The organism is Pseudarthrobacter sp. CC4, from assembly GCF_048957775.1.
Taxonomy (GTDB): domain Bacteria; phylum Actinomycetota; class Actinomycetes; order Actinomycetales; family Micrococcaceae; genus Arthrobacter.
Window position 1 is genome coordinate 57,672 of record NZ_JARCCZ010000016.1, and the last position, 83,619, is coordinate 141,290.

Here is an 83,619-nt window from a genome sequence, read left to right on the forward strand (position 1 = left end):
TACGTGGGCTTCGATTCCGGAGGCGCGCTGGACAACGTCAACGAGGCCTTCGCCAATAACTGTGAGCATGCTCATACTCTGCCAGAGGAGAGGCCGGCCGGCACGTTGCTAAGCCCGATGACGCTCAGCCCAGTGCAGCAACTCCCCCACCAGCTCCCGGCACTTCGCGTACGCCTCCGTTGATGGATCGATCAGCGCGAAGTGGTCCCCCGGCACCATGACCAGCCGCGCGGGAGCCGGCCCGGACCTGGCCGCCTCCACGTAGGACGCTGACATGCCCAGCGGCACGTCGGCGTCGTCCGTTGCATGCACGGCATAGACGGGGACGCTCAGCGGCAACGCGGCCATCGGGTCCGCGTACCTGTGCCGGCCGGGGAAGTCCGACGACGGCCCGCCCAGCAGGTTGGCCACGGCACCATCGCTGAGGTTCTGTTCCTCCGCTGCCGCAAGGTTGAGCACGCCGGACTGGCTGACCACGCCGGCGAGGCGGACGCCGTTGGGGCTGGCGCCGGCCTCGCGGTGCTCGGCCTCCAGCCCCAGGCGGCCCAGGCGGTCCCGGCCCGCCGCCCACACTGCGAGATGCCCGCCGGCGGAATGGCCCAGCGCCACCACCTTGCCCAAATCCAGGGCGTGGGGCCCTGCGAGCTCCCGGAGCTTGTCGATGCCTGCAAGGATGTCCGAGAAGGTTTGCGGCCAGCCCCCGCCGTTGCCCGCCCGGCGATACTCGAGGTTCCACGCGGCGAACCCGTGCCCGGCAAGGTCCGCGGCCAGGGGCTCCCCCAGTTCGGCACCGTACTTCGACCGCCAGTAGCCGCCGTGGATCACCACCACCACGCCGCGGTGGGCCGCCCCTTTTGGCATTTCGGGAAGGAACAGTTCGCCCCACTGGCTGGGGTCATCGCCGTAGTGATACCTATGCCGCTTTGCCATCTGCCGAGCGTACCGCGCAGTGCATTGCCGGGCCTCAACACAGGCCATTGCCGGACGGGCAGCACAGTGCCACTCTGGGTGGACCTTACCTCCGTTCCACCGACCGAAAGGATCGGAAAAATGCCGCTCTATCTGTCAAGGTTCAGCTACACGCCGGAGACCTGGGGCCGGTTGATCAACAACCCGGAAGACCGGCGGAAAGCTGCCCAGGCGTACATCGAATCGGTGGGCGGAAAGCTCCATGGGTTCTGGTACGCCTTCGGCAGCCACGATGGCTACAACCTTTGGGAGGCGCCGGACAACGTGTCCATGGCGGCGGTGGCCCTGGCCATCAGCGGGGGCGGCGCCCTGAGTTCATTCGAAACCACGGTACTGATGAGCGTCGAGGAGACCATCGAAGCCCTGCAGAAGGCGGCCGAGATCAAATACCAGCCTCCGGGCGCCTGAGGACCTCGCCCGGCACGCCTCCCCGTCATCGAGTGCTCCGTACCGGCCCTTTTGGGACGTGAAAACGGCAGGTACGGAGCAATCGATGGAATCGCAAGCCGGCGCCGGGCAACGCGGTGAAGGAGCGACGGCGGTGCGGGGATCACGGCCGGGCCTCCGCCGTAAGCTGGAACCATGCCGAGTCATTGGGACAGCCTGGATGCGAGCCTCCGCGAATCCGTGGAGCAGAACGTGGAGATCTATGAGCGGGTCCGCCCTGCCCTCAAGCTGGTCACCCGGGATGTCCTGCTGACGCTTCGGGACATGCTCAAGGACTCCGAGGTCACGCCGCTGTTCGTCACGGGCCGCACCAAGACCGTGGAATCGTTCAAGGAGAAGATCTCCCGGATCGAGCAACCCCTGGAGCCTGGCGCGCCCCCTGTCCTCAAGTTCCCTGACCCGTTCCGGACCCTGAATGACATGGTGGGCATCCGGGTGATCACCAAGCTGCCCGCAGAGAATGCCCTGGTGGCCAACATCATCAAACACCAGCGGCAGCTCTTCGATTGCCGCGGGGACCGGGAAAAGGACATCGGCTCCATAGAATCGGGCACCTACGGGTACTCCAGCAGGCACCTGATCCTGCGCACCATCCAGAACGAGGCCGTCAAGGAGTACCAGTCGGTCTTCAACCCGGAAGCCGTGCCCAACGGCAGCTACTTCTTCGAATGCCAGATCCGCACCATTTTCGCCCACGCGTGGAGCGAGATCGAGCATGACATCCGGTTCAAGGCCGAGGACCCGCGGGCCTGGACACCCCACTTCGACCGGCAGTTCACGGCCACGGCCGCCATGCTGGAAACAGTGGAGACCGCCTTCGCCGACCTGCACGAGCGCTACGAGGAAGTCCGCGGTTTCTGGGACGCCGACGGCGAAGGTGCTGCTCCGCTGACGCCCAACCGGATCCGCGACGTCTGGCGCACCCTGCTCCCCCACGTTGACCGCAAAGTGGACGATGACTGGGGCTGGGCGGCGGAACTCCTCGCAGCCCATGGCCTGAACCAGACCATGCAGCTGGCCGGGCTGCTCAGCGCCAACCGGATCACCGAGGTTCGCAAGGCACTGGACCACCGCTACTCCCCCGGGCCCGACCGGCTGCTCGACGACCTGCTGCTATGGCAGTACGGCACCAGGCACATCGACCTCACGGCAGAGGCGGCCGAGACCGTCCCGCACCCCCGTCGCGACAGCCTGATGCGGCGCCTTAGGCAGATCGAGCGCTACCGGCTCACCAAGAAGTAGGGCTCGGCGCTCACTGGGACCCCCGCGCAGGGGTTTCCGCAGCTCAGGCGGCGGGCGGCGCCGTGGAATCGCGGACAATCAGATGGGTGGCCAGCTCAACGCGGTGAGAATCCAGGACTTCCCCCCGCGCCTGGCGCAGGACAGACCGAAGCGCTGCCCGCCCCATCTCCTCCAGCGGCTGGGCTACGGAGCTCAATGAAGGCACGGACTCCTCGCCCTGGTTTGTGCCGTCAAAGCCGATAAGGCTTAGGTCTTCGGGAACCCGGATGCCGTGCCGGCCCGCTTCACCGAGGATGCCCAGGGCGATGGTGTCGCTGCCGGCGAAGATCGCGGTCGGCAGCTTGTCCAGCTCGAGCAGCGCCTTCAGGCCTTTGACGCCGCTTTCCCGGCGGAACCTGCCGCCGGAATAGATGTACTGCGGGTCCACCGGCACGCCGTGCGCCATGAGTGCGGCCATGTAGCCGTGCAGCCGAGCCTGGTTGCATTCGGCCTTCTCTATGCCGCCGATGTACGCGATGCGGCGGTGCCCCAGCTCCAGCAGGTGCTCCGTGGCTGCCTTGCCGCCGGCCCAGTTGGTGGCACCGATGCTGACCACGTCAGCGGAGGGCGGGTTCAGCGGGTCAATCACGACGACGGGAATCCGGCGGCGCCGGAAAGGGTGCAGTTGCGTCTCGCTGAAGGCTGAGGTCACCACGATCATTCCGTCCCTGCCCTCGTCCACCATGCGCTGTGCGCGGCGCTCGGGGCTGCGCCGGCCCTGGCTCGCGGGACCGGTGACGCTGACGAGAATCTCGACGTCGGCATCGGCCGCGGATTGCAGCACGCCGTTGAGCACCTGGATGGTGTACGCGGAATCGAGGACATCGATGACCACCTCAACCACCGTGCCGGTTTCCCCGGCGGCACGGCGCTGCAGCGGGGACTGATACCCGGCCTGCTCCAGGACGGCCAGCACGCGGGCCCGGGTTTCCGGCGACACATCCTCGCGGCCGTTGACAACCTTGGACACCGTCGGCGCAGAAACACCGGCCTGCCGGGCCACGGTGGCGAGTGTTGGCCTCGTCCGCTCAGCGATCTTCGATGCCATGGGTTTGCAGCCTTTCGAAAAGTTTCGGTGAATACATTCTCTGGAATCCGGCCAGCTACGTCAAGGAACCCTCAAAGTGACCCGCAAAAGAACCTTCATGCGCCTCTTGACTCCCATGGTTTTGAGCTTTAGTTTAGAGCGTGACCTAAATCACCTGCTCGAAATATTTCGAAAGTGTGCGCCGCTCACAACCCCACAACCTTTGCAACGAAGCATTTTCAGATGGAGAAGCAATGAAGCAATCCCAGACCTCCCGCCGCTCTTTCCTCGCCCTTGCTGCCCTCACTCCCTTCGCCGCCATGACCGCCACGGCGTGCGGGACGTCAGGACCGGGGACCTCCAGCAGCGGCGGAGGCGGTGCCAGCATGTGGTACCTGTCCGGTCAGCCGAACGAGACCACCATGCAGAAGGCCGTGGACACCTTCAGTTCGGCAAACCCTGACGACAAGATCGCCGTAACCTACTTCCAGAACGACGCTTACAAAACCAAAATCAAAACGGCCATCGGCGCCGGCCAGGCCCCCACCATCATCTACGGCTGGGGCGGCGGCACCCTGAAGACGTATGCCGAGGCCAACCAGGTAGAGGACCTGACCAGCTGGCTCAATGACAATCCGGATCTGCAGAAGAAGTTCTTCCCCGCCTCATTCGGCGCAGCCACCGTCAACGGGAAGATCTACGCCCTGCCCAACCAGTACGTCGCCCCGATCGTCCTGTTCTATAACAAGGAACTGTTCGAGAAGGCCGGCGTCCAGCCGCCGAAGACCTGGGACGACGTCATGTCTCTGGTCAAAACCTTCAACGACATGGGCGTGGCTCCCTTCTCACTCGGTGGACAGTCGCGCTGGACCTCCATGATGTGGCTTGAATACCTGCTTGACCGCATCGGGGGCGACGAAGTCTTCACCGCCATCTTCGAAGGCAAGCCCAATGCCTGGATGGATCCCGCCGTCATCGAAACCGGCACCAAGATCCAGGAGCTCGTCTCCGCGGACGGGTTCATCAAGGGCTTCTCCTCCATCGCGGCAGACTCCAATGCGGACCAGGCCCTGCTGTTCACGGGCAAGGCCGCCATGATGCTGCACGGTTCATGGACCTACGGAGCCATGAAGAAGAATGGGCAGAACTTCGTCCAGGACGGGAAACTGGGCTTCGTCCAGTTCCCGACCGTTGCCGGCGGCAAGGGCGACCCAAAGAACGGCGTGGGAAACCCCGCCGCGTACATGTCGATCTCCTCCAAGGCCACAGACAAGGAAAAGGAGACGGCGAAGAAGTTCTTCAAGGACGGGATCCTGACCGAGACGGTCATCGACACCTACATCAATTCCGGTTCCGTCCCCATCGTCAACGGGATCGAAAGCAAACTCAACACATCCCCGGACAAGGACTTCCTGAACTTTGTCTACGATCTGGCCAAGAACGCTCCCAACTTCCAGCAGTCCTGGGACCAGGCGCTCAGCCCCACCGCCGCCGAAACGCTGCTGAACAACATCGACCAGCTGTTCCTGAAGTCGATCACCCCTCAGCAGTTCGCTGAGAACATGAACGGCACCCTCGGGAAATGAGTAACGCCGTCTCCACCGCCCGCAGGACTGAGGCCGCCGCCAGAACCGGCGCTGGGCAAAGCGGACAGCGAAATGCGGCCCTCGCGTGGCTGACAGTTCCTGCTCTGTTCTTCTTCCTGGTTTTCGCCGTCGTGCCGCTGGCCGGTGTACTCATCCTCAGCTTCGCCAGTTGGGACGGCATCGGTGCCATCGGATCAGCAGGGCTGGGTAACTGGTTCTCGGTGCTGGCGGATCCCGGGCTGTACAACGCCCTGGGGCTGACCTTCCTGATCATGATCGCGTCCTGGCTGGTCCAGACTCCCATAAGCCTCCTTCTGGGAGTCTTCACCGCCGGAAGCCAGCGCTACCGGGCGGCCCTTGCGGTGCTGTATTTTCTGCCGCTGCTGCTCTCCTCGGCAGCAGTCGCGATCGCCTTCAAAGCCCTGCTGGACCCGAACTTCGGCCTGGCCACGGGCCTCGGCCTGCCGTTCCTGGCCCAGGACTGGCTGGGAGTCCCGCATCTGGCCCTGGGCCTGGTCATCTTCGTGATCGCCTGGCAGTTCGTCCCCTTCCATACGCTCATTTACCAGGGCGGCGTGCGGCAGATTCCCAAGTCACTCTACGAAGCAGCGGAGATCGACGGGGCGGGAACCATCAAGCAGTTCTTCCACATCACCCTTCCCCAGCTGAAGTACACCATCATCACTTCCTCCACCCTGATGGTGGTGGGGTCCCTGACGTACTTCGACCTGATCTTCGTCCTCACCGGCGGCGGCCCGGGCAACTCCACGCGGATCCTGGCCCTGGACATGTACCTGCGGGGCTTCCGGGCCAACCTCATGGGGCCGGCCAGCGTCATCGCCGTCATTCTCGTACTCATCGGCCTTGCACTCGCCCTGTTCCTCCAGCGCCTTGGAGGCAAGGACAAGCAGGGCAGCCAATTGGAAGGTATGTAGGGTGAGCATCGTCCTGAAAAGCAGCACCGAGGAAGTTCCCGCCGGTTCCCGGACCAACTCCACCGCGCCAAAGCGGGGGCTGGGATCCCGGATGAGAAGGCTGAACCTCCCGGCCGGCCTCGGCGGCTGGATCTGGCTGGCCATCATCATCATTCCGGTCTACTACGTGGTCATCACCAGCCTGAAGACCCAGGAAGGGTACTTCGGCCAGAATCCGCTGGCGCTTCCCACCGCCCCGACGCTGGAAAACTACCAGCTGGTCCTCGAGGCGGATTTCGCGAAGTACTTCATGAACAGCACCATCGTCACGCTGGGTGCTGTCATTCCGACGGTACTGGTCTCCTTTATGGCCGCGTTCGCGATTGTCCGGGGCAAGGGCCGGTTCCTCAAGCTGGTCAACGGTGTCTTCCTGATGGGACTGGCCATCCCGCTGCAGGCAACGATCATCCCCATCTACCTGATGATCATCCGGCTGAGCCTTTACGACAGCCTGCTGGCGCTCATGCTTCCCTCCATTGCCTTTGCCATCCCGCTGACCGTACTGATCCTGTCCAACTTCATCCGCGACGTCCCGAACGAACTGTTCGAGTCGATGCGGCTTGATGGCTGCAGTGAATGGCAGACCATGTGGCGGCTTGCCCTGCCGCTGACCCGCCCCGCGATCGTGACCGTCGCCATCTACAACGGCCTGCACGTCTGGAATGGATTCCTGCTTCCGCTGGTCCTCACCCAGAGCCCGGGACTGCGCGTCCTTCCCCTGGCGTTGTGGACCTTCCAGGGCGAATACAGCGTCAACATCCCGGCTGTGCTTGCCTCGGTGGTGCTCAGCACCTTGCCAATCCTGGTGCTTTACGTTGTGGGCCGCCGGCAGCTGCTCAGCGGCCTGACCGCCGGCTTCAGCAAATAGAAAGGACTTCCGATGACACAACCCAAGCCCCTTCGCGTCGGCATGGTGGGGTACGCCTTCATGGGTGCAGCCCACTCCCACGCCTGGCGCACCGCTCCCCGGTTTTTCGACCTGCCGCTGCAGCCCCGGCTCACCGCCGTCGCCGGCCGGAACGCCGACGGCGTGCGGGCCGCAGCGGACAAGCTTGGCTGGGACTCGGTGGAGACGGACTGGCGCCGCCTGATCGAACGCGACGACATCGACCTGATCGATATCTGCACACCCGGCGACACCCACGCCGAGATCGCCATCGCCGCCCTTGAGGCCGGCAAGCACGTGCTGTGCGAGAAGCCGCTGGCCAACTCCGTGGAGGAAGCCGAGCGGATGACCCTCGCCGCGGAGACCGCCGCCCAGCAGGGAGTCATGTCCATGTGCGGTTTCAGCTACCGCCGCACCCCTGCCCTGGCGCTGGCCAAACGGTTCGTGGAGCAGGGCAGGCTGGGCGAGATCCGCCACGTCCGGGCCCAGTACCTGCAGGACTGGCTCTCCGACGCCAATGCCCCCATGACCTGGCGGCTGGACAAGAGCAAGTCCGGATCAGGATCCCTCGGCGACATCGGGGCGCACAGCATCGATGCGGCCCAGTGGGTCACCGGACAGGACATCACCGGCGTCTCGGCGCTGCTCGAAACGTTCGTTCCTGAGCGCCCGCTGGCCGGCGACCTCGTGGGCCTGGGCGGCCACGGCGACCTCAGCGGGGACGCGCCCCGCGGGAAGGTCACCGTGGATGATGCGGCCATCTTCAGCGCAAAGTTCGACGGCGGCGCCTCCGCAGGTGCCATAGGGGTCTTCGAGGCGACGCGGTACGCGCTGGGCCGGAAGAACGCCATGCGCTTGGAACTGAACGGCACCGAAGGCTCCCTCGCCTTCGATTTCGAGGACATGAATGTCCTGTCCTTCTACGACGCGGCCGAGTCCCCGGACGCCGGCTTCCGGAAAATCTTCGTCACCGAACCCGAGCACCCGTACGTCGGCAACTGGTGGCCCACCGGCCACGGCCTGGGCTACGAGCACGGCTTCACCCACCAGGTGGTGGACCTCGTCACAGCCATCGGTGAAGGCCGCCAGCCCGAACCGTCCTTTGCCGATGCCCTGCAGGTCCAGCGGGTCCTCGCGGCCGTGGAGTCCAGCGCCGCGAACTCAAGCCAATGGCAAAAAGTCTGAGCATCGCCGCAAGCGACAGTACAAGCAAGGAATCCTGATGACACGACGAATCACGCTTTTTACCGGCCAGTGGGCCGACCTGCCCTTCGAGGAGGTGGCCCGGCTGGCCGGCGAGTGGGGCTTCGACGGGCTGGAGATCGCCTGCTGGGGCGACCACCTGGACCCCCGCCGGGCGGCTGAGGACGACAACTACCTCCAGGGCCGGCTGGACATCCTCGAGAAGAACAACCTGCAGGTCTTCGCCATCGCCAACCATCTCACCGGACAGGCCGTGTGCGACGACCCCATCGACGAGCGCCACCAGGGCATCCTGTCCGCTGGGATCTGGGGCGACGGCGACCCCGAAGGTGTCCGGCGCCGCGCCGCTGAGTCCATGAAGGACACCGCACGGGCCGCCGCGCGCCTGGGCGTCAAGACGGTAACGGGCTTTACCGGATCGTCCATCTGGAAGGCGGTGGCCATGTTCCCGCCAGCGTCCGAGGCAATGATCGACGCCGGCTACCAGGACTTCGCGGACCGCTGGAACCCCATCCTGGATGTCTTCGACGAGGTGGGCGTCCGTTTCGCCCTGGAGGTCCACCCGTCCGAAATTGCCTACGACTACTGGACCGCCAAGCGCACCCTGGAGGCGATCGGGCACCGCAAGGGCTTCGGCCTGAACTTCGACCCGTCCCACTTCATCTGGCAGGACCTGGATCCGGTGATGTTCCTCCAGGACTTCGCGGACCACATCCTCCATGTGCACGTCAAGGAATCGGTCCGCCAGCTCGATGGCCGCAACGGGCGCCTGGGCTCCCACCTGGCCTGGGCTGACCCCCGGCGCGGCTGGGACTTCGTCACCGCCGGGCACGGTGACGTCCAGTGGAACCGGATCTTCCGTACCCTGAACGCCATCGGCTATGACGGCCCCACCAGCATCGAGTGGGAGGACGCCGGCATGGACCGGCTCGTCGGCGCACCGCAGGCGCTGGCCATGGTCAAGGAACTCGCCCGCATCGCCCCGCCGGCAGCCGCTTTCGACGCCGCCTTCGCCAGCCGCTGACCCATTTTTCGCCGGCCCTCCGGGGCCGGAAGCCAAACAAAAGGAAACCCCGACATGACAGATCGCAAGAACGCCCTGGTGGTCCGCGGCGGCTGGGACGGCCACCAGCCGTACGAGGCCACCGAGCTCTTCATCCCCTACCTCAAGGACAACGGCTACGACGTCCGCGTGGAGGAATCCCCCAAGGTGTACGCCGATGCCGAGTACATGGCAGGGGTGGATCTGATCATGCAGTGCATGACCATGACCACCATCGAAAAGGACGAGTTCGCCGGGCTGCGGACCGCCGTCGAAAGCGGCACGGGCCTGGCCGGCTGGCACGGCGGCATCGCCGATTCCTACCGCAACAACTCGGACTACCTGCACCTGATCGGCGGCCAGTTCGCCTGCCACCCCGGCAAACACCCGGACGAATGCGTCGGCGAGCAGTCGGACAACTACGTCCCCTACACGGTCAACATGCTCCCGGCCGCCGCGGAACACCCGATCACCAAAGGCATCTCCGACTTCGACCTGGTCACCGAGCAGTACTGGGTGCTCTCCGACGACTACATCGACGTCCTGGCCACCACCACCCAGAAGGTCCGGGAGTGGGACCCCTGGAACCGCGAAGTCACCTCCCCCGCCATCTGGACCCGCCAGTGGGGCAAAGGCCGCATCTTTGTCGCCACCCCCGGCCACCGGGTCGAAATCCTCCAGGACGCCAACGTCCGCACCATCATCGAAAGGGGCCTGCTGTGGGCAAGCCGTTGAAAGTCGGAATCATTGGCTGCGGAGCCATCATCGCGCAGTACCTCACCAACTTCCGCAAACTCGGCCAGATCGACCTGGTGGCCGTGGCGGACCTGGACCCCGCACGCGCCCAGGCCGTGGCGGAGCAGTACGAGGGTGTCCGCGCCATCTCCGTGGACGAGCTCCTCGCTGCGGACGACGTCGAACTGGTCCTGAACCTGACCATCCCCGCCGCCCACGCGGAGGTGGCGCTGAAGGCCATTGCGGCCGGAAAGAGCGTCTACGGCGAGAAGCCCCTCGCCGCCACCACTGCGGAGGCGCGCCAGGTGCTGGACGCGGCGCGCGAGGCGGGCGTCGCCGTCGGCTGTGCTCCTGACACCGTACTGGGCACCGGCATCCAGACCGCCCGCAAGGCGATCGACGACGGCCTGATCGGTGCGCCGATATCCGCCTCCGCCACGATGGTGACCCCGGGCCACGAGCGCTGGCACCCCAACCCGGACTTCTACTACCAGCCCGGCGGCGGCCCGCTGCTGGACATGGGCCCCTACTACGTCACCGCCCTGGTCACCCTGCTGGGCCCCGTGGTCTCGGTCATCGGCGCGGCGAGCCACACCCGGAACGAACGCATCATCGGTTCGGGACCGCGCCAGGGCGAAAAGGTCCCCGTCAACATCGATTCCCATGTCACCGGTGTCCTGGTGCACGCCTCCGGCGCGCTGTCCACGCTCTTCATGAGTTTCGACGCCGTCAAGTCCAAGTCGCCCAACATCGAGATCCACGGGGAGCGCGGATCGCTGGTGGTGCCGGACCCGAACCACTTCGACGGCGACGTCCAGCTGTTTTCCCTCGGGGCAGAGGACTGGGAGACCCTTCCCGTGTCCGCCGGCTACGTCGATTCCGGCAGAGGCTTCGGTATCGCCGACCTCGCCTCCACCCCTGAAGGCTCCGAGCCACGCGCCGGCGGGGCCATGGCCTACCACGCCCTGGACGTCATGGAATCCGTGCTCAAGTCAGCGCACAGCGGCACGGCAGTGCGCATCAACAGCACCGTTGAGCGGCCGGCGAGCGTGGAACTGGCCGTCCTGGCCACTGACGTGGACTCATTCCAGCCCCAGGAAGCTGCTTCCTAGGCCTTTCCGTTGTTCATCGGGCGGCGAGTGTCGTGCGGTCAGCGAAGGGGGCGGTGCCCGTCGTCGTCGCCGTGGACGGAGCCGGTAAGAACCTCAACAACAGCGAGCTGGCCGGTGGTGTCCGGGACGCCGGGGAATTGGACCTGCGGAGCGTCTTCGGGCGTCACCGGCGGCCGGTCCGCCTGCCGCATGCGCAGAAGCGCAATGGCGGAAATGAGGAACCAGGCCACGTTCGTGACCACGGATGGCCATGCTTCGTGGACGGATCCGTTGATGATGAAGGCCACGGCACCCAGGAGATTTGCCGTCTGGAAACCCCTGCCGGCCTTCATCCAGCCCATGGAAACGGCAAGGTAGGCACTGAGGATGGCAACCGCACCGGCCCAGCCGGCAATTTCCCACAGCAGTTCCATGGAGACCTCTCAAGGGCGGTGCCCGGCAGGCAGAGGCCGGGCAAGGTTGTTGACGGGGTTTTCGGGGTGTCTTTTGCCGGAGGCCACTGCTGGCTGGATCAGGCTTTGCCGGACAAACCGTTTACTCGAGCCCGCAAGCGGGCGAGGACCTCATTTGTTGGTCGGCGGGATAATCATACTCTGCGGAGGGGCGTCCTTTTATCGCCCGCAGCCCGGTTTCCGCGCTCTGGACAACTCCCCCGCCGCGTAGCACCATCTGAAAGGTGACCACCAGCCCCCTCTCCGATGCCCGCCTGCGCGAACTCAGGGACCTCCGCCGCGTCAAGGACCGGATCGACCGGGAGTATGCGCAGCCGCTGGACGTCGAATCCCTAGCCCGCGGGGTCCACATGTCGGCCGGGCACCTGAGCCGCAGGTTCAAGCTCGCCTACCAGGAAAGCCCCTACAGCTACCTGATGACCCGGCGCATTGAACGGGCCATGGCGCTCCTTCGCCGTGGCGACGTTTCCGTCACGGAGGCGTGCTTCGCCGTCGGCTGTTCCTCGCTGGGGACGTTCAGCACGCGCTTCACGGAACTCGTGGGAATGCCGCCCAGCGTATACAAACAGGAGGCGGCGATGTCGACGGCGGGCATCCCCGCGTGCGTGGCGAAACAGGTCACCAAACCGGTCAGGAATCGAGAAGCGTCCGCGCCGGAGCCGCAACTAGCATGGCTGCCATGAACAACATCAGCATTTCCTCTAGCTTCCTTCCGCACACCGATCCGGACGCCTCGCTGGCGTTCTACCGCGATGCCCTGGGCTTCGAGGTCCGCAACGACGTTGGCCGCGGCACCATGCGCTGGATCACCGTGGGACCCGCCGGCCAGCCGGACGTGTCCATCGTCCTGCACCCGCCGGCCGTGGACCCCGGCATCACCGATGACGAGCGCCGGACCATCGCGGAGATGATGGCCAAGGGCACCTACGCCACCGTCATCCTGTCAGCACCTAACGTGGACGAAGCCTTCGCAAAAGTGGAGGCGACCGGGGCGGACGTGGTCCAGGAGCCGGTGGACCAGCCGTACGGAATCCGCGACTGCGCGTTCCGCGACCCGGCCGGCAACACCGTCCGCATCAACCAGCAGCAGTAAGCCGCAGCGAGCCCAGGGAGACGCATGAGCACCGACACCGGGACCCACACCCAAGCCCATACCGAAAGAAATGGCGTGCACATCGCGGACACCCACGGCCTCATCCGCGTGCAGGGCGCGCGGGAAAACAACCTCAAGGACATCAGCGTCGAGCTGCCCAAGCGCCGGCTGACCGTGTTCACCGGTGTCTCCGGTTCCGGCAAGAGCTCGCTGGTGTTCGCCACCATCGCCGCAGAGTCGCAGCGCCTGATCAACGAAACCTACAGCGCGTTCGTCCAGGGCTTCATGCCTTCGCTGGCCCGGCCCGAGGTGGACTTCCTGGAAGGGCTCACGACGGCGATCATCGTGGACCAGGAGCGGATGGGCGCCAACCCGCGCTCCACCGTTGGGACGGCCACGGACGCCCATGCAATGCTCCGCATCCTTTTCAGCCGGCTCGGCTCCCCGTACGTCGGCCCGCCCACCGCCTATTCCTTCAACGTGCCCACGCGCAAGGCCAGCGGCGTGATGTCCACGGAGAAGGGCGGGCGGGTGGAAAAGGCCGTGGTCCAGCAGGCCGTCTACCTCGGCGGCATGTGCCCGCGGTGCGAGGGGATGGGCAACGTCAGCGACATTGACCGGACAGCGCTCTACGACGACGAAAAGTCCCTGAGCGAGGGCGCCCTGCTTGTTCCGGGCTACTCCATGGACGGCTGGTACGGGCGCCTGTTCGAGGGCATGGCGCTCCCCATGGACAAACCGATTTCCAAGTTCACCAAGAAGCAGCTGGACACGATGCTCTACGCGGAGCCCACCAAGATCAAGGTGGAGGGCGTCAACCTGACCTTCGAGGGGATCATCCCCAAGATCCAGAAGTCCATGCTGTCCAAGGACCCGGAGGCGATGCAGCCGCACGTGCGCCGGTTCGTGGAACGCGCGGTGACCTTCCAGACCTGCCCGGAGTGCCACGGGACCCGGCTGACCCGGCAGGCCCTGTCCTCAAAGATCAACGGCAAGAACATTGCCGAGCTGTGCCAGATGCAGATCAGCGACCTGGCCGGGTGGATCCGGGACCTGAAGGACCCCTCCGTGGCTCCCCTGCTCAAGGGCCTCCAGCACCTGCTCGACTCCTTTTCCGACATCGGCCTGGGCTACCTCAGCCTGGACCGGCCCGCCGGCACCCTCTCCGGCGGTGAGGCCCAGCGCACCAAGATGATCCGGCACCTGGGCTCCTCGCTCACGGACGTCACGTACGTCTTCGATGAGCCCTCCATCGGCCTCCATCCCCACGACATCGAGCGCATGAACCAGCTGCTGCTCCAGCTGCGGGACAAGGGCAACACCGTCCTGGTGGTGGAGCACAAGCCGGAAATGATCACCATCGCGGACCACGTCGTCGACCTCGGTCCCGGCGCCGGCACCCAAGGCGGCGAGGTCTGTTACGAGGGCAGCGTGGAGGGCCTGCGGTCCAGCGACACCATTACCGGCCGGCACCTCGGGGACCGCGCGTCCTTGAAGGACGCCGTCCGGAAGGCTTCGGGGGCGCTGGAGGTCCGCGGCGCGTCCACGCACAACCTGCAGGCGGTCGACGTCGACATCCCCCTGGGCGTCCTGACGGTAGTTACCGGTGTGGCCGGCTCGGGCAAGAGTTCGCTGATCCACGGCTCGGTGGCCAAGCGCGAGGGGGTGGTGGTGATCGACCAGGGCGCCATCCGCGGCTCCCGGCGCAGCAACCCGGCCACCTACACCGGCATGCTGGAGCCCATCCGCAAGGCGTTCGCGAAGGCCAACGGGGTGAAGCCTGCCCTGTTCAGCTCCAATTCCGAGGGCGCGTGCCCCACCTGCAACGGCGCCGGCGTCATCTTCACCGAGCTGGGGGTCATGGCCACGGTCGAGTCGCCGTGCGAGGACTGCGAAGGCCGCCGGTTCCAGGCTTCCGTCCTTGAATACACCCTCGGCGGCCGGAACATTGCCGACGTGCTGGCCCTGTCCGTGACGGAGGCTGCCGCCTTCTTCGCGGAGGGCGAGGCCAAAACGCCGGCGGCCCGGACCATCCTGGACCGGCTCGACGACGTGGGGCTGGGCTACCTCAGCCTCGGCCAGCCGCTCACCACCCTTTCCGGCGGCGAGCGCCAGCGGCTCAAGCTCGCCACGCAGATGGCGGAGAAAGGCGACGTCTACGTGCTGGACGAGCCCACCACCGGCCTGCATCTCGCCGACGTCGAGAACCTGCTGGGCCTGCTGGACCGGCTGGTTGACTCCGGCAAGTCCGTGATTGTGATCGAGCACCACCAGGCGGTGATGGCGCACGCCGACTGGCTCATCGACCTGGGTCCGGGAGCAGGGCACGACGGCGGCCGGATCGTTTTCGAGGGCACGCCGGCTGGGCTGGTGGCCGACGCCTCAACGCTCACCGGCAAGCACCTGGCCGCTTACGTTGGTTCGCAGGTGGCATGACGGAGACCTACCGGTACGACGTCCAGATCCTGCACCTGCTGGTGTCACCGGGGCACGCCTACTTCGGACGGGCCCGGGACGGCGCCGCGGAGGTGCCGACGTTCGACGCCCAGGCCGCCGAAGTGGTGGCGGGCAAGGGCATCGCGGGTGACCGGTTCTTCGGAAAGGCCGCCCACATGGACGCCGCAGTGACGCTGATCGCCGTCGAGGCCCTGGAAGTCATGGCCGCGGAACTTGGGGCCGGACCGTTTGATCCCCTGGCCACCCGCCGGAACGTGATCCTCCGCGGAGCGCACCTCGCTCCGCTGCTGGGGCAGGACTTCACCCTGGAGTCCGGCGGTTCCCGGGTTGGGCTCCACGGCGGGCGTCCCGCACACCCCTGCGCCTGGATGAACGAGGTGCTGGCGCCGGGAGGCCATGCCGCCATGCGAGGCAGGGGCGGGATCCGTTGCCGCGCCCTGTCGAGTGGCACCCTGCACCGGGGCCCGGCGGTCCTGGTCAGCCCCGTTCCGCTGGACCCCGGGCAGGCTGGCGTGCCGAGCCTGCTGCGGCCCGGCCGGCTGCCGTAGCTGGACTTCCGACGGCGTCACACACGGCACGCTTTTGGCCCACCACGGCCTCGGGGCCGCGGAAACCCGCGCCGCCGCCCCCGCCTTTTCCCCAAAAGCGTGTTTTGCGTGACGCCCTGACAGGTGGCCAGCGCAGCACATCTGATTGCACAACGGGTCCTGGCAGGGCACCCCTTGCCCGCAGCAACCGTCATAGCCTTGGAGCAGCCCGCATTCCACGGACGCGGGAACACCGCCGTCGGAACAATGAACAACTGCTGGAGGGATGGTGCCGCGCATATTCATCACCGGTTCCGCTGACGGGCTGGGACGGCACACTGCCGGTACGCTGCTGGACGAGGGCCACGACGTCGTCGTGCATGTGCGCAGCGCCGCCCGCCTTGGCGCAGTCCAGGACCTCCTGGACCGCGGCGCCGCCGCCGTTGTTGGCGACTTGGCCGACCTGGGGCAGTCGCGGGACGTCGCCGAACAAGTCAACCGGGTGGGGCCGGTGGACGCCGTCATCCATAACGCGGGAGTGCTGCACGGCCCGGACGTCTTCAACGTCAATGTCGTGGCCCCCTACCTCCTCACCGCACTCATCCACCGCCCGCGCCGGCTGATATATGTCAGCAGCGGCATGCACCGCGGCGGCCGCGCCGAGCTCGGGAAACTCGACGGGGGCGCCCGGACGGCGACCTACTCGGACAGCAAGCTTTACCTCACGGCCCTGGCGGCCGCCGTCGCCCGTTTATGGCCGGACGTCCTCAGCAACGCCGTCGACCCCGGCTGGGTGCCCACCAAAATGGGCGGCGCCGGGGCCCCGGACGATCTCCGGCTCGGTCACTTGACGCAGGAGTGGCTGGCCACCAGCGAGGATCCGGCGGCGCTCACGAGTGGCGGCTACTGGTTCCACCAGCACCGGCAGGAACCGCACCCGGCCGTCCACGACGAGGCGTTCCAGAACAAACTCCTGGACCACCTGGCCCGGATCACCGGCGAGCGCCTGGCCTGACCCAAAGCCCGCCGGGGATCACATCACCGCAGTGGCGTTCGCGGGTGATCCGGTTCCGCCGGTGATGTTCAGCGGCTTGACGGTGATGAAGGCGTCCCACTGGCCGGTAACCCGCATGTGCCGGGTCAGCGGACCCAGCCGCCACAGTTCCCCCAGCGGCAGGCCCAGCTTGGCCAGCAGCTGCTGGTGCATCATGCCGTGGTCGTTCGGTGCTGAATCGAGGTAAGGGCTGGCGGGCAGTGCGGGCAGGCATTCGAGGGCAAAATTGTCCGCCGCCAGGAGCGCGAGCCGGCGGTCCCATGCCCACGCAACGAACTCCTCGGACTGGGCCACGCCCGTTGCCCGCCTGCTGTCCCGCATGCGCTGCTTCTCCTCCGGCTGCAGGCCAAGGAACCATTCGCACCAGCCCGTATGCAGCATGAGGATGTCGCCCTGCCGGAGGCTCGCGGACTGGGCGGCCATCGCCCCCTCGATCAGGTCAAGGCCCAGGGGTTCCCCGGCGGCGTGGTCAATCGGAGCACCCTGCCCGGCGCGGTACCCGGCCAGGTCCACCAGCACTCCCCTCCCCACAATGGGACTGTCCGCCCATTCCTGGATGCCGAGGTCCGGCGTGCCCTCGCTGATGCGGTCATCGGGCGTGCCGTTGTAGAAACCGGCGTCGTCCGCCCGGCGGTGGCGCAGCCCGTCGATCTGGCTGGATCCCTGCAGGTAGTACCCGTCAAGATAATCATCGCGGTGGGCAGGGTGCGAGGAGTAGATGGTGTGCCGGGGGGCGCTGCGCTTAAGGGACATGCCCGGGTCGAAGGCATCCGCCGGATAGTCCAGGCCAAAGGCAGTTCCGGTCCGGATGCAGTCCCGCGCGTCCCGCACCGTTTGGGGAGTAATGAACGACGGCGTCCCCCGGGTTGGGTCCGGAAACAGGCCCCAGGAAGTCCCGGCCAATGCGCCCTCCCGGCGGAGGAGTTCAGCGAACGTCGGGTGCCGTCCGTCTTCGGCAGCAGGACTCACCGTGCCCCCGCTTCCTGGGGCTGATCCTGGTCCTGGCGGCGTTTGTAACTGAGCAGGAACCCGGCGACGGCACAGATGGAGGCGGCGATGCAGATGGGCGCCTTGATGGTGCCGTTGAGCAGTGTCAGCCACTCGCCTTTGCCGGCCGCCAGGGCGATGGCCTGCCCGGCCACGAACACGACGCCGCCGGCCAGCAGCACTGCCAGGGTCAGGACGAAGAGGACTTCGATGGCCCTTCGGATCGGTTGCATGTGTCTTTTTCCTTTAGATGGGCAGGATGCCGAGGATGATCAGGACGCCGATGCCCAGCAGCGGCAGGGCGTAGTGGGTCAGCAGCCGGAGGAATGTGGTGATCGGGTCCACGTCCGCTATGCCGCACGCCACGTACAGCGGGGCCCCTCCCGGCGGGACCGCCGCCTCGCAGGAGGAGAAGACAAGGACGGCCACGGCCGCCGTGGTGGCCGGGACACCTGCTGCCACCAAGGCGGCCACACCGACGGTTCCGACGGCCGCCATGGTCGCCGTCGCCGAAAGGGGCGCAGCCACGGCGATGACGATCAAGCCGATCAGGATGGCCAGGATCCACAGCGGCAGGTTCATCCCGTTGAGCAGTTCGGTCATCTGCTTGGGCAGGCCGGTGGCGGCGAGGGCGTTGGCACCGGCGAAGGCGAACACCACGGTGACGCCCACGATGCCGAAGCGCGGCGCGGACTCCTCCAGCAGCGCCCACCAGGCCCGGCCATCGGCGGGCAGCTTCTTCCGGCCCAGCAGGACGCCGGTGATGATGAGGACCACGGGGATCCAGACAATCACGCTGACCGATCTGGTGACGTCTCCGCCGGTCCAGTCCGACAGTCCCTTGGCGATGGCGCCGGAGGTGATGACCAGGGGAATGGCCACCACCACAAACAGCAGCAGGGTGGCCCAGCCGCGGCCGAACGCGGCCCGGACAGGCAACCGGTGCGCGGCGTCAAGCGGTGCCATGCCGCTCTTGCGGACCAGGAGCCAGGTGACAATCAGCCGGTGCACGAAGCACCACAGGCCGCCGAACAGCAGCGGAAGCACCAGCGCATTGATGTCCAGCAGGGGCCCCACCGTGGCGGAACCCACCAGGACGAACATCGAGGCACTGAACGGAAACGTGATGCCCATTCCAGCGTTCCCCGCCACAAGCGTGGCCGCCGAGGGCTTGTCCAGCCGGGACTTTTCCATCCACGGGATGGTCACCGATCCCACCGTTGCGGCGATGGCGGCCTGGTTGTGGACCACGCTGCCCAGTCCCGCTGATGCCACGGTGGAAACCCAGGCCGGCCCGCCTTTGACGCCGCCGATCAGGGAGTTCAGCAGGTCGATCAGCCGGTCCAGCACGCCGGTCCTGTCCAGCAGGTAGCCCATGAACACGAACGCCATGGTGGCGTAGACGATCTCGTCCGTGATGGCCGAGTACAGCGCCGCCAAGCCGATTTGCGCCGCAGCCGCCCCGGTGAACGGAAGCACGGCCAGGAACCCGAGGATCATGGCTTCCCCGACGCTGCGCTTGAGCACGGTGGTCCACAGCAGGATGACGGCAAGGTAGGCGCCGAGTGCCCAAATGCCGATCATGCTGCTGCTCCTGACGGCGGTACGCCGGTTAGGTGGTGAGTCACGTAAATACCCGTTCCTGATTCTGCCCGACTCCGGGCTCAGCGCAAGGCCGGCGCTGATTCCTGGGCGATGCGGCCAAGGGCGGCAGCGGACGCGGTGGTCATCTCGGCGGGCACTCCAAGGTCGCCGAGGTAGCCGGCGGTGTCCCGCATCTCCTTCGAGCGGCGGACGGCGTGCTTGGCAGTCCCGGTGAGGAACCGGTCAATCACTGCCTGCCCGTCACCGGCCAACTGGTTCGCAATCTGCGCGCGGATCCATTCTTCGAGCCCGGCCGCCCGGCCCGCGGTGACTGCCTCGACCACCACGGAGGCCAGGCCCTTCATCAGGACGCTCCGTAGGAGTTTGTGCGCCATGGCCGCCCCGGGTTCCCCGTCAGCAATTTCGACGTCGACGCCAAGGGGGCTGAGCAGCCGGGCCACCGCCTGGGCACCCTTTCCGCTGACCATCAGGGGCGTCCTTTCGCCCAGTGCGGAAACCGGTCCCAGGATGGCGACGTCGGCGAAGGCGGCTTTGCTTGGCAGCTGTCCGAGTTCCTTCATGACTCCGGGGGAGGATGAGGTGAAGTCCGCGTAGCAGCTGCCTGTTTCGAGGACCGGAAGGCACTCCCCGGCGACGCTGCGCGCCGCGGCGGCACCCGTCATCACCAGGACAATGTCTGCTCCGATGCAGGCTTCGGCGGCAGTCGCCGCGCGGGTGACGCCGGCGGGGGCGGTGGGCGCAACGGGATCAAAGCCCGTGACCTTGTGGCCGGCGGCGTGGAGTGCCGCGGCGTAGGTGGCGCCGGCTTCGCCGAGGCCAATAACGGTTACCGCTGTCATGGTTTCTCTGTCTTTCTTGCGTTAGTGGCGGGCAGCGACGATGGTTTGGCGGCGGCTGGTTTCATCGGCGAAGACTGCTTCGGCGGCTTCGGCGACGGCGGCTGCCTGCTCCCGGGGAATCACCACGACGCCGTCTGAGTCGCCGACGATGACGTCGCCCGGCAGGACGGGGACGCCGCCGAAAGCGAGCGGCGACCCCAGGCGGTAGGGGCCGTTCTTGTAGGGGCCGGCGGGGGAAGTAGCCCGGGCGAAGACGGGCATGCCGATCTCACCCAGCGCCTCGGCGTCGCGCGCTGCTCCGTCAAGCGCGAAACCCGCGATGCCAAGGTTGATGGCACGTTCACCAATGAGTTCACCGAGCAGTGCGCGGGAGGAGTCGCCGCCGCCGGCCACCACAATGACATCGCCGGGCCGGGCCAGCTCCAGCGCCTTGTGGATGCCCTGGTTGTCCCCCGGTCGGGTCCACACCGTGAAGGCAGGCCCGGCCAGGTTGGCACCTGGCCAGATCGCCTGGATGGCGGAGTCGGCGACGCCAAGCCGGTCCATGGCGTCGCCGATGTTGGCGGCCGGCAGTTTGGCGAGGCGTTCCACAACGTCCCTGGCGGGGCGGGGGAAATCGGCGTCGATGATGTCGATTGCTGGTGTTGTCATGATGGCTTCCGTCCGGTGGTTGCGGGAGGGTCAGTCGGTTTTCTGGACCAGCGGGAGGACCTTCTTGAAGTCCTCTTCCTGCCCGGCCCAGAACTGCTTGTAGTCGTTGCCGGAGAGGTAGCTGGTCTGCAGGCCGAGGTCGTTCATCTTCTGCACGACGGACGGATCTTCGATGGCCTTCTGGATGGCAGCCTCAAGCTTCGTTGCTACGGCTTCAGGCAGTCCGGCGGGGGCGGAGTAGCCACGGGCGGTCCCCGCTTCAACTTCGTAGCCAGCTTCCTTGAACGTGGGAACGTCCGGCAGTGAAGGGGACCTCTCGGACGTCATGACACCCAGGACGCGGGCCTTGCCCTGCTTGGTCAGGTCCGTCACGTCGCTGACGTTCGCCACCAGGATGTCAACGTGCTTGCCCAGGAATGCCGTGGTTGCCTGTGATGCGCCTTCAGAGAAGTGGACGGGTGCGAACTCCGCACCGGTCACCTGCTGGATCTGCGCCATGGCGAAGTGCTCGCCGGTCTGCAGGCCGGTGGTGCTCGCGGTCATGGACTTCGGGTTTGCCTTGGCTGCATCCAGGAGCTCCGTGAGCGTCTGGTACGGGCTGTCCGGCTGGACCGCAATGACGGCGGGGTCGATGACCTGGCGGCCCAGCGGCTGGAAGCTGTCGCGGGTGTACTTGGCGCCGCGGGCTGGATCCAGGGGTGATACGACGACGGACGGGGAACCGGTGGCGCCGATGGTGTAGCCGTCCGGCGCCGCGCTGGTCAGCTGGGTGTAACCGATCTGGCCGCCGGCGCCGGGCTTGTTGATGACCTCCACGTTGGTGCCGAGTTCCTTTTCCAGGATGGGCTGGATGAGCCGGGCGGCCGTGTCCACGGCACCGCCCGACGAGAAGGCGACCACGAGGTCGATCGTCTTGCCCTTCTTCGGGAAGTCGCCGGCGGAGGCGTTGGTGGCTCCGGCGTTGGCGCCACAGCCGGTGAGTGCAATCAGGGATGCTGCCGCGATGGCGGCGGCGATGCGGGAACGGGTTTTCATGGTTCTTCTCCTTTGAAGGGGTGTTGGGGGCAGTACCGGAAGGGGTTTAGGTTTCGGGGTCTTCATTGAGCGCTTTCGGCTTGCGGAGCTTGAGCATTGGGCTGAAGACGATCAGCAATCCCAGGCCGATCAGGACTGCTGAGATGGGGCGGCTGGTGAAGATACTGAAGTCGCCCTGCGAAATTTCGAGGGATTCGCGCAAGGAGCGTTCCATCAGCGGGCCGAGGACCAGGGTCAGCACCATGGGTGCCAGCGGGATGTCCAGGTGCCGGAGGGCGAGGCCCAGGAGCCCGAAGCCGATCATCACGAAGACATCGAAGACGCTGAAGTTGATGGTGTAGGCGCCGATCACCATGAAGAGCAGGATCAGCGCGGTCAGGATCGACGACGGGACACGGAGGATGGAGGTCCAGAGGCCCACCAGCGGAACGTTGAGGACCAGGAGGAGGAGGTTTCCGATGAAGAGGCTGGCGATGATGGCCCAGGCGATTTCGGAATGTTCGGTGAACAGGGTGGGGCCTGGGGTGAGGCCCTGCTGGAGGAAGGCGCCCATCAGGACAGCGATGGTGGGCGACGCCGGAATGCCGAGGGTGAACAGCGGGATCAGGGCGGCGTTGGCATGGGAGTTGTTGGCCGTTTCAGGGCCGGCAACACCTTCGATGGCGCCCTTGCCCAGTTCGCTGCGGTGGCGGGAGAACTTCTTCTCCGCGCCGTAGGCCAGCAGGGACGAAACGGAGCCGGTCATGCCCGGGATGAGTCCGAGGCCGAAGCCGATCCCGGTGCCGCGGGCCATGGCCGGTGCGCTCCGGCGCCATTCCTTGCCGGTGGGAAGCAACGAGCGGAAGTTCGGGGCGTGCACCGTGGGCGTTGCCGTGCCCTTGCGATAGGACAGGAGTTCGGAGAGACCGAAGACGCCCACAATCACGGCAACGAAGCTGACGCCGTCCAGCAAACGGTCCATGCCGAAGGTGAACCGGGGGGCACCGGCGACGGGGTCGATGCCCACCATGGCGATCAGCAGGCCGAGGGCACCTGAGATCACCGCCTTGACCATCGATTTGCCGGCGAGCGCAACAAGCAGGGATATGCCCACCACCATCAGCGCGAAGAATTCCGGCGGCCCCACGAGCAGGCCCAGTTCCCCGAGCGGCTTGGCTGCCGCCACCAGGCCGATGGTGGCCACAGTTCCACCCACAAACGATCCGACGGCGGCGATGGTCAGGGCGGCTCCGGCCTTGCCGATCTTGGTCATTGCGTAGCCGTCAATGGTGGTGATGGCGGAGGCGGCTTCGCCGGGAGTATTCAGCAGCACGCTGGTGATGGTTCCCCCGTAGGCGGTGCCGTAGAAGATGGCACAGAGCATGATGATGGCACCGGTGGCATCCAGGTTCAGGGTGAGCGGGATGAGCAGTGCAACGCCGGCGACGGGACCGATTCCGGGCAGGACCCCGATGATGGTGCCCAGGAGGCAGCCCAGGAAGGCAAAGAGCAGGTTCTGCCAGGTCATGGCGGCGGCAAAGCCGCCCATAAGTTCGTTGAAGATATCCACGACTAGAGTCCGATCGTGTTCAGCAGGGGGAAGGCCGAGACGGGCAATGACACGTTCAAGCCGTAATTGAAGGCGTAGAACGCGCCCACGCTGCCAGCGAGCGCTGTGACCAGGGAGGAGACCCAGCCCCGGCGGCCGCGCAGCTTCAGGTGGTACAGGAGGAAGAAGAACATGCTGAGCTGGAAGCCGATCAGGTCCATGACGGCCGCTAGGATCGCTAGGCTCAGGACGACGGCGGCCACCAGTCCGCGGTCAACGCCGTCCGCCGTTTCGCTGGGACTGCGGAGTTCCTGGAGCAGCCACAACACGGCCATGGCGGCGAGGACCGCGCCCATCGCGAAGGGGAACAGGCCAGGGCCTGGTCCCAGGGAAGTCCAGAGGCCGAGGCCGAGCGAGCTGACCAGGACGTAGACGCCGACGGCGGCGAAAGCGCCGATCCCCACGAGCACGGAGGGGGCCACCCGGCCGGTGCTCGTTGGTTTGGTCATCACTGACTCCGTTGTCATTGGTTCCTTCTTACTGTGCGTCGTTTTCACGCTGCGTCATTGCATTCCACAGAATGAAACTATATTGCGTACAGAGAAATAGTGACAGCAGACACACGCGCTGTCAAGCGCAAGGAACTTACATAGAATGAAAGGATGGTTACGACGACACCCACGCCCGCGGGCAGCCCGGCAGACGAGGGCCCCAAGGCCTCGAACATGCGTTCCCTCTCCCGCGCCATGGAGGTCTTCGCGGAACTGCAGCGCGCCGAGCGCCCCCAGCGGCTTAGCGACCTGGCCAGGAACTGCGGCATGAGCCTGCCCACCACGCTCCGGATCCTGCGGGTGCTGCAGGATTTCGGCATGGTGAGCCAGACAGACAAGTCCTACCGGATCGGGCCGGCCGTGCTACCGGCGGCAAAGAGCTTCCTTGAGAACGATCCCTTGGCGGTTGCCGGACGTCCGGTCCTGCAACAGCTGGCAACGCAGACCGGCATGTCCGTTTCTCTCCATACCCGGCTCGGGAACGAGCGGATCCTGGTGGCGCGGGTTCAAGGCAAGGCGCCCATGCAGTACGACCTTCCCTTGGGTAAACGCCTGCCACTGACCCGCGGCGCGGCAGGGAAAATCCTGATTGCAGACGCTTCTGACGCAGAGCTCGAACAGGTCGTGGCGGCCGCGATCGCCGCCGGCCATGAGGAGCCGGGATTCACGGTTGAGGAACTGCGGTCGCGGCTGCCCGGGCCAGGCCTGGACTACGCGTACTCCGCGAACGAGCGCGTCGTGGGCGTGCTATCCGTCGGGGTTGCCTTGACCAACAGGGCAGGCCGCGCCAACGAGGCCATGGCGCTGAACTGCCCGGCAGAGGCGACGACCGAAGAGAAAATCAAGGCCAATGTCCCGGAGCTGCGACGCGCCGCCCGCAGGCTGTCGGAACTGCTCGAGGGCTCCGTCTATTAGGAGGCTTGCACCCGGCCCCAGGGCCTGAAGGGGGCGAAACTGCAGGCGAACCTCGGTGGGACGTTTGGTGAACATCCGGCAAAATCCGCCAATTGCGCCGCACGGGGCGTTGATACTGGAGTACATGCCTTTTGTTACCCGCCAGTACGGACAATCGCCCACCCGCCGCCAGGTCCTCCGCGCAGGCGGCCTTGCCGCGGCCGTCGCCGGAGTGGCGCCCCTCGTCTCGAGCCCTGCCCAGGCGGCTGATCCGCTGTTCGCGCATGGAGTTGCCTCCGGCGATCCGCACCCGGACAACGTGGTGCTCTGGACCCGGGTGACCCCCAGCCCGGAAGCCACACCCGGCTCGGGACTCGGCCCCGCCGCAACAGTGAACTGGGAAGTGGCGGCCGACCCCGCCTTCACAAGGATCGTCTCGAAGGGCTCGGTGAAGACCGGGCCGGAGCGTGACCACACCGTGAAGGTGGTCGCCGATCGCCTGCAGCCGGGCACCCCGTACTGGTACCGCTTCACAGTGGGCCGCGGGATGTCCGCCACAGGCCGGACCAAGACGGCACCGGCGGCCGGGGCCCAGGTGGAGCAGCTCCGCTTCGGCGTGGTCTCCTGCGCCAACTATCAGGCAGGCTACTTCAGCTCCTACCGCCACCTCGCCCAGCGCGGGGACCTCGACGCCGTGCTCCACCTCGGCGATTACCTCTACGAGTACGCACCCGGGGAATACCAGGCGAGGGACGTCGTCGTACGCCCGCACGATCCCGCCGTCGAAATGACCACCCTCTCGCATTACCGGCGCCGGCACGCCCAGTACAAAACAGACGCCGACCTGCAGGCCCTGCATTCGGCTGCACCCTTCATCGTCACCTGGGACGACCATGAAGCGGCCAACGATGCCTGGAGCGGAGGAGCGGAAAACCACACCGAGGGCGCAGAGGGGCCCTGGGCCGAACGCCGCGCGGCTGCCAACCAGGCCTACGCGGAGTGGATGCCCGTGCGCTACCAGCCCGGAGGTCCGCTGTACCGCCGCCTTGACTTCGGTTCGCTGGCCAGCCTGTCCATGCTGGACCTCCGCTCCTACCGGAGCCAGCAGGCCGCCAACGGCCTCGACCCCGCCGTGGACAGCCCGGACCGCACCATCACGGGAGCTGCGCAGATGGACTGGCTGCTGGGCAACCTCACCTCCGGCGGCCCCCAGTGGAAGCTGGTGGGCAACCCGGTGATGATTGCCCCCGTCCGGGTTCCCTCGACGCTCAGCCTGGCCGAACTGGCGGGGGTCCAGAAGCTCATGGGCGGCACCACCGTCGACGGCGTCCCCTACAACGTGGACCAGTGGGACGGCTACGAGGCGGACCGGAGCCGGGTGGTCCGGCACCTGCGGGACCAGGCAATCAAGGACACCGTTTTCCTCACCGGCGACATCCACTCCGGGTGGGCCTGCGACCTCCCCGCCGACCCCCTGACCTACCCCACCACCGGCGATTCGGTGGCGGCGGAACTGGTCTGCACGTCGGTGACCAGTGACAACCTCGACGACATACTGAACGCTCCACCGCGGACCTCCTCCCTGGGGGTGGAGGCGGCCATCAGGACGGCCAACCCCCACGTGAAGTACCTCGACTTCGACTCGCATGGATACTCCGTCCTGGACGTCACTCCTGCGGGAGTCCGGATGGACTGGTACGTCCTTGCCGACCGGACGGCGCAGGCCTCGGCGGCCACGCTGTCCACCTCCTTCAGGGTCGGTGCCGGCACCGGCAAAGTCGTCGCGGCAACCGGCGGCGCGCTGTGAACCCGGACCGCCGCCAGTTCCTGCGCCTCGCCGGCGCCGGAAGTGCCGCCGTCGTCCTTTCAGCGGCGCCCGGCACGTCGTGGGCCGGCCCGGCGACGAATCCCGGCACCGCCCGGACGCGCACCTATGTCCTTGTGGTGGACGGCTGCCGGCCGGACGAGATCACCCCTGAGCTGACCCCGCGGCTCGCCGCGCTGCGGACGCAGGGCACCAACTTCCCTGCCGCCAGGTCGCTGCCGGTGATGGAGACGATCCCGAACCACGTCATGATGATGACCGGCGTCCGGCCGGACAGGTCCGGAGTCCCCGCCAACTCGGTTTACGATCCCGCCGAGGGGGCAGCCAGGGACATGGACCGCGAAACCGACCTCCGCTTTCCCACGCTGCTTGAACGCCTGCGCGACTCCGGCTTCACCACCGCCTCCGTCCTGAGCAAGAAGTACCTCTACGGAATCTTCGGCACGCGGGCAAGCTACCGCTGGGAGCCTTATCCCCTGCTGCCCGTGACAGGACACGCGCCGGACGCCGCGACCATGGACGCCCTGCTGGCCATCGTTAGCGGCCCCGACCCGGACTTCACGTTCACCAACCTCGGCGACGTTGACCGGATGGGGCACTCGGACCTGACCGGAACCACGCTGCAGGCCGCGCGCACGGCTGCCCTCGCGGACACCGACCTGCAGGTGGGCCGGCTGGTGGACCACCTGGTTGATACGGGCAAGTGGGAGTCCAGCGTCCTGGTGGTGCTTGCGGACCACTCCATGGACTGGTCACTGCCCACCAATGTGGTTTCGGTGGACCTGATCCTCCAGGCCCGGCCGGACCTCCGGTCCTCCATCACCGTGGCCCAGAACGGCGGTGCGGACCTGCTGTACTGGACCGGCCCCTCGGAGCAGAAGGCGGCCGGCCTCCAGGCCGTGCGTTCCCTGGTCGAATCACACCCCGGCGTGCTGTCGGTGCAGGCACCTGCCGAGCTGCGGCTGGGGGCGGAGGCCGGCGACCTGGTGGCCTTCTGCCGTGCCGGCTGGCGGTTCTCGGACCCCTACATCGTCTCGAATCCCATACCCGGCAACCACGGGCATCCCGCCACCGAACCCATCCCGTTCTTCATCTCCGGCGGCAGCCCCCGGGTGCTCCGCGGCCGGACGTCCTCTGATCCTGCGCGGACGGTGGACGTGGCCCCGACCGTCGGTGCCCTTTACGGGCTCAAGGCGCCTTCGGGCGGCTACGACGGTGTTGCCAGGACGACGGCGTTCAGCGGCTGAGGGGGCGTGAGGGCCGCAGCCGGACCGGAGGAAGGGGTCGCAGCGGCCGAGGTGCCGGGATCATACTGGTGGCATGAGCGATCGCGCCGATTTCCTGGACTGGGTGAGGACCGAGCTGCACGCTGCGGAACTAGCCATTCATAACGGTAATGCCGCCCCGCGCAGGGCACTCTGGTCCCGCAACGAACCCGTGAGCGTCCTTGGTGCATGGCGCAATGCCTTCGGACAGCAGGAACTGGACGACTTGTTCACGGGCCTTGCCAGGCAGTTCTCCAACTGCACTTCGTACAGATTCGAGTTGCAGGCCTACGACATTGTGGGCGACATGGCATATACGGCGGGCCTGGAACACACTTCAGCCTCGGTCGACGGCGAACCGCGCAGCTACGTGCTCCGGGCAACCCAGATTTACCGCCGCGAGGACGGTGCATGGAAGGTCGCCCACCGGCACGGCGACACAGTAACCGGCTGGGGTCTTGGCCCGGGCGGCTAACGGTTGCCGGCCGGGGCCAGCGGCCGGGCCGGGCGGGCGGTGGTGGCCTCGGGCGTTTCGGGCCGGGGCAGCCGGAGCCTTTTGAGCAGCAGGGCGTTGACGGCGACCAGGAAGCTGGAACCTGACATCGACAGGGCCGCGATCTCGGGGCTGAGGACGATCCCCGCGAACGCGAACACCCCTGCCGCGATGGGCAGGGCTATTGCGTTGTATCCGACAGCCCAGCCCAGGTTTTGGCGCATCTTCCGCAGGGTTCCTTTGCCGATGCGCAGGGCGATGGGGACGTCCAGCGGGTCCGAGCGCATCAGCACGACGTCGGCCGTTTCGATGGCCACGTCGGTGCCGGCACCGATGGCGATGCCAAGGTCAGCCTGGGCCAGGGCTGGGGCGTCGTTGACGCCGTCGCCGACCATGGCGACTTTCTTGCCCTTCTGTTGCAGTTCGGCAATCTTCGCTGATTTGTCCCCCGGGAGCACTTCCGCGATGACGGTGTCGATGCCGAGCTGGCCGGCGATCCTTTGGGCGGTGGCTTCGTTATCGCCCGTGAGCATGACGACTTCGATCCCGGCCTCGTGCAGGGCAGCTATCGCCGCCGCCGCGGTTTCCCGGGCGGCGTCCGCCAGGGCCACCACGGCCGCGGCACGGCCGTCGACGGCGACGAGCACGGCGGTCCGTCCGGTTCCTGCCAGCTCGCTGCGCACCGCAGCCAGCGGCCCGAGTTCGATGTTCTCGTCTGCCATGAGTTTTCGGTTGCCCACCAGGACCTTGCGCCCCCCGACGGTTGCGCCGGCCCCGTGGCCGGGAACGTTCAGGAAGTCGCTGGCGTCCAGGGCGGCGGCGCCGTGTTCCTCGGCGTGCCGAACCACTGCCGCGGCGAGGGGATGTTCGGATTCCTTTTCCACGGCGGCGACCAGGGCCAGCAGTTCTCCTTGGTCAATGCCCTCAACGACGACGTCGGTGACTTCCGGTTCGCCCTTGGTGAGAGTTCCGGTCTTGTCCATCACGACAGTATCGATCCGGGCGGAAACCTCCAGGGCAGTGGCGTTCTTGAACAGTACGCCGCGTTTGGCCCCGAGGCCGGTTCCGACCATGATGGCTGTCGGTGTGGCCAGGCCCAGGGCGTCCGGGCAGGTGATGACGACGACGGTGATGGCGAACAGCAGCGCGGTTTGGACCCCCGCGCCGAGGGCGAGCCAGGCCGCGAACGTCACGGTTCCGCCGACCAGGGCGACCAGGACCAGCCAGAACGCGGCCCGGTCGGCCAGCCGCTGGCCGGGGGCCTTGGAGTTCTGGGCTTCCTGGACGAGGGCGACGATCTGGGCCAGGGCGGTGTCGGCCCCGACCTTGGTGGCCCGGACCCTCAGGGTGCCGCTGGTGTTGATGGACGCGCCAATCACCTCGGAGCCGGTGGTCTTGGCGACCGGGAGGCTCTCCCCGGTGACCATGGACTCATCAACCTCCGATTGGCCCTCTTCGACCTGCCCGTCGACGGGGATTTTGGATCCTGGCCGGATCAGCAGCAGGTCCCCCACCAGGACTTCGGAGGTGGGGATCTCCACTGTCCCGCCCTCGCGGATGACGACCGCGACCGGAGGTGCGAGTTCGAGCAGGGTCCGGATGGCCTCATTCGCCCCGCCGCGGGCGCGCATTTCAAACCAATGGCCCAGCAGCACGAAGGCGGCCAGGACGGTGGCGGCTTCGTAGAACACTTCCCCGCCGCCGGTGAGTGTAACCCACACGCTGTAGAGCCAGCCGGTGCCGACGGCAATCGCGACCAGGACCATCATGTCCAGGGTGCGGGCCTTCAGTGCCCGGTAGGCGCCGTCGAAGAAGATCCAGGCGGAGTAAAAGATGACGGGCAGGGACAGGATCAGGGCCATGACGTCATCGCGGAGCCCGAACGGTGTCGGGGCGGTGAAGCCGAGCATGTCCCGGCCCATCGGGGACCAGAGCGTCACACCGATGGACAGGACGGCGGCCACCAGGAACCGGTTGCGCATGTCCCTGACCATGTCATCCATCGACATCCCGGCGTGGTGTCCGCCGTGGCCCATCATCTCCTGCGGGGTTCCGTGCATCGCCCCGTGGCCGGCGGGGCCGTGGCCTGCATGTTCGCCGGCCGCCGGATGGGCATGCCCGGCACCCTGGGTCCTGGCCGGGGCGTGCAGGGGCTCGTCCATGGGGTAGCACACGTGATCCGGGACCGATTCGCCCCGGCAGTGGTATCCGCAGTCCCGGACCCATCCGGAGATCTGCTTCACGGACGTCAGTGACGGGTCGAACTTCACGGTGGCGGTCTGGGCGACGGGGTTCGCATCGACGGCGGTGACTCCGGGCCGCTGCAGCAGCACGCGTTCAATGACCGCTTTGGAGGTCGCCCAGTGCAGGCCCCGCACCTCCACGACGGTGCTCTTCAAAGGAGCGTCCACTGCTCCGTCGGCGGTGGCCTTCCTGTCAGCAGTCATCGCGGGTCCTTTCGCAGGGTTGTCCGGGAAGGCAGCGGGCGTTTCACCCGTTGCCGGACCTTCACCGCGTGAGAGCAATGCACCACTGCCCTACCGTTCACTATCGTCCTTGGCGCCGGGAAGCGTCAGAGTCTTTGGTCCCCGGCGTCCGGGGCTGTTCGGCGGGCGGCACATTCATCGCGTCCCGGATCACCGGGCGAGCTGGCGCAGGTGGCAGTGCTGGATCAATTCCACGGCTTCGTCGATGTCGTCGGTGCACCGCAGCAGGCGGATGTCCTGGGCTGCAATGAATCCCTGGCTTTGGAGCTGCTCCCGGATCCAGTCGGTCAGTCCGGTCCAGTGCCTGGTCCCGATCAGGACGACGGGAAACTCGTGGATTTTGCCGGTCTGGACGAGGGTGAGGGCTTCAAAGAGTTCATCAAGTGTGCCGAACCCGCCGGGAAGGACAACAAAGGCCGAGGCGTAGCGGACGAACATGAGTTTTCGGGCGAAGAAGTACCGGAAAGTCATGGACACATCGACATAAGGGTTCAACACCTGTTCCCTCGGAAGTTCGATACCCAGTCCGACCGAGGTGCCGCCGGCTTCCGTGGCGCCGCGGTTGGCAGCTTCCATCAGTCCCGGCCCGCCCCCTGTAATCACGGCGAACCCGGCCTTTGCGCACCGGGCGCCCAAGGTCCGGGCCACCGCGTAGCGGGGATCCTGGGGGCCGGGGCGTGCTGATCCGAAGACGGCGACTGCTTTGCCGAGCCGGTGTGAGAGGAGGCTGAATCCGGCGTCGATTTCGGTGCTGATCCGTTCCATCCGGGCCGGGTCATCGGCCGGGTCGGCGAGGACTGCGAGCAGTTCTTCATCGGTCATTTTCATGCCGGTGCCGCTTCCGGGTGCATGCTGCAGTAGCGGTTGTGTTCCCCGGCTTCTTCGGCGGTGAGCCGGCCGTCTTCAATGGTGAGGACACGTTTGGCCGCGGTCCGCAGCCGCTGGTCGTGGCTGACGATGATGACGGCCCGATTTTCCCGGCAGGCCGTCCCGCACAGGAGCAGGGTCACGTCCTGGCCTGTTTTCGCGTCCAGGTTGGCGGTGGGTTCGTCGGCGAGGATCAGCCGCGGGTCGTTCGCCAGGGACCGTGCGATGGCCACGCGTTGCTTCTCGCCGCCGGAGAGGTCCCGGGGCAGGTTCCGCAGCCGGTGTCCGAGCTGGAGTTGTTCCAGCGCGGCCCGGGCTTTTGTCCGCGCCGCTTTCCTCGGTGTTCCCGCCGTGATCAGTGGCAGCATGACGTTTTCCTCGGCAGTCAGGGCCGAGAGCAGGTTAAAGGTCTGGAAGACGAAACCGAATTCGCGCAGCCGCAGCCGGGACAGTTGCGCAGGTGAAAGGTTGGAGGTGTCCTGCCCGGCAATGAGGATCCGGCCGCCGGAAGGGGACATGAGCGTGCCGATCATGGACAGCAGGGTTGTTTTCCCGGATCCGGAGGGGCCCATGACGAGCACGATGTCCCCGGGGTCAACGCTCAGGGACACGTGCTCCACCGCGGTCACGGCGGTGTGCCCGGACCCGAAGGTCTTGGACACGTCCTGGACGTCGACAATTCTCATGCCCGGAACACCTCCGCCGGGTCGATCCGTGACAGCCGGCGCACCGGCAGCAGTGAAGCCACCACGGCCATCACCAGTGTGACCGCGAGGATCCAGACGGCGTCCAGCCAGCGGATTTCCGTGATGAACTCCGGGACATAGATTCCCGCGGCCCCGCTGACGGCCAAGGCAAGGCCTGCCCCGACGAGGTACCCGAGCACGGCGGCGGTGATGGCCTGTTCGATCACAACGGTGTAGAGCTGGCGGTTGCTTACCCCGATCGCTTTCAGGACACCGTATTCGCGCGCTTTTTCGATGGTTGAGGTGAAGATGGTCAGGCCGATCACGGTCATGCCCACGGCAATCCCGATTAAGAGCAGCACCAGGATGATGGGCAGGAAGGTGTCCCGGACGATGTTTGTGTTGTTCTCCACGAACCTGTCCTTGGTGATCGCGTCCACCGCGGGGTCCGCTTCGATCCGGGATGCGACCGCGCCGGCGTCGGTGCCGTCCTTGACGGTGACAAGGAAGAAGTTGGTGGCTCCGGGGAGCTGCAGGATCCTTTCGGCGTCTTCCTTGGTGGTGAACGCGAAGGAGAAGCTGAGGATGTATCCGCCCTCGGAGTAGCCGGCGACCTTCAGCGTCCTGCCTGCGACGGGGATGGTGTCCCCGATCCTGATGTCCTGGCTGCGCCCTACCACCCGGTCGATGATGATTTCGCCCTTATCGGGCACGGTTTTGCCCTCGACCACCCGGGCGGGTGCGCCGACATTATTCTCCGTGTCATCGGCAATGACGTAGAGGTTGATGTCCTTGCCGTTATGCGCGAACGCCACCCGACGGCCGCTGAAGGGCTTGGCGCTGGCAACACCGTCAACCCCGCTCAGGAAATCCCTGACGGTCAGGGGCAGCACGGAGGGGGTGTGGAACATGTCCGTCGCGCCCGTCTGGGTGATCCAATAATCGGCAGGGACAGTGCGGATGTACTCACCGATCTTGTTGCTCCAGCCCTGGTACAGGCCCTGGATGCTCATGATCAGCAGCACGCTGAACGCGACCCCGCCCACGCTGATCAGCAGCCGGGTTTTCTCCTGGACGAGGTTCTTTACCGCCAAGAACAGCATGATGCCACCCTTCAGGCCGTCGTTGCCCGCATGGCTGTCACGGGCCTTCCTGCAACTTCTGCCCGGTCCCGGCACGGCCCCGACCGGACCGGGGGACGAAGCCGGGGACCTCCCGGCGGTACGCGGCATAGGCTTCGCCGAACTCGGCCTCCATCATCCGCTCCTCCTTCCGGGCCAGGCGAAGGTACACGATGACCAGGACCGGGAACATCAGCAGTGTCAGCAGCGTGGGCCACTGCAGCAGGAACCCGGCCATGATCGTCAAAAACCCCATGTACTGCGGATGCCGCACCTTTGCGTAGGGGCCCGGCGTGGCCAGCCGGTGCTCGCGCTGCGCGGCGAACAGGACCTGCCAGGACAGGTAAAGCAACATGAAACCGGCTGCGATCAGCACATTGCTGAGGAGGTGCAGCGGGCTCAGGTGTGGGTCCCCCTGCCAGCCCGTGAGGTCCTGCCACAAATGACCCGTGTTATGGCTCAGCAGGTCCAGGCCCGGGACCCGGTTCCCCAGCCAGCCCGACAGCAGATAGATGGTCAGGGGAAAACCGTACATCTCGGTAAAGAGCGCCACGATGAAAGCAGAGAAACCGCCCAGGGCGCGCCAGTCCAGCTTCGTCCTGGGCCGGACAAAACTGAACGCGAAAATGATGAACACGGCCGAATTGAGGATAACCAGCCACCACAGGTCATACCCGTAGTCAGTGGGCATGCCCGGCACCCCCTCCGGAGTGCCGCCGGCCCGCACCACGGCCAACGCCACCGTGACCGGCATGGCCGTGGCCGCCATGCATGAAGAGATGCATCGACATCATCAGCACCACCCACAGGTACGGCAACGCGTCCAGGACATGCAGCCAGTGGTTCGTGACCAGGTACACCGCGGTGGCCGCGATAAGGACCGTCAGCAGCCCCTGCGCCCAAGGCCCCGACGGCCTGGGTATGGGAAGCTGCGGCTCCGGGCTAGTGCTCATACCGGAAAGTATTGGCCGCACCACGGCACGGGGAAAGGGTCAAACGGCCCGAGGAAAACAGATGTTTCCCGGATGCCCCACGACCTGGCGCGCTCACACGAACCCGGACGTTCAGTGGCCGCCGGTATGCCCTCCGGTGTGATCCACGGTGGGCACCGGTCCGGGGGTTATGTCCGTCCCGGTGCCGCTGATCGCGGGACCTATGACAAACGCGGACAGGGAAAACATGGCGGCGAAAACCAGCAGTCCCAGCACCGGTGCGATCCAGCTGCCAAACCGCCGGTAAAGCCGGACCAGCAGGGGAACCGATGCCAGAAGCCCCAGCGCGCCGAAAAGTGCCGTGCCGCCGGACCCTGCCACCAGGGCAGTCCCGGCGAGCAGGCCGATGTGGTGCAGAACGTGCGGCAACAGCCCCATGATCAGGCCGACGGCGCCGACCACAGTGTGCCATAGCGCCTGGATCCTGCCCCGGATGCCCGGTCCGGCAGGAACCGCTCCGCCCCGCGCCCCCGCTCCCCGGTGCATGTGGTGGGAGGAATGGTCAGCGGTCACGGCTATCCTGCTCACCCCGGGCATCCCGGGAGCTGTGCCCGGACGGTGCAGAACCATCCAAGCCCGCCGCGATCCTGAACACTTCACCGCCTATGACTTATGCCCTTCAGGAGGTGCCTGCCACTGTTGCCCCCCAGTGTGATGCCAACCTCAAGTACACCGCAAGGGCCGAAACTCCCTACCCGCCCCGGCCGGCTGACCGGGGCGAAACGGAACCCGCCGCAGGCTCGTTGTACCGGACAGCGTCCTGCCATTGGGCCGATAGTCTTGAACATAAACGTTGTCCGCGAAGGAGGACCCATGACCGAGCCGGCCTGCGCCCCTGCGGTTGCCACGCTTCGCCGCGCAGGACTCCCCGCGGCTGTTCCGGCCCCGATGACCGGATCCTCGGCATGCGTGTTCTGACCACCGGCAGGTCCTCGGCCGCGTTCACCGCCGCTGCCCTCCTGCTTACCCTCTCCGCCTGCGTCCCAGGCGCTACACCCGGTAGTCCGGGCGCCGGCCCTGTCCCGGCAACCGCCACCGCCGGGCTGCCCAGCTCCCATGTCCACGGCCTGACCGTAAGCCGCAAAACGGACCAGGTGCTGCTTGCCACCCATGAAGGCCTGTTTGACGTCACCAAACTACCGGGCACCAAAATTGGCGCCACCAACGATCTGATGGGCTTTACCGCCGCGGCTGACCAAGGTGTCTTCTACGCATCCGGACATCCCGGCCCCGGCTCCGATCTGCCCGACCCCATGGGCCTGATCAGGTCCGTCGATGGCGGCAAGACATGGGAACAGCTCTCCCGACAGGGCGAATCTGATTTTCACGCCCTCGCCGCCACCGCGTCCGGCATCGTCGCCTACGACGGGACGCTTCAAACCAGCCCGGACGGAAAAACCTGGACCCCGGCAAGGGCGGGCTTCGTTCCGGCCGTCCTGGCAGGCACCCCGGAGAGCGACACCGTTCTGGCCACCACCCGCGAAGGGGTCCAGCGCTCCACCGACGGCGGGAAAACCTGGGAACTAAATGCCACAGCCCCCATTGTCCAGTTCGTCGCCTTCGCCGGCGCCACGGAGGTCATCGGCGTCGAACCCGGCGGGACCGTGCATTACTCCGCCGACGCCGGAAGAACCTGGACACGCACCGGCCAAATCGAGGGTCAGGTCCAGGCAATGACAGCTGTAACCGGCGCTGAAGGCAAGCCACGGATCTGGGCCGCGACCGCCGAAAGGCTCGTCGTATCCACCGACGGCGGAGCCAGCTTCCGGGCCGCCGATTCCTCCTGAGCCGCCAGGCTCTGCCGGCTTCGTTGCCTTAAGGATGGCCGGCCGGCGCTGATGACCACGACTGCGCTACGGGGTTTGGGGTGAGGGTAAACGGCCGGGAGCGGCTGCTCTGAGCAGGGGGCGTGGCCTGGCGCCGAATAAGGGGAAGCCCCATCAGCCAGGCTGAAGGGGCTTCGACTGTTTTGATTCCGTTATGACGAACATCATCTCCCGAACTTGCGGGAATCCCGGCGCTTCCTGCCTCGTCACCGGCAGACCACCATGGATCAGATCCACAGCGTGTTCCAAGGTTCCCTGGTTGTTCGTTCCCGTCCTTCTTTCGAAGAACGTATAACTAGTTTCTCGCCTACTTTCCGGTACCGCAAGGGCAATTCCAGTGGATTTCGGGCGTTCCCGACGACACCTGCGCATCGCTCGAACGCAGGGATTCTGCTTGCAAGCGCCGCGCAAGTCCTTAAGCGCAGAACCTGCAGGTACCTTCGCGATCTCGCTAAGAGAAGGCCCGGACATTCTCATGTCCTGAACGACCCGGCGTCATCTGATGGTTACCTGCAGGCGATTTAAGTCTACGCCCGGACTGCGCCCTACAACAGGGCACGGTCCGCATCGCATCCCGCGGGAACTGCATCTTTGTGCCGGCTGGAAGGGGCATGTCCATTGGGACCAGTGAAGGGAAGCTCCGGGGAGGTCACGCCTTGGAGTGGACCACCAGAACAGGACATTGTGCGTGGTTGACGACCTGCGTCGAAACCGAGCCCAGGTGCAACCCGGGAAAACCGCCATGACCCCGGGAACCGACGACGATAAGGTCCGCGTCCTTGGCGGCGTCGAGTATTGCCGAAGCGGGTGAATTGGTATTGACGAGGTGTCCTGCGGCGGTCACGCCTCCGTCTGCAGCGGTCTTCAGCGCCTCACCCTGAAGCGTCCGCGCGGCTTGCTCTGGAGACTCTTCGGCGGCAATTTCGCCTGCCGCCGTTTCCAGGACAGCCGGATACCACGCCAACGGAGCCTTGTTCCAGGCTGTGACGAGGCGGAGCTGGCCGTGGCGCTGGCGGGCCTCATCCATGGCCCAGTCCAGTGCTGCCCGGGAATGCCCGGAACCGTCAAAACCAACAATAATCAAGAACGAACCGGTGCTGGTCACTTGTCTTTCCTTTCGATCGCCTCGCCGGGCCCTACCGCAATCAGGGTTACGCTTCTGTCTCGAGGCATCGCTTAGAAGCCTGTCGGTTCGGTTTCGAGCTCAGGTTCGCTGGGCAGGTGTTCATGGTGGAGCGGCCGCAGCGCTGTTGTTTGCGGGAACCACAGCAATGCGTCGTAGCGGTGGCCCATGGTCGTGGGGACGTAGTTGCCTTTCTCGCGGTCGGGGTTGTAGACAACCCCGATGGCGCGGTGGCCGCGCCAGGAGGAGAGCCAGTGGCCCGCCCGGTCCGGTCCGAACACGAGAGTGGACGGGCTTTCGAGTGCCGCGTGGAGGAGGTCTTCGTGGCTTCCGGGTACGGCTGCCGGGACGTTCATGACCTCTTCCGGCAGACCCCAGGCCGGCGCGGCAGTGACGGATCCCCCATAGGACGCGAAGCCGACAAGGACTACTGATCCGTGATGGCGCAGGCGCATGAGTTGGCCGATGTTGACCATGCCGTCCAGTGCCATATCCGTTGCCCTGGCGTCGCCTATATGCGTGTTGTGCGCCCAGACCAGTCCCTTGGAGCCGGGGCCGTGGTGGCGTGCCAGCCGGTCTATGGTGTCGCTCATGTGGTGGTCCCGGATGTTCCAGGATTGCCGGTCACCGCGGATCATGGTCCGGTAGTAGCGTTCGGCGTTTGCCGCCACGATGGCGTTCTGCACTGCGTCAAAAGCTGCAGCATCGTCCTCCACCCGGCCGAAGGTCTGCCGGTGCACCTCGGCCAGAAGCATCACCACGTCCGCCTCGCAGGATCGTGGTACCAGGCGGGTGTCCGAGGCATACCGCTGGGGGTCTTCCCGGAACGGTACAAAGCACTGCCAGGCCTTCATTGCTGCCGGCATGGCCTCGGGTGCGTTGGCGTTGAGCCAGCCGAAGATTTCCCTCAGGGAATCCCACAGGGAATAGACATCCAGTCCGTAGAAGCCGGTGCGCTGTTCTTCCGGTCGGGCCAGATTCCATTCGCGCAGCCAGGTGAGGAACTCTGCCACTTCCTGGTTGGCCCACATCCAGGTGGGCCACCGCTCGAAGCCGGCCAATAGTTGCCGGGCATCGAGGTTCTGGTCGGTTTGGCCGCGGACCCAGCGGTTGATGCGCCAACAGTCCGGCCAGTCGCCCTCCACCCCAATCCAGCTGAATTGGTGTTCCTCGATGAGACGACGGCTGAGGGCTGCCCGCCACTGGTAATACTCCTGCGTGCCGTGTGAAGCCTCGCCCAGGCAGACGAAGCGTGCCCGGGCACATAAATCCACCAGGCCGTCCAGGTGTCGGGAAGCCGTTTGCAGCGGCCCGGCCAGGGCCCGGATCTCGTCCAGTTCCAGCCCGTGGGGATGGTGCCGGTCCCCGGTCCCGCGGTTCACAACATCATCCCTCGCACGTCATTGGACTGTTTCCCTGGCAAGCCGGCTGCTTCCCGGGTGCATCGGGATCCGCAGGACAGACGGGCGGATCAGCAGCCGGGAGGATCAGCGCGCTTTCGCTTGGCCGGTACCGCGGCCAAGCAAGATCCCCACGGCGAGCATGACGACTCCCAAAACGACGTGGAGCCAGTTATCTGCCGTGTTCACTGGGATGAAGTTGGCAGACGACGCCTGGTCAATCAGCAGCCCGTAGAGCCAGATCACCAGATAGAGGGCGCCCGCACCGATGAGGTAGTACTTCGACTGGAGTGCGGACCTGCCCATGAGCAGGCCGGCGGCTCCGAAGAGCAGGTGAACAATGTTGTGCAGGATGGACACCTGGAAAATGCCGAGGAGCATCGCGCCGGACTCGGTGCCGGCAAAGGTCATTTCCGCATAGTTCGTGGTGACCCCGGGGATGAAACCGAGGACGCCCACCAGAGCGAAAACTGCTCCAGCGCCCAGGGCTGTGATTTCGAGGGGCGTGCGGTGGTGGCGTGCGCCGATTCCCGGATGTGCTGATGATGCCGACATGGCTTTCTTCCTTGTTTGAAGGGGTGGAATCTTTGGTGCTCGAGTGCGGCCGCCAGCGGGAGTGGTGCAGCGCCACGCTGGTTATGCTTCCAGCTTCAAGCTACGGTTGCCTGGCTTTCAGAGGCTTAAGTCCTTAGGTCAGTGAAGGTTAGGGATGAAGTGCGAAAACCGCTATTTTCCGGGCTCCGGGCATGAACGCAGACCGTGTGCGAAGGCTCCCGGGAGGAGGGTCTTTTGTCCCTATCTGGACCACATCCGCAGGTGTTAACTGGATTGACACCGGCCCCTCACGCGGCCCTTTGCCTGCATGGAATCTGGAGAACCCGTCATGTCTGATCTGCTCAAATGGTCCCCTTTTGCATCGACCCGGTGGACCTCCCCCTTCAACACCGTATTGCGATCCCCGGCCGAGCTGCTGGACTCCGTAGAGCGCATGTTCGACTCGGCAACAGGCCCCGCCCCCATCCGGGTCGAAGAGTTCGTCGACGGTAAAACGCTTGTGGTGCGTGCTGAGATGCCCGGCGTCGATCCGGACAAAGACGTCGAAGTGACCATGGACGACGGGTTCCTGCGGATTCGCGCCGAGCGCCAGGAAAAAGAAGAGCACGAGGACAAAGGACGCTACCGGTCGGAGTTCCGCTACGGGTCATTCAGCCGGAACATCCCGCTCCCTGAAGGGGTTAAGGAAGAAGACATCAAGGCCACCTACGTCAACGGGGTCCTGGAAGTCCGTGCCCCGCTGCCCGAGCAGGGCCTGCCCGCGGAGCCGAAGAAGCTCCCCATCACCCGCGGGTAACCTGGCAGCGCCCCACAACCACACCGGCACCACCGTTGTGGCCCCGCAAAATCACCGCCGAGCTTTGCGGGGTCGTCTGCCAGCCGCTTCCCAGGATTCCCACGGCTGACACCAGGAAGCTTCTGAGCTGAGTGAGGTGTCCGAAGGAGCTGCTATGAGAGAACAGCATCCGCCGACGCTGCGGTTTCTCGGCGCAGCCGACACAGTGACAGGTTCCAGATACCTGATCCGGTCACAAGGCCACCGGGTCCTTGTAGAGTGCGGCCTGTTCCAGGGCTATAAACACCTTCGCGACCGTAACCGCGTACCTTTCCAGGTCAGTCCCGCGAACATCGATGCCGTTGTCCTCACCCATGCCCATCTGGATCACAGCGGATACATCCCTGCACTGGTGCGCGACGGATTCCACGGCCCCGTCTATGCCACACCGGGCACGGCCGAACTGTGCAAGCTGCTGCTTCCCGACAGCGGATACCTCCAGGAAGAGGAAGCCCGCTACGCAGACCACAGGGCATCATCAACCCATCACCCTCCCGTGCCCCTCTACACAGCCCAGGACGCCGTCCGATCGCTCGACAGTTTCAAAACCCGGGACTTCGACTCTCCGTTCCCCCTGCCCGGGGGCATTGAAGCAACGTTCCTTCCTGCCGGCCACATCCTCGGCGCGGCCCAGGTGCACCTCCAACTTGCCGGCCGGACTATCCACTTCACTGGAGACCTGGGGCGGGCCGATGACCCCCTGATGTACGCGCCGAGAGCGCTGGGGCGCGTCAATGTACTGGTCACCGAATCCACCTACGGCAACCGGACACACCCGCAGGGCAACCCGGAAACTGAACTCGGCGACATCATCACCCGGGTGGCCAAGCGAAACGGCGTCATCATGATCGCCGCGTTCGCCGTCGGCCGGGCCGAAACGGTCCTGCTGCACCTGTCGCGGCTCCTCGCCAAACATGCGATCCCCTCCATCCCCGTCTACCTCAACAGCCCAATGGCAATCGACGCATCCGGCATGTATCAGCGCCATCGCGAAGAACACAGGCTCAAGCAGGACGAATTCGAAGCCATGTACAAAGTGGCCACCCCCGTCCGCAGCCCCGACGAGTCAAAACTGCTCAACCTGCGCGGCGGACCCATGATCATCATCTCCGCCAGCGGCATGCTCACCGGCGGCAGGATCCTGCACCACCTCACGGCCTACGGGCCGGACCGGAACAACGCCATTATCCTCAGCGGATACCAGGCCGGTGGAACACGGGGCGCATCACTCGCCGCAGGCGAAAAATGCCTCCGGATCTACGGACAGGACGTCAGGATCGAAGCAGAAGTCATCCAGATGGAAGGACTATCCGCCCACGCCGACTCCAGCGAACTGATCCAATGGATGAGGACCGCCCCTCAGGCCCCGTCGATGACCTACGTCACGCATGGAGAGCCGGACGCCTCCGACGCCCTCCGGGCCCGCATCAAACGCCAACTGGGATGGAAAGCCCGCATTCCCGAGCACCTGGAAGCCATCTCACTCGAAAACCCGCGCTGAAGAAAACGCGTTCAAGGGGCTGCCGGGACCTGGCCCCGTCATGCCACCTTCTCCTGCCGATTGGCACGGGGTTCCACTCCTTCAAAGTAGCCGCCCTTGAAGAAGAGGAGCGGCTCGGCGCCGTCCCGCGCTCCCAGTGCGCGGACAGCACCCACCACAATGGTGTGGTCGCCGCCGTCGTACTCCTCATGCAGTTCGCAGTCCACCCAGGCGAGCGCCTGGTCCAGTACGGGATTGCCCAGGGGTGACGCAGAGTAGTTGACGCCGGCGTATTTGTCGGTGCCGGAGCGGGCAAACCGGGCTGCCAGGTGCTGGTGTTCCGCGGGCAGGATGTTCACGGTGAACCGGCCCGCGTCGCGCAGCCGCGGCCAGGTGCTGGAGCTTCGTGCAGGGCTGAAGGTGACCAGGGCGGGGTCCAGGGAGAGCGACGAAAACGACTGGCAGGTGAAGCCAACGGGGCCGTTGTCTGTGGCGGCGGTGATGACGGTCAGTCCGGAGGCGAAGTGGCCCAGGACGTGGCGCAGGCGCTGCGGCGTGAGGTCAAAGTGTTCCGTCATTGTTCTTTCCTTTCGAGGCCGGTGGTTCAAACCAACCACCCGTAAGCGTGCTGTTCAATCGGGGGTGAAACGCACTGACTCCCTGGGCAATACGTGGTCACGGCCCGAAGCATGACGTAACGAAAAGGGGGGTCAAAGGCTTGGCACCGAAGCCAACGGCGTAGCGGGTCCGAACCATCTGGCCAGCGCCTCCCTGAGGCCGGCGTCGCTTCCGCCACCCACCCAGGCCACATGCCCGTCCGGCCGGACAAGGACTGCGGCAGGCGCCGGAACCTCCCCGAGCGCGGGCAGCTTCCATGCCCCGCCGTACTCGGCATCCACCAGCTTCACCCGTGGCGGCCGCGGAAGATTGTCGAAGGCGCCCGGCACCCCGAAGTTCAGGAGCACGGGCCGGGCGTCATGCAGCAGCGAATAGACCGTGCGGGGTCCTTCCCGGGCGGCGAGCTCAACGTCGGGCATCCGCCGCCCGAGCAGCGGGTGTCCCTCGCCGACGTCGTAGTGAACGTCCAGGCCGGACTGCATTGCCGCGAAACGCCGGCGCGGTTCCTCCATCCCCAGGAGCTCGGCAACAACTTCCCCTGCCGCCTCGATCCGCGGGTCCGGGCGGCGCAGTGCACTCTGCGCCATGGTGTTGCGCAGCACGCGGGCAGCCACCGGGTGGCGCTCGGCATGGTAGGTATCCAGGAGCCCGTCCGGGGCTGTTCCATGGACCACCTGCCCCAGCTTCCAGCCCAGGTTCACCGCGTCCTGCACCCCGATGTTCAGGCCCTGCCCGCCGTCCGGGGCATGCACGTGCGCCGCGTCGCCCGCGAGGAGGATCCGCCCCGAACGGTAGGCAGCGGCCTGGCGCGTCATGTCCGTGAACCGGGAAATCCAGGTGGGGCTGTGGGCCCCGTAGTCCGTGCCGCAGGCGGCAATCAGGGCCGCGCTGAGATCAGCCAGCGTGGGTTCCGTAGCGGGACCCACGTGTTCCTCGGTCACCATCACCCCCACCGGCCCGCTGTCCGCGTAAACCACCTTGCCGTCCACGATCTTGTACTCCCGCCGGCCAAAGGAGTGGATGCCAAAAGCGTTCCGGTGCACGCCGAACTCCGGCTGGCCTGTCATCTCCACCTCGGCAATCAGCGCACTGGTGGTGGGTTCCCAGCCGGGGAACCCGATGCCCGCAGCCTTACGGACGAGGCTCCTGCCGCCGTCGCACCCCACCACGTAGTCCCCCCGCAGCGTCCTGCCGTCCTTGAGGTGGAGGCCGACGCCGGTGCCATCCTGCGCCAGGCCGGTCACCTCGCATCCGCGGTAGAACGTTACGGCCAGCTCCGCCACCCAGCCGGCCAGGATGCGTTCGATGTGGTTCTGCCACAGGCCCAGCCCGTAGGGATGGCGGGTGGGAAAGTCGCTGATGTCCAGGCGGGTGCCGGCGAAGCCCGCCACCTGGGCCACCTGGCCCTCGGCGAGGAACCGCCCCGCGATGCCTCGCTGGTCCAGGACTTCAAGGGTCCGCGCATGAAGCCCGCCCGCCCGCGCTCCGGCGAGGTCCTGGTTGGGGCGCCGCTCCACAACGGCCACATCAACCTCCGCCAGCGCCAACTCCCCTGCCAGCATCAGCCCCGTCGGGCCGCCGCCCACAATCACTACCGCATGCCCTGTCATTCCGCTTGCTCCAGTTCTCCCGGTTTCCGGCCCTGCGATTATCCGGCCGCGCCCGGGCCTTGCCGCAAGCCCCATCTGCGGGGATACAGTGGAAATGGAAGGTGTGCACAGGCCTCCGCGCGGGCCGGCCGCCCGTTGCGTCCAAATCGGTCCCGGGAGCACCCGTTCAGGGGACCCATATGGGTCTAGTGTTGGGCGGGTCGGCATTTGCCGCGAATAGCCCTCAGGGAGGGTGCATGAACTCCAGACAGTCCAGCTCCGAGCAATTTATGCAGTACTTGGAAAGCGTTGGGGGCTCGGAGGCGGACGTCGCCGGAGCGTCGTACGTGGTCAGCGACGGGGACACCGTGGAGAACGTGGTTTCAGCGCTGCGGATGGAACAACAGCAGCATGGCAGCACCGCCAAGGACCCGTCCGTCCTCCATGCCTTGGCGCAGGTGATGGTCAGCAGGCGCGATGAGCGGGATCCAGGCCACCATGCCGGAGCCTCCCAGCCCGGGGAGTACCAGCTGGACATCCATCTCAGCGCTGGAAACAACACCCGCGAAAGCATCCCGGAAACGGACATCGAAGCCGCCAAGGCCTGGGCACGCAAACGGATCGAAGCCCAAGGCGCCGATTTTGGGGCCATCTACTTTCCGGCGGGCGGAAGCGGCGCATCAGGCACGGGAGCCTTGGTGTCCAGTTACGACCGTTCCGTGGGCTGGTACCGCTAGCCGGATTCCCCGCGCTGATGTCCGCCAGCAGCCAAGAGGGCATCCAGCTGGGCGGACTGGTGTGCCTGGAAGGCCTTGTCGGCGCTCACGGTCGTGCTGGCCAGCAGCGGTATGTCCAGGCTGGCGTTGCAGCCCCGGCAGCGGATCTCGTCCGTCCACACCCAGCTGTAAGCCGCATGCAATTCCCGCACCCTCTGCATCGCTGAGGTGATTGCTTCCGTCTTGGCCGCAAAGTGCGCTGCGTCCTCATTGCTGAGGCTTGTACCAATCTCGATGTCGATGCTCATCGTGCCTCTTCTCCGTTGTCCCGGATGGTGCTGTCGACAGTAACGGGCGATGCGCCGGGACGGAACGATTGGAAGGTCACGGTTGGCTAACCTTCTGATGCACAGCCGCGCATCAGGAACCGGAGAGAGCAGGATGGGCCCGGAAACGGCTCCGCAGCGCCGGTAACGCGGACCGGCCGCCCGGCTACCAGGCCTGGTGTTCGCGGGTGAGGCCGAAGGGGACTGCCTCGCTGAGGGCAACAGTGAACTTGTCGACGCCGAGGCGTGTGACCAGGATGCCGTGGCGCTTGCCGGCGAGTGCCTGGGCCTTGGCGGCCGTCACGGCGGCGTCGAGCTCAGCGTCCATGCTGTGGCGGTCGGCGACGGTCAGGGTGAGGGGGAAGTTCATGGGTCTAGCCTTTGTAGGTCGAGGGACGGGGGGTGAACAGGCACCTGCGCTCCCCAAGGCTGCAGACGAAGCGGGCATCGGTGTGCCCCGCCCAATGTTTCCCGAACGTTAAACTGCCAGCAACTTTAGATAAAAGCCGCAGGTCAGAGAGGGATATGGCTTTCCGTGGGCCTGCAACAGTCATCGGGCTCCAAGCGGTTGAATTAGAGTTGGACAGGAGTGGGCGCTGTTTCCGGACGGTTCCCATGCCCCTGAACAACCGCCAGGCGGCAGAACCAAGCAACCAGCGCAGCACCATACGCGTGCCACAACCTGACAAGGATCCCGCCATTTCCACGGACGCTTTCTTCGGCAGACTCACCCGGATCCGCAATGTCATCCTTCCCGCACCCGCCCGGACGCGGCTGAACACCGGGCGCGGACTGCTGGGCGGATTCATCGTTGTGCACATGGTCTTCCTGGTCTTCGCCGCCTCGGTGTCCCTGCGCGGCGAAGCCTTCAGCGACACCTTCATCTACCGCGACTGGGCCATGGCAGGCTTCAACGACGCCAACCTGACCGGCGGCCCCAGCCCCTGGGTCTACCCCATCCTGGCGCTGATCCCCATGGCCATCGCGGGCGTCGCCGGCCCCGGACCGTTCTTTTTCCTGTGGGTGCTGATGACCACGCTGCTCAACGGCTGGGCCCTGCTGAAGCTCACCAACCGCGGCCGCGACCGCAACGCGATCCCCGCCGCCTGGTGGTGGCTGGTCTTCACGTTGCTGATGGGCTGGCTCGGCTTCGCCCGCGTGGACGGGCTCACCGCCCCGCTGGTCCTGGTCGCCCTCGCATACGGCGTGGGCCGGCCGTTCATCGCCTCCGTCCTGCTGGCCATCGGCACCTGGGTCAAGGTGTGGCCGGCAGCGGTCATGCTGGCCCTGTTCGCGGTCGTCCGGAACCGGATCCTGGTGGTCCTGGCAGGCATAACGACGACGGCGGGCGTGGTTGCGCTGGCCGCTGCGGTGGGCAGCGTCCCCAAGCTCTTGAACTTCCTCACCCAGCAGGGTGACCGCGGCATGCAGCTGGAGGCCACCTTCACCACGCCCTGGCTCTGGCTGTCCGTGCTGAACGTGGGCGGTTCCCGGATGTACATGAACACGGACATCAACTCCATGCAGGTGGACGGCCCCGGCACGGCGCTGATGTCAGTGCTGATGCAGCCCCTCCTGGTCCTGGCGGCACTGCTGGTGGCGGCCCTGACGTTCTGGGCGCTCCATAACGGAAAAGTCAGCGGCGGCGTGGACCGCACTGAACTGCTCCTGGCCGGCGCCCTTACGCTGGCCACCGCGTTCGTTGTCTTCAACAAGGTAGGCTCCCCGCAGTTCATGGTGTGGCTCGCCCCCGCTGTCGCCGTCGGTTTGGCCCACAGCTGGCGGGAATGGCGCGTCCCTGCCACCATGCTGATCGTTATCGCCGTGGCCACGTACTTCATCTACCCGCTCTTCTACGACGCCCTGAGCCACAACAACCCCTGGATGGCGCTGGTGCTGACCATCCGCAACGTCCTCCTGGTGGTCCTGTTCCTGTGGAGCGTCCGCCGCCTCTACCTGCTGGGTAAGAAGACGCCCGCAGCGGCTCCCGCGCTGAAGGAGTCCTGACATTTCCGCGAAGTTCTTTGACCGGCTGGTGACCGTCCGCACCAAAGTCCTCCCCGCCAAGGTGGTGGACTGGTTCGCCCGCCCGTCCTCCGTGTGGTGGGGCTTCGCCGTCGTCCATCTCTATTTCCTGGGCTGGATGGCGTCCTTCTTCCTGCACGGCGATACGTTCAGCGACACCGAGCAGTACCGCCAGTGGGCCGTGGACGGCTACAACCCGCAGGACCTGGACGGGAAGATCAGCCCCTGGGTCTACCCGGTACTGGCGCAGCTCCCCATCTTCCTCGCCAACATCGCGGGACCGGACCTGTACCTCCTCGTCTGGTTCCTGATCATCACAGCCCTCAACGCCGTCGGGCTTGCCTTCCTCACCCGCGGACCGCGGAAGACGGGCGGCATTGCGCCCGCCTGGTGGTGGTTGTTCTTCACCGTCTTCATGGGCTACCTCAGCTTTGCGCGGGTGGAAGGCATCACCGCGCCGATCGTGCTGATCGCGCTGCTGTACGCGGCGCAGCGTCCGGTGGTGGCCGGCATCCTGCTCAGCGTCGCCACCTGGATCAAGGTATGGCCCGCGGCTGTGCTGGTACCCATCGTGATAGCCAGCCGGAAGCGGGTCCAGGTGGTCCTCTCAGGCGTCGCCGTGACCGCCGTCGTTGCGCTGGGAACGTGGATGTCGGGCGGCCTCCGGCACATCATGGACTTCCTCCTGAACCAGGGCGAGCGCGGCATGCAGCTTGAAGCCACCTTCTCCACCCCGTGGGTGTGGCTGAGCGTCTTCAACATCGCCGGTTCCAGGATGGCAGACAACACCGCCATCAACTCCACCGAGGTCTACGGCCCGGGCGCGGGGACTGCGGCTTTCCTGATGCAGCCGCTGCTGATCCTGGCCGCGGTGGTGGCCGCCGTCCTGCTGGTGCGGGCCCTGAACCGCGGCGCCGAACGGGAGGAGCTGTTCCTTGAGGGTTCCCTCATGATGGTCACGGCGTTCATCGTGTTCAACAAGGTGGGTTCGCCGCAGTTCATCATCTGGCTGGCGCCGGTGATCATCGCCGGGCTTACCCACGACTGGAACAGGTGGAAGGTCCCGGCAGCTCTGCTCATGGGCATCGCCATGACCACGTTCGTGATCTATCCCCTGTTCTACACCCCGCTGATCCACGCCCACCCGGTGATGGCGGCCATCCTCACCACGCGCAATGTGCTCCTGGTGGTGCTGCTGTGGTGGTCGGTGAAGCGGACTGCCGAGCTGGGGCGGAAATCCCCTGCCGCGGTGCCTGCCGGCGCCTAGTTGCCGGCCTGGCTCCCCGGCAGCAGGTAGCGCGCAAACCATTCCCTGGCGAGGGTTGCGGCCTGGGTGAGCGTTCCGGGTTCTTCGAACAGGTGGGTTGCCCCCGGGACCACTTCCAGCCGGACCGGCGCCCGCATCCGGTCCATTGCCTGGCGGTTCAGGGCCAGGACCTGGGTGTCGGCGCCCCCTACCACCAGCAGGGTGGGTGCGCGCACCGCCGCCAGCCGCGGCCCGGCGAGGTCCGGGCGGCCGCCGCGGGAAACGACGGCGTCCACTTCCGTGTCAGGATCGGCTGCCGCCCACAAGGCGGCACCCGCGCCGGTGCTGGCGCCGAAGTAGCCCACCTTGCATCCCGCTGTGTCACTCCTGCCGTTCAGCCAGCGGGTTGCCGCGGCCAGCCGCTCCGCCAGCAGGGCGATGTCGAAGACATTCCCGCGGTCCATCTCCTCGGCCGGGGTGAGCAGGTCCAGCAGCAGTGTGCCAAGGCCCGCCCCCTGCAGGACTGAGGCAACGTAGCGGTTGCGGGGGCTGTGCCGGCTGCTCCCGCTGCCGTGGGCGAACACCACCACTGCATTGCAGGGTTCCGGGAGGTGCAGATCGCCGTGGAGCGCCACCCCGTCCACCGCGATCTCCACATCCTGGTCGGTGCCCGCAGCCCCAGCCCCGGCGAGGCGTTCCCGCAGCGCGGCGGCATCGAGCAGCTGCACCACCTCTTCGTCGGTGGTGGGCGAGAAGTCGCGGTAGTAGTACCCCACGGCTTGGAAGTTCCGGGCGCTGATCAGGGAATAGACCTGGTCCGGCTCGGACAGTGTTCCCATCGCGTCCGCCGGGGCCACAGGAACTGCCAGGATCACCTTTGCGGCGCCCAGGTGGCGTGCAACCTGGCAGGCAACACGCGCCGTCGACCCTGTTGCGATGCCGTCGTCCACAACGATGGCAGTGCGCCCGGCAAGGTCCTTCCGGGGCCTCCCCTGGCGGTAGCGCTCCAGCCTGGACTCCAGCCGCACGCGCTCGCGCCGCTCAACGGCCTCAAGGTCATCCTCCGTGACTCCGGCGAGCGAGATGACGCGCTGGTTGAGGACCCGCGCGCCGCCTTCACCTATGGCTCCCATGGCTACTTCAGGCTGGAACGGAAGGCCGAGTTTCCGCACCACGATGACGTCCAGCGGCGCATTCAGGGCCTTCGCAACTTCGGCCGCCACCGGAACCCCTCCGCGGGGCAGCCCCAGGACCAGCACATCTTCCGCCCGGAACCGTTCCAACATGAGCCCCAGTTTCCGGCCGGCGTCAACCCTGTCCAGGAATTCATACATCAGGCCACCCCTTCGCATGGAGCCCAGTTATCTGTTCCGGGAAAACCCTCCCCCGCAGGCCCGCTACTCTTCCTCAAACAGGACCTCCGCTGCGGCCGACCATGACAGCCTCAGGACAAAGTGGCCGTCTGCGGTGTTCCGGGCAATGACCGCCCCTGCCGTCCCTGCCAGTTTCACGCCGAACTCCACTTCGATGTGTTCAGGCCCGATTTCCCGCATGGCGTCCACGGCAGCGGCGGCAGCGGGGCGGACGGCAGCGAGCGCGTCCTCCAGCCGGCGGCCGGCGTCCAGGATCCCCTGCTCGTTCCGGCCGGGATGGTCCACACCGTAGCTGTTGTCATCCACCTCGACCAGGATTGTCCCGGACCCCACTTCATAGCGGACTACTTCAGTCATGGCGGGTGCCTCCAATCACGGGCGGGGAAGGACAGTTGCCGGGTCCCGGTGCGCTTCCAGTAGACACCTGCCCGGAGCGCAGCTGACAGTGCCGAAAGGCCCGGCCGGGCGGCGCCGGTCCGGGTGCCGGCCCTCTTTCCCGGGGGACTTTCTACCCTTGCCCGCATGGGCTGCGGGGCGTCGGATAGGAACATGACGGCAGGAACCGAACGGCCCATGCGCTGGCAGCGAATCCCCAAGGACGTTCAAGGCTTCCCTGTCCGGCCCAACCTGCAGGACTATGAAACCGCCTGCCGCCAGTTCTCCTGGGACGATGCCCGCCGGGCTCTTTCCGGACTCCGGGGCGGCGGCCTGAACATAGCCCATGAAGCAGTGGACCGCCATGCCGCCGGGCCGCGGGCCCACCACGAGGCCTTGCGGTTCGTGCGCGCCGACGGATCCGCTCATTCCCTGACCTATCTGGAGCTTGCCGGCCAGACCAACCGTTTTGCCGCTGTGCTGCGGCAGCTGGGCATCGGCCGCGGGGAGCGGATCTTCTCGCTCACCGGCCGCAGCCCCGAGCTGTACGTTGCGGTGCTGGGCGCCCTCAAGAACGGAAGCGTCTTCTGCCCGTTGTTTTCCGCCTTCGGGCCGGAGCCCGTGAGGCAGCGCCTGCACCTGGGGCACGGGCGGGCGCTGGTCACCACCAGGGCTCTCTACCGCAAGAAAGTGGCCCAGATCCGGGATAGCCTCCCGGATCTCAAGCACGTCTTCCTCATTGACGCGGACGGCGCTCCGGAACCGGGGACCCTCGACCTCGCGGGGCTCCTGGCGGCCGCCCCGGCAGACAGCATCATGGCGCCCACCTCCGGCGAGGACATGGCGCTGCTGCACTTCACCAGCGGCACCACGGGCACCCCGAAAGGCGCCATCCATGTCCACGAGGCCGTCACCGCCCACTATGCGACGGGCCGGTTCGCGCTGGACCTGCACCCCGGCGACACCTACTGGTGCACAGCGGACCCCGGATGGGTCACGGGCACCTCCTACGGTGTCATCGCCCCGCTGGTGCACGGCGTCACCACAGTGGTGGACGAGGAGGAGATGGACGCGGACCGGTGGTACCGGATCCTCGCTGAGCAGCGCGTTACCGTCTGGTACACCGCGCCGACCGCCCTGCGCATGCTGATGAAAGCCGGCGCGGAGAGGGCCGCCGGGCACGATCTTTCGGCGCTGCGGTTCGTGGCCAGCGTGGGCGAGCCGCTCAACCCGGAAGTGGTGGTCTGGGGCCAGGAAGCGTTCGGCCTGCCCGTCCACGACAACTGGTGGCAGACGGAGACCGGCGGAATCATGATCGCCAACTTCGCGGCCACGGAAATCCGGCCCGGTTCCATGGGCCGGCCGCTGCCGGGAGTGGAGGCGGCGCTCGTCGCGCGGGACGGGGACGGCAAGCCGGTGGTCCGTGACGGCGACCCCGTGCTGGTCACGGAACCGGACACCATGGGGGAACTGGCGCTGCGCGCCGGCTGGCCATCAATGTTCAGGGGCTACCTCAATGAGGAGGAGCGCTACCGCAGGTGCTTCGCCGGAGGCTGGTACCTCACCGGGGACGTCGCAAAACGCGATGCGGACGGGTACTACTGGTTCGTTGGCCGCGGCGACGACGTCATCAAGTCCTCCGGCCACCTCATCGGTCCCTTCGAGGTGGAGAGCTCGCTGATGGAGCACCCGGCCGTGGCCCAGGCGGGGGTCATCGGCGTCCCGGACCCGGTGGCCGGCGAGGTGGTCAAGGCGTTTGTCGAGCTCAGGACCGGATGGGAGCCCTCCGAAGAGCTGCGCCTGGACATCATCGGTTTTGCGCGCAAGCGGCTCGGCGCCGCAGTTGCGCCGCGCATGGTGGACTTCACCGCGGCGCTGCCGAAAACCCGCAGCGGAAAGATCCTTCGGAGGCTCCTGAAGGCCCGCGAACTGGGGCTCCCCGAGGGGGACACATCCACCGTCGAAACCACCACGGAGGCACCATGACCGGCACACCGGAAAGGATCGGCGCGGACCGGGCCGGCACCGCGAGGCATCTCCTGCACCAGATGCTCCGGGTGCGCCGGCTGGAGGAAAAGTGCGTCGAACTCTACACCGAGGCGAAAATCCGGGGCTTCCTGCACGTCTACATCGGCGAGGAAGCCGTGGCTGCGGGCGTCCTGGACAACCTGGACGCAGGAGACGCCGTGGTGGCAACCTACCGGGAACACGGCCATGCACTGCTGCGGGGCGTGGCCGCCGGGGCCATCCTCGCCGAAATGTACGGCAACGTCCAGGGCTGCTGCCGCGGGCGGGGCGGCTCCATGCACCTGTTCGACGCCGCCACCCGCTTCTACGGCGGCAACGCGATCGTGGCGGGCGGGCTGCCCCTCGCCGTCGGCCTAGCGCTGGCGGACAAGATGGCCGGCCGCGCGCGCGTGACGGCCTGCTTCTTCGGCGAAGGGGCCGTGGCCGAGGGAGAATTCCACGAAAGCCTGAACCTGGCGGCACTGTGGCAGTTGCCCGTGCTCTTCTGCTGCGAGAACAACCTGTATGCGATGGGCACGGCACTGCGCCGCTCCGAGTCGCAGACGGACATTGCGCTGAAGGCTGCCGGCTACGAGCTCGCGGCCTGGGCAGTGGACGGGATGGACGTCCTCGCCGTCCATGAAGCCGCCCGCCGCGCCGTGGATGCCGTGCGGTCGGGCGCGGGTCCGCACTTCCTGGAGCTGCGGACCTACCGCTTCCGTGCCCACTCCATGTTTGATCCGGAGCGCTACCGGGAGAAGGCAGAGGTGGCGCACTGGATCGAGCGGGACCCCATCACCCTCCTGCGCAACGCCCTGGAGGCTGCGGGCCAGCTGAGCGAAGACCAGTTGGCAGGCATCCAGGGTGACGCCGACGCGGAGGTGGCGTCCGCCGTCGAGTTCGCCGAAGCCGGGACTCCGGAGCCGCTGGAGGACCTGGCCCGGTTTGTCTACAGCGAGCGGGGACCGGAATGAAAACCACCTACCGGGAAGCCATCAGGGCCGGGATCCGGGATGCCATGAACCGTGACCCCCGGGTGTTCCTCATGGGCGAGGACGTGGGCGCGTACGGCGGCTGCTTCGCCGTCAGCCTGGGACTGTTCGAGGAGTTCGGGCCGCAACGGATCCGCGACACTCCCCTGTCCGAATCCGGCTTCGTCGGTGCGGGCATCGGCGCGGCGCTGGGCGGCATGCGGCCCATCGTGGAGATCATGACCGTCAACTTCAGCCTGCTGGCCCTGGACCAGATCGTGAACAACGCGGCCACGCTCCTGCACATGTCCGGCGGGCAGTTCAACGTCCCGCTGGTGATCAGGATGACCACCGGCGCGGGACGCCAGCTGGGCGCCCAGCACTCGCACAGCCTGGAGGGCTGGTACGCCCACATTCCGGGCCTGCGCATTCTCGCGCCGGCCACCCTGGAGGATGCACGCGGCATGCTCTGGACCGCGCTGGAGGACCCGGACCCGGTGCTGATTTTCGAGCACGGGACGCTCTACAACATGCCGGGCGAGCTTGATGACGGCGCCGGGCCGGTGGACATCACCGCCGCCGCCGTCCGGCGGCCGGGGACGGACGTCTCGCTCATCACCTACGGCGGCACGCTGCCGGCAGTGCTCGACGCCGCCGGGCGGCTGGCAGCGGAAGGCATCGGTGCCGAGGTACTGGACCTGCGCGTCCTGCGCCCGCTCGATGATGCGGCAATCCTGGCCACGGTGGGCAAGACGCACCGGGCCGTGGTGGTGGATGAAGGGTGGCGCAGCGGCAGCATCTCGGCCGAGATCAGCGCGCGGATCACGGAGGCGGCCTTCTACGACCTCGACGCCCCGGTGGGACGGGTCTGCAGCGCCGAGGTCCCGCTGCCCTACGCCAAGCACCTGGAGCTTGCCGCGCTTCCCTCGGCTGAACGGATCGTGGCGGCGGCGCGGGAGGTGACGGGCGGGCGTGGGTGATTTCCGCATGCCGTCCCTGGGGGCGGATATGGACCACGGCAAGATGGTGGAGTGGCTCGTCAAGCCGGGCGACTACGTCCACCGCGGTGACGTGGTGGCCGTAGTGGACACCGAGAAGACGGTCATGGACATCGAGACCTTCGAAGAGGGGGTTGTGGCCGAGCTGCTGGTGGACGTCGGCACCACGGTTCCCGTCGGCACCCCGCTCGCGCGGATCACTGCAACGCCCGATGACGGGACGGGAGCCGCGCCGCCGGCGGAAACCCACGGGCCCCTCTCGCCCCCGGTGCGGCACCTCGCCCACCAGCTGGGAGTTGATCCGGGCTCCATCCGCGGCACGGGCAGGCACGGGGCGGTGACGCGTTCCGACGTGGAACGCGCTGCAGCGCTGGTGCCGGTGACGGCAGCTCCGGAACCCGCACCGGCAGCTCCGGAGCCCGCGGCGCCTCACGTGGAGGACGACGGCGGCAACCGTGGGCGGGTGCGCTCGTCACCTCTCGCCCGGCGCCTGGCGGCCGAGCGCGGAGTTGACCTTTCGGCCGTGGCCGGGACCGGGCCCGGCGGTGCGGTCACGGAAGGCGACGTCCTCCACGCGGCCGCTGCCGCCCCCGCACCGGTGCCACCAGGGGGTGCGGCGCCGGAAGCTCCGGCATCACCGGAGCTGACTGTGCCTGAAGTCCCGGCAACAGCAGAAGAGCCTGCGGCCAGGCCCGCGGAGGACCGGCAGCGCGAGGCAAGCCTGCGCAGGGCGGTCGGGGCGCTGATGTCCCGCTCCAAGAAGACGATTCCGCACTACTACCTCAGCACCACGCTGGACATGGGTGCCGCTGTGGCCTGGATGCAGTCCGTTAACCTCCAGCGCCCTGTTTCCTCCCGGCTGGTTCCCTCTGCACTCCTGCTGAAGGCCGCTGCCCTTGCTGCCAGGGACGTGCCCGAGGTCAACGGCCTGTATGTGGATGACGAGTTCCGGCCCAGCCAGGCAGTGCATCTCGGCGTCGCCGTTGCCCTTCGGAAGGGCGGCATCGTGGCCCCGGCAATCCACGACGCCGACCAGCTCCCGGTGGACACCCTCATGGAGCAGCTGAGGGACCTCGTGTCCCGTGCCCGGGCAGGCAGGCTGCAGCGGGCAGAAATGGCCGATCCCACCATCACCGTGACCAACCTGGGCGACCTGGGCGTGGAGAGCGTGTTCGGGGTGATCTATCCGCCGCAGGTGGCCATGGTGGGCCTGGGCCGGCTGATGGAACAACCGTGGGCGCACGAGGGAATGCTCGGCGTCCGTCCCGTGGTGACGGCCACCCTCTCCGCCGACCACAGGGTGAGTGACGGCCTGCGCGGCGCACGTTACCTGGCGCGGCTGGACGAACTGCTGCAAAAGCCGGAGGAACTATGAACGAACAGGACGCCCGCGCGGCAGTGCACCAGGCGATCGGGCAGGTGGCGCCGGACGTGGAGCCGGCGGACCTTGCGGACGGTGCACGGCTGCGGCAGGACCTTGAACTCGATTCACTCGACTTCCTGCGGCTTGTGGAGACCATATATTCCGCAACAGGCATAAATATTCCGGAAGGCGACTACCCCCGGGTGGCGACGGTGGGCGGCCTGATCGCGTACATCGCCGGTCACGCCTGACGCCGGGCAGCCCCGCGTCTCGCCTCGACTACGGCCACAGCCCAGCGCCACCCGCGTTTTACCAGGTCAAGCGGCCTGGCCTCGATGAGCAGCCGCCGTGTATGCAGATCGAGGAATAGAAGGTAGAACGTGAAGGCAAGGGCTGTGACGAACGCCAGCGAGGAGGCGTCGATGGGCAGTGCCACGAAGGACCACACGGAGAGCTGGTCCTGCGCCCCGAACACCACAAAGAACGTCACGCCCACGTACAACGACCTGATCTGCCAGTCGTCCCGGATACCGGTAACGGCCAGGAAAGGCAGGAACCAGAGGATGTACCAGGGCTGGATGATGGGCGAGAGCATCACGACGGCGGTAAACGCCAGCGCCATCCGGCGCACCGCCCGCGAGTAGTCACCGCGGAACATCAGGACCAGGACCAGCGCGATCGCCGCCCATTTCATTCCCGTCCGCAGGAGGGTGGCGAACGTGCCGCCGGGGAGCCCCAGCACGTTGCCCAGGAACTCCACCTGCTGGCCCAGGAAGCCCGATGGCGAGTAGCCGGTATAGCCCGGCGTGGGGTCCATGATGGCCCACACCCATCCCATCCCCAGGTTGTACGGGATGCCGCTGAGGGCCAGCACGCCGAAGCTGATGCCCGCCGTCGCGCCCCACATCAGGAACTTGCGGGGCCAGGAAGCCGACGGTCCCGCCCACATCAGGCCAACAAAGGGAAGCAGGAGGACGGTGATCGGCTTGATTCCGATCGACGCGGTCACCAGCAGCACTCCGAGCAGGTACCGGCGCGTGGCCGCGAGGTAGACGCCTGCGACGGCGAGGCCCACCATGAGGGCGTCGTTGTGCGCGCTGGCAATGAAGCTGATCAGGAACAGCGGGTTGGCCACGGAGATCCAGAGTGCACGCGCCCCGTTGATGCCGTGCAGCTCCGCCAGCCTGGGCACATAGATGACGCAAAGCAGGACCCCGACGCCGGCGAGGAGGCGGAACAGGAGGACAGACACATCCGGCTGCGCGCCGGTCAGCCCCACCACCCCGCGCGCCAGCCAGAGGAAGTACGGACCGTAGGGGGTCCTGGCTTCCGCCCAGGCAGGATCGGCGCCGAGCGAGAACCAGTTGCTGAGCGTGGAAATCCCCACCTGGTAAGGGTTCTGGCCCTCCATGACCAGCCGGCCCTGGCCGGTGTAGGCGTAGACGTCGCGGGAAAATACGGGGACACAGAAAAGCAGCGGCAGGGACCAGGCAGAGATGGCGAGGACGACGGACCGCAGCGACGATTTGCCCCAATCCGCCAGGCGCTGGCCCAGCCGGAGCCAGGACCGCATCAGCACCATGGCGCCCACCGTCAGGAGCACGGTGGATACAGTCACTCCCCAGCCCTCGGTGCGGAGGGCGATTACCACCGGCTGGCGGATCATGGGTGAGCCGTTGGCGATCCACCCGGTCCCGATGGAACCGATAAACATCATCAGGGCCCCGACAAAGCCCTCGATGGTGGCCAGGTAGGCGCGGCCGGTGGCCGGGCCGGAGGCTTTAGCCGACGCTGCCGGCTGCGTCTCCGAAGTCCCGAGGTGTGACCCGCCTGCCGTCATGTTTGTCTGGTCCCTCACTTGGTTACGGCGCTGGTTGGACCAGCAATAAGGCCGCCCTGCAACGCCGCTATTTTATCAGCCGGGTTTCCCGCGCCCCTTCCGAGGCTAGAGCATACGGTCGCTGCGGGCGGTCCGGTTCCGGCCGAGCGACTTTGCCCGGTAAAGGGCGGCGTCCGCTGAGGCGATGAGGCGTTCCACATCCGTTGTGGCACCGTCATACGTGGAAATACCGTAACTGACCGTCGGCATGTCCATCCCGTCCACGGTTGCAGCCGCCGCCAGGCGCCGGCTGATCGACTTAGCGATGATTTCCGCCCGTTCCGCGCTGGCACCCGGGATAAGGATCACAAATTCCTCCCCGCCGTAGCGTCCCACCAGGTCGGTGGACCGCACCGTGGCGGCGCAGGCGTCCGCGAACGTCTGCAGGGCCACGTCCCCGGCGGCGTGGCCGTAGGTGTCGTTGACCGCCTTGAAGTGGTCCAGGTCCGCCAGGACCAGGGCGCCGGTGCCTTTGGCGATGGACAGGTCGGCCAACTGTTCGGCCGCCAGGTTCAGGAAGGCCTTGCGGTTGAGGAGGCCGGTGAGGTCATCACGGGAGGCCACCATGCGCAGCGCCCTGGTCTGCTGTTCATTGCTGAGGGCCGCCATGCTGAAGGAAACCACCACCAGGAGGACCATGGTCACCAGTGTGGTCACCGCGGAACCAAAAACAGTGACGAAGATGGGGCCGTCCTGCCCCTCCAGCATGAACGCCGCCCAGCGCAGCACATAGAACACGGAGAGTCCGCCGGCCGCCGCCGCCATGGGGATCCGCACGCGCGAGTATCCCGGTTCCAGCCGCCAGAGCTCGCGCGACGCCAGGCCTATGGTGAGGCTCATGGCTGCCAGGAACACGGGGCCGCCGGACCAGGTGTTGGTGGCCGGGTTGTCCAGGACCGAGGCAACCAGGGTCACCAGGGGGATGGCGGCGAACGCCCACGTTGGCGGCGGCACGGTCCGCAGCGACCGGGCGCCCGCCCAGACAGCCACTCCGCCGAGCACCAGGAGCACGTTGCCCAAGGGGTTGCCCCAGACCTGGTGTGCTGTTCCATCCAGGAGGAAACAGCCGGATCCTGACAGGAAAAACAGCAGCGCCAGGCACCACCAGCCGCTGTAGGGCGAGCGCGTGGTCCGGTAGGCGGAGAAGTAGAAGAGGAGCACCAGCACCAGCGCCATCAGGCCAAAGGCGATCCGGAGGGTTGTGGTATCCAGAGCCATGTTTCCGAAGTCCCCCCACTGCCGATACCGCGCCGACCCCAAGTATCGCACCGGTCCGGGAGGTTGTCAGGATGGGATTACGGCTGGCGCAGGGCCTAGTGTTGTCAGGACAGCCAGCAGGACTATTCCGGAAGGCAATCCCCATGCTCCTTCTCTTTGGTTTCAAGACCGTGCTCAAGGCCTTGCCCGGGAAACCGGCCACCTGCCAGTACTGCCGGGCGTTCGCCCACCACCGCCTTGAGGAGCGGTCCACCAAGTTCACGCTCTTCTTCATTCCGGTGTTCACCACGTCGCGTTCCTACCAGATCACGTGCACCAATTGCGGGCACGTCTCGAGCATTTCCGCGCGGCAGAAGCGGGCGTTGGAACTGCAGCGCTAACCAACCCAACCGCCCATGGAACAAAAGCGGAAAACCATGGACGTTCGTGCCGCCCGTGGCTAGAGTGGGACCCGACTGTGAGCCTCGGCTCCAGGAGTTGGCGGGAAATACCGGGACGTGTCCGTCCTGATGTGGCAAAAGGAGGTGTCTGTGATGACTGTTCAAGCCCTGCGTCCTGCGCGCCCCGCACTTTTCATCCGGACCCTTCCCCTTTTCCGCACCGGCCCCGCCTGACCTCCCGCGGGGCGCCGAACACCAAAGGCCGCAGGCCGGTGCGCGGGGGCCCTCCCGTGAGGTATCACAGTGAACACATCGTCAGGCAGCGGCCTGGAAAGCACCAACCACCCAAGCGACGGTCCGCTCCCCTATGGCTATACCCCCGCCGTCGCCCAGCACTTCGAGGACCATCCGATGCCGGCGGCCACCGGGCGCGGGCGGGTGGTCCGCGTGGACAGGAACCTGCTGCTGGTGGCTGCGGGCGCGGACCTGCTGCACCTGCCCTATCCGCTGAGCGGAAAACCGGCAGTAACCGGAGACTGGGTGTGGATAGGCCCCAACCGGGCCGGCGAGCGCCAGATCCTCAGCGTCCTGCCGCGCCGTTCGGAACTGAGCCGCGAGCGCGCGTTCGAAGCCTCCTCCGAGGCACAGGTCCTGGCCGCCAACATGGACACCGTCGGCGTGGTGGTCCCGGTCGACCGGCCCCTGACTCACAACCGGTTGGAACGCACCCTTGTGGCCGCGTGGGACTCGGGGGCTACTCCCTTGGTGATCATCACCAAGGCGGACCTCGCGGACGTGGCGGACGACGTCGTCGGGAAAGTCATCCTGCAGGCTGCAGGCGTGGATGTGGTCACCACCTCCGCGGAAACCGGCGACGGCATCGATCAGCTGCTGGCGCACATCCCGGCGGGCGGAACCATCGTGCTCCTGGGGCCATCGGGTGCCGGAAAGTCCACGCTCATCAATGCGCTGGTGGGCCGCGACATCCAGGACACCGGCGAGGTGCGCTCCGGCGACTTCAGGGGGAGGCACACCACCACCTCCCGGGAACTGGTCCCGCTCGCGAACGGGACGGTGCTGATGGACACGCCCGGCGTGCGGGGCTTCGGCCTGTTCGACGCCGAGGACGGCATCGGCGAGATGTTCGGCGATGTGGAGGCGCTGGCGGCCGGGTGCAGGTTTTCGGACTGTTCCCACCAGGGCGAACCCGGCTGCGCTGTTCAGGAGGCTCTTGCCACAGGCGTGCTGGAGGAGCGCCGCTGGCACAACTACCTGAAGCTGCAGCGGGAGCTTGCCGCCCTGGCCCGCCGGAGCGACGCCGCGGCGCAGCGTGCCTACCAGCGGGAGTGGCACCAGAAAGTGGTGGCGGCAGGGAAGTCCCAGCGCTGGGCCGAACGCGAGACGGCGGAGAGGAAGGAACGGCCGGGCCGGAAGCGGCGGTGACGGCCGGTGGCTCCGCGGCCCGGGTTTTTCCGGGGCCACGGAGCCACCTGATAGCTGTGGTTCCCTTTCTTACTTGGTGGCCGCCATGGTGGTCAGCCACCCTCCGGTGCCGATTTCCGTGACGGCAGCAATCCGCACCTGATACTCCGTTTTTCCGAGAAGTCCCGTGATCTTTGCATCCGTCGCCGTATTGACCCCGTCACCAAAGGTCCGCCAGTTCACTCCGTCGGTAGAGGTCTCAATGACGTAGTCGGTGACCGGGAACCCGCCATCGGAGGCAGGCGCGGTCCAGGACACCAGCAAGGATTTGCCTTGCACCTTTATCACGGCACCGCGGGGTGCGGAGGGTGCCGGGATGGTGGTGGCTGCCACCGGCTGGGAGAACTCGCCGGGCCCTGCTGCCGAGACTGACTGCACCCTGATCTGGTATTCAGTGCCGGGGTTCAGTCCCGGGACCCGGGCTCCCGGCGTGGACGTTACGGACTCATACACCGGGAGCCACTCCGTGTCACCGGTGGCGCGGTACTGCAGCCGGTAGTCACTGATCGGGGCCGTGCCGGTTACCAGCGGGGCCGCCCAGGCGACATCAATGGCGGAACCGCTGACCGGAGTCAGCTTCACTTCGCTGGGGCTGCCGGGAAGTCCTGAAGGCTCAGGCTCCGGATCAGACCCGCCGCCAAGGGTAAGCCCTGCGAAGGGTGCCTTGACCACCGAGGTGGCCAGGTCGATGGTTGACGGCGATGTGCCCAAGACGTTCCACAGCTCAACCTTCATGGAGCCATCCACCAAAGCTCCAAGCTCGCCCTCGACGGAGGAGAAGCCACGCTCTGCGGTATACCGTTCGTATCCCGTCACCGGGTCGGTGGGGAAATAGTTGTAGGTTTCAATCCTGTCGTAGGTGCCGTCTCCGGTCAGGTCATATGAAACCCTGATGCGGGTTCCGTTCCCGACGCCGGCAGTGTCCACGCCGATATCGAACGCGGTCCTGCTGCCTGCAAAAGTGCCATTCAGGTTATCGGCCGTCAGGGTAAGACCTGTTGCCGGATCACCGACTGCGTCGGGTCCGCTGCGGGGGCGAGCGTTGCCACGGGCGCGGTGCCGGGCTGGGACAGGAACGATCCGTCGGCACCGAGGTAGAACGTGGTGGTGGTTGGTGCGGGCGGGTCCGTGGGATCCCCGGGCACTTCCGTGCCGCTCGGCGCGCCGCCGCCGCTCCAGGTTTGCGCACCGGATGTTGTCGTCTTGCCGGCGGCGACGTCAAGCACCGTGCCGTCGGAGAACGTGACCGTCAGGGGTTCCTGCGTAATGTTGCTCGCCACGTAGGTCCTGGCCCCGTCCTTGGTGAACACGGCCGCCATCGGATCATCGGCACGGACGCTGCTGTCCAGGGTTCCCAAGGATGTAAGATTGGCGATCCAATGATAGGTGTGGGCCCGGCTCTCGCCTTCCTCCTCCGGGTATTCACGGTCGTTGTCCAGCGCGGCAAGTGCTGCCGGCGCATCCCCGAGGGCCAGGTAGGACCACAGAATGTCCTGCCATACGGTGGGATTGCCGTTGTTCACGTCCACCATTTCGGCGTAGTTGGACACAACGTCATCCGGACGCAGGCCCAGGTAAAGGTGCCCGCCGGTGATCGGCAGGGTATTGATTCCCTGGATCATCTCGGCTTCGGCACTGAACCACGTGGAGTACGTGCCGCCGTCGCCCCAGATCATGCCGGCCGTGCTGTGGCCAAAGGAGTCGGGCATGGCGCCGGATTCGTCGAACCAGTACTGCTGGATAGCGGCGGTCTGGGTTGCGTAGAGGTAGATGCCCGCGTCGCGGGTGGCAGTATCTCCGGTTGCCGTTCCCCATTGGATGAGGCCGTTGGCGAAGTTTTGTCCCTCGGAGCTCGATTCCTGGTTGTTACCGGCGCCGAACGCGCCGTGACCCGACGCCCAGTCGTGGCCGGCGTAGATATCGAAGTCGCGCAGATACGGGTAGCGGGTGTCGGCGCGGTCGAAGTTGTTGGCATCGGCAATCAGTTCATCCACCATGCCCCCGTAGGCAGCGTCTGCCGCCCACTCCGGTTCAAACCGCGCCAGGGTGGCCGCTGCCACCACGAAGTAGCCGTAGTGGAAATGGTGGTCGTTGAGTTCCTTGTCGGAACCGTACGACGCCGGGAACCCGACGAGGGTGCCCCAGTTCGAGTTATAGGCGAAGACCTGTTCGGTCTCGCCGGGCGAGGCGGTGAACCAGTTGGTGAGCGTTTCCTTCATCTGGGCAAGGGCGGTGTCGCGCACAGCCGTACGGTCGAGCTGGTCGGCGATCTCCACAATGCGGGCGGCGCGGCCGAGGGCCTTGCCGGTCCAGTAGGTGTCGTCCTTGTCGATGCTCATGGGGTCGGCGGCGACCTGGTCGAGCAGGGCGTCCAGGCGGGCATTCGCTTCACCGGCCCCTGTCGCTACGGCCGGGACCTCAGGCAGCACGCCGGTGAAAGGGGTGTTTGTGGTGAAGGAGGTGGCACCGACCAGCGTGGTCATAGCGCCGCGCGGGGACACGTAGGTGCGGTCCAGCTCGGCACCGGCGGAGGGTCCGTCGCCGGTCACGCCGCCGAGGTAAGCGCTCTGGTGCGGGTAGAGCGAGAGCACGGTGCCGGAGTTGGTTCCCTCCCGCACCTCTGTCTCGGCCGAGTAGGTGGTCTCGACCACGCTGCCGGTCTCGTTGTAAACGAAATCGGCCCGTGTTCCAGTGACTTTGGCATAGGCGTACGGCGTGTAGTCGTCAGCGACGGCCGTGCGCGCCGCGTCGGTGTCGGATTGGCCCGTCGGCAGTGCGGCCACGGAGAGATACCCCTTGCCGTTGAGCGTGCTGCTCAGTTTCGTTCCGGAGACGGTCCAGGCAGCGCCGGTAGGTGCGAACGCGACGTAGTCCCCGCCGCCGGAGCTGAACCCGATGCGCTCACCGTCGTTGAGCCAGACGCGCAGGTCGGCTCCGGCGGTGATGACGGCGTCCCCGCCGGCGATGTCGTACCAGCTGAAGGGCAGGCCGTGCCCGATGGTGGCGGTCATTGACCGGGTGCCGTCACTCCAGGAGGGGGTGACGGTCCAGTCGGTCCAGTCGGCGACCTCGACGACGGGGGCGGTCAGCCCGGCGACGCCGACCATCACGTCCTGCGCGTAGGCGTAGTGGAATTCACCGATGCCGCCGGCTGTCCCGCTCATGGTCGGAGTCGTGGTATTCGAGAGCCCGAGGCCGGCGGCCTGGGGAAGGTAGGAAAGCGGGTGCGCGTGCAGCGGCTCGCTGCCCACGCAGTTGTACTTCTTGAACAGGAGCGAGGACCACCAGTCATTGGTGGGAACCGCTCCGGCGGGCGCGGCATCAGTTACGTAGGCCCGGGCATCGGTCGCGAGTGGCGCGCAGCCCTCGGGTGCAGGCCCGATGGCATCCGTGGTGTAGCTTCCGGTGCCGACAGGAAGGGTTTCCGCGTGCGCCATTCCTGCCGGAATGAGGCCGCCCAGGAGAACCGCGGCCACTCCCAGTGCGGCAAACCGTGGCGCTGCGGCCCCATCCCTGCTCCGGCTCTTCCGGGGTTCCCGGACCTTATGGTGGATCGTCATGATACTCATCCTGTCTGTTCGTGTCGCCTGGTTGCTCCACGGGCAAGCGGCCCCAACATCTAAACCGCTGAGTGTTGGTGGGAGCGCTCTCACACAGAGTAGGCAGTAGTGACGGAAACCACAAGGGCCACTTTGGTGCGGGGAAAGCCGGCGCGGCGACGTCCGGGTCAGCGGGCGGTGCTGCCCCGGACCACCAGTTCGGCCGGGTAGATGACCGGTTCCAGCTGCTCTTCCGGGTTTTCGATCGCGCGGATCAGGAGCTGTCCGGCTGTCACGGCCATATCCACCATCGGCTGCGTCACAGTGGTCAGGCCCATGCCATTGGCCGCCAGGAGGGAATGGTTGTCGAACCCCACAACAGCAACGTCCTCCGGAACCCTCCGGCCCCCGCCCCGCACAGTTTCAATGACACCCAGGGCCATCAGGTCCGAGGCGGCGAAAACGCCGTCGAGCTCCGGCGCCTCGGAGAACAGGTTCCTTGCCGCTTCGGCGCCGCCCGCCGTCGTGAAGTCCCCATGGATGACGGGGCCGGGCTGCAGCCCGGCCTCCCGGACACCCTGCATCCATCCGTCCAGGCGGTCGACTGCCGCTGTCATGTCGGCGGGTCCTGCCACGGTTCCAAGCCGGGTGCACCCGGTGGCGGCCAGGTGGCGGGCGGCAAGCCGGCCGCCCTCGAAGTTGTCCAGGTCCACATAAGGGACGCCGAAGCCCGCGGCCCAGGGCCTGCCGATGAAGACAGTGGGCAGGCCGGTTGTGCCAAGGGTCTCCGCCCAGTCGTCCGCCTTGTGGAACGAGACCACGATCGCGCCGTCCACGTGCCCGCCCCGCAGGTACCGCATGGTCCGGGCGGAGTCATCCCCAGCCCGGGACATCAGCAGCACCAGCTGCATGTCGGTGCCCCGGAGTGCCTCGTTGACGCCGGTGATGACGGCGGCGAAGAAGGGGTCCATCATCACCCGTGCGTCCGGCTCCGGGATGACCAGCGCAATGGATCCGGTGCGCCTGGTCACCAGGCTCCGGGCCGCACGGTTCGGCGTGTAGCCGAGCGCCACGATCGCAGCGTCGACGGCGGCCTGGGCCTCCGGACTGACCTTCAGCCCGCCGTTGATCGCCCTGGACGCGGTGGAGCGGGACACTCCGGCGGCCGTGGCGAGGTCCTCGAGCGTCGGGCTGGGCCGCCCGGCGTGCAGGAGGCCGGGCCGGCGGGACTTTTCGTTCATTACACAGACAATACGACACCTGGCTCCGTAGACGGCACGGGGCTGCTGCCGGCCGGAATGGCATTGGATGCGGCCACCGCCGAGTACCACCAGGCACTGGCTTTCGGGATGCGCTCCTGGGTTGCATAATCAACCCGGACCAGGCCAAAGCGCTGGTGGTAGCCGAAGGACCACTCGAAGTTGTCCAGCAGGGACCACGCCAGGTATCCGCGGACGTCCACGCCGTCAGCTATGGCATCATGCACCGCCTGGAGGTGTGCCGCGAAGAACCCCAGCCGGTCCTGGTCGTCCACGAAGCCCGCCTCGTCCGGGACATCGTCGTACGCTGCACCGTTTTCGGTGATGTAGATGGGGATCCCGGCAGGACCCGTGTACTCAGCCTGCAGCCGGTTGAGCAGGCGCCGCAGCCCCTCCGGCTGGACCTCCCAGCCCATTCCCGTCACCGGCAGGCCGCGGGATACCGATCGGGCGCCGTCGGCTGCCACGAACGGGGAGGACACCGGGCGGGCTGCCTGCCCCGGAGCCGCCGTCGTCTCCTGCCCCGCCAGTTCCCCGGGGTCCGCCGGATCCTTCGTGAGGGATTCCCCGTGGTAGTAGTTGACGCCCAGCAGGTCCAGCGGCGTGGATATGATCTCCAGGTCCCCGTCCTGCACCAGGTCAGCCATTCCAAGGTGCGCCACGTCTGCCAGCAGGTCAGCCGGGTACTCGCCCCTGAACAGCGGATCCAGGAAGATCCTGTTGAACTGGCCGTCGATCCGCCTGGCTGCGTCCCGGTCACCCTCGCTGCCGGGATCCCGCGGATCCGGGACCGTCAGGTTCAGGGTGATGCCCACAGAGGCGTCCGGATCCTCGCGGCGCAGCGCACGGGCTGCCAGGCCGTGGCCGAGCAGCAGGTGGTGGGCGGCGGCAAGTCCGGCCTGCGGGTCCTGCCTTCCCGGCGCGTGGATACCGGCGGCGTAGCCGAGGAACGCCGAGCACCACGGCTCGTTGAGGGTGGTCCAGATCCGGACCCTGTCCCCCAGGACGCCGTGCATGAGCGCCGCGTACTCGGCGAAACGGTAGGCCGTGTCCCGGTTGGCCCAGCCGCCCTTGTCTTCAAGTGCCTGCGGCAGGTCCCAGTGGTAGAGGGTCAGCCACGGCGTGATTCCGGCAGCAAGCAGTTCATCCACCAGGCGGGAGTAGAAGGCGATGCCTTCGGGATTGGGCGTGACGCCGTCGGGCATGCAGCGGGCCCAGGACGTGGAGAAGCGGTAGGCCTTCATGTGCAATTGGCCCATGAGCGCCACGTCCTGCTTGTAGCGCCGGTAGTGGTCGCAGGCCACGTCGCCGTTGTGGCCGTCCGCCACGGCGCCGGGAACCCGGGCGAACACGTCCCAGATGGAGTCCTGCCGGCCCCCGGTGTGTGCTGCGCCTTCGATCTGGTAGGCAGCGGTTGCCGCGCCCCAGAGAAAGCCCTCCGGAAACGGAAGTTGGGTGGAACTCATCCTTTGACTGCTCCTTGCATAATTCCGGATACGAGTTGGCGGCCTGCCGCGATAAACAGGAGCAGGAGCGGGACGGTGGCCAGGACGGCTCCGGCCAGGACCACGGAGTAGTCCACGAAGTGGGCGGCCTGCAACAGCTGCAGCGCCACCGGAAGGGTGGGGTTCGACGGGTCAAGGACAATGAACGGCCAGAAGAAGTTCGTCCAGGTGGCCACGAAAGTGAACAGGGCGAGCATGGCGGCCGCCGGCCGCGCGGCCGGGAATCCGATGTACCAGAAGGCCTGGATCATGGAAGCCCCGTCCATCCGCACGGCCTCGATGAGTTCATCCGGGAGGGCGTCACGCAGGTATTGGGTCATCCAAAACACGCCGAAGGCGGTAACAACGCCCGGAATGATCACAGCCCAAAGCGAGCCGGTCCACCCCAGCCTGGACATCACGATAAACAGCGGGACGACGCCGAGCTGGGTGGGAACCGCCATGGTGGCGATGACGAACACCAGCAGCCCCTTGCTGCCGCGGAAGCGGAGCTTGGCGAAGGCGAATCCGGCAAGGGTGGAGAATACGACGACGGAAGCCGCGGTCACGCACGAGACGATGAGGCTGTTGCCCATCGCCTTCCAGAACGGGATGCTGTCAAAGACTTTGGCGGCGTTGGCCAGGAAGTTCCCGCCGGGCAGCAGCGGGATGCCGCGGCTCAGGACGGTGTTGTCATGGCTGCCCACCAGGAAGGACCAATACAACGGAAAGAGTGACGCCAGCAGGACGGCACCCAGGAAGCCGTAGGTGAGGAAGCCTGGCCTGCGGGCACCGCCGTGGCCGGCCCCGGGACCCCTGGCACCTGGTCGGCGCCGCGCTGCTGCCCGGGCGGCCCCCTTCCCGGCAGTCTGTTCAATCATGGGGATGGAGCTCACTTACGGCCTCCCTGGCTTGCGATGCGCTTGGTGATGAGGAAGTTGAGCAGGGCAATCAGCACGATGATCAGGAAGAGCAGCCAGGCAACGGCAGAGGCCCTGCCGAAGTTGCGCTGGCCCCAGCCGAGTTCCCAGATGTACATGGTCAGCGTCTGCCACTGCCGGTCCGCTCCGCCCAGGCCGGACTGGTCAAAGACCCGCGGCTCGTCGAAGATCTGCAGGCCGCCGATGGTGGAGGTAATCACCACGAAGATCACCGTCGGCCGCAGCATGGGGACGGTCACGGAGAAGAACTGCCGCAGCCTGCCGGCCCCGTCGATGGTTGCCGCTTCAAACACATCCCGCGGGATGGCCTGCATGGCTGCGAGGAAGATCAGCGCGTTGTAGCCGGTCCAGCGGAAGTTCACCATGGTGGCGATTGCCAGATGGCTTGCCAGCGGGTCGGAATGCCACCGGACCGGGTCCAGCCCTGCCCCCGCCAACATCCCGTTGATCAGCCCGAACTGGTCCGCGAAGAGGTTGTTGAAGATCAGGCCCACCGCCACCGGTGCAACGACGAAGGGCACCAGGACCCCCATTCGCCAGAACGTCCTTGCCCTCAGGTTCGCGTCCAGCACCGCTGCTATCACCAAGGCGATGACAACCTGGGGGACTGAAGACAGGATGAAGATGCTGAAGGTGTTGCCCACGGCGTTCCAGAAGTAGGGCTGGGCCACAACGAAGGCATAGTTTTCCAGGCCGGTGAACTTCCCCTGTCCGCCGATCAGGTTCCAGTTGTGCAGGGAAACCCACGCTGTGTAGACGAGCGGGAAGAGCCCGGTGACGGCGAACAGGATAAAGAACGGCGAGATGTAGAGGTAGGGGGACAACTTGACGTCCCACCTGGAGACCTGTTGCGAGAAAGCCAGGCGCCGGACGCCCTTCGTATCTTCCGGGGGAACCTGCGTCCCTCCGCTCCGTGGCCGGACCCGGTCGGTGACAGCCATGCTTAGAGGGACTTCACTGCGGTGACGAACTTCTCCCAGGAGGAGGCGGCGTCGTCCGACTTGTCAACGTCCACGCGGGTAAGGGCCTGCTGCATGGCGTCGTTGATGGCGAAGTACTTGGTTCCCTTGAACGGGGTCACGTCAACAGCCTTGGCGCGTTCGGCGAAGATCTGGCCGGTGGGCGCGCCGTTGAAGAACGCGTTCGTCTGGCCCAGCAGATCGCTGCTTTCCAGCGCCTCCTTCTGGCTGGGGAAGGTGCCCTTGGCGGTGAAGGCCTTGATCTGCTGCTCAGGGGCGGTCAGCCAGCCTGCCAGCTTCTTGGCCTCGGCCTGGTGTTCGCCCTGGGTGGGAACCGTCAGGTAGGAACCACCCCAGTTTCCCCCGCCGCCGGGGAAGACGTTGGCAACATCCCAGCCGGTGACCCCGGCTGCGTTGCCCTCGATGACCCCCAGCATCCAGCCCGGGCAGAGGGTTGTTGCGAAGGCGCCCGTCTGGAAGCCGGAGGCCCAGTCGTCGCTCCACTGGCTAAGGTGGGCGGACAGCCCGTCCTTGGTGGAGGCTTCCAGGACCTGGTTGTAGGTGTCCTTGACCTTCGGGTTCTCCGTGGCGATGACGGTGCCGTCCTCTTCCTCATAGACCTTCTCGAGCTGGTTGCTCATGCCCTGGTAGATCGCCCCCGCCGAGTCGAACCATGCGGAATCCGGGCTTGCGGCCTTGAAGGCCTTGCCGGCCTCGAAGTAGCTGTCCCAGGTGGTCCCCAGCATCTTGGCAACTTCCCCGCGTTCGGTGGGCATGCCGGCCTTCTTGAGCAGCTCGGCGTTGTAGCAGACGGCTTCAGGGCCGGAGTCGGTCCCGTAGCCAAGCAGCTTGCCGTCGGCGGTCGTGGCGGCCTCGGCCTTCCAGTCCAGCCAGCGGCCTTCCACAGCGGGGTCCTTCAGGTCTGCAAAGCGGTCCGGGTACTGCAGCAGTTCCGGAAGCCAGTCCACCTCAACGGCCTCGATATCGGACAGGCCGGAGCCGGCGGCCAGGCGCGTGGTGAGGTTGTCCCGTGCCTCGTTGGTGGTTGCCGCCTTCTTGTGCTCAATGGTCACGTTCGGGTTCAGCGCTTCGTACTCTTCAAAGAGTTTTTCGTACCCGAATTCGTTGAAGGTACCCACCGTGAGCGTGACGGGATCGGAGCCGGTGGCGCCGTCGACGCCGCTTGATTCAGGGGCGGACGAGCCGCAGGCCGTCAGCGACAGGGCCAGGCAGGCGGCCGCAGCCGACAACACAGAGAACTTGGTTGGGTTTTTCACAGGAAAGACTCCTTCGTCAGAAAAAATGCCCTGTCGACCCACATGACGGTCGGAGGCGGAGAGGTGGTGCGGTGGAACTGCCCCGCGGCAGTGGCCCGAGCGTGGGAGCGCTCTCACCACATGGTGTCCCACCTCACAACCCCTTGTCAAGAGGCGGTAGGAGCGCTTCCACGCGACCCTTGCCGGTACTCCCCCGCGGTGTTACGCTTCCCCGACGAGAGCGCTCCCACGGCTGCAGCTTTTCCTGTCGCCCACGCTCAACGATTCCCGCCAACGAACAGGACAAGCAATGCCGCTAGCCCACGTCCCCCATCCTCCGCGCGCCGGCAGACCCCAGAACCCGCAGCAGGGGCGTACCCAGGCCCGGCGCCGGCACGTCGCCGGCACTGTCGCCGGCGCCGTCGCCCTCCTCGCCGGCCTGGTCGCCAGCGGAGGAAGCATGGCCGCTGCTGCGCCGGCCGCTCCCGCCGTTTCAATGGCATCGGCTTCAAAGGCATTAGCGCAACAGGCTCCCGCACCGGCTGCTCCCCCTGCCCTTCCCCGGGCTGCAGAGCCTGACTTCGGACCCAACGTCCGGATCTTCGACCCCGGCATGCCGGTGGCCGAAATCCAGGCCACGGTTAATTCCATCGCCGCTGAACAGGTGGACGATGAGATGGGGTCCAAACGCTACTCACTGCTGTTCAAGCCGGGAACCTACGGCAGTGGCGAAGAGCCGCTCATCGTCCAGGTGGGCTACTCCACCGAGGTGGCGGGGCTGGGCGCTTCCCCCACGGATGTCACCATCAACGGGCACGTGGACGTCTACAACCGGTGCCTCACCGCGGACAACTGCATCGCCCTGAACAACTTCTGGCGGTCCCTGTCCAACCTCACCATCAATGTCACCGGCCTCGAAGGCTGCCGCAGCTCCGCCAATTTCTGGGCGGCCTCGCAGGCGTCCCCCATGCGGCGGATCAACATCACCGGCGGCAACCTCTCCCTCATGGACTACTGCACCGCCGGACCGCAATACGCCAGCGGCGGCTTCATCGCCGATTCCAAGACGGGCGATGTCATCAACGGCTCACAGCAGCAGTACTTCGTGCGTGACAGCAGCATCGGCAACTGGTCCAACGGCGTCTGGAACCAGGTCTTCTCCGGAGTGGACGGGGCACCGGCGCAGTCCTTCCCGAACCCGCCGTACACCACTTTGGCGAGCACGCCTATCAGCCGCGAAAAGCCTTATCTCACGCTGGATGCCGCCGGCCAGTACAGCGTGTTCGTTCCCGCCGTCCGCACGGACTCCGCCGGGACCACGTGGGAAAACGGCCCGACGGCGGGGCGCAGCATCCCGCTGTCAGATTTCTATGTGGCCCGCCCCTCGGATTCGGCCAAGACCATCAATTCCCAGCTGGCACGCGGCAAGAACCTCCTGCTCACCCCGGGGGTCTACGGCATTGATGAGAGCATCGAGGTCAAGAGGGCCAACACCATCGTCCTGGGGCTGGGGATCGCCACCCTCACCGCCATCAACGGCGCCGTCCCGCTGACCGTCGCTGATGTGCCCGGCGTGGACATTGCCGCCGTCACGATTGATGCCGGCGAGGTGAATTCACCGGCACTCATGCGGATCGGGAAGGCCACGCAGGGCGGCGGCGGCGCCGCCAACCCGGCTGTCCGCACGGACCCCGGCAACCCCACCGTGCTCCATGACGTGTTCTTCCGCATCGGCGGACCTCACGTGGGCAAAGCCTCGGTCAGCCTGGAGGTCAACAGCGACAACGTTCTCCTGGACCACATCTGGGCCTGGCGCGCCGACCACGGCAACGGGGTGGGCTGGACCACCAACACCGGCAGGAACGGCGTGATCATCAACGGTAACAACGTCACCGCCACCGGCCTGTTTGTCGAGCACTACCAGGAGTACAACGTCATCTGGAACGGCGAAAACGGCAGGACCGTCTTCTTCCAGAACGAGCTGCCCTATGACGCGCCGAACCAGGCCGCCTGGCAGCACGACGGGGTCCTCGGCTGGGCGGGCTACAAAGTCGCCGATTCGGTCAAGACCCATGAACTCTGGGGCGGCGGCAGTTACGTCTACAACAACGTGGACCCCACCATCCACGCCACCCGCGGCTTCGAGGTACCGGTGACACCGGGCGTGACACTGCACAGCCTGCTGACCGTCAACCTGGGTGCCGGCACCCTGGACCACGTCATCAACGACACCGGCGCACCCGTGTCGACGGACGCCGTCGGGGTACCCAGCTACGTCCCCAGTTTCCCCTAGGCGGGATGCGCGCGGACGGGCGTTTCCCACCCCCGTCCGCGCAGGCTGCCAGGGGCGGCCGCATGACCGTAAGGGGACTTGTCCCCGGTCTGCGTGGGCCGGGTGGGAATCTTTTCCGGAAGAAACATTTGACTTGGATGGCCGGACCCTTTACGCGCGCGTATTCAGATGTAAGCGCTTACATGTGTCCCGCGAACTGGCTTTGGGGTGCATGGAAACATACTTGCGCCTGGTTCCCGCCTCTCCCTACGGTGGGTGCGGCCGGGAGCCCACAAAGTCTCCTGGCCTTTGAACCGGCGGTCCTACGCCGGTTCGCCTCCGAACAACGGCGTCCCTGATGACGCCTGCGGAATCGGGGCCGCCGGAGTATCGGGAAATGAGGGCAGATGCCCGTCTTCCACGAACAGTTACAACTCCGCGAGAAGAGCAATAATGCACAAGCACCCCCAAACCCCCCGGATGCCGCGGTGGCGGTCCGCCGCCGCGGCACTGGCAACAGCCGTGGCTGCCTCGACCTTCCTTGCCGTGCCGTCGGCGCAGGCCAACGAGCCTGCCGATCCCCCGGCCGCAGAGCAGATGCCGGCGCCGACCCCCGGTTTCCCGCTCCCCACGGAACACACCCAGGAAGCCTTCGACCCGGCGTCGGACTTCACCTCCAAGTGGACCCGCGCCGATGCCAGCCAGATCATGGCGCAGAGCGACACCACGGTGGCTCCCGGACAGAACTCCATGAGCCCCGACGTCACCATGCCGGAAATCCCCGAGGATTTCCCCACCATGAATGAGGACGTCTGGGTCTGGGACACCTGGTCCCTGACGGACGAGAATGCCAACCAGATCAGCTACAAGGGCTACGACGTCATCTTCTCGCTCGTCGCTGACCGCCACGCCGGCTACAACTTCGACCAGCGCCACTGGAACGCCCGCATCGGCTTCTTCTTCCGCAAGACCAATGCGGACCCGGCCAAGGACAAGTGGAACTACGGCGGGCACCTCTTCGTCGACGGATCTTCCATCGGCAACACCGAGTGGTCCGGCTCCACCCGCCTGATGCAGGGCAACCATGTGAACGTGTTCTACACGGCCACCACTTTCCACGACGTGGCTGAGCGGAACGCCGGCGGCGGCGGCATCGCCCCGGACGCGGCAATTGCCAAGGCCCTCGGCAACATCCATGCCAACGAGGAACGCGTCTGGTTCGACGGCTTCGAGCACACCAAGCTGCTCGAGCCGGACGGCAAGATGTACCAGACCAAGGAGCAGAACCCGGGCTTTGCATTCCGCGACCCGTTCACCTTCGCCGACCCGGCGCACCCCGGCAAGACCTTCATGGTCTTCGAAGGCAATACGGCCGGCAACCGCGGCGAGTACCAGTGCACCGAGGAAGACCTCGGCTACCGTGAGGGCGATGCCAACGCAGAATCCCTCGAGGAAGTGAACAGCAGCGGCGCCTTCTACCAGACCGGCAATGTGGGCCTCGCCGTGGCTGACAACAAGGACCTGACCAAGTGGTCCTTCCTGCCTCCGATCCTCTCCGCGAACTGCGTCAACGACCAGACTGAACGTCCCCAGATCTTCATCCAGAACGAGGACGGCAAGAACAAGTACTACCTGTACACGATCAGTCACCAGTTCACGTACGCGGCCGGCATGCGCGGCCCCGACGGCGTCTACGGCTTCGTGGGCGACGGCGTGCGCTCCGACTACCAGCCCGTCAACAACTCCGGCCTGGCACTCGGTTCGCCCACCGACCTGAACCTGCCGGCCAACAACCCGAGCGGCACTATCTCGGGGCAGCAGAACGGCCGGCAGTTCCAGGCCTACTCGCACTACGTGCAGCCCAATGGACTCGTGCAGTCGTTCATCGACAACGTCAACGGCGTCCGCGGCGGCTCCCTGTCCCCGACCGTGAAGATCAACTTCAAGAACGGCGTCACGCAGGTTGACCGCAGCTTCGGCGAGAACGGCCTTGGCCCGTTCGGCTACCTGCCCACCAACGTCCGTGTCGGCGGCGAGGGACACTACAAGTAACCAGCACCTCGAGGCCACCTCGACGACACATCCTGCTTGCAGGCGGCGCACCGGCAGTTCCCTGCCTGTGCGGTAGCCGGCACCAGTGCGGAGCGGGGCGCCATCCCAGGCGTCCCGCTCCGTTGCCGTGGCGCACCGGCGCCCGGACAAGCAGCCCCAACTGAAATGGTCACCATGTCGGAAAAACCTGATCTCCGTACTCCCGCCAGCCGGCGCACCGCCTGGGCAATAGCGGCAGCCCTCGCAATCCTGGCCGCCCTTGTCTCCACCGTTGTCCGGATCGAGGGGTCGAGCGCCAAAGTGCGGGCAGAAGAGGCCCTTCGGAGTGTTGCGACAGCCCAGTCCGCATCCAAGGATGCGGCGGGCGTTTATGCCTCCTATTGGCTGACTGGCGGTGACCACAGCCTCTCTGCCGCCCATCCGGTCCAGGCGGAAGGGGTAGCGGACCTCAGGAGCATCAGTTGCGACGACGGCTGGGTAGCAGCAGCCCGGGTTGACGGCGAAATCTACGTGCGATCAAACCTCGAGGAAGGCGCTGTTGCGGCAGGAGCCGGGGAAATCCGCCGGCCCGGCTGCGTCACTGATGAGGCCCTCCGGCGAATGCTTTCCGACGTTGGCCTGCAGGAACAGCCAGCGGAGCCCGGGTCAATCGCCGACCGGCCGCAGGACTCATCGAAGTACCGCCCGAACTACCACATCACTCCCGAACGCAACTGGATGAATGATCCGCAGCGGCCCTTTTTCCTCAATGGGCTCTGGCATTACTACTACCTGTACAACTCCGACTATCCGGAGGGAAACGGAACCGAGTGGTACCACCTCACCAGTGAAGACCTGCTGACCTGGAAGGACGAAGGGGTGGCCATTGAGAAGTACAAAAACGGGCTGGGGGACATTGAAACCGGCAGCGCGGTGGTGGACTACGAAAACACTGCCGGATTTGGGCACGGCGCCGTCATCTCAGTACTGACGCAGCAGGACCAGGGCGTCCAGCGCCAGTCCCTGTTCTACTCAACCGACGGCGGATACACCTTCAACGCGTACGAGGGCAATCCCGTGATGGACAACCCCGGAGCGGAGCACTGGCGGGACCCGAAAATTGTCTGGGACGGGGAACGCAGCCAGTGGCTCATGGTCCTTGCCGAGGGACACAAGATCGGCATGTATACCTCCTCCAACCTCAAGGATTGGCGCTACGTTTCAGGTTTCGAGCGGACCGGCCTGGGGACACTGGAATGTCCCGACCTGTTCCAGCTGGATCTGGACGGGGATCCTGCCAAGAGAACCTGGGTGCTCGCGGCAAGCGCCAATGGAACAGAAGAGGGAAGAACCACCGGCGTCGCCTATTGGACCGGAAGCTGGGACGGAACCCGCTTCACGCCCCGGGACGAGGACCATCAGTGGCTGGACGCCGGATCCGACTTCTACGCAGCCGTGACCTGGGACGACCCCCGGCTCACCGAAGGCCAGAAAATGCAGTCCCGGCAGGCAATCGGATGGATGAACAACTGGGACTATGCCCGGAAGCTCCCAACCGCGGACTGGCACGGCGGCATGGACACCCTCATCCGGGACATCCGCCTCAAAACCGTCCAGGACCGCCCCACCCTTGTCTCTGCTCCTGCGAAAACCTTGGGCCGGCTCGGGGGCCAGACGCTGGATCTCCAAGGGTCCACACCCGACGGCATCAAGAAGCTTCCGTCCTCCCAGGGAGGGGCGTACCGGCTGGACGTGACGCTTGAGCGGCCCGGACCCCATGACGGATCCGAGGCACGGATTTCCATGGAAAGCGGCGGCTCTGCGTTTGCAGCCATCGGTTACAACTTCCGGGACGGCACCGTGTTCCTGGACCGGCAGCACCCCGCCGACAGAGACCTGGGCCCGCTCTTCACCCAGCGGCGGACTGCAACAGCCCCGGCGAAAGACGGCCTTGTGAAGCTGACTGTCTTCGTTGACTACTCTTCCGTCGAAGTGTTCGTCAACGACGGCGAGCAAACTCTGACGTCGCTCGTCTTCCCGCGCTCGGAACAGCACGCCATCAAAACGGTCACGGACAAGGGGCCGCTCCCCCTTAAATCCCTGGACTACACGCCACTGTCCCCGGCCCGCCAATTGCCACTGCAGAAGCTCCCCTGACGCTACCCACGCCTGCCGCAACAAGTTAGGGTTCCAGCATGGACATCATCCTGGTACCCGGTTTCTGGTTGGATGCCTCTTCGTGGCAGGAGGTGGTCCCGGCACTGGAGGCCGCGGGACACCGGCCGCATCCACTCACGCTGCCCGGCCTTGAATCCGTTGACGCGGACCGTTCAGGCATCAGCCTCCAGGACCACATCGACTTTGTGGTTGCCGCCATTGACGCCCTCGAGGGCAAGGTGGTCCTGGTGGGCCACTCCGGGGGCGGTGCCGTCATCCACGGCGCGCTGGACGCGCGCCCGGACCGGGTGGAACGAGCCATTTACGTGGACAGCGGTCCTCTGGGTGAAGGCGACGTGATCAACAACGAACTGCCGGCCGACGGCGACGACATTCCGCTGCCGCCGTGGGAAGGCTTCGACGATGCCGACCTCATTGACCTCGACGACGGACTGCGGGAAGCATTCCGCGCACGTGCCATCCCGCAACCCAAGGGAGTGGCCTACGGCAGGCAGCACCTGCACGATACCCGCCGCTATGACGTCCCGGCCACCGTGATTGCGTGCGAATTCCCCTCCTCGCTGCTCCGCGAATGGATCGACGCCGGCCACCCCTATGTCGCCGAACTGGCGCGGGTCCGCGACGTGGAGTTCGTGGACCTTCCCACGGGACACTGGCCCCAGTTCACCAAGCCGGCGGAACTGGCACGGGTGATCCTCGCAGCAGTTGACCGAGAGGGTGACGACGCGAGCCAGTAACGCCTGCACCTTGCTTAGCCCATCATTCAGGAGTTTCTTCCCAACCCCTTGCGCGGCAGCAGCGCCGTCTCCATAATAAATGAATGCCATTCATTTATTCGTCCGCTTTTCCGCCTGCCGTCCCAGCATTGACGCTCGACGCAGCACCCGCCCGCATGCCCGCCGAATGGGAAACCCACCAGGGCACCTGGATGGCCTTCCCGCCGCCCAACCACACCTTCGGCCCATCCGGGAGCCCCACCCTTGACCGCGCCCGTGGGGCCTGGGCGCGCGTTGCGCGCACCATCAGCCGCTATGAACCGGTGACCGTGCTGGCTGACCCCCGTGACACGACGGCCGCCAGGGAGTGGCTCGGGGAGGGCATCACCGTCCTTGGGGTTCCGCTCGATGACGCCTGGCTGCGTGACAGCGGGCCAACCTTCACCCGCCGTCCGGACGGTACCGTGGCCGCCGTCGACTGGGTGTTCAACGGCTGGGGCGCCCAGCAGTGGGCGCAATGGGGCAAGGACCGGAACGTGGGCCGGGTGCTGGCGGCGCACGCAGGGGTGCCGGTCAATCCGAGTTCCCTGGTCAACGAGGGAGGGGGCTTCCACGTGGACGGCGAGGGAACGGTCCTTCTCACCGAAACGGTGCAGCTGGATCCCCAGCGAAACCCGGGCGCCACCAAGGAATCGGTGGAAGCCGCGATCCACGAGGCCTTGGGAACCACCAAGGCCATCTGGCTGCCCCGCGGACTCACCCGTGATTACGGTGAATTCGGCACCCGCGGGCACGTGGACATCGTAGCTGCCTTCGCCGGCCCGGGCACTGTCCTGCTGCACCGCCAGGACAGTCCCGCCCACCCCGACCATGAGGTCTACCAGGGACTCCATGCCGCCCTGGCCGGGCAGACCGACGCCCAGGGCAGGCCGCTGCGCATCATCGATGTGCCCGCCCCTGCCGCCCTTGAAGACGACGAGGGGTTCGTGGACTGGTCCTACATCAACCATTACGTGGCCAACAACGCAGTAATCCTCTGCAGCTTCGATGACCCGAACGACGCCGTTGCCGCAGGAATACTCGGACGCGCCTATCCGGGCCGCACCATAGAACTGGTGGACGCGCGGGACATCTTCGCCTTTGGCGGCGGCATCCATTGCATCACCCAGCAGCAGCCGGTGCCGGCCGGGCGGCAGGAGGCGGCAGCGTGAGCCCGTTCACCGTGGTGGAAGCAGGTATCAGGCAACTCCGGGAAGCACTGGAAGCGGGTCGGGTCTCAAGCGAGGAGCTGGTCCGCGAGTACCTGCAGCGGATCGAGGCCTACGACAGGTCCGGCATCCGCCTGAACTCGGTGGTGGTACTGAACCCCGAGGCCATTGCGGAGGCGAGGGCCTCCGACGAACGGCGGGCGCGGAACTCCGCCCTGGGCCCACTGGACGGCATCCCCTACACCGCCAAGGACAGTTACCAGGTGGCGGGACTGACGGTAGCGGCCGGTTCACCGGCCTTCAAGGACCTTGTGGCCCGGCGCGATGCCTTCACCATCGAGCGGCTCCGGTCCGGCGGGGCGGTCCTGATCGGCCTCACCAACATGCCGCCCATGGCCAACGGCGGCATGCAGCGCGGCGTGTACGGCCGGGCGGAAAGCCCCTACAACGCGGAATACCTGACCGCGGCGTTTGCCTCCGGATCCTCGAACGGCTCCGGAACCGCCACGGCTGCCAGCTTCGCAGCCTTCGGCCTCGCGGAGGAGACCTGGTCTTCCGGCCGGGCGCCGGCGTCGAACAATGCACTCTGCGCCTATACCCCCTCGCGCGGCGTGATCTCGGTCCGCGGCAACTGGCCGCTGGTTCCCACCATGGACGTGGTGGTGCCGCATACCCGCACCATGGATGACCTCCTGGAGGTGCTGGACGTGGTGGTGGCCGACGACGCCGAAACCCGCGGCGACTTCTGGCGGATGCAGCCATGGGTTGACGTGCCAAAGGCGTCCGAGGTGCGCCCCGCCTCCTACCTGGAGCTGGCCGTCACGGACCCCGCAGCTGCGGCGAACGTGCTGGCCGGCAAACGCCTGGGGGTCCCGCGGATGTACATCAACGCCGATGCCGAGGCCGGCACGGCTCCCGCCCCGGGGATTGGCGGGCCCACCGGGCAGCGCATCCAGACCAGGGCTTCCATCATGGATCTGTGGGATGCTGCCCGCCGCGCGCTCGAGGCGGCCGGGGCGGAAGTGGTGGAGGTGGATTTCCCGGTGGTCTCCAACTATGAAGGCGACCGGCCGGGCGCCCCCAGCATTGCCACGAGGGGCCTGGTGCCACCCGAATACCTCCGCAGGGAGATCGTGGACCTGGCGGCCTGGGCCTGGCACGACTTCCTGGACGCCAACGGTGACCCGAACCTCTCCCGGCTGTCCGACGTCGACGGCGCCAGCATCTTCCCTGCCCCGGACGGGCTGCCGGACCGGTACCACGGGTTTGAGGACGACATCAGCGATTACCCGGCGTGGATACGGGACAACGGGGTGCCGGTCCTGTCTGGGATTCCCCATCTGGCCGAAGGGCTGCGCGGCCTGGAGAAAACTCGCCGGATTGACCTGGAAGAATGGATGGACGGCCTGGTCCTTGATGCGGTGGTGTTCCCGGCCGCCGCGGATGTCGGGCCTGCCGACGCCGACCGCAACGAGCACTCGGCAGAGCAGGCCTGGCGCAACGGCGTCTGGGTGTCCAACGGCAACCTGGTCCCCCGGCATCTGGGCATCCCCACGGTAACGGTCCCGATGGGACTGGCTGCGGACATCGCCATGCCGGTGGGACTGACCTTTGCAGGCAGGGCCTACAGTGACACCTCCCTGCTGCAGCTTGCAGCCGCTTTCGAAGCCACCGGCCGCCGTCGGGTCCCGCCGCCGCGCACCAGCTCCGCCGCCCGGCAGGAAGGGAACGGACGCGCCTTGACAGCCTGATTGTTAGCGCTGACAGTTGAGGGAGCCATTTCCACCACCGACCGGAAAGCCAACTCAATGAAGAACTGGGCAGGGAACCTCGAGTACGCCTCATCGGAGGTCCGGCAGCCGTCGTCAGTGGAAGAACTGGCAGACATCGTGGCCGGGGCCCGCCGGGTCAAAGCCCTGGGGTCCCGCCACTCGTTCAACCGGGTGGGCGACACCGACGGCGTCCACGTGCTCCTGGACGGCCTGCCCCGGGAGATCGAACTGGACCCGGAGCGCCGGACCGTCCGCGTCAGTGGCGGGGTCAGCTACGGAACGCTGTGCCGCTCGCTGGAACAGTCCGGGGTGGCCATCCACAACCTGGCGTCCCTTCCGCATATCTCCGTGGCGGGTGCGGTCCAGACGGGAACGCACGGATCCGGGGTGGACAACCAGTCCCTGGCCGGTGCCGTCGAAGCGATCCACCTGGTGCGGCCCTCCGGTGAACAGGCGTCCCTCTCCCGCGCGGACGGCGACGAATTCCTGGCCGGCGTGGTGGGTCTCGGCGCCCTGGGCATCATCACCGGCCTGGAACTCAGCGTCCGGCCGAGCTTCCGCATGCGCCAGCGCGTCCTGGAGAACCTGCCATGGGACCGCGCGCTGGCCAACTTTCCGGAAATCGTGTCCAGCGCCTACAGCGTCAGCCTCTTCACGGACTACGCCGGCGGTTCCATCAGCCAGGTGTGGCTCAAGGCACTGGATTCGGAGCCGCCGCTGGGTGAGCTGTTCGGTGCCACGGCCGCCCGCACGCCCAGGCACCCGCTGCCGGACATGTCCGCCGAGAATTGCACGCTCCAGATGGACGAGCCGGGCCAGTGGCTGGACCGCCTGCCCCATTTCCGCCATGAGTTCACACCCAGCAAGGGCGAGGAACTGCAAAGCGAATTCATCCTGCCCCTGGAGCACGCCCCGGCCGCCATCGAGGCGGTGCGGGGGCTCGCGCACAAGCTCGCGCCGCTGCTGTTTGTCTCCGAGATCCGCACCGGTGCTGCCGATGAATTTTGGCTCAGCCCCTTCTACCGGCAGCAGAGCGTGGCCCTCCACTTCACGTGGAAGCCGCTGCAGCCTGAGGTGGAGGCGGTCCTGCCGGAACTTGAGGAAGTACTTCGGCCCTTCGGAACCCGACCGCACTGGGGCAAACTGTTCTCCCCGGCCGGCCATGACTGGGAGTCGCTCTACCCGCGTTTCGCCGACTTCCGCTCGCTGGCATCGGCCCACGATCCTGACGGGAAGTTCCGGAACGCGCTGCTGGACAGCATCCTCGGCGTTCCGGCGGCGAGCGGGCGCTAATCAGCAGGATTTGAGCAGGGGTCCTGCCGGAATGCCCTGGTCCGGCACGCGTTTGTCTCGGACCGATAGGCTGGGCTGATGAAACGCCGCCTTGCCGCCCTGTCCGCCGCTCCCCTGTTCCTGCTCCTCGCCGGCTGTGGCGCCGTTGAGGAGGCTGCCGGCAATGCCGCCAGCGACGCCGCCTCCAAGGTGGCCGCCGCAGGCGCTGCCGAAGTGAAACGGCAGGTCTGCGCGGTGGTGCAGGACGGCCTGGTCAGCGTGGAGGACAAGCAGGCGCTGGCCGGCCTGGTCTCCGCCGCACGTACAGCCGGAGTACCCGCAGAGATCACGACGCCGTTAGGCCAGATCGCCGCGGCCGGAGACGAAGTGCCGGGCGAATCCGTCCAGGCACTCAAGGACGCCTGCGCGGCTTAGCTACGCTGCCTGGCCGCACGCGTGGCAGCCCGCCCGGCGTCGGACAAGCGACTCAGGGGCGGTCCGGCCGCGCCTCAGGGCGGGGCTGGTCCACGCCGCGGAGGCCGCTGCCGCGGCCGCCTTGGGGGCGCCTCACCGTGCGGTGTTCAGTGGCGGCAAAGGGGACTACGCCGCCATGCTCCCGGTCCGCGGGCAAGGCACTCACAAACTTTGCCAGTTCCTCGCTGAGGACCTTCCAGCCAATACTTGGATCATTCGGATATGCGTTGATTTCCGCCCGGCGCGCAGCTTCCAGGGCCGCGGCGCCGGATTCCGTTAATTCAACTTTGAACTGCCTGCGGTCGGTGGACTGCCGGGTCCTGGTGATATGCCCGGCGCCCTCCAGCCGGATTAATACGCGCCCCAAGGTCTGGCTCTGGACGCGGATGGCCTCCGCGAGCTGCTCCTGGTTAAGGGGCCCGGCGGCCAAATTTTCCAATGCTATGACGGCGGCCCGTGTCAGGCCCAAGTGCGCCAAGGCATCGTCCTGCCGCCTTTGCACCAGCCGGGCTGCCACCGTAATCAGGCGATAGCTGGTCCGGGCATCTGGATCAAGGTTGCTGGTCATCGGGCCGTGGCCTTCCTCTGGGTGGCGAAGTGCAGGGTGTGATCACCTCTTCTTGCGTCGCTACATTCTCTACAATAAGCATGCTTAGCATCAGATTCGCAAGTAGGCTTACTATCACTGCGGCCAAAGACCCTGCCCGGCAGCCATATATTCGGCAGCCCTTGCGTATCAAAAGGGAAGTGTGCTTAGTATCTAATTAGTAATCATGCTTACTACTAGCCAGCACTGCTGGTTCTTGATCGCCAGCTGACCCTTCATGAAAGAGAGCCCGATGACAGAGAACCAATGGCCCCAGACATCCAGCCCTGCTACCACCGATACTTTCGGTGCACCGGACACAGGCGCTGAAGAACGCTACGGCACCTCCCCCGCCGCAGGTTCCGCCGGAGGCTCCAAGGGCCAGGCGGCAAAGGAAGAAGCTTCGCAGGTTGCCGGCCAGGCCGCCTCCGCAGCCCAGGGCGTTGCCCAGACCGCCAAGGAGGAAGCCGCGCATGTGGCCTCCGAGGCGAAGACCAGTGCGCAGGATCTTCTGCACCAGGCGAAGTCGGGCCTGACAAGCCAGGCGGGAACGCAGCAGCAGAAGGCAGCGGAAGGCATCCGCTCCATTTCCAGCCAGCTGCAGAGCATGGCCGCTGCACCGGACCAGCAGGGCGTGGCCAGCGACCTGATCCGCCAGGCTGCCAGCACCACCGAAACGGTAGCCTCCTGGCTTGAGACCAAGCAGCCGGGGGACCTGCTCGGCGAAGTCCAGAGGTTCGCCCGCAACCGCCCCGGCACGTTCCTCCTGGTCGCAGCCGGCGCAGGCGTCCTGGCCGGACGGCTCACCCGTGGCCTCACGGCGGGAGCACCCGAGGCACAGGGTGCAGTCCAGGGCGTTTCCCCGCAGCGGTCGGTTCAGCCCCAGCCGGTTGCGCCCCTTCACCCGGAGACCGTCTATGCCGCCGGCACTGACGACCTCTTTGACGAGCCGGCAGTAGGCACGAGGGCTCCGGTGTCCACCTCAACCCTCCCCGGGGGGACTGCAGTAGACAGCCCCCTGCGGTACGAGGATGACCCCTACCGCGATGAGGACGGCAGCTACAGCGCTGCCGACGGCACTTACCGTTCGACGGAAGGACGCCAGCTGTGAGTAGTTCTATTCCGGAGATGCCGCCGAGTGAGGCGCACCTGAAGGCTGATAACGCCTCGCTGGGTGAGCTGCTCGGGGACGTGACCCGCGACCTGTCCACGCTGAT

78 protein-coding genes (1 of these 78 cut by a window edge) are annotated in these 83,619 nt (G+C 66.4%); 40 read left to right on the plus strand and 38 right to left on the minus strand.

Annotation, left to right across the window (positions count from 1 at the left end; genetic code table 11):
* Together PV768_RS12205 and PV768_RS12210 are read right to left on the minus strand one after the other, a co-directional pair.
* Nucleotides 1-69, minus strand: partial view of a carbohydrate kinase family protein gene (locus PV768_RS12205; RefSeq protein WP_157239921.1) — the 5' end (the start) only. The gene continues 873 nt to the left of window position 1, outside the view; only the first 69 of its 942 coding nucleotides appear in the window; its start codon is at nt 67-69; its stop codon lies beyond the left edge, outside the window.
* Nucleotides 70-108: 39 nt separating this feature from the next.
* Complete coding sequence (locus tag PV768_RS12210; RefSeq protein ID WP_421093132.1) at nt 109-930, minus strand: alpha/beta hydrolase; 822 nt, start codon at nt 928-930, stop codon at nt 109-111.
* A gap of 120 nt (nt 931-1,050) precedes the next feature.
* Between PV768_RS12210 and PV768_RS12215 the strand changes: the two genes are divergently transcribed.
* Both PV768_RS12215 and PV768_RS12220 read left to right on the plus strand, forming a co-directional pair.
* Nucleotides 1,051-1,377, plus strand: coding sequence for a GYD domain-containing protein (locus tag PV768_RS12215; protein WP_157239925.1), 327 nt, complete (start codon nt 1,051-1,053; stop codon nt 1,375-1,377).
* 174 nt (nt 1,378-1,551) lie between these two features.
* Complete coding sequence (locus tag PV768_RS12220; RefSeq protein ID WP_421093133.1) at nt 1,552-2,658, plus strand: GTP pyrophosphokinase; 1,107 nt, start codon at nt 1,552-1,554, stop codon at nt 2,656-2,658.
* 43 nt (nt 2,659-2,701) lie between these two features.
* Here the strand turns inward: PV768_RS12220 and PV768_RS12225 are convergent, their stop codons facing one another.
* On the minus strand, nt 2,702-3,745 hold the full coding sequence (locus PV768_RS12225; protein WP_421093134.1) for a LacI family DNA-binding transcriptional regulator: 1,044 nt from the start codon (nt 3,743-3,745) through the stop codon (nt 2,702-2,704).
* 233 nt (nt 3,746-3,978) lie between these two features.
* On the opposite strand from PV768_RS12225, the gene PV768_RS12230 reads away from it, so the two are divergent.
* From PV768_RS12230 to PV768_RS12260, 7 genes are read left to right on the plus strand one after another with little or no spacing between them, the layout of a single operon-like run.
* Nucleotides 3,979-5,310 carry an extracellular solute-binding protein gene (locus PV768_RS12230; protein WP_421093135.1) on the plus strand — a complete coding sequence of 444 codons (1,332 nt, stop codon included), beginning with the start codon at nt 3,979-3,981 and terminating at the stop codon, nt 5,308-5,310.
* A complete protein-coding gene (locus PV768_RS12235) occupies nt 5,307-6,245 on the plus strand; it encodes a carbohydrate ABC transporter permease (RefSeq protein ID WP_157239933.1) in 939 nt (312 codons plus the stop codon). Before PV768_RS12230 ends, PV768_RS12235 begins: the two co-directional genes overlap by 4 nt.
* A gap of 1 nt (nt 6,246) precedes the next feature.
* Nucleotides 6,247-7,152, plus strand: coding sequence for a carbohydrate ABC transporter permease (locus tag PV768_RS12240; protein WP_421093136.1), 906 nt, complete (start codon nt 6,247-6,249; stop codon nt 7,150-7,152).
* Between the two features lie 12 nt (nt 7,153-7,164).
* Nucleotides 7,165-8,355: a Gfo/Idh/MocA family protein gene (locus PV768_RS12245; RefSeq protein ID WP_421093137.1), complete on the plus strand. Its 1,191-nt coding sequence runs from the start codon at nt 7,165-7,167 to the stop codon at nt 8,353-8,355.
* A 37-nt stretch (nt 8,356-8,392) separates the two neighbouring features.
* Nucleotides 8,393-9,397 carry a sugar phosphate isomerase/epimerase family protein gene (locus tag PV768_RS12250; protein WP_421093138.1) on the plus strand — a complete coding sequence of 335 codons (1,005 nt, stop codon included), beginning with the start codon at nt 8,393-8,395 and terminating at the stop codon, nt 9,395-9,397.
* A 54-nt stretch (nt 9,398-9,451) separates the two neighbouring features.
* Nucleotides 9,452-10,150 carry a ThuA domain-containing protein gene (locus PV768_RS12255; RefSeq protein WP_421093139.1) on the plus strand — a complete coding sequence of 233 codons (699 nt, stop codon included), beginning with the start codon at nt 9,452-9,454 and terminating at the stop codon, nt 10,148-10,150.
* Nucleotides 10,135-11,262 carry a Gfo/Idh/MocA family protein gene (locus PV768_RS12260; RefSeq protein ID WP_421093140.1) on the plus strand — a complete coding sequence of 376 codons (1,128 nt, stop codon included), beginning with the start codon at nt 10,135-10,137 and terminating at the stop codon, nt 11,260-11,262. Before PV768_RS12255 ends, PV768_RS12260 begins: the two co-directional genes overlap by 16 nt.
* A 38-nt stretch (nt 11,263-11,300) precedes the next feature.
* Here PV768_RS12260 and PV768_RS12265 read toward each other — a convergent pair whose 3' ends face one another.
* Nucleotides 11,301-11,675, minus strand: coding sequence for a CBU_0592 family membrane protein (locus tag PV768_RS12265; RefSeq protein ID WP_157239939.1), 375 nt, complete (start codon nt 11,673-11,675; stop codon nt 11,301-11,303).
* A gap of 263 nt (nt 11,676-11,938) precedes the next feature.
* Between PV768_RS12265 and PV768_RS12270 the strand changes: the two genes are divergently transcribed.
* The 5 genes from PV768_RS12270 (at nt 11,939) to PV768_RS12290 (ending at nt 16,806) form a co-directional block, all read left to right on the plus strand.
* On the plus strand, nt 11,939-12,397 hold the full coding sequence (locus PV768_RS12270; protein WP_323057924.1) for a helix-turn-helix transcriptional regulator: 459 nt from the start codon (nt 11,939-11,941) through the stop codon (nt 12,395-12,397).
* Nucleotides 12,385-12,807 carry a VOC family protein gene (locus PV768_RS12275; RefSeq protein ID WP_157239941.1) on the plus strand — a complete coding sequence of 141 codons (423 nt, stop codon included), beginning with the start codon at nt 12,385-12,387 and terminating at the stop codon, nt 12,805-12,807. The genes PV768_RS12270 and PV768_RS12275 overlap by 13 nt, the downstream gene beginning before the upstream one ends.
* A gap of 24 nt (nt 12,808-12,831) precedes the next feature.
* Nucleotides 12,832-15,243, plus strand: a complete 2,412-nt coding sequence (locus PV768_RS12280; protein WP_421093141.1) for an ATP-binding cassette domain-containing protein — start codon at nt 12,832-12,834, stop codon at nt 15,241-15,243.
* Nucleotides 15,240-15,812 carry an MOSC domain-containing protein gene (locus tag PV768_RS12285; RefSeq protein ID WP_421093142.1) on the plus strand — a complete coding sequence of 191 codons (573 nt, stop codon included), beginning with the start codon at nt 15,240-15,242 and terminating at the stop codon, nt 15,810-15,812. Before PV768_RS12280 ends, PV768_RS12285 begins: the two co-directional genes overlap by 4 nt.
* A gap of 268 nt (nt 15,813-16,080) precedes the next feature.
* Nucleotides 16,081-16,806: an SDR family NAD(P)-dependent oxidoreductase gene (locus PV768_RS12290; RefSeq protein ID WP_421093143.1), complete on the plus strand. Its 726-nt coding sequence runs from the start codon at nt 16,081-16,083 to the stop codon at nt 16,804-16,806.
* 18 nt (nt 16,807-16,824) lie between these two features.
* Here the strand turns inward: PV768_RS12290 and PV768_RS12295 are convergent, their stop codons facing one another.
* The 8 genes from PV768_RS12295 to PV768_RS12330 all read right to left on the minus strand — a co-directional run bounded on the left by PV768_RS12295 (nt 16,825) and on the right by PV768_RS12330 (nt 24,017).
* Nucleotides 16,825-17,814 carry a cyclase family protein gene (locus PV768_RS12295; RefSeq protein WP_421093144.1) on the minus strand — a complete coding sequence of 330 codons (990 nt, stop codon included), beginning with the start codon at nt 17,812-17,814 and terminating at the stop codon, nt 16,825-16,827.
* Entirely contained in the window at nt 17,811-18,065 is a 255-nt protein-coding gene (locus PV768_RS12300; RefSeq protein WP_157239946.1) for a hypothetical protein, read from the minus strand. The genes PV768_RS12295 and PV768_RS12300 overlap by 4 nt, the downstream gene beginning before the upstream one ends.
* A gap of 13 nt (nt 18,066-18,078) precedes the next feature.
* Nucleotides 18,079-19,416 carry a TRAP transporter large permease subunit gene (locus tag PV768_RS12305; RefSeq protein WP_421093145.1) on the minus strand — a complete coding sequence of 446 codons (1,338 nt, stop codon included), beginning with the start codon at nt 19,414-19,416 and terminating at the stop codon, nt 18,079-18,081.
* A gap of 80 nt (nt 19,417-19,496) precedes the next feature.
* The gene (locus tag PV768_RS12310) at nt 19,497-20,276 is read right to left on the minus strand and encodes a DUF1932 domain-containing protein (protein ID WP_421093146.1); all 780 of its coding nucleotides are present in this window, start codon (nt 20,274-20,276) and stop codon (nt 19,497-19,499) included.
* Between the two features lie 21 nt (nt 20,277-20,297).
* Nucleotides 20,298-20,927: a methyltransferase gene (locus PV768_RS12315; protein WP_421093147.1), complete on the minus strand. Its 630-nt coding sequence runs from the start codon at nt 20,925-20,927 to the stop codon at nt 20,298-20,300.
* Nucleotides 20,928-20,957: 30 nt separating this feature from the next.
* Entirely contained in the window at nt 20,958-21,962 is a 1,005-nt protein-coding gene (locus PV768_RS12320; protein ID WP_421093148.1) for a tripartite tricarboxylate transporter substrate binding protein, read from the minus strand.
* Between the two features lie 46 nt (nt 21,963-22,008).
* Entirely contained in the window at nt 22,009-23,511 is a 1,503-nt protein-coding gene (locus PV768_RS12325; RefSeq protein WP_323057934.1) for a tripartite tricarboxylate transporter permease, read from the minus strand.
* 2 nt (nt 23,512-23,513) lie between these two features.
* A complete protein-coding gene (locus tag PV768_RS12330) occupies nt 23,514-24,017 on the minus strand; it encodes a tripartite tricarboxylate transporter TctB family protein (RefSeq protein WP_421093149.1) in 504 nt (167 codons plus the stop codon).
* Between the two features lie 135 nt (nt 24,018-24,152).
* Between PV768_RS12330 and PV768_RS12335 the strand changes: the two genes are divergently transcribed.
* The 4 genes from PV768_RS12335 (at nt 24,153) to PV768_RS12350 (ending at nt 28,500) form a co-directional block, all read left to right on the plus strand.
* A complete protein-coding gene (locus PV768_RS12335) occupies nt 24,153-24,956 on the plus strand; it encodes an IclR family transcriptional regulator (RefSeq protein WP_421093150.1) in 804 nt (267 codons plus the stop codon).
* Nucleotides 24,957-25,080: 124 nt separating this feature from the next.
* Nucleotides 25,081-26,742: an alkaline phosphatase D family protein gene (locus PV768_RS12340; protein WP_421093151.1), complete on the plus strand. Its 1,662-nt coding sequence runs from the start codon at nt 25,081-25,083 to the stop codon at nt 26,740-26,742.
* Nucleotides 26,739-28,007: an alkaline phosphatase family protein gene (locus PV768_RS12345; protein WP_323057937.1), complete on the plus strand. Its 1,269-nt coding sequence runs from the start codon at nt 26,739-26,741 to the stop codon at nt 28,005-28,007. Before PV768_RS12340 ends, PV768_RS12345 begins: the two co-directional genes overlap by 4 nt.
* Before the next feature lie 73 nt (nt 28,008-28,080).
* Complete coding sequence (locus PV768_RS12350) at nt 28,081-28,500, plus strand: nuclear transport factor 2 family protein (protein WP_421093152.1); 420 nt, start codon at nt 28,081-28,083, stop codon at nt 28,498-28,500.
* Here PV768_RS12350 and PV768_RS12355 read toward each other — a convergent pair.
* The 7 genes from PV768_RS12355 to PV768_RS12385 form a co-directional block, all read right to left on the minus strand.
* The gene (locus tag PV768_RS12355) at nt 28,497-30,965 is read right to left on the minus strand and encodes a heavy metal translocating P-type ATPase (protein ID WP_421093153.1); all 2,469 of its coding nucleotides are present in this window, start codon (nt 30,963-30,965) and stop codon (nt 28,497-28,499) included. The genes PV768_RS12350 and PV768_RS12355 overlap by 4 nt on opposite strands.
* Before the next feature lie 189 nt (nt 30,966-31,154).
* Nucleotides 31,155-31,832: a TIGR00730 family Rossman fold protein gene (locus PV768_RS12360; protein WP_321214966.1), complete on the minus strand. Its 678-nt coding sequence runs from the start codon at nt 31,830-31,832 to the stop codon at nt 31,155-31,157.
* The gene (locus tag PV768_RS12365; protein WP_321214965.1) at nt 31,829-32,557 is read right to left on the minus strand and encodes an ABC transporter ATP-binding protein; all 729 of its coding nucleotides are present in this window, start codon (nt 32,555-32,557) and stop codon (nt 31,829-31,831) included. The genes PV768_RS12360 and PV768_RS12365 overlap by 4 nt, the downstream gene beginning before the upstream one ends.
* The gene (locus PV768_RS12370) at nt 32,554-33,660 is read right to left on the minus strand and encodes an ABC transporter permease (protein ID WP_421093154.1); all 1,107 of its coding nucleotides are present in this window, start codon (nt 33,658-33,660) and stop codon (nt 32,554-32,556) included. The genes PV768_RS12365 and PV768_RS12370 overlap by 4 nt, the downstream gene beginning before the upstream one ends.
* A 37-nt stretch (nt 33,661-33,697) precedes the next feature.
* The gene (locus PV768_RS12375; RefSeq protein ID WP_421093155.1) at nt 33,698-34,369 is read right to left on the minus strand and encodes a methyltransferase family protein; all 672 of its coding nucleotides are present in this window, start codon (nt 34,367-34,369) and stop codon (nt 33,698-33,700) included.
* Nucleotides 34,359-34,631, minus strand: coding sequence for a DUF2933 domain-containing protein (locus PV768_RS12380; protein WP_421093156.1), 273 nt, complete (start codon nt 34,629-34,631; stop codon nt 34,359-34,361). Before PV768_RS12380 ends, PV768_RS12375 begins: the two co-directional genes overlap by 11 nt.
* Before the next feature lie 111 nt (nt 34,632-34,742).
* Nucleotides 34,743-35,183, minus strand: coding sequence for a hypothetical protein (locus PV768_RS12385; protein ID WP_421093157.1), 441 nt, complete (start codon nt 35,181-35,183; stop codon nt 34,743-34,745).
* 392 nt (nt 35,184-35,575) lie between these two features.
* On the opposite strand from PV768_RS12385, the gene PV768_RS12390 reads away from it, so the two are divergent.
* A complete protein-coding gene (locus PV768_RS12390) occupies nt 35,576-36,457 on the plus strand; it encodes a F510_1955 family glycosylhydrolase (protein ID WP_421093158.1) in 882 nt (293 codons plus the stop codon).
* A 688-nt stretch (nt 36,458-37,145) separates the two neighbouring features.
* Here PV768_RS12390 and PV768_RS12395 read toward each other — a convergent pair.
* The 3 genes from PV768_RS12395 to PV768_RS12405 form a co-directional block, all read right to left on the minus strand.
* Nucleotides 37,146-37,601 (minus strand): universal stress protein, encoded by a 456-nt coding sequence (locus tag PV768_RS12395; protein ID WP_323057945.1) that lies wholly within the window; start codon nt 37,599-37,601, stop codon nt 37,146-37,148.
* Nucleotides 37,602-37,672: 71 nt separating this feature from the next.
* The gene (locus PV768_RS12400; protein WP_421093159.1) at nt 37,673-39,001 is read right to left on the minus strand and encodes an erythromycin esterase family protein; all 1,329 of its coding nucleotides are present in this window, start codon (nt 38,999-39,001) and stop codon (nt 37,673-37,675) included.
* A gap of 105 nt (nt 39,002-39,106) precedes the next feature.
* Nucleotides 39,107-39,574 (minus strand): DUF4383 domain-containing protein, encoded by a 468-nt coding sequence (locus tag PV768_RS12405; RefSeq protein ID WP_157239976.1) that lies wholly within the window; start codon nt 39,572-39,574, stop codon nt 39,107-39,109.
* 328 nt (nt 39,575-39,902) lie between these two features.
* Here PV768_RS12405 and PV768_RS12410 point away from each other — a divergent pair, with 328 nt between their 5' ends.
* A complete protein-coding gene (locus tag PV768_RS12410) occupies nt 39,903-40,370 on the plus strand; it encodes an Hsp20/alpha crystallin family protein (RefSeq protein WP_421093160.1) in 468 nt (155 codons plus the stop codon).
* A gap of 154 nt (nt 40,371-40,524) precedes the next feature.
* A complete protein-coding gene (locus PV768_RS12415) occupies nt 40,525-41,910 on the plus strand; it encodes an MBL fold metallo-hydrolase RNA specificity domain-containing protein (RefSeq protein WP_421093161.1) in 1,386 nt (461 codons plus the stop codon).
* Between the two features lie 38 nt (nt 41,911-41,948).
* Here PV768_RS12415 and PV768_RS12420 read toward each other — a convergent pair whose 3' ends face one another.
* Nucleotides 41,949-42,467 (minus strand): flavin reductase family protein, encoded by a 519-nt coding sequence (locus tag PV768_RS12420; RefSeq protein WP_323057948.1) that lies wholly within the window; start codon nt 42,465-42,467, stop codon nt 41,949-41,951.
* A 132-nt stretch (nt 42,468-42,599) separates the two neighbouring features.
* A complete protein-coding gene (locus tag PV768_RS12425; RefSeq protein ID WP_421093162.1) occupies nt 42,600-44,117 on the minus strand; it encodes an FAD-dependent monooxygenase in 1,518 nt (505 codons plus the stop codon).
* A 236-nt stretch (nt 44,118-44,353) separates the two neighbouring features.
* Between PV768_RS12425 and PV768_RS12430 the strand changes: the two genes are divergently transcribed.
* Nucleotides 44,354-44,833, plus strand: a complete 480-nt coding sequence (locus PV768_RS12430) for a hypothetical protein (RefSeq protein ID WP_421093163.1) — start codon at nt 44,354-44,356, stop codon at nt 44,831-44,833.
* On the opposite strand, the gene PV768_RS12435 is transcribed toward PV768_RS12430, so the two are convergent.
* On the minus strand, nt 44,830-45,120 hold the full coding sequence (locus tag PV768_RS12435; RefSeq protein WP_421093164.1) for a hypothetical protein: 291 nt from the start codon (nt 45,118-45,120) through the stop codon (nt 44,830-44,832). The two genes, PV768_RS12430 and PV768_RS12435, sit on opposite strands and share 4 nt — an antisense overlap.
* A 184-nt stretch (nt 45,121-45,304) precedes the next feature.
* On the minus strand, nt 45,305-45,508 hold the full coding sequence (locus PV768_RS12440; RefSeq protein ID WP_157239990.1) for a hypothetical protein: 204 nt from the start codon (nt 45,506-45,508) through the stop codon (nt 45,305-45,307).
* 302 nt (nt 45,509-45,810) lie between these two features.
* Between PV768_RS12440 and PV768_RS12445 the strand changes: the two genes are divergently transcribed.
* Both PV768_RS12445 and PV768_RS12450 read left to right on the plus strand, forming a co-directional pair.
* Nucleotides 45,811-47,145 (plus strand): glycosyltransferase family 87 protein, encoded by a 1,335-nt coding sequence (locus tag PV768_RS12445; protein WP_421093165.1) that lies wholly within the window; start codon nt 45,811-45,813, stop codon nt 47,143-47,145.
* Between the two features lie 28 nt (nt 47,146-47,173).
* On the plus strand, nt 47,174-48,430 hold the full coding sequence (locus tag PV768_RS12450) for a glycosyltransferase 87 family protein (protein ID WP_421093166.1): 1,257 nt from the start codon (nt 47,174-47,176) through the stop codon (nt 48,428-48,430).
* On the opposite strand, the gene PV768_RS12455 is transcribed toward PV768_RS12450, so the two are convergent.
* Nucleotides 48,427-49,743, minus strand: coding sequence for a phosphoribosyltransferase (locus PV768_RS12455; RefSeq protein ID WP_157239993.1), 1,317 nt, complete (start codon nt 49,741-49,743; stop codon nt 48,427-48,429). The genes PV768_RS12450 and PV768_RS12455 overlap by 4 nt on opposite strands.
* 63 nt (nt 49,744-49,806) lie before the next feature.
* The gene (locus PV768_RS12460; RefSeq protein ID WP_157239994.1) at nt 49,807-50,139 is read right to left on the minus strand and encodes a CU044_2847 family protein; all 333 of its coding nucleotides are present in this window, start codon (nt 50,137-50,139) and stop codon (nt 49,807-49,809) included.
* 192 nt (nt 50,140-50,331) lie between these two features.
* Between PV768_RS12460 and acsA the strand changes: the two genes are divergently transcribed.
* The 5 genes from acsA to PV768_RS12485 are packed head-to-tail and all read left to right on the plus strand — an operon-like array spanning nt 50,332 to nt 55,747.
* Complete coding sequence (gene acsA, locus PV768_RS12465; protein ID WP_421093167.1) at nt 50,332-52,143, plus strand: acetate--CoA ligase; 1,812 nt, start codon at nt 50,332-50,334, stop codon at nt 52,141-52,143.
* Nucleotides 52,140-53,138 (plus strand): pyruvate dehydrogenase (acetyl-transferring) E1 component subunit alpha, encoded by a 999-nt coding sequence (gene pdhA, locus PV768_RS12470; RefSeq protein ID WP_323057952.1) that lies wholly within the window; start codon nt 52,140-52,142, stop codon nt 53,136-53,138. Before acsA ends, pdhA begins: the two co-directional genes overlap by 4 nt.
* Nucleotides 53,135-54,115 (plus strand): alpha-ketoacid dehydrogenase subunit beta, encoded by a 981-nt coding sequence (locus PV768_RS12475; RefSeq protein ID WP_321214947.1) that lies wholly within the window; start codon nt 53,135-53,137, stop codon nt 54,113-54,115. The genes pdhA and PV768_RS12475 overlap by 4 nt, the downstream gene beginning before the upstream one ends.
* Complete coding sequence (locus PV768_RS12480; RefSeq protein WP_323057953.1) at nt 54,108-55,508, plus strand: dihydrolipoamide acetyltransferase family protein; 1,401 nt, start codon at nt 54,108-54,110, stop codon at nt 55,506-55,508. Before PV768_RS12475 ends, PV768_RS12480 begins: the two co-directional genes overlap by 8 nt.
* Nucleotides 55,505-55,747, plus strand: a complete 243-nt coding sequence (locus PV768_RS12485; RefSeq protein ID WP_321214945.1) for an acyl carrier protein — start codon at nt 55,505-55,507, stop codon at nt 55,745-55,747. The genes PV768_RS12480 and PV768_RS12485 overlap by 4 nt, the downstream gene beginning before the upstream one ends.
* Here the strand turns inward: PV768_RS12485 and mptB are convergent.
* Together mptB and PV768_RS12495 are read right to left on the minus strand one after the other, a co-directional pair.
* Complete coding sequence (gene mptB / locus PV768_RS12490) at nt 55,738-57,336, minus strand: polyprenol phosphomannose-dependent alpha 1,6 mannosyltransferase MptB (RefSeq protein ID WP_323057954.1); 1,599 nt, start codon at nt 57,334-57,336, stop codon at nt 55,738-55,740. The genes PV768_RS12485 and mptB overlap by 10 nt on opposite strands.
* Before the next feature lie 105 nt (nt 57,337-57,441).
* Nucleotides 57,442-58,593 (minus strand): diguanylate cyclase, encoded by a 1,152-nt coding sequence (locus tag PV768_RS12495; RefSeq protein ID WP_157240003.1) that lies wholly within the window; start codon nt 58,591-58,593, stop codon nt 57,442-57,444.
* Nucleotides 58,594-58,736: 143 nt separating this feature from the next.
* Between PV768_RS12495 and PV768_RS12500 the strand changes: the two genes are divergently transcribed.
* Complete coding sequence (locus PV768_RS12500) at nt 58,737-58,973, plus strand: zinc-ribbon domain-containing protein (protein WP_421093168.1); 237 nt, start codon at nt 58,737-58,739, stop codon at nt 58,971-58,973.
* A 303-nt stretch (nt 58,974-59,276) separates the two neighbouring features.
* Nucleotides 59,277-60,416, plus strand: a complete 1,140-nt coding sequence (rsgA, locus tag PV768_RS12505; protein WP_421093169.1) for a ribosome small subunit-dependent GTPase A — start codon at nt 59,277-59,279, stop codon at nt 60,414-60,416.
* A gap of 69 nt (nt 60,417-60,485) precedes the next feature.
* On the opposite strand, the gene PV768_RS12510 is transcribed toward rsgA, so the two are convergent.
* From PV768_RS12510 to PV768_RS12540, 7 genes are all read right to left on the minus strand, one after another.
* Nucleotides 60,486-61,382 (minus strand): fibronectin type III domain-containing protein, encoded by an 897-nt coding sequence (locus PV768_RS12510; protein ID WP_421093170.1) that lies wholly within the window; start codon nt 61,380-61,382, stop codon nt 60,486-60,488.
* A 56-nt stretch (nt 61,383-61,438) separates the two neighbouring features.
* Nucleotides 61,439-64,015 (minus strand): glycosyl hydrolase, encoded by a 2,577-nt coding sequence (locus PV768_RS12515; protein ID WP_421093171.1) that lies wholly within the window; start codon nt 64,013-64,015, stop codon nt 61,439-61,441.
* 167 nt (nt 64,016-64,182) lie between these two features.
* Nucleotides 64,183-65,235 (minus strand): LacI family DNA-binding transcriptional regulator, encoded by a 1,053-nt coding sequence (locus tag PV768_RS12520; RefSeq protein WP_157240009.1) that lies wholly within the window; start codon nt 65,233-65,235, stop codon nt 64,183-64,185.
* Nucleotides 65,235-66,719, minus strand: coding sequence for a glycoside hydrolase family 1 protein (locus tag PV768_RS12525; RefSeq protein WP_421093172.1), 1,485 nt, complete (start codon nt 66,717-66,719; stop codon nt 65,235-65,237). The genes PV768_RS12520 and PV768_RS12525 overlap by 1 nt, the downstream gene beginning before the upstream one ends.
* Entirely contained in the window at nt 66,716-67,633 is a 918-nt protein-coding gene (locus PV768_RS12530) for a carbohydrate ABC transporter permease (RefSeq protein ID WP_321214941.1), read from the minus strand. The genes PV768_RS12525 and PV768_RS12530 overlap by 4 nt, the downstream gene beginning before the upstream one ends.
* Nucleotides 67,630-68,619, minus strand: coding sequence for a sugar ABC transporter permease (locus PV768_RS12535; protein WP_321214940.1), 990 nt, complete (start codon nt 68,617-68,619; stop codon nt 67,630-67,632). Before PV768_RS12535 ends, PV768_RS12530 begins: the two co-directional genes overlap by 4 nt.
* Nucleotides 68,620-68,621: 2 nt before the next feature.
* The gene (locus PV768_RS12540) at nt 68,622-69,914 is read right to left on the minus strand and encodes an ABC transporter substrate-binding protein (RefSeq protein WP_421093173.1); all 1,293 of its coding nucleotides are present in this window, start codon (nt 69,912-69,914) and stop codon (nt 68,622-68,624) included.
* Nucleotides 69,915-70,203: 289 nt separating this feature from the next.
* Between PV768_RS12540 and PV768_RS12545 the strand changes: the two genes are divergently transcribed.
* The 8 genes from PV768_RS12545 (at nt 70,204) to PV768_RS12580 (ending at nt 81,777) form a co-directional block, all read left to right on the plus strand.
* Nucleotides 70,204-72,186, plus strand: coding sequence for an adenylyl cyclase (locus PV768_RS12545; RefSeq protein WP_421093174.1), 1,983 nt, complete (start codon nt 70,204-70,206; stop codon nt 72,184-72,186).
* A gap of 432 nt (nt 72,187-72,618) precedes the next feature.
* Complete coding sequence (locus PV768_RS12550; protein ID WP_421093175.1) at nt 72,619-74,217, plus strand: glycoside hydrolase family 68 protein; 1,599 nt, start codon at nt 72,619-72,621, stop codon at nt 74,215-74,217.
* 174 nt (nt 74,218-74,391) lie between these two features.
* Nucleotides 74,392-76,353 (plus strand): glycoside hydrolase family 32 protein, encoded by a 1,962-nt coding sequence (locus tag PV768_RS12555; protein WP_421093176.1) that lies wholly within the window; start codon nt 74,392-74,394, stop codon nt 76,351-76,353.
* Between the two features lie 38 nt (nt 76,354-76,391).
* Nucleotides 76,392-77,111, plus strand: a complete 720-nt coding sequence (locus PV768_RS12560; RefSeq protein ID WP_421093177.1) for an alpha/beta fold hydrolase — start codon at nt 76,392-76,394, stop codon at nt 77,109-77,111.
* A gap of 83 nt (nt 77,112-77,194) precedes the next feature.
* Nucleotides 77,195-78,301, plus strand: a complete 1,107-nt coding sequence (locus PV768_RS12565) for an agmatine deiminase family protein (protein WP_421093178.1) — start codon at nt 77,195-77,197, stop codon at nt 78,299-78,301.
* Nucleotides 78,298-80,049, plus strand: coding sequence for an amidase (locus PV768_RS12570; RefSeq protein WP_421093179.1), 1,752 nt, complete (start codon nt 78,298-78,300; stop codon nt 80,047-80,049). The genes PV768_RS12565 and PV768_RS12570 overlap by 4 nt, the downstream gene beginning before the upstream one ends.
* A 57-nt stretch (nt 80,050-80,106) precedes the next feature.
* Nucleotides 80,107-81,363 (plus strand): D-arabinono-1,4-lactone oxidase, encoded by a 1,257-nt coding sequence (locus PV768_RS12575; protein ID WP_421093180.1) that lies wholly within the window; start codon nt 80,107-80,109, stop codon nt 81,361-81,363.
* A gap of 78 nt (nt 81,364-81,441) precedes the next feature.
* Nucleotides 81,442-81,777, plus strand: a complete 336-nt coding sequence (locus PV768_RS12580; protein WP_157240027.1) for a hypothetical protein — start codon at nt 81,442-81,444, stop codon at nt 81,775-81,777.
* Nucleotides 81,778-81,829: 52 nt separating this feature from the next.
* Here the strand turns inward: PV768_RS12580 and PV768_RS12585 are convergent, their stop codons facing one another.
* Nucleotides 81,830-82,384: a MarR family winged helix-turn-helix transcriptional regulator gene (locus tag PV768_RS12585; protein ID WP_421093181.1), complete on the minus strand. Its 555-nt coding sequence runs from the start codon at nt 82,382-82,384 to the stop codon at nt 81,830-81,832.
* 271 nt (nt 82,385-82,655) lie between these two features.
* Here PV768_RS12585 and PV768_RS12590 point away from each other — a divergent pair, with 271 nt between their 5' ends.
* On the plus strand, nt 82,656-83,513 hold the full coding sequence (locus PV768_RS12590; RefSeq protein WP_421093182.1) for a hypothetical protein: 858 nt from the start codon (nt 82,656-82,658) through the stop codon (nt 83,511-83,513).
* Nucleotides 83,514-83,619: the final 106 nt, after the last annotated feature.

Coding starts and splice junctions, on each gene's coding strand:
- PV768_RS12485 (WP_321214945.1), top strand. CDS start 55,505: ATGAACGAACAGGACGCCCGCGCGGCAGTGCACCAGGCGATCGGGCAG.
- PV768_RS12590 (WP_421093182.1), top strand. CDS start 82,656: ATGACAGAGAACCAATGGCCCCAGACATCCAGCCCTGCTACCACCGAT.
- PV768_RS12500 (WP_421093168.1), top strand. CDS start 58,737: ATGCTCCTTCTCTTTGGTTTCAAGACCGTGCTCAAGGCCTTGCCCGGG.
- PV768_RS12340 (WP_421093151.1), top strand. CDS start 25,081: ATGCCTTTTGTTACCCGCCAGTACGGACAATCGCCCACCCGCCGCCAG.
- PV768_RS12275 (WP_157239941.1), top strand. CDS start 12,385: ATGGCTGCCATGAACAACATCAGCATTTCCTCTAGCTTCCTTCCGCAC.
- PV768_RS12380 (WP_421093156.1), bottom strand. CDS start 34,631: ATGAGCACTAGCCCGGAGCCGCAGCTTCCCATACCCAGGCCGTCGGGG.
- PV768_RS12375 (WP_421093155.1), bottom strand. CDS start 34,369: ATGCCCACTGACTACGGGTATGACCTGTGGTGGCTGGTTATCCTCAAT.
- PV768_RS12315 (WP_421093147.1), bottom strand. CDS start 20,927: ATGACAACACCAGCAATCGACATCATCGACGCCGATTTCCCCCGCCCC.
- PV768_RS12300 (WP_157239946.1), bottom strand. CDS start 18,065: ATGCAACCGATCCGAAGGGCCATCGAAGTCCTCTTCGTCCTGACCCTG.
- PV768_RS12390 (WP_421093158.1), top strand. CDS start 35,576: ATGCGTGTTCTGACCACCGGCAGGTCCTCGGCCGCGTTCACCGCCGCT.
- PV768_RS12435 (WP_421093164.1), bottom strand. CDS start 45,120: ATGAGCATCGACATCGAGATTGGTACAAGCCTCAGCAATGAGGACGCA.
- PV768_RS12545 (WP_421093174.1), top strand. CDS start 70,204: ATGCCGCTAGCCCACGTCCCCCATCCTCCGCGCGCCGGCAGACCCCAG.
- PV768_RS12495 (WP_157240003.1), bottom strand. CDS start 58,593: ATGGCTCTGGATACCACAACCCTCCGGATCGCCTTTGGCCTGATGGCG.
- PV768_RS12415 (WP_421093161.1), top strand. CDS start 40,525: ATGAGAGAACAGCATCCGCCGACGCTGCGGTTTCTCGGCGCAGCCGAC.
- PV768_RS12370 (WP_421093154.1), bottom strand. CDS start 33,660: ATGCTGTTCTTGGCGGTAAAGAACCTCGTCCAGGAGAAAACCCGGCTG.
- PV768_RS12250 (WP_421093138.1), top strand. CDS start 8,393: ATGACACGACGAATCACGCTTTTTACCGGCCAGTGGGCCGACCTGCCC.
- mptB (WP_323057954.1), bottom strand. CDS start 57,336: ATGACGGCAGGCGGGTCACACCTCGGGACTTCGGAGACGCAGCCGGCA.
- PV768_RS12230 (WP_421093135.1), top strand. CDS start 3,979: ATGAAGCAATCCCAGACCTCCCGCCGCTCTTTCCTCGCCCTTGCTGCC.
- PV768_RS12460 (WP_157239994.1), bottom strand. CDS start 50,139: ATGACTGAAGTAGTCCGCTATGAAGTGGGGTCCGGGACAATCCTGGTC.
- acsA (WP_421093167.1), top strand. CDS start 50,332: ATGACGGCAGGAACCGAACGGCCCATGCGCTGGCAGCGAATCCCCAAG.
- PV768_RS12360 (WP_321214966.1), bottom strand. CDS start 31,832: ATGAAAATGACCGATGAAGAACTGCTCGCAGTCCTCGCCGACCCGGCC.
- PV768_RS12310 (WP_421093146.1), bottom strand. CDS start 20,276: ATGACAGCGGTAACCGTTATTGGCCTCGGCGAAGCCGGCGCCACCTAC.
- PV768_RS12575 (WP_421093180.1), top strand. CDS start 80,107: ATGAAGAACTGGGCAGGGAACCTCGAGTACGCCTCATCGGAGGTCCGG.
- PV768_RS12350 (WP_421093152.1), top strand. CDS start 28,081: ATGAGCGATCGCGCCGATTTCCTGGACTGGGTGAGGACCGAGCTGCAC.
- PV768_RS12520 (WP_157240009.1), bottom strand. CDS start 65,235: ATGAACGAAAAGTCCCGCCGGCCCGGCCTCCTGCACGCCGGGCGGCCC.
- PV768_RS12440 (WP_157239990.1), bottom strand. CDS start 45,508: ATGAACTTCCCCCTCACCCTGACCGTCGCCGACCGCCACAGCATGGAC.
- PV768_RS12535 (WP_321214940.1), bottom strand. CDS start 68,619: ATGGCTGTCACCGACCGGGTCCGGCCACGGAGCGGAGGGACGCAGGTT.
- PV768_RS12550 (WP_421093175.1), top strand. CDS start 72,619: ATGCACAAGCACCCCCAAACCCCCCGGATGCCGCGGTGGCGGTCCGCC.
- PV768_RS12560 (WP_421093177.1), top strand. CDS start 76,392: ATGGACATCATCCTGGTACCCGGTTTCTGGTTGGATGCCTCTTCGTGG.
- PV768_RS12220 (WP_421093133.1), top strand. CDS start 1,552: ATGCCGAGTCATTGGGACAGCCTGGATGCGAGCCTCCGCGAATCCGTG.
- PV768_RS12565 (WP_421093178.1), top strand. CDS start 77,195: ATGCCATTCATTTATTCGTCCGCTTTTCCGCCTGCCGTCCCAGCATTG.
- PV768_RS12320 (WP_421093148.1), bottom strand. CDS start 21,962: ATGAAAACCCGTTCCCGCATCGCCGCCGCCATCGCGGCAGCATCCCTG.
- PV768_RS12245 (WP_421093137.1), top strand. CDS start 7,165: ATGACACAACCCAAGCCCCTTCGCGTCGGCATGGTGGGGTACGCCTTC.
- PV768_RS12475 (WP_321214947.1), top strand. CDS start 53,135: ATGAAAACCACCTACCGGGAAGCCATCAGGGCCGGGATCCGGGATGCC.
- PV768_RS12225 (WP_421093134.1), bottom strand. CDS start 3,745: ATGGCATCGAAGATCGCTGAGCGGACGAGGCCAACACTCGCCACCGTG.
- PV768_RS12235 (WP_157239933.1), top strand. CDS start 5,307: ATGAGTAACGCCGTCTCCACCGCCCGCAGGACTGAGGCCGCCGCCAGA.
- PV768_RS12425 (WP_421093162.1), bottom strand. CDS start 44,117: ATGACAGGGCATGCGGTAGTGATTGTGGGCGGCGGCCCGACGGGGCTG.
- PV768_RS12455 (WP_157239993.1), bottom strand. CDS start 49,743: ATGTATGAATTCCTGGACAGGGTTGACGCCGGCCGGAAACTGGGGCTC.
- PV768_RS12210 (WP_421093132.1), bottom strand. CDS start 930: ATGGCAAAGCGGCATAGGTATCACTACGGCGATGACCCCAGCCAGTGG.
- PV768_RS12215 (WP_157239925.1), top strand. CDS start 1,051: ATGCCGCTCTATCTGTCAAGGTTCAGCTACACGCCGGAGACCTGGGGC.
- PV768_RS12255 (WP_421093139.1), top strand. CDS start 9,452: ATGACAGATCGCAAGAACGCCCTGGTGGTCCGCGGCGGCTGGGACGGC.
- PV768_RS12580 (WP_157240027.1), top strand. CDS start 81,442: ATGAAACGCCGCCTTGCCGCCCTGTCCGCCGCTCCCCTGTTCCTGCTC.
- PV768_RS12285 (WP_421093142.1), top strand. CDS start 15,240: ATGACGGAGACCTACCGGTACGACGTCCAGATCCTGCACCTGCTGGTG.
- PV768_RS12585 (WP_421093181.1), bottom strand. CDS start 82,384: ATGACCAGCAACCTTGATCCAGATGCCCGGACCAGCTATCGCCTGATT.
- PV768_RS12305 (WP_421093145.1), bottom strand. CDS start 19,416: ATGATCGGCATTTGGGCACTCGGCGCCTACCTTGCCGTCATCCTGCTG.
- PV768_RS12280 (WP_421093141.1), top strand. CDS start 12,832: ATGAGCACCGACACCGGGACCCACACCCAAGCCCATACCGAAAGAAAT.
- PV768_RS12410 (WP_421093160.1), top strand. CDS start 39,903: ATGTCTGATCTGCTCAAATGGTCCCCTTTTGCATCGACCCGGTGGACC.
- PV768_RS12525 (WP_421093172.1), bottom strand. CDS start 66,719: ATGAGTTCCACCCAACTTCCGTTTCCGGAGGGCTTTCTCTGGGGCGCG.
- PV768_RS12405 (WP_157239976.1), bottom strand. CDS start 39,574: ATGTCGGCATCATCAGCACATCCGGGAATCGGCGCACGCCACCACCGC.
- PV768_RS12555 (WP_421093176.1), top strand. CDS start 74,392: ATGTCGGAAAAACCTGATCTCCGTACTCCCGCCAGCCGGCGCACCGCC.
- PV768_RS12355 (WP_421093153.1), bottom strand. CDS start 30,965: ATGACTGCTGACAGGAAGGCCACCGCCGACGGAGCAGTGGACGCTCCT.
- PV768_RS12515 (WP_421093171.1), bottom strand. CDS start 64,015: ATGACGATCCACCATAAGGTCCGGGAACCCCGGAAGAGCCGGAGCAGG.
- PV768_RS12365 (WP_321214965.1), bottom strand. CDS start 32,557: ATGAGAATTGTCGACGTCCAGGACGTGTCCAAGACCTTCGGGTCCGGG.
- pdhA (WP_323057952.1), top strand. CDS start 52,140: ATGACCGGCACACCGGAAAGGATCGGCGCGGACCGGGCCGGCACCGCG.
- PV768_RS12335 (WP_421093150.1), top strand. CDS start 24,153: ATGGTTACGACGACACCCACGCCCGCGGGCAGCCCGGCAGACGAGGGC.
- PV768_RS12330 (WP_421093149.1), bottom strand. CDS start 24,017: ATGACAACGGAGTCAGTGATGACCAAACCAACGAGCACCGGCCGGGTG.
- PV768_RS12430 (WP_421093163.1), top strand. CDS start 44,354: ATGAACTCCAGACAGTCCAGCTCCGAGCAATTTATGCAGTACTTGGAA.
- PV768_RS12265 (WP_157239939.1), bottom strand. CDS start 11,675: ATGGAACTGCTGTGGGAAATTGCCGGCTGGGCCGGTGCGGTTGCCATC.
- PV768_RS12420 (WP_323057948.1), bottom strand. CDS start 42,467: ATGACGGAACACTTTGACCTCACGCCGCAGCGCCTGCGCCACGTCCTG.